General features: G+C 38.8%; 105 protein-coding genes and 4 riboswitches (2 of these 109 running past the window's edge). Of the genes, 20 read left to right on the top strand and 85 right to left on the bottom strand.

The features are described from left to right. Nucleotides 1–834, bottom strand: the 5' portion of a protein-coding gene (locus CEQ83_RS01705) for a family 14 glycosylhydrolase (RefSeq protein WP_033580731.1). It extends 804 nt beyond the left edge of the window; the window shows 834 of its 1,638 coding nt (coding positions 1–834); it begins with the start codon at nt 832–834; its stop codon lies off the left edge, out of view. A 104-nt stretch (nt 835–938) separates the two neighbouring features. Then, nucleotides 939–2,093: an endonuclease gene (locus tag CEQ83_RS01700; RefSeq protein ID WP_155016983.1), complete on the bottom strand. Its 1,155-nt coding sequence runs from the start codon at nt 2,091–2,093 to the stop codon at nt 939–941. Between the two features lie 287 nt (nt 2,094–2,380). Here CEQ83_RS01700 and CEQ83_RS01695 point away from each other — a divergent pair, with 287 nt between their 5' ends. Continuing rightward, nucleotides 2,381–2,857, top strand: a complete 477-nt coding sequence (locus CEQ83_RS01695; RefSeq protein WP_155016982.1) for a hypothetical protein — start codon at nt 2,381–2,383, stop codon at nt 2,855–2,857. Between the two features lie 50 nt (nt 2,858–2,907). Here the strand turns inward: CEQ83_RS01695 and essA are convergent, their stop codons facing one another. The 16 genes from essA to corA form a co-directional block, all read right to left on the bottom strand. After that, complete coding sequence (gene essA, locus CEQ83_RS01690; RefSeq protein WP_028412470.1) at nt 2,908–3,405, bottom strand: type VII secretion protein EssA; 498 nt, start codon at nt 3,403–3,405, stop codon at nt 2,908–2,910. Next, nucleotides 3,383–6,565, bottom strand: a complete 3,183-nt coding sequence (esaA, locus tag CEQ83_RS01685) for a type VII secretion protein EsaA (RefSeq protein WP_098999455.1) — start codon at nt 6,563–6,565, stop codon at nt 3,383–3,385. Before esaA ends, essA begins: the two co-directional genes overlap by 23 nt. Then, a complete protein-coding gene (essC, locus tag CEQ83_RS01680; protein WP_155016981.1) occupies nt 6,562–11,040 on the bottom strand; it encodes a type VII secretion protein EssC in 4,479 nt (1,492 codons plus the stop codon). The genes esaA and essC overlap by 4 nt, the downstream gene beginning before the upstream one ends. Before the next feature lie 12 nt (nt 11,041–11,052). Then, nucleotides 11,053–12,357, bottom strand: coding sequence for a type VII secretion protein EssB (gene essB / locus CEQ83_RS01675; RefSeq protein ID WP_098999453.1), 1,305 nt, complete (start codon nt 12,355–12,357; stop codon nt 11,053–11,055). 14 nt (nt 12,358–12,371) lie between these two features. Further along, on the bottom strand, nt 12,372–12,611 hold the full coding sequence (locus tag CEQ83_RS01670; protein WP_025752817.1) for an ESX secretion system protein YukD: 240 nt from the start codon (nt 12,609–12,611) through the stop codon (nt 12,372–12,374). A 93-nt stretch (nt 12,612–12,704) separates the two neighbouring features. Further along, the gene (locus CEQ83_RS01665) at nt 12,705–12,998 is read right to left on the bottom strand and encodes a WXG100 family type VII secretion target (RefSeq protein ID WP_028412473.1); all 294 of its coding nucleotides are present in this window, start codon (nt 12,996–12,998) and stop codon (nt 12,705–12,707) included. Between the two features lie 369 nt (nt 12,999–13,367). Further along, the gene (locus CEQ83_RS01660; protein ID WP_028412474.1) at nt 13,368–13,760 is read right to left on the bottom strand and encodes an SseB family protein; all 393 of its coding nucleotides are present in this window, start codon (nt 13,758–13,760) and stop codon (nt 13,368–13,370) included. Between the two features lie 61 nt (nt 13,761–13,821). Next, complete coding sequence (locus CEQ83_RS01655; RefSeq protein WP_028412475.1) at nt 13,822–14,421, bottom strand: WXG100 family type VII secretion target; 600 nt, start codon at nt 14,419–14,421, stop codon at nt 13,822–13,824. A 109-nt stretch (nt 14,422–14,530) separates the two neighbouring features. Then, complete coding sequence (locus CEQ83_RS01650) at nt 14,531–14,848, bottom strand: hypothetical protein (RefSeq protein WP_013055102.1); 318 nt, start codon at nt 14,846–14,848, stop codon at nt 14,531–14,533. Between the two features lie 252 nt (nt 14,849–15,100). Beyond that, nucleotides 15,101–16,306, bottom strand: coding sequence for a DEAD/DEAH box helicase (locus CEQ83_RS01645; RefSeq protein ID WP_098112296.1), 1,206 nt, complete (start codon nt 16,304–16,306; stop codon nt 15,101–15,103). A gap of 364 nt (nt 16,307–16,670) precedes the next feature. Further along, complete coding sequence (locus CEQ83_RS01640) at nt 16,671–17,765, bottom strand: ATP-binding protein (protein ID WP_224980631.1); 1,095 nt, start codon at nt 17,763–17,765, stop codon at nt 16,671–16,673. A gap of 293 nt (nt 17,766–18,058) precedes the next feature. Continuing rightward, on the bottom strand, nt 18,059–18,811 hold the full coding sequence (locus CEQ83_RS01635; protein ID WP_028412478.1) for an STAS domain-containing protein: 753 nt from the start codon (nt 18,809–18,811) through the stop codon (nt 18,059–18,061). Next, on the bottom strand, nt 18,798–19,457 hold the full coding sequence (locus CEQ83_RS01630; RefSeq protein WP_028412479.1) for a cobalamin B12-binding domain-containing protein: 660 nt from the start codon (nt 19,455–19,457) through the stop codon (nt 18,798–18,800). Before CEQ83_RS01630 ends, CEQ83_RS01635 begins: the two co-directional genes overlap by 14 nt. A gap of 142 nt (nt 19,458–19,599) precedes the next feature. After that, on the bottom strand, nt 19,600–20,325 hold the full coding sequence (locus CEQ83_RS01625; RefSeq protein ID WP_028412480.1) for a response regulator: 726 nt from the start codon (nt 20,323–20,325) through the stop codon (nt 19,600–19,602). Further along, nucleotides 20,318–21,904, bottom strand: coding sequence for a DcuS/MalK family sensor histidine kinase (gene dcuS, locus CEQ83_RS01620; protein ID WP_034327425.1), 1,587 nt, complete (start codon nt 21,902–21,904; stop codon nt 20,318–20,320). Before dcuS ends, CEQ83_RS01625 begins: the two co-directional genes overlap by 8 nt. Before the next feature lie 154 nt (nt 21,905–22,058). Next, nucleotides 22,059–23,024, bottom strand: coding sequence for a magnesium/cobalt transporter CorA (gene corA / locus CEQ83_RS01615; protein WP_028412482.1), 966 nt, complete (start codon nt 23,022–23,024; stop codon nt 22,059–22,061). Between the two features lie 151 nt (nt 23,025–23,175). Here corA and CEQ83_RS01610 point away from each other — a divergent pair, with 151 nt between their 5' ends. After that, complete coding sequence (locus CEQ83_RS01610; RefSeq protein ID WP_028412483.1) at nt 23,176–23,631, top strand: ferritin-like domain-containing protein; 456 nt, start codon at nt 23,176–23,178, stop codon at nt 23,629–23,631. A 54-nt stretch (nt 23,632–23,685) separates the two neighbouring features. On the opposite strand, the gene CEQ83_RS01605 is transcribed toward CEQ83_RS01610, so the two are convergent. Continuing rightward, on the bottom strand, nt 23,686–24,852 hold the full coding sequence (locus CEQ83_RS01605) for a M20 family metallopeptidase (RefSeq protein WP_028412484.1): 1,167 nt from the start codon (nt 24,850–24,852) through the stop codon (nt 23,686–23,688). Nucleotides 24,853–24,995: 143 nt separating this feature from the next. Here CEQ83_RS01605 and CEQ83_RS01600 point away from each other — a divergent pair, with 143 nt between their 5' ends. Then, entirely contained in the window at nt 24,996–26,051 is a 1,056-nt protein-coding gene (locus CEQ83_RS01600) for an aromatic acid exporter family protein (protein WP_028412485.1), read from the top strand. A gap of 32 nt (nt 26,052–26,083) precedes the next feature. Here CEQ83_RS01600 and CEQ83_RS01595 read toward each other — a convergent pair whose 3' ends face one another. Further along, nucleotides 26,084–27,538: an alanine/glycine:cation symporter family protein gene (locus CEQ83_RS01595; RefSeq protein ID WP_028412486.1), complete on the bottom strand. Its 1,455-nt coding sequence runs from the start codon at nt 27,536–27,538 to the stop codon at nt 26,084–26,086. A gap of 255 nt (nt 27,539–27,793) precedes the next feature. Between CEQ83_RS01595 and CEQ83_RS01590 the strand changes: the two genes are divergently transcribed. After that, a complete protein-coding gene (locus tag CEQ83_RS01590; protein ID WP_034327418.1) occupies nt 27,794–28,546 on the top strand; it encodes a lipase family protein in 753 nt (250 codons plus the stop codon). 25 nt (nt 28,547–28,571) lie between these two features. Here CEQ83_RS01590 and CEQ83_RS01585 read toward each other — a convergent pair whose 3' ends face one another. Further along, nucleotides 28,572–29,060, bottom strand: a complete 489-nt coding sequence (locus CEQ83_RS01585; protein ID WP_028412487.1) for a DinB family protein — start codon at nt 29,058–29,060, stop codon at nt 28,572–28,574. A gap of 346 nt (nt 29,061–29,406) precedes the next feature. Here CEQ83_RS01585 and CEQ83_RS27320 point away from each other — a divergent pair, with 346 nt between their 5' ends. Then, complete coding sequence (locus tag CEQ83_RS27320) at nt 29,407–29,562, top strand: hypothetical protein (protein WP_014461889.1); 156 nt, start codon at nt 29,407–29,409, stop codon at nt 29,560–29,562. Between the two features lie 131 nt (nt 29,563–29,693). On the opposite strand, the gene CEQ83_RS01575 is transcribed toward CEQ83_RS27320, so the two are convergent. After that, nucleotides 29,694–30,218: a type 1 glutamine amidotransferase domain-containing protein gene (locus CEQ83_RS01575; RefSeq protein WP_098999452.1), complete on the bottom strand. Its 525-nt coding sequence runs from the start codon at nt 30,216–30,218 to the stop codon at nt 29,694–29,696. A gap of 302 nt (nt 30,219–30,520) precedes the next feature. On the opposite strand from CEQ83_RS01575, the gene CEQ83_RS01570 reads away from it, so the two are divergent. After that, nucleotides 30,521–30,943, top strand: coding sequence for a DoxX family protein (locus tag CEQ83_RS01570; protein ID WP_028412488.1), 423 nt, complete (start codon nt 30,521–30,523; stop codon nt 30,941–30,943). 67 nt (nt 30,944–31,010) lie between these two features. On the opposite strand, the gene CEQ83_RS01565 is transcribed toward CEQ83_RS01570, so the two are convergent. The 7 genes from CEQ83_RS01565 to CEQ83_RS01535 all read right to left on the bottom strand — a co-directional run bounded on the left by CEQ83_RS01565 (nt 31,011) and on the right by CEQ83_RS01535 (nt 37,803). Then, nucleotides 31,011–32,174, bottom strand: coding sequence for a M20 family metallopeptidase (locus CEQ83_RS01565; protein WP_034327426.1), 1,164 nt, complete (start codon nt 32,172–32,174; stop codon nt 31,011–31,013). Nucleotides 32,175–32,405: 231 nt separating this feature from the next. Further along, nucleotides 32,406–33,203, bottom strand: a complete 798-nt coding sequence (locus CEQ83_RS01560; RefSeq protein WP_047751749.1) for a HoxN/HupN/NixA family nickel/cobalt transporter — start codon at nt 33,201–33,203, stop codon at nt 32,406–32,408. Nucleotides 33,204–33,336: 133 nt separating this feature from the next. After that, a riboswitch (cobalamin riboswitch) is annotated at nt 33,337–33,519 on the bottom strand. A gap of 105 nt (nt 33,520–33,624) precedes the next feature. Further along, nucleotides 33,625–34,044: an organic hydroperoxide resistance protein gene (locus tag CEQ83_RS01555; RefSeq protein ID WP_028412491.1), complete on the bottom strand. Its 420-nt coding sequence runs from the start codon at nt 34,042–34,044 to the stop codon at nt 33,625–33,627. 151 nt (nt 34,045–34,195) lie between these two features. Further along, nucleotides 34,196–34,789, bottom strand: coding sequence for an undecaprenyl-diphosphatase (locus CEQ83_RS01550; RefSeq protein ID WP_033580715.1), 594 nt, complete (start codon nt 34,787–34,789; stop codon nt 34,196–34,198). 146 nt (nt 34,790–34,935) lie between these two features. Continuing rightward, a complete protein-coding gene (locus tag CEQ83_RS01545) occupies nt 34,936–35,868 on the bottom strand; it encodes an ABC transporter ATP-binding protein (RefSeq protein WP_098999451.1) in 933 nt (310 codons plus the stop codon). A gap of 1 nt (nt 35,869) precedes the next feature. Continuing rightward, on the bottom strand, nt 35,870–36,553 hold the full coding sequence (locus tag CEQ83_RS01540) for an ABC transporter permease (protein ID WP_014461898.1): 684 nt from the start codon (nt 36,551–36,553) through the stop codon (nt 35,870–35,872). Between the two features lie 35 nt (nt 36,554–36,588). Next, complete coding sequence (locus CEQ83_RS01535) at nt 36,589–37,803, bottom strand: DUF418 domain-containing protein (protein WP_155016980.1); 1,215 nt, start codon at nt 37,801–37,803, stop codon at nt 36,589–36,591. A 170-nt stretch (nt 37,804–37,973) separates the two neighbouring features. Between CEQ83_RS01535 and CEQ83_RS01530 the strand changes: the two genes are divergently transcribed. The 6 genes from CEQ83_RS01530 to CEQ83_RS01505 all read left to right on the top strand — a co-directional run bounded on the left by CEQ83_RS01530 (nt 37,974) and on the right by CEQ83_RS01505 (nt 43,891). Beyond that, the gene (locus CEQ83_RS01530; protein ID WP_155016979.1) at nt 37,974–38,699 is read left to right on the top strand and encodes a response regulator transcription factor; all 726 of its coding nucleotides are present in this window, start codon (nt 37,974–37,976) and stop codon (nt 38,697–38,699) included. Further along, nucleotides 38,696–40,450, top strand: a complete 1,755-nt coding sequence (locus CEQ83_RS01525) for a sensor histidine kinase (RefSeq protein WP_155016978.1) — start codon at nt 38,696–38,698, stop codon at nt 40,448–40,450. Before CEQ83_RS01530 ends, CEQ83_RS01525 begins: the two co-directional genes overlap by 4 nt. 80 nt (nt 40,451–40,530) lie before the next feature. Beyond that, on the top strand, nt 40,531–41,223 hold the full coding sequence (locus CEQ83_RS01520; protein WP_028412498.1) for a response regulator transcription factor: 693 nt from the start codon (nt 40,531–40,533) through the stop codon (nt 41,221–41,223). A 3-nt stretch (nt 41,224–41,226) separates the two neighbouring features. Next, a complete protein-coding gene (locus tag CEQ83_RS01515) occupies nt 41,227–42,573 on the top strand; it encodes a HAMP domain-containing sensor histidine kinase (RefSeq protein WP_098999447.1) in 1,347 nt (448 codons plus the stop codon). Nucleotides 42,574–42,645: 72 nt separating this feature from the next. Further along, the gene (locus CEQ83_RS01510) at nt 42,646–43,221 is read left to right on the top strand and encodes a PepSY domain-containing protein (protein WP_155016977.1); all 576 of its coding nucleotides are present in this window, start codon (nt 42,646–42,648) and stop codon (nt 43,219–43,221) included. Between the two features lie 133 nt (nt 43,222–43,354). Then, nucleotides 43,355–43,891 carry a PepSY domain-containing protein gene (locus CEQ83_RS01505; protein ID WP_155016976.1) on the top strand — a complete coding sequence of 179 codons (537 nt, stop codon included), beginning with the start codon at nt 43,355–43,357 and terminating at the stop codon, nt 43,889–43,891. 37 nt (nt 43,892–43,928) lie between these two features. Here the strand turns inward: CEQ83_RS01505 and CEQ83_RS01500 are convergent, their stop codons facing one another. The 7 genes from CEQ83_RS01500 to CEQ83_RS01470 all read right to left on the bottom strand — a co-directional run bounded on the left by CEQ83_RS01500 (nt 43,929) and on the right by CEQ83_RS01470 (nt 50,846). Continuing rightward, on the bottom strand, nt 43,929–45,206 hold the full coding sequence (locus CEQ83_RS01500) for a DUF445 domain-containing protein (RefSeq protein WP_155016975.1): 1,278 nt from the start codon (nt 45,204–45,206) through the stop codon (nt 43,929–43,931). A 127-nt stretch (nt 45,207–45,333) separates the two neighbouring features. Next, a complete protein-coding gene (locus CEQ83_RS01495; RefSeq protein WP_155016974.1) occupies nt 45,334–46,689 on the bottom strand; it encodes an amino acid permease in 1,356 nt (451 codons plus the stop codon). A gap of 225 nt (nt 46,690–46,914) precedes the next feature. Beyond that, the gene (locus CEQ83_RS01490; RefSeq protein WP_098112284.1) at nt 46,915–47,565 is read right to left on the bottom strand and encodes an amino acid ABC transporter permease; all 651 of its coding nucleotides are present in this window, start codon (nt 47,563–47,565) and stop codon (nt 46,915–46,917) included. 14 nt (nt 47,566–47,579) lie between these two features. Beyond that, nucleotides 47,580–48,218 carry an amino acid ABC transporter permease gene (locus CEQ83_RS01485; protein ID WP_013055074.1) on the bottom strand — a complete coding sequence of 213 codons (639 nt, stop codon included), beginning with the start codon at nt 48,216–48,218 and terminating at the stop codon, nt 47,580–47,582. 74 nt (nt 48,219–48,292) lie between these two features. Beyond that, complete coding sequence (locus CEQ83_RS01480) at nt 48,293–49,108, bottom strand: transporter substrate-binding domain-containing protein (RefSeq protein ID WP_033580702.1); 816 nt, start codon at nt 49,106–49,108, stop codon at nt 48,293–48,295. 21 nt (nt 49,109–49,129) lie between these two features. Next, nucleotides 49,130–49,858 carry an amino acid ABC transporter ATP-binding protein gene (locus CEQ83_RS01475; RefSeq protein WP_028410185.1) on the bottom strand — a complete coding sequence of 243 codons (729 nt, stop codon included), beginning with the start codon at nt 49,856–49,858 and terminating at the stop codon, nt 49,130–49,132. A gap of 466 nt (nt 49,859–50,324) precedes the next feature. Further along, on the bottom strand, nt 50,325–50,846 hold the full coding sequence (locus tag CEQ83_RS01470; RefSeq protein ID WP_048021637.1) for a M15 family metallopeptidase: 522 nt from the start codon (nt 50,844–50,846) through the stop codon (nt 50,325–50,327). Nucleotides 50,847–51,060: 214 nt separating this feature from the next. On the opposite strand from CEQ83_RS01470, the gene CEQ83_RS01465 reads away from it, so the two are divergent. Beyond that, complete coding sequence (locus tag CEQ83_RS01465) at nt 51,061–51,858, top strand: hypothetical protein (protein ID WP_099330581.1); 798 nt, start codon at nt 51,061–51,063, stop codon at nt 51,856–51,858. Nucleotides 51,859–51,899: 41 nt separating this feature from the next. Here CEQ83_RS01465 and CEQ83_RS01460 read toward each other — a convergent pair whose 3' ends face one another. The 4 genes from CEQ83_RS01460 to CEQ83_RS01445 all read right to left on the bottom strand — a co-directional run bounded on the left by CEQ83_RS01460 (nt 51,900) and on the right by CEQ83_RS01445 (nt 56,423). Further along, a complete protein-coding gene (locus CEQ83_RS01460; RefSeq protein ID WP_028412507.1) occupies nt 51,900–53,120 on the bottom strand; it encodes a multidrug effflux MFS transporter in 1,221 nt (406 codons plus the stop codon). Between the two features lie 67 nt (nt 53,121–53,187). Continuing rightward, nucleotides 53,188–54,009: a MerR family transcriptional regulator gene (locus tag CEQ83_RS01455; protein ID WP_028412508.1), complete on the bottom strand. Its 822-nt coding sequence runs from the start codon at nt 54,007–54,009 to the stop codon at nt 53,188–53,190. A 63-nt stretch (nt 54,010–54,072) separates the two neighbouring features. After that, entirely contained in the window at nt 54,073–55,086 is a 1,014-nt protein-coding gene (locus CEQ83_RS01450; RefSeq protein WP_099330580.1) for a nitronate monooxygenase, read from the bottom strand. 272 nt (nt 55,087–55,358) lie between these two features. Continuing rightward, complete coding sequence (locus CEQ83_RS01445; protein ID WP_099330579.1) at nt 55,359–56,423, bottom strand: lactonase family protein; 1,065 nt, start codon at nt 56,421–56,423, stop codon at nt 55,359–55,361. Between the two features lie 333 nt (nt 56,424–56,756). Here CEQ83_RS01445 and map point away from each other — a divergent pair, with 333 nt between their 5' ends. Next, nucleotides 56,757–57,503 (top strand): type I methionyl aminopeptidase, encoded by a 747-nt coding sequence (map, locus tag CEQ83_RS01440; RefSeq protein ID WP_025752900.1) that lies wholly within the window; start codon nt 56,757–56,759, stop codon nt 57,501–57,503. 26 nt (nt 57,504–57,529) lie between these two features. Here map and CEQ83_RS01435 read toward each other — a convergent pair whose 3' ends face one another. The 12 genes from CEQ83_RS01435 to gatC form a co-directional block, all read right to left on the bottom strand. Continuing rightward, a complete protein-coding gene (locus CEQ83_RS01435) occupies nt 57,530–59,335 on the bottom strand; it encodes an ATP-binding protein (protein ID WP_028412511.1) in 1,806 nt (601 codons plus the stop codon). A 23-nt stretch (nt 59,336–59,358) separates the two neighbouring features. Continuing rightward, nucleotides 59,359–60,345, bottom strand: coding sequence for a BMP family ABC transporter substrate-binding protein (locus CEQ83_RS01430; RefSeq protein WP_098999441.1), 987 nt, complete (start codon nt 60,343–60,345; stop codon nt 59,359–59,361). A 171-nt stretch (nt 60,346–60,516) separates the two neighbouring features. Continuing rightward, nucleotides 60,517–60,747, bottom strand: coding sequence for a helix-turn-helix domain-containing protein (locus CEQ83_RS01425; protein WP_013055062.1), 231 nt, complete (start codon nt 60,745–60,747; stop codon nt 60,517–60,519). Nucleotides 60,748–60,760: 13 nt separating this feature from the next. Beyond that, nucleotides 60,761–63,499: a GTPase domain-containing protein gene (locus CEQ83_RS01420; protein ID WP_028412513.1), complete on the bottom strand. Its 2,739-nt coding sequence runs from the start codon at nt 63,497–63,499 to the stop codon at nt 60,761–60,763. Between the two features lie 195 nt (nt 63,500–63,694). Beyond that, nucleotides 63,695–64,510 (bottom strand): YitT family protein, encoded by an 816-nt coding sequence (locus CEQ83_RS01415; RefSeq protein ID WP_013055060.1) that lies wholly within the window; start codon nt 64,508–64,510, stop codon nt 63,695–63,697. Between the two features lie 226 nt (nt 64,511–64,736). Then, nucleotides 64,737–64,949, bottom strand: coding sequence for a hypothetical protein (locus tag CEQ83_RS01410; RefSeq protein WP_081732848.1), 213 nt, complete (start codon nt 64,947–64,949; stop codon nt 64,737–64,739). A 143-nt stretch (nt 64,950–65,092) separates the two neighbouring features. After that, nucleotides 65,093–65,455 carry an SMI1/KNR4 family protein gene (locus CEQ83_RS01405; RefSeq protein ID WP_099330578.1) on the bottom strand — a complete coding sequence of 121 codons (363 nt, stop codon included), beginning with the start codon at nt 65,453–65,455 and terminating at the stop codon, nt 65,093–65,095. Nucleotides 65,456–65,705: 250 nt separating this feature from the next. Further along, nucleotides 65,706–67,079 (bottom strand): 23S rRNA (uracil(1939)-C(5))-methyltransferase RlmD, encoded by a 1,374-nt coding sequence (rlmD, locus tag CEQ83_RS01400; RefSeq protein WP_155010616.1) that lies wholly within the window; start codon nt 67,077–67,079, stop codon nt 65,706–65,708. A 95-nt stretch (nt 67,080–67,174) separates the two neighbouring features. Beyond that, nucleotides 67,175–68,107: a diacylglycerol kinase gene (locus CEQ83_RS01395; protein WP_028410196.1), complete on the bottom strand. Its 933-nt coding sequence runs from the start codon at nt 68,105–68,107 to the stop codon at nt 67,175–67,177. Nucleotides 68,108–68,341: 234 nt separating this feature from the next. Next, nucleotides 68,342–69,772, bottom strand: coding sequence for an Asp-tRNA(Asn)/Glu-tRNA(Gln) amidotransferase subunit GatB (gene gatB, locus CEQ83_RS01390; protein ID WP_013055057.1), 1,431 nt, complete (start codon nt 69,770–69,772; stop codon nt 68,342–68,344). A 14-nt stretch (nt 69,773–69,786) separates the two neighbouring features. After that, nucleotides 69,787–71,244, bottom strand: a complete 1,458-nt coding sequence (gene gatA / locus CEQ83_RS01385; RefSeq protein ID WP_013055056.1) for an Asp-tRNA(Asn)/Glu-tRNA(Gln) amidotransferase subunit GatA — start codon at nt 71,242–71,244, stop codon at nt 69,787–69,789. Between the two features lie 16 nt (nt 71,245–71,260). Further along, nucleotides 71,261–71,551 (bottom strand): Asp-tRNA(Asn)/Glu-tRNA(Gln) amidotransferase subunit GatC, encoded by a 291-nt coding sequence (gatC, locus tag CEQ83_RS01380; protein WP_013055055.1) that lies wholly within the window; start codon nt 71,549–71,551, stop codon nt 71,261–71,263. A gap of 365 nt (nt 71,552–71,916) precedes the next feature. On the opposite strand from gatC, the gene CEQ83_RS01375 reads away from it, so the two are divergent. After that, the gene (locus tag CEQ83_RS01375) at nt 71,917–72,402 is read left to right on the top strand and encodes a DUF3920 family protein (RefSeq protein WP_047751762.1); all 486 of its coding nucleotides are present in this window, start codon (nt 71,917–71,919) and stop codon (nt 72,400–72,402) included. Nucleotides 72,403–72,457: 55 nt separating this feature from the next. Here CEQ83_RS01375 and CEQ83_RS01370 read toward each other — a convergent pair whose 3' ends face one another. Genes CEQ83_RS01370 through pcrB form a run of 4 tightly spaced genes read right to left on the bottom strand, consistent with a single transcriptional unit; the run spans nt 72,458 to nt 78,668 of the window. Next, nucleotides 72,458–73,651: a CamS family sex pheromone protein gene (locus tag CEQ83_RS01370; protein ID WP_155016973.1), complete on the bottom strand. Its 1,194-nt coding sequence runs from the start codon at nt 73,649–73,651 to the stop codon at nt 72,458–72,460. A gap of 13 nt (nt 73,652–73,664) precedes the next feature. Further along, nucleotides 73,665–75,671 carry an NAD-dependent DNA ligase LigA gene (gene ligA, locus CEQ83_RS01365; protein WP_028412523.1) on the bottom strand — a complete coding sequence of 669 codons (2,007 nt, stop codon included), beginning with the start codon at nt 75,669–75,671 and terminating at the stop codon, nt 73,665–73,667. 20 nt (nt 75,672–75,691) lie between these two features. Next, nucleotides 75,692–77,917: a DNA helicase PcrA gene (gene pcrA, locus CEQ83_RS01360; protein WP_028412524.1), complete on the bottom strand. Its 2,226-nt coding sequence runs from the start codon at nt 77,915–77,917 to the stop codon at nt 75,692–75,694. A gap of 52 nt (nt 77,918–77,969) precedes the next feature. Continuing rightward, nucleotides 77,970–78,668 (bottom strand): heptaprenylglyceryl phosphate synthase, encoded by a 699-nt coding sequence (gene pcrB / locus CEQ83_RS01355; RefSeq protein WP_028412525.1) that lies wholly within the window; start codon nt 78,666–78,668, stop codon nt 77,970–77,972. A 511-nt stretch (nt 78,669–79,179) separates the two neighbouring features. Between pcrB and CEQ83_RS01350 the strand changes: the two genes are divergently transcribed. Then, entirely contained in the window at nt 79,180–80,562 is a 1,383-nt protein-coding gene (locus tag CEQ83_RS01350) for a glycine--tRNA ligase (RefSeq protein ID WP_028412526.1), read from the top strand. A gap of 38 nt (nt 80,563–80,600) precedes the next feature. On the opposite strand, the gene CEQ83_RS01345 is transcribed toward CEQ83_RS01350, so the two are convergent. Further along, nucleotides 80,601–80,906, bottom strand: a complete 306-nt coding sequence (locus tag CEQ83_RS01345; RefSeq protein WP_013055048.1) for a YerC/YecD family TrpR-related protein — start codon at nt 80,904–80,906, stop codon at nt 80,601–80,603. Between the two features lie 147 nt (nt 80,907–81,053). After that, nucleotides 81,054–82,802: an adenine deaminase C-terminal domain-containing protein gene (locus CEQ83_RS01340; protein WP_028412527.1), complete on the bottom strand. Its 1,749-nt coding sequence runs from the start codon at nt 82,800–82,802 to the stop codon at nt 81,054–81,056. 102 nt (nt 82,803–82,904) lie between these two features. On the opposite strand from CEQ83_RS01340, the gene CEQ83_RS01335 reads away from it, so the two are divergent. After that, nucleotides 82,905–83,162, top strand: coding sequence for a YgaP family membrane protein (locus CEQ83_RS01335; protein WP_016762773.1), 258 nt, complete (start codon nt 82,905–82,907; stop codon nt 83,160–83,162). A gap of 30 nt (nt 83,163–83,192) precedes the next feature. Here the strand turns inward: CEQ83_RS01335 and purD are convergent, their stop codons facing one another. The 20 genes from purD to groES all read right to left on the bottom strand — a co-directional run bounded on the left by purD (nt 83,193) and on the right by groES (nt 107,178). Next, a complete protein-coding gene (gene purD, locus CEQ83_RS01330; RefSeq protein WP_028412528.1) occupies nt 83,193–84,467 on the bottom strand; it encodes a phosphoribosylamine--glycine ligase in 1,275 nt (424 codons plus the stop codon). A 13-nt stretch (nt 84,468–84,480) separates the two neighbouring features. Next, entirely contained in the window at nt 84,481–86,019 is a 1,539-nt protein-coding gene (gene purH, locus CEQ83_RS01325) for a bifunctional phosphoribosylaminoimidazolecarboxamide formyltransferase/IMP cyclohydrolase (RefSeq protein ID WP_025752921.1), read from the bottom strand. A 103-nt stretch (nt 86,020–86,122) separates the two neighbouring features. Continuing rightward, nucleotides 86,123–86,701 (bottom strand): phosphoribosylglycinamide formyltransferase, encoded by a 579-nt coding sequence (purN, locus tag CEQ83_RS01320; protein ID WP_014461934.1) that lies wholly within the window; start codon nt 86,699–86,701, stop codon nt 86,123–86,125. Continuing rightward, nucleotides 86,698–87,735: a phosphoribosylformylglycinamidine cyclo-ligase gene (gene purM / locus CEQ83_RS01315; RefSeq protein WP_028412529.1), complete on the bottom strand. Its 1,038-nt coding sequence runs from the start codon at nt 87,733–87,735 to the stop codon at nt 86,698–86,700. Before purM ends, purN begins: the two co-directional genes overlap by 4 nt. A gap of 26 nt (nt 87,736–87,761) precedes the next feature. After that, nucleotides 87,762–89,177, bottom strand: coding sequence for an amidophosphoribosyltransferase (gene purF, locus CEQ83_RS01310; RefSeq protein ID WP_013055041.1), 1,416 nt, complete (start codon nt 89,175–89,177; stop codon nt 87,762–87,764). Then, complete coding sequence (gene purL, locus CEQ83_RS01305) at nt 89,153–91,384, bottom strand: phosphoribosylformylglycinamidine synthase subunit PurL (protein WP_028412530.1); 2,232 nt, start codon at nt 91,382–91,384, stop codon at nt 89,153–89,155. Before purL ends, purF begins: the two co-directional genes overlap by 25 nt. Next, nucleotides 91,368–92,054, bottom strand: coding sequence for a phosphoribosylformylglycinamidine synthase subunit PurQ (gene purQ, locus CEQ83_RS01300; protein ID WP_013055039.1), 687 nt, complete (start codon nt 92,052–92,054; stop codon nt 91,368–91,370). The genes purL and purQ overlap by 17 nt, the downstream gene beginning before the upstream one ends. Beyond that, nucleotides 92,051–92,302: a phosphoribosylformylglycinamidine synthase subunit PurS gene (gene purS / locus CEQ83_RS01295; protein ID WP_014461938.1), complete on the bottom strand. Its 252-nt coding sequence runs from the start codon at nt 92,300–92,302 to the stop codon at nt 92,051–92,053. Before purS ends, purQ begins: the two co-directional genes overlap by 4 nt. Nucleotides 92,303–92,309: 7 nt before the next feature. After that, nucleotides 92,310–93,017, bottom strand: coding sequence for a phosphoribosylaminoimidazolesuccinocarboxamide synthase (gene purC, locus CEQ83_RS01290; protein WP_028412531.1), 708 nt, complete (start codon nt 93,015–93,017; stop codon nt 92,310–92,312). 74 nt (nt 93,018–93,091) lie between these two features. Beyond that, the gene (gene purB / locus CEQ83_RS01285; RefSeq protein WP_155016972.1) at nt 93,092–94,384 is read right to left on the bottom strand and encodes an adenylosuccinate lyase; all 1,293 of its coding nucleotides are present in this window, start codon (nt 94,382–94,384) and stop codon (nt 93,092–93,094) included. Beyond that, complete coding sequence (gene purK / locus CEQ83_RS01280) at nt 94,381–95,526, bottom strand: 5-(carboxyamino)imidazole ribonucleotide synthase (protein WP_013081438.1); 1,146 nt, start codon at nt 95,524–95,526, stop codon at nt 94,381–94,383. Before purK ends, purB begins: the two co-directional genes overlap by 4 nt. Then, nucleotides 95,519–96,007, bottom strand: a complete 489-nt coding sequence (purE, locus tag CEQ83_RS01275; protein WP_028412533.1) for a 5-(carboxyamino)imidazole ribonucleotide mutase — start codon at nt 96,005–96,007, stop codon at nt 95,519–95,521. The genes purK and purE overlap by 8 nt, the downstream gene beginning before the upstream one ends. A 128-nt stretch (nt 96,008–96,135) precedes the next feature. Then, nucleotides 96,136–96,237: riboswitch (purine riboswitch) on the bottom strand. A gap of 84 nt (nt 96,238–96,321) precedes the next feature. Continuing rightward, a complete protein-coding gene (locus CEQ83_RS01270) occupies nt 96,322–96,522 on the bottom strand; it encodes an NETI motif-containing protein (RefSeq protein WP_154974148.1) in 201 nt (66 codons plus the stop codon). 723 nt (nt 96,523–97,245) lie between these two features. Further along, nucleotides 97,246–98,571, bottom strand: coding sequence for an NCS2 family permease (locus tag CEQ83_RS01265; RefSeq protein WP_013055032.1), 1,326 nt, complete (start codon nt 98,569–98,571; stop codon nt 97,246–97,248). Between the two features lie 132 nt (nt 98,572–98,703). After that, nucleotides 98,704–98,805, bottom strand: a riboswitch (purine riboswitch). Between the two features lie 97 nt (nt 98,806–98,902). Next, nucleotides 98,903–100,432, bottom strand: coding sequence for a glutamine-hydrolyzing GMP synthase (gene guaA / locus CEQ83_RS01260; protein WP_028412703.1), 1,530 nt, complete (start codon nt 100,430–100,432; stop codon nt 98,903–98,905). 123 nt (nt 100,433–100,555) lie between these two features. Then, nucleotides 100,556–100,657, bottom strand: a riboswitch (purine riboswitch). A gap of 39 nt (nt 100,658–100,696) precedes the next feature. Next, nucleotides 100,697–102,889 carry a transglutaminase TgpA family protein gene (locus CEQ83_RS01255; protein WP_098112441.1) on the bottom strand — a complete coding sequence of 731 codons (2,193 nt, stop codon included), beginning with the start codon at nt 102,887–102,889 and terminating at the stop codon, nt 100,697–100,699. Then, entirely contained in the window at nt 102,882–104,075 is a 1,194-nt protein-coding gene (locus tag CEQ83_RS01250) for a DUF58 domain-containing protein (RefSeq protein ID WP_228123025.1), read from the bottom strand. Before CEQ83_RS01250 ends, CEQ83_RS01255 begins: the two co-directional genes overlap by 8 nt. A 10-nt stretch (nt 104,076–104,085) precedes the next feature. Further along, nucleotides 104,086–105,036, bottom strand: a complete 951-nt coding sequence (locus CEQ83_RS01245; protein ID WP_155016971.1) for an AAA family ATPase — start codon at nt 105,034–105,036, stop codon at nt 104,086–104,088. Nucleotides 105,037–105,194: 158 nt separating this feature from the next. Continuing rightward, complete coding sequence (gene groL, locus CEQ83_RS01240) at nt 105,195–106,826, bottom strand: chaperonin GroEL (protein WP_028412700.1); 1,632 nt, start codon at nt 106,824–106,826, stop codon at nt 105,195–105,197. Nucleotides 106,827–106,893: 67 nt separating this feature from the next. Further along, nucleotides 106,894–107,178 carry a co-chaperone GroES gene (gene groES / locus CEQ83_RS01235; RefSeq protein WP_013055026.1) on the bottom strand — a complete coding sequence of 95 codons (285 nt, stop codon included), beginning with the start codon at nt 107,176–107,178 and terminating at the stop codon, nt 106,894–106,896. Between the two features lie 299 nt (nt 107,179–107,477). Here groES and CEQ83_RS01230 point away from each other — a divergent pair, with 299 nt between their 5' ends. Next, the gene (locus CEQ83_RS01230; RefSeq protein WP_028412699.1) at nt 107,478–108,206 is read left to right on the top strand and encodes a CPBP family intramembrane glutamic endopeptidase; all 729 of its coding nucleotides are present in this window, start codon (nt 107,478–107,480) and stop codon (nt 108,204–108,206) included. Beyond that, entirely contained in the window at nt 108,203–108,430 is a 228-nt protein-coding gene (locus CEQ83_RS01225) for a YdiK family protein (protein ID WP_013055024.1), read from the top strand. Before CEQ83_RS01230 ends, CEQ83_RS01225 begins: the two co-directional genes overlap by 4 nt. 26 nt (nt 108,431–108,456) lie before the next feature. On the opposite strand, the gene tatC is transcribed toward CEQ83_RS01225, so the two are convergent. Genes tatC through CEQ83_RS01210 form a run of 3 tightly spaced genes read right to left on the bottom strand, consistent with a single transcriptional unit; the run spans nt 108,457 to nt 110,105 of the window. Next, nucleotides 108,457–109,212, bottom strand: coding sequence for a twin-arginine translocase subunit TatC (tatC, locus tag CEQ83_RS01220; protein WP_013055023.1), 756 nt, complete (start codon nt 109,210–109,212; stop codon nt 108,457–108,459). A gap of 15 nt (nt 109,213–109,227) precedes the next feature. Continuing rightward, nucleotides 109,228–109,413, bottom strand: coding sequence for a twin-arginine translocase TatA/TatE family subunit (tatA, locus tag CEQ83_RS01215; protein ID WP_013055022.1), 186 nt, complete (start codon nt 109,411–109,413; stop codon nt 109,228–109,230). A 53-nt stretch (nt 109,414–109,466) separates the two neighbouring features. Further along, complete coding sequence (locus CEQ83_RS01210) at nt 109,467–110,105, bottom strand: redox-sensing transcriptional repressor Rex (protein WP_155008815.1); 639 nt, start codon at nt 110,103–110,105, stop codon at nt 109,467–109,469. 458 nt (nt 110,106–110,563) lie between these two features. Here CEQ83_RS01210 and CEQ83_RS01205 point away from each other — a divergent pair, with 458 nt between their 5' ends. Further along, nucleotides 110,564–112,498, top strand: a complete 1,935-nt coding sequence (locus tag CEQ83_RS01205) for an ABC-F family ATP-binding cassette domain-containing protein (RefSeq protein WP_155016970.1) — start codon at nt 110,564–110,566, stop codon at nt 112,496–112,498. A gap of 255 nt (nt 112,499–112,753) precedes the next feature. On the opposite strand, the gene tsaD is transcribed toward CEQ83_RS01205, so the two are convergent. The 4 genes in view from tsaD to tsaE are tightly spaced (at most 13 nt apart) and all read right to left on the bottom strand, a layout consistent with a single transcriptional unit that may run on beyond the window. Then, the gene (gene tsaD / locus CEQ83_RS01200) at nt 112,754–113,770 is read right to left on the bottom strand and encodes a tRNA (adenosine(37)-N6)-threonylcarbamoyltransferase complex transferase subunit TsaD (protein ID WP_080754517.1); all 1,017 of its coding nucleotides are present in this window, start codon (nt 113,768–113,770) and stop codon (nt 112,754–112,756) included. Then, nucleotides 113,767–114,216, bottom strand: a complete 450-nt coding sequence (gene rimI, locus CEQ83_RS01195) for a ribosomal protein S18-alanine N-acetyltransferase (protein ID WP_028412696.1) — start codon at nt 114,214–114,216, stop codon at nt 113,767–113,769. Before rimI ends, tsaD begins: the two co-directional genes overlap by 4 nt. A 13-nt stretch (nt 114,217–114,229) precedes the next feature. Further along, nucleotides 114,230–114,928 carry a tRNA (adenosine(37)-N6)-threonylcarbamoyltransferase complex dimerization subunit type 1 TsaB gene (gene tsaB / locus CEQ83_RS01190; protein ID WP_028412695.1) on the bottom strand — a complete coding sequence of 233 codons (699 nt, stop codon included), beginning with the start codon at nt 114,926–114,928 and terminating at the stop codon, nt 114,230–114,232. Continuing rightward, nucleotides 114,925–115,343, bottom strand: the 3' portion of a protein-coding gene (tsaE, locus tag CEQ83_RS01185; RefSeq protein WP_013081426.1) for a tRNA (adenosine(37)-N6)-threonylcarbamoyltransferase complex ATPase subunit type 1 TsaE. The gene runs 52 nt beyond the window's last position; 419 of the gene's 471 nt are visible here — the last part of the coding sequence; its start codon lies beyond the right edge, outside the window — the gene reads right to left on this strand; the stop codon is at nt 114,925–114,927. The genes tsaB and tsaE overlap by 4 nt, the downstream gene beginning before the upstream one ends.

Genomic DNA, 115,343 nt, shown 5'->3' with positions numbered 1-115,343 from the left:
AGCTGTTGAATAACCATCTTTTAAGAACTGATAGCCATCTGATGGCGGTAAAATTTGCGATGCAGAGGTTAAATTGGTTCCCCATGCCTGATTGACGCCGGCGAGTGAACCGTATTTAGTCAAAGCATATGATTGAAACTTGCTTTTGGCGAAGTTCGTATACACTTGAAATTTTCCTCTAGACGGATAGCCGGTTCCGTCTGCTGCTGTATAGGACGGATAACGAATTTCACCTGCAGGGCCTCCGGATAAATAGATTTTAGCAATCACGTCTTTATAAGGTGCTAACGCTTGCGCAAATGCCGTATAGAGCTCTCCGTATTGCTTAGAAATAACGTCAGTTGCAAGCGGGCTTAGCGTTTCTTTATTTGTCGTACCTGTTTCAGATTTAAAGTAAAGGCTGTCATCACTTTTTAAGTTCCATACCCAAGACGGAAGCGGAACGTTACAATCATCTCCAACATTACCGCCGCACTGATGAGTAGAAATAATAGGAACGATCTTTATACCTGCATTACGAGCAGCTTGAGCAAAGCGCTGAGCATAGGAAAAATCAAACTGCTGATCGCCGTTCTTCTCCATATCTCCCCACCAGAAGTCTACTGTCACCGCATAAAATCCATTTTGTTTCGCTTTGCGTAAATCGTTCTCAAACGCTTCCCATGTTGTATAGTCTGTTACCTTTTTTAAAGGCGCCATTAAGTAGGTTTTGTAACCAGGATTCATTGATTTTCCATCTACGGCAGCCGCTCCATTAAGTGGATTCAAAATGAAAGCGTTAACAAAAATGAGCACCAAAATAAAAGCCAACCCTTTTTTACATAGCTGTTTCATAGCTTCCCTCCATTTTTTCAAAATCACCTATAGGTATTCGGCGGATTTTAGTTTTTTCCTTTTTCTTTTATAAAAAAAGACGCCCCGCCAGGACGCCTCCTACATTAGTTCCAAATCTCATTCACCCATTCAGGATGGTCAATAAACGGATTGCGGTTATGCTGATAGTCTGAATAAATAATATCATTTCTGCGTCGTTCTCGATCATCTACTGGATCTTCGGCGTTCCATTGAAGAAGCACAGATAATTTCCCATGATAAGGAGCAGTGCCATTATTCACTGTGTTATTAAGTTCTAAGTCAGGCTCATCACTTACATCGCCTTCATAGCGTATGGCCATATAAAACAACATACGAGCCACATCACCTTTTACTTCATCTCGAGGTTCCCATGAATCACTGTCAAAATAATTTCCGAGTGCCTCGCTATGTTCCGTCCCTCCGTTATCAAAATCTAAGTTTCCTCTCGTACCATTTACAGACACATCGGTTGGACGTAAATGATGAAGATCTGTTCCAGGACCCATAGCTGTTCCAAAGTCCCCGTGAGACTTTGCCCAGACGTGCTCACGATTCCAATCGTCCACTCCGCCTCCATTTGTACTCTTACTCTGTGAACGCCCCGTATAGAGCAAAATAACGTTATTTGCGTTAGCTGGATCTTCATCCGTTTTCTTTAAAGCTTCCCATACGGCTGAATACGAAAGTTCTGTGTGATGGTCAATAATGTTATGAAGCTCTGTTTTTAAGGTGTTTCCTGTTTTTCCAGCTGCGGTACGATAATAGTCTTCTACTGGAACAGTTGGCTCTGTGGGGTCTGGAGTCGGATCAGTTCCTCCTGTTTCTGTACTGATAGAAGTAACTGATTTTATTCCTGGGTGTGAAAAGTAAGTGGTGAGTGTGCCCGTAACAGTAAGACTTTTCCCTTTTAACTCCGAGCGACTTTGAAGTCCAAATGTACTTCGCAAATTTGAAGGAATTTGAACGTATACCATCTTGTCTGTGTTGGTTTCATTTGCACTGTCAGCGAGAGCAAGTGCATAATCGTTTGGGTAATTGCTCGTAATAACTGTAGATGTGCCTGTAGGTTGACCTACTACATATCCTTTAACAGCTTGTACACTATTGTTTTGATTTTCAAGAGCTTGTGACACAGATAAAGATGCCGCTGCTTGACTAACAGGAGTTAAGCTCACTACAAGAGCAAAAACAAGCAGGGACATTACCCATGTTTTTTTACACAGAGCATGTAATCTCACTTTTTTATTCCTCCTTATGATAGGTTTAAAAACTCGTTTCCTTCCACCTCTTTATATTATTTTTTCACTGTGAATTCCCTGCCTGTTTTTTGTTAAGTTTTATAGTGAAAAAGATGTGTTCTTCTTTACAGTGGCGGCTGCTTTATGCGAAGGGTTATATTTTTAAAAGTCCACACTGGAAAAAGCATTATGTGTCTTTCTTTATATATGGTATAATCAACCGAATCGTAAAAGAGCTTATACCATTTCAGAAAATGAAATGATTTAAATAGAAATGAGGATTGTCTATGCTTAGTTTTGACGAAAAATTAGCTATTATTTCATCGTTTCCAGAGCTGCATCGAAAAGATGTATCTTTAGGACGCGTGAATTTTCATTATGAAGAAAGCGTGTACGATAAAACGGTTGTTGTGCATCATCTGCATCCTAACGGAAATGGATTTGTATATGCAGGTTTTTTAAAAGGATATGAAACAAATGACAAAGGTCTTGTGAATATCCGTGATTACACTGACGAAGATCTTCGATCAATTATTGAAGCTTCTATTGAATCTTTGTCTACCCTTCCTGATACAGCTAGAGAAGAAGCTATTGTAGGGAATGGAAATGAACAGCGCTGGAACGGCCCAGACAATGCAACGCTTTTACTTGTTCATGAAGATGACCTGTGGAATATTTATTCTGGCTTGAATTTAGAGGCAGCATTTTTATCTTACGAAGAAGCAGAAGATTATTTGTTTGAAGAAGGCTTCCGCCGCCTGTAAATTTACGTCTATACGCAAAAACCTCGCTGTTGATTAACAGCGAGGTTTTTTCATTTTTTCACAGAAGGCTGAGGGCTAATGCGCGGTATTAAAACCACAAATAATACAACAACCCCCACACCAATCAATAATAAATAAAACCATTGTAGATCTGATGACTTTTCAGAAGCCGTTTGTTCTGTCCGATCTTTCTTGTAGGAAGTGTTTTTAGAAGAAAACAAGTTATATTCTTTTGCTTTCGCAGAAATCGTATTATCTTCAGCTGATGCGTTCGCAAAAAGACTTTCTTTTAAACTCTCTTTCTCTGCATCTTCCTCTTTTTCAAATGTAAGATCCTTTATTTCCTCCGGAATATTTCCTACTTCTTTTTTATTTTCTAGCAAAGATTCGGGGTCTAAGTTAATGGGATCATCTTTATATACATTTGGTTTAATCTCTTCAACGTTTCCATCATCAGCTTCAGCCGCTGCTGCTATAGGGAAACAAAGAAGTGAAAAAATAAGAACAACACTTCCAATCTTCTTACTAAGCACTATAGGTTTCATCATTTTCAACCTCTTTAGTCGTCTTTAAAGCACGAATAATAGATGGCAGAACACTTAAAACAGCAGTCATTCCCAGTAATACAATAAGCGCCTGTCCAAACAGAGACTGCGTATCATATTGAATGGACATGTACACTTTAGATACTGGATCTTCGTAATTAAAGTTTGGCATAGATAAGTTAAGAAGCGGGGTAATATAAAATAAAATCAACCCTACTGTCGTCACCCATCCAGCGAAGCTTCCTAATAAGAAAGCAATACGTACAAGTGTAGATGAAGCAAGCAATAAGACGATCGTAAAGATTGACCATTCCATTGCCCGGTCTCCCGATAACGAATAAATATTCAGGCTAAAGATACTTACCATTAACCCTACAATCAAATTCAATAATCCAAAGAGCGTACCTTTTACAAGCATAGGTGCATGTCGGTAGTATTGACTGAAATAGCCAATTAGTAGGCTGCTGATTAAGATAATAACCAAAATGACAACCGGTGGAACCTCTTTTACTTTTTCAGCCGGCACTTCACCGCTTACTTGAAGAGGATTTGCTAAATAATGATAAACGTAATCATTATTCTGTCCATCTACTAATGTATTATTTAACAAGCGGTATACCTGGCCTCGCACCAACTTCGTTGAATCCACGTTTTGGGCCCACTTGCTGTTAAGCGTGTCAGCCTTATCCTGAACTTCATTTACACGCTTCTGCAATTCATCTGTGTACGTGACAACATTAGCTTGTCTTTCACCTAAAGATGAAATGAGTTCGTTCATTCCCTTCAACTCTTGACCCATGCTTTGCTGCAGCGTCATTAAGCCTGTTACGTCCGGAGCTTCTTTCTTTTCTAATGCTTGATCTTCACCTGCGCTAGATTGAAGCTCTTGATTCATTGCATTTGCTTTTTCTTGAATAGCTGATAGCTCTTCCATAATCGATGCTTGTTCAGCATCAACTGTTTGTCCATATTGATCAGCAAAATCTTGCACTGAACTTTGGAACTGTGCTAACTCTTCTTTTGTTAGAGACAGGTTTTGTTGGATTTGCTTACGCGCGTCTTGAGAAGAAACGGTTCCAGCTAACGCCTGCTGCAAACTTCCTTTAATAGAGTCATTGTTAAGGACGCTGTTCTGTATGTCTGTATTTCCTACTTGAGCTAAAGTCAAATCATACTGCGATAAATCACCGTAGTACTTTAACAGATCTTCGGCACTGCTGCTTTTAATCTTACCTGAGAATGTATTGCTCAGCTTTTCCTTTCGAGAAGCTGAAAGGTTTGGAGAAGATAAGATTTTATCTTCTTTGTTTTTAATCATCGTAATGAGACCATCAACATCCGCACTGCCTTTAGAAGGTTTTTTGCCGTCTTCTTTCAACTTTTCATTCTCTTTTTTTAATCGTTCATTTTCTTCTTGAAGCTTAGCAATTTGACTGCTGGACGACTTGGTTGCTTCTTCTAAGTCTTTCTCTGCTTTGTTTTTCTGTGCTGTCAAAGACTCGACGTCTGCTTCCAAACTGGCAATTTTCTGCTTCAGCGCATCCGTATTTTCTCCTGAAGTTTCAGGCTGAACGGTTACATTTTGCAGCTCATCTTTGACCGCCTGTACCTGTGTTTTCAGATTAGCCACTTTTTCAAGCGCACTTTTCACAGCATTGGATGTGCCTGATGTATCAGGTGTATCCGGTGTTTCAGGCGTTCCAGGCGTTTCCGTGTCCTCAGGTGTCTCAGGTGCTTCAGGCGCTTCGGGTGTTTCACTCGTCATGCCTTGAAGCTGCTTTTCTAAATCATCAAGCCCTTTTGATATATCATCAAGCTTTGCTGTTTGCTGAGATAAATCCACTTGAATTGGTTCTGACGTTCCTTCGCCTTGACCGGAATCTGGCTGAGTTCCATCATCTTCTCCAGGATCCGTCGGCGTCTCTCCACCTTGATTAGGATCTGGCTGAGTTCCGTCACCTTCTCCAGGGTCCGTTGGCGTCTCTCCGTCTTGATTAGGATCTGGCTGAGTTCCATCACTTTCCCCTGGATCCGTTGAGCCTCCACCACTATCATTTGATGAAGCTGTCTCTAGCTGCGCACGAAGCGGCTTTAGCTTACTTTCAATTTGATTTAAGGTTGTTTGCTCAGACTGCTGTTTGTATGAACTGATGATTTGGCCGTTCAAATCTTGCAGAGCTTTTTCTTGTTCACTGACGTTATCTGCTTGTTGATCTCCAAGTTCTCCAACGGCTTTTTGATTTTCATCCAGCTGCTGTTGAATGGAAGATAAGCCACTAAACACTTGATTGGCCTGCTCATTAAAATTTTGCTTAGAGCTTGGCTGATTAGATTCAAGGGAAGACAACCCTTGTTGAATCGCAGCGACACTTTGAGCCTGCGTTTTTTCAAGCATTTGTTTCTGTGTTTCTTGATATGTTTGATATTGATTTACATATTCAATGAAGCTGTTTAAATTCTTTTCAACCTGTTCTACGTCGCCTTGTCTGTCGCTAGAACCTTTTTCTGCTTTATTTACATTATCTTGGATTTGCTGAAGAATTTTCTTTTGATCATTTAATTCACCTGCTAAATCTTTTGAATTCGGTTTATAAAAAGCGACCATTGTTTTTTGAAAGGCGATTTCTTTATTTAGAATTTTATCGAACTGTCCGCGTACCTTATCCACTTCCTGTGATACATAACTCCAGTACAAAGAGGACATTTCATTATTAACCTTTGTAGTAGCATCTTCTAATTCCCCTACTACTTTTTCCTTATTAACTGCGTTAAGCTGACTTTGAACTTTGTATTCCAAAGTAGCTTTTTCTGGTTTTTTTTCCTGATACGATAAAATATTTTGTGAGAAAGTCGAGGGAATATAAATAACCGCATCATATTTCCCATTCTGTAAACCGCTTGTAGCTGCGCTTCGTCCAAGCACGGTCCATTGATAATCTGACCCCTCCTGTAAAAGAGGAGTCACTTTTTCTCCAAATTCTATCGCTTTTTCACTATTTTCTTTTACTCCATTATCTTCGTTAACAACCGCAATCGTTCTTGTTGAGTTTTCTGTGACTTGTAGCGGGTTGTCTCCAATATACTGGAAAAAGAAAGAAGGAAGAGCCAAAATTAAAACAACAGCTAATATGACTTTAAGTGTATACTTACGCTGTTCGGTCATGTTAAGATCTTCCTTTCACTTACACATAGCGGGATTTGAATTCTTGTTTCTTTTCCACTTTTAATATAATAACCGAAGCCAGGGTTAACGTCGGCTTCTTTTCGGTCATAAGGAAGTGTAAATAAGCTTTGCTCTGTTTTCTTCATCAACAACACAGCTTGGCCAATTTGCTTCACTTCTGTTGTTAACGCGTCAAATCCTTTTGAAAACTCATTGTTGTTCCCTGCAACAATCAAGTTAAAGCCCAGGTGGCTATAATTTTTTATCAATTTTGTAATACGATCCTGCAAGACACTGTCTAAGTTTTGCTGGAATCGTACAAATCCGTCTACTACAAGCATGATCGGGGCAAATGAAAGGCCGTGTACGGTTCCTTCCTGCACTGCTTCCAAATACTTATTTTCACGTCGCTGCAATCGTTCTTCGGTTAGGTCAAGCCAGTCGACGATCTGTTCTTTTGTTTCCATGTAAACAACTTGCTCTTCAGCTGCATAGCTTGATAAACCACGGTCAACCGAATCAAATAGTCCGATTTGCTTCACGCCTTGTTCAAGCGCTGTTTGCAGTATGACTTTCACTACATTGGTCTTTCCTTTTTGCGTCTGTCCCATGACGATACAATGCTTATTTTTCGTAAAGTTCATATGCACCGGTCGAACAAACTCTTCATCTAACCCAAGAGGAATAACTCCTTTTTCGCGAATAACTCTTCTGTCCGTCATAAATTCGGCAAGTACAAGTTTCGATGACAGCATTGGCACCGGCTCCGGAAGAATAGCATCAGCGTATTGATTCTTTAATCGTTGAATGTGCAGCTTAACTGCATCAAAAATTTCAAAATCATCTTTTCCTTCCGCAGGTAAAAACAGCTGTGCAAAATAAGGTTGATCCGTTTTGATAATAGCCCGGCCTGGAATAGACTCTAGCGCATACGGCGTACGTCCTAAAATAGAATACGCTTCTGAATGATCCATTAAGTAATGAACCACCTTCGTTTTCAAGTTATTCATAAGTGACTGACGAATAGAATTCACGCGCGTCGCGGTAAAGATCATATAAATTCCTAAAGACTGACCGTCACGCACAAGCTGCGTGAACTGCATTTCTAGATCTTGCATTTCTTCTTTGACAAGATCAAAATTATCAATCGTGATAAAAATTAGAGGAAGCTCTTCTGAACTTAAAGCATTATACATTTTGATATTGCTAACTTCCTGCTGTTGAAATAACTGCTTTCGTCTTGCGATTTCTTGTTTGATAATCGTCATGAATTTTTCAATTTTACGCATTTGATCCATTAAGAAATAATCCGCCGTATGAGGCAGCTGACGAAGCGGCAGCAGCGTACCGTTCCCAAAGTCAAAAATGTAATAATGAAGCTGCTCTGGGCTCTGTCTTTCAGCTAGACTAAGAAGCAACATCATGACTGTAAACGATTTACCATATCCTGACGAACCAAATATACCAATGTTTCCATCGTCCATCAGCTGATAGTTATATACCGTTTGACTTTGCTTTTCAGGTTCATCAATTAAGCCAATTGGGAATACGCCGTCTCGCTTCTCTTTGTACTCACTGCGAAGCAATCTCTCTTTAAGAGGCGGCAGCCATGGACTATTTAATTTTTTGATACCTAATTCCTGCTGCGTTTGTTCGATTTTTTGCACCACAACATCAATTTCTGCTTCCGCTTGTTTGGATGACGTCTGCTGAGTAGATACATCAGATAAAGGAATCAACCCGAGATCTGTGACAATGGCTACTTCGTCTTCAGCCCCATACGTATCTTCCATGTACGGCGCGCCGCTCCAGGCTGACTGAAACAGTTCATACACTTCATTATTTCCAACCTGCAGATAGCCTCGACCCGTCACCGTAATAGAAGCAGCGTCTGCATTTTTTAAGATTTCTTTACTATCAGCGGAATCTTGGACTTTTAACGCTACTTTAAAGCGCGCATTACTCCAAATTTGATCGTCAATAACACCGCCTGGCTTTTGTGTTGCTAAAATTAAATGAACGCCTAGACTACGTCCAATTCGCGCCGCGCTGACTAATTCGCGAATGAACTCTGGTTCTTCACTTTTTAACTCAGCAAATTCATCCGAGATTAAGAATAAGTGAGGCAGAGGTTCTTCTGCCATACCTTGCTTATATAAATCTGTATAATCATTAATATGATTGACTTCATATCTATCAAACAAGCGTTGGCGTCGCTTTAATTCACTTTTAATAGAAGCTAAGGCTCTTGTACTAAAATTCTTACTTCCTTCAATATTTGTAATGGTTCCAAGCAGGTGAGGCATGTTTTTAAACGGCTGAGCCATTCCTCCGCCCTTATAGTCAATCAATAAAAATGCGACTTCATGGGGGTGGAAATTCACCGCTAGAGAAAGAATGTACGTTTGTAAAAATTCACTTTTCCCTGACCCCGTCGTACCTGCAAGTAATCCATGAGGGCCGTGAGCTTTTTCGTGAAGATTTAGTTCAACAATATCCTCTTTTCCTTTTAAACCAATTGGAACCGCTAGCGACTTAGCTGATTCATTGGTGTGCCACCTTTGCACGATATCCAGCTCACCAATTTCTCTTGCTTTAAATAATTCTAAGAATGAAACGCTATTTGGAATTGAGTTGGTCATGCCAACTTGGTGATCCAATGTCCGCAGCATCCTTGCAAATCTTTCATTATAATCAAGCGTGTGTTTATCAAGCTGAAATGGAATATTCACAGCTTTTTGCTTTTGAATTAATATATCCCCCTGGGATTCGTTAATATAACGAACGAGTGTGTGAACATGCTCCGTTAAGCTTTCTTTCGTCTCTGCCGCAAATATCGTAGAGAACCCAAGATGAGGGTGATACCCTTCTAAATACTCTAAGATAACGTGATCTGCAATTAGCTGCTGATTCGTAATAATAAAAACAAAGTGAGGCAAAAAAACCCCTTCTCCTTTTGCTTCATCTAAGTCGCGTTCTCTCAGCATTTCGTAAATAGAAGATAAAAGCTGATCTCTCGTTTGTTCATTATAAATGAAGCCTTTCGCAAAAGAATGAGGCAGCTGAAAATGAGGGAGCCATTTCATCCATTCCCACTCTTTATATTCTTCTTCATCAAAAATGAATACGAATCTCACATCATGATAACTGTGGGAGAATGCCAGCTGTCCTACAAGCTGATGCAGTTCATTCTTCACCGTCTTCATCTTTCCTACCAGACCGATAGAGCCTAAACCTAAGTGAGCGGTAACAGGTGCATTTTTGACTTCTCGATAGACTTTTTCCATGTGCTGAGACTGCTCAAGCAAATCATCAATTTCTCGATTAGCCATATCTCCGCTATTTAAAGAAATTTGGTAGCTTCCAGGAACTGTTCCTTTTCCAAGACGCACCTGTAAGAAATCACTGCTTTCCACAGTTCGTTCCCAAATTCGATCGGAAATCTGTTCTGTTAAATATTTCATTCGTTCAAACGTTGGAAAATGATAAGATAATACATCTCGTTGAACTGATGCTAGTTCTTGTAATTCCTCGCGCTTGTTCTCTAAGTACTTTGTATAAATTCGACGACGACGCTCTTGGCGCTTCTTGCGCTGTTTTTTATCTTTGAAATATTGAACGGTAGATACAATCAGCGTGGTCGTAAACATCATGACAGATATAATAATAAAAATTCCCCTGGGCTGAATAATCGATACCGTACCCATGACTAAAAGCATGACTAATGGGGGTAAAATGGTAAGCCATAAGCTTCGGTTATTTTCATCATTGTCTTGAGACGGAAAGGACAAGCTCACCTTATCATTAGGCAAATCATATATCATGCGCGGTGTCCGTCTATAAACCGGGTACTTCTTTTTCATTTCAGAAATAGGTTGCGCCGTAGCCGGAAGCTTAGATGCATAATCATAGTAGCTTTGAATCTTCAGCAAATCTTTTTCGATCAATTGAATCGTCATAGAAGACCATAAAATAAGATCTCCGGGCTGAAGGTTCCTATTCTCTTCTATTCGGTGTCCATTAAGATAAAGCCGTTCTTGGTTATAAAAGACCTTCCACTTCCCGTTTATCTTTGATAAGTAAAATCCTTCTTTTGGCTCTACTACATACTTTTCTTTCTGCTGATACACATCAGCTGCTTCATCACTTGTGGAAAACGAGACTTCTGATTCGTAATCAATATAATAGACAGCTTCTTTAACAGCCGTCTCTGTAAGGGCAAAGGTTAAAGCCTGTCCTTGTTCTCGCCATACAAACGACTCAGAAACAGATAGCTCTGCTATCCTTTCTTCTCCGTAGGAAACCAAGAGCCGGCCGTTCTTTTCAGATGACAGCGTCATTTGACCTTTCTCAAACGGATAGGAAAAAGTAAACGTTTGATGCTGAGTGTTTCCAACCGTTGCTTGGCGAAAGGTTTTAAAATCTATAGGCAGCTGCTGATACGTTTGCCCACTAACTATCCAAAGCATATTCATACAACTACCTCCCTACTTCGATTGATCTTCCTGCTGTTTTTTCTGCTCTTCTTGTTTCTTTTTCTCGGCTTCTGCAGCTTTCTGTTCTTCTTCCTGCTGCTTGGCCGCCTGTGCTTCCTCAGCCTGTTTCTCTTCTTGCTGCTTGGCTGCTTCCGCTTCTTGCTGATCATTTTCTTTCTTGAATTCTTCCAGTTCATTCGCTACTTTATCAAGCTCTTCTTGCTTTTTATCAGCCGCTAAATCGTTGTCTGTCTTTAGCTGACCTTCGTATTTCATTAATGCATAGATAATTAACGAACGTTCTTCTAACAACCTGCTCACTTCTAAAGCTTTTTTGTTGTCTCCTCGGCCAATGTAAAACCAATAGGCAAAGTACTGAGGATCTGACTGAAGCGTAATAGTCTTTAAAGCATTTGCCTTTTGCTCCTCTCCCAACTTTTCATTAACAAGATAGGAGGTTGCTATTTCGTATTGCACAATTTTAGGCATACTTTCAATATCGTAATCTTCAAGTGTGTCGACTACTTTGCTGTAGTTTTTTTCAAGAAAGTATTCGTTGCTTTCTACAAATGCTTCTTGTTTCGGCTGAGCAAAAAAATAAGAATAAAAAGTATAAATAAGAGCTGGAATTAATAAGACAAGTATACCGACAGATGAAAACTTAAAAATGGTCCAGCGTTTTTGAGGAAGTTGAACAAGTGTCTTTTGATGTTTTTCAATTTGGGTTAGCTTATGCTGAACAAATTGACTCAACTCTTCCTCATTGCTGATATGCATTATTTTTTTAGCGTCTTCTTTTAATTGCAAGGTCTCGTATAACTTAAAATACTGTTCAAATGTATGCGATGAGTCAACGGCCGCCGCTATCGTAGCCTTTAACTCCTGAAAGCTTTGTTCCTCGTTAGGCTCATAAGGAGGTAAACTTTCTTTCACTCCATAATGTAAAAAAGCAGGACTTAAACTTTTATCAAAAATGATATTTTCTGGACAAATCAACAAATGCAGCCTTGAAAAAGAATGCTGCTTTACCTTTTTGATAAGCTGATCTGCAAACAGCCACTTTTGCTGTTCTTCTTTTCCCCTTAATGCTGTAAAAGGTTGAAATTCAGAGGTAGGCTTAATTGTTATTTTAAGTTCATCATCGCTCATCATGATTTCTTTTTGAAAAGCCGTGTTTACATCCTTTAACATTTCAATTTCAACAGAACGATCAAGTCGAATTTTTTCTTTTTGAAAAACAAATGTATATTCATTATTATGACGTGTCATTACAGCTTCGAGCTGCTCTTCTAAGTAAGTCGGTCTCTTCTCTGACATTCTAATAGACTCCTTTAGAGAATTTCGATACAATCACCTGTGGTAATTCCGCAGTTAATCATCGTCTCATTTCCCGAGAAAATAAGATTTTTATTTGAAACACGTATCCACGCACCGTCCTTTGGTGATTGAGTAATCTTTTTAGCTTGCCAAACGATCTCGACTACTTTTTTGATTGAATGATAGTTTGATAGTCGCAAATCGAACCGATCACCTGTATAGTGCTTTAAGTCTACTGTTACTTCTATATACATAGGGTTTCATCACCTCAAAACATAGAAAAAGCGCCTTCATCTTTTGAGAATGGGGCGCTCCTTTTATTACTTCACTTAGATTATTAGATGAAGTTAACCGCGGATTTGGCTAGCGATTTGGTTATCTGTATCTTCAAGAACATTTGCAGAGTCGTCTAATTGCTTAGCAATTTTTGTAAGTAGGTTAGACATTTCAACGAAAGAAGGTTTTAATTCTTCGTATTGAGCAGCAAACGCTTCGCTTGAAGCACCTTCCCACATATCTTGAAGTTGATTTTTCATTGTATCAAGACGGCTTACTAGTTCTTGAACTTGACCGCTTTCGTTAGTATAGCGACCTGACATGTCGCGAAGCTCTGCTGGTGTTACGCGAATAATTCCTGACATACATATCTCTCCTTCGGTTTATATATTTACTATTATTGTAAGAAACTCTAGTGATAAGGTCAAAGGTTACTTGCAAAAGCCTCCAAAAATGAGAATATGTATCTACAAATACCCCTAAAAAATGCAAATAAAACCTAAAAAACCAAGATTTTGTTCTCATTTAAACCTTTTCCATCTAATCTATAGGTACCTATTTAAAGGAAAATAAAAACTATAAGACTATTAAATTACATTTCTATTTATTATCTATAGAACTATTTACTAGTAATAAAAAAGCAGCAGCCTGTTTAAGGCCCTGCCTATATATATCCTATTTATTTAAGATTCAGACATGCTTGAAAAAAGGACATGTGCTTGTTATCGCCTTGGCTACTGCTTAAAATAATTTTTATCTTCTTTTAACATTCTTATTTCTTCCGGGATGAATAATTTTGAGAGAGGCGTGTCAGGATTAAGTAATATGGCTATTTCTTCATTTAATACAGGCAGCATATCCTTAAATGATACACATACGGTCTTTTCATCTTTTAGCATCTGTTCAATCGGATATTTTGACGAAAAAACAGGTAAATATCGATACGCTGCACTTTTCATCGTCTGAACGTAGTGCTCTGCAATTAATATATCTGATGCTACATGTTCTGAGCTAACAACTAGCCATAAATTGCTATTCATTAAAGTTTTATAAAATTGAGCAATTTTTTTATTATCTTTCATTGCTTCAATTAACGATTTTTCTAATAAATTAAATGTATACTTCATTGCTGAGACAACCCTGTAAGGAACTGTACCATTTCACTTCCAGCGCCATCATATACTTCATTCATTCTCTCTTCACTTCCTCTGTGCTGTCACTAAACATAATGTTTGAAGGATTCATCTCCTGACTTAAAATGCCCAATCCCATTTGAATAACCCCATAAGTGAAAAATTCCGTTCGACTGCATGTAGAACCATTCACTACTTTTTCTTCCCAAGACATAGAAAGCGAATTCCACATAACATTAAGAGTACCTAGAGGTTTTTCAATCGTTCTATGCATATTGTCATACGTGTTCCATTCTTTTAAGTTCTTTATGTCATTCCACGTATCTTGCGAATGGGCGCTCCCATCGCTCCATACGCTCGACCAAAACTCCGTCCAGCCTGAAGAGCCTTCTAGCTCTCCATCTGCTTTTCTCATTTGCTCTGCAGTGTCTTTTACTAATAAATGTGCATTTTCCGTTAGCGAATCAAGTTTGCGAATCATATGCTGTAACTCTTCCTGCAAGTCCAGCACTTTATCAATATCTGCAACAGACAAGAAATGTAGATTTGTAGCTTCCCAGCTTAGTTTTTGAAGTGCATCAGCCGTCTGTGAATGAGACTGTTGAATTCGCTCTGCAAATGTCTGCAGCACCTCTGGATTTACTTTTATCTCCATGTATGTCCGTCCCCCTATCTCTTGTAAGCCTTCAGTCATCATCCAAACATTTTTTAAGCCTATACGGAAAGACTCACTTTCTAAAAGAGTGAGTCGATAATGTTATTTATTACGCCGATGCTAGCTCTCTTAATCGTGAAATTTCTAAGCGTAAAGTTTGAAACAATTCATCCCTTACGTCGTACAGATGAAAAGTGGATTGCGTAATATCATTATAAATATCCTCATATGAGCTCTTAGAACGCCCTGACCAATCTGACGCATATTGTTGGTGCGAATTTTGAAACAGATAGATACCTTCTTCAAGAAATTCCATGATACGTTGAACTTCATGTAAATATGATTCTAATTGATCTGCATCTCGACTATATTCTTTGCTTTTTCTTCTTCGCTCTATGTCGTCAAAGAGATCATCAATTGCATCCATAAAATGTCCCCACGTCCTTCTTCCTCTTTTATTAGAAGTCTCTTAAAGTAATGTTAAAATAAGGTTACAAAAAACAAAATCCATCATTCAAACTATTTTCATACCTAGGAAAAAATATCTACATTTCTCTTTTTTTACTTATTTATACAGGGGAAATAGAGAAAATAAACAACGCCAGGCTGCTGTAATAAAGCAGTAGACGTTGCTTTTTAGGTTGTGACACTGCTGTTATAAAAAGGAAGAATACCTAGTTTACATCCGACCTTTTTGTTTCTTTTTCTTGTTAAATGGCTTTTTTGAAGGTTTTTTAGCTGTACGGGACTGCTCTTTTGTACCTTCATCGACGATTTCGCCCATATAAAGCTCTTTTTTCGCTAATGAAAGTTGAAGTTCACGTGCGATTTGTTTTAAATTTCGCTCTTCTCGTTCAGTGACAAGAGAAATGACTGTACCTTCTGCTCCCGATCTGCCTGTTCTACCTGAGCGATGTACGTATTGATCTGCATCTTGAGGAACATCGATATGAATTACATGCGTCAATCCCTTAATGTCTAATCCTCTAGCTGCGACATCCGTTGCTAATAAGACAGGGAAATCTCCTTTTCGAAAACCTTTAATCGTCGTAGCACGATCTTCTTTTTTCGTTTCACTGTGTAAAGAGCCTGCTTCTACACGCTTAAATGTTAATTTTTCTTCAAACTCGATCAGAGTATCAATCCCTTTAAAAAAGGCTAAAGCTTTCATTTGTTCTTGACGAACTAGTTTTCTAAGCACGTCCACTTTATCTCTAGCTTCACTTTTGATGTATACATGCTCTACCTTCGAAGCTGGGAGTTCATCTCTTCCTACCTCTATTTCAAGAGGCTGGTTCATCATGTCTTTCGCTAGCGATTTGGTACGTTCTGATACAGTAGCTGAGAAGATTAGGATTTGACGATCACTTAACGCCATTTTTACAATCTGTTGAACCGTTTGAACATGCTCAGGTACAAACAATTGATCCGCTTCATCAATCACAATTGTTTTGACTTCGTGCATTTTTAATTTCTTCATTTTAATTAATTCGTTCAAACGTCCTGGGGTACCAACAATGATATTAGGGCGCTTTTTGAGTTTTTCTAATTGCCGTTTCATATTTGCTCCGCCAATAAACGCAGCGCTTGAAATACCGCTTCCCTGCGACCAAGTTTGAATTTCACCATGAATTTGCATAACTAATTCATGGGAAGATGCTAAAATAACCGCTTGAACATGAGATGGTCCCGGCTGAATGCGATGTAAGACAGGCAACAAATATGCCAGTGTCTTTCCTGTTCCCGTTGGGGATTCTCCTATTACATCTTTATTAGCTAAAATCTCTGAAATAGCTTTCGTTTGAATGGCAGTAGGCTCATTGAACCCTGCTTTTTTCCACGCCTCTTGTAAAAAAGGCTGTAAAGTCTCTATAAACTGACTCATATCTATCTCCTTTTCCATGCTTTTCTCGATATTATAAACGATTTTTTTATTTCAATTAAACGAATGTATCAGTGGCCATGTGCGTTAATACTGACCTTAATTTCTATTTATAAATAAACCTTCCTTATCCCAAGGGACCCTGTCAATCCGTCAGTAGAAAAGTCGATTGTTGCCTTAACTTTTCTACATCGATATACATAGCTTCAACTATGATACACTATTGCTTCTATAGAAAACAATATGATCCTCTTTATTATGGACGAAAACTTGTATAAGAAGGAGGTTTTATGTCCTATATGGATCCGGACGCAAAGGGCTCAGCTGCTTACTTCCTCTTTTTCAAGAAAACAACCGCCTCTCTGAACTACGAAAGGCGGCTGTTTCGTTCTGTAATTGGCATATCAATAGTAACCGTTGTCCCTTTTCCTTTACCGCTTTTAAAATGCATGGTACCTTGATGACGCTCCATGATTTTGTAACACACGGCCAGCCCTAAGCCCGTTCCAGCTTCTTTTGTAGAATAAAACGGCGTCCCTACTTGTTCAATCCTCTCTTGACTCATTCCGATTCCATTGTCTTCGAAGTGAATCAATGCTCGTGTATCTTTTTCTTCAACTGTTATTGTAATATGGCCTTTCTCAATAATAGCTTCTACACCGTTTTTGATCACATTGATGAACACTTGTTTCAACTGATTTGCATCAGCCGAAACATAAATAGGCCTTTTTGCTGTTTCTTTCAATAAAATAGAAACATTATTTAAATTGGCCTGCGCTTCCATTAGCGTAATAACTTGTTTTAAAATCTCGCATAAATTGGTCTTTTCAAAAGATACATGCTGCTTTTTTCCAAGAATGAGCATTTCACTGGAGATTAAGTTGATGCGGTCGATTTCAGACATCATGATATCTAAATATGTGTCATTTGTTTCCTTAGAGGCTTGCATAACCTGTACAAAACCTTTTAAAGAAGTAAGGGGGTTTCTAATTTCATGTGCTACGGCACCTGCCATTTGTCCAATAACCGACATTTTTTCCGAGGTTATCATAAGCTCTTCATCTTGGCGGTATGTAGTAATATCGCGTGCAATCATAAATACACCTACTACCTGCTTATGAACAATAATGGGAAGCAAAGAACACCTAAGCAACCGTCTTTCTCGCTTTCTATTGATCACATTCATTTCGAACTTAGCACCTTTTCCATTCAGCACTTCTTTAAAATACTCTTTACACATATCAAACTCTTCAGCTGCGATAAGAGCTGAAGGTTTCATCTTTTGCAGTTCTTCACTGGAGTATCCAACGATTGCTTCACCTTCCGGGTTAGCAAGAAGTACTTCACCCGTTTTACTTATTTCAAAAACACCATCAGGGTTATGTTTGAACAAAGATTGATAGTGCTGATTGCTCGTTTGAAGTTCGTGTTCTTTCACTACGAGCTCTTGCTGGGACTCCACTAGTTTATAAGCTCTCCTATATACCAACCCATACAAAATAATACCCGTAGCTAAAATAAAAAACCAACCTTTGTATTGTTGAAAAAAAATATATACTTCAAAACGACCTTGCGCTAATGTTCTAGATATATTATCAGATATCAAGATCCATACAGCGCCAATAATGATATATATAATTGAAATTCTTAAAGCTACTTTACGCGCGTGTTTCACCAAATTTTAATCACCTGTTTATCCGTATTGATCCCCTGTCTTATTGCCTTTATATGAAGTGTTCACTTTTTGTAGCCATTTCATGCCGTTGTAAAAAATTGATGAATGGCCTGACCTAGGTTACTAATAGATTTTACATTTGCTTGAAAATGATACTGGTGAAGCCATTGACTGTGATCGGGTGTCACACCTGTTAAATAAATCTGTACGCCCATTAGCTGAAATTCCCATATTAAATGTTCTAGGGCTGCAACACCTCGTTCATCAATTTGACCGATTCCATTAAAATCAATGATAACTCGATCAACCGTTTCCTCATCTATTTGTCTGAGCAGCCGATGTTCATTTTTCATGATGACTTCCTCAAATAAATCGCCAAACAGAGGTATAAGCACCATGTTGTTCGATAAATGAATAAACGGTCCCGACAGCTCTATAACTCGGTTCATGGCCTTTTCTAATCGTTCTTTTTGCAGCAGCAGTTCTAAGTCTGTTTCAGATAAACGCGCTGTATGCTGTTCGATTTTTTCTGAGAGAATTCTAATTTGAGAATCTTCCTCTACACATATTACATGCGCCTTATCTTGCTCCCATTTGCAATTCACGGTATAAAGAGACATCTTAGATTTACGCGAATGCATGACTAATTCTGTTTTTATTTTTTCCTTCTTTCCTAATCGTTTTCTAGCTTTGTTCTGACTATCTTCATCAACAATTTCTAAAAAATGTTGAACCTCTCCGAATAAAGCGGCTGCTTCATCAGATTGCGCTAGAATATTCATTTCCTCATCCATAATAAAAGCAGGAAGCGGAGCATATTTAATAGTCGACAACCTTAATCCCCCTAATTGATTGATAATGAAAAAGCTCTTTCAACTCCTCTAGCTGTGCAATAAATCGAACTTGATTTGTTTGAACAAGAGGAAACTTATAGTTTGAAACTACTCGGCCTCCAACTAAAATAAGCGGCTGATGTTTTGTCTTTTTTAATCCTTCTATATATTCGTTTGCTTTTTCTATATGATGAGTTAAACTGAACGAGATTCCTACTAAATCAGGTTTCCATTGTTCAACAGCGTGCGTTGCATGTAAAAGCGGAGAATCTGCTCCTAAAAGTTTCGTCTGCCATCCGTGCTCTTCAAAGAGAATGGAAATCATTTTTAAACCTAAAAAATGCTGTTCATTTTCTATACACAAAAACAGACCTTTTTTTTCACTTTTAATAACTTCTTGTCTTATACACAATTGATAGCGTGACAAAACATAGTCACAGGTAGTAGTAGCTAAATGTTCATCAGCCACTGAAATTTCATCTTCTTCCCACATCATACCGATTTGAGCCATTGACACTGAAATGAATTGCTGAAAAATATAAAATGTGTCGAAACCCTGCTGTCTTTTTTTCCACACAATATTCCAAGCTTCATCTTGATTCCCTGATAACAGTAATTCAGTCAAGCGTTCTATGCTTTCAATCAAGAAACCACCTCTTTTTCAGTCAAACGACTTGTTTTTTTTCCTTTGTTATTATCAACCATACCACTTAACTCACCGGCACTCTACAGTAAAATATTCTCACACCGACAAAATAACACCGGACGTCTCTGACAGGTAAATCTTTTTATTTTTCAAAGTCAACGAGGTAGTGATGCAGCAAGTGACGGTTTTGTTCATTGTATAAGTACGCATACACAGGACGTCCTATTGTGCCGTAAGTCATTCTTTCTCCAAGAAGACCTATATCTGTTAGAAATTTTAAATATTTTCGAATAGACACTCTTGAAATTCCCGTTTTTTCAGCCACATCATCGGTCGAAAAAGGGTGATCTTTAAGATGCACAATGGCTTCTACGATGACTTCTAATGTTCCTGTCGTTAGACCCTTAGGCAACGGCTCTACCGGAGCTTCTTTTATTTTTTTATTAGACAGCAGCCCGTCTAATTCCTGTTGATTAAGCTGAGGTTGCTGTTTTAACGTACGAAATGTTTGTTTATAAGCCGAAAGTGCTTGATAAAAGCGTTCAAATGTAAAAGGCTTAATCAAATAATCAATCGCTCCATAGCGTAAAGCTTGCTGAATCGTTTGGGCATCCGAAGCAGCGGTGATAAAAATGACGTCTATTTCCTCTTGCTTTGTTCGAATCTCTTGTAAAACTCTCAAACCATTTTGCCCAGGCATAAAGATATCAAGCAGTACTAAATCAACTTGATATTCATTTACCTTCACTAAGGCTTCATGACCCGAATGAGCAACAGCGACCACTGTAAACCCCTCTATCTCTTCAATGTACTTTTGATTAAACTGAGCAACCATTGGGTCATCTTCAACAATTAATACTTTAATCAACTTGATCTCTCCTTGTTTCGTACGGAATATCAATATAGAATGTGGTGCCGCTATTTATAAATGAGTCAATAACGATTTGGCCACCTAGTTCATCAATCGTTTGCTTCACTAAATGCAGCCCAAACCCTCTGCTCGTTCCTTTTGTAGAAAAGCCTTTCTTGAAAATCTGATTCATTGTATCGGAAGGAATGCCGCAGCCTGTATCCGTAACTTGAATCGTAAGCTTATTGTTTTTATACACAAGCATAATGGACACTTTTTTAGAGGCTTGATGACAAACTGAATCAATTGCATTATCAATTAAATTTCCAATAATGGTAATGAGATGATGAGTAACGTGTGGATCTGAAGGTTCTGGAATAACTTCATCAGCGGAAAACGTCAGTTCTACGCTTTCCTCTCTAGCATAACTCATTTTGCCCATGAGAAACCCTGCCAACGCATGATCTTTAATAGATTTAGTCACTGAACTAGATTCATCGACACGATGATTAACAAGCTGATGAATATACGTTTTTAGCTCATCATAATAATTCATCTGCACCATTCCTAAAATCACATGAAGTTTATTCATAAATTCATGCGATTGTGCTCGAAGCGCTTCCACATACATTTTAACACCTGTTAGCTGTTCTGCTAAGATATTAACTTCTGTTTTATCCCGAAACGTAGAAAGTGCTCCTACAATCTCTTCGTTTACCACTAGCGGAACCCTATTAACTACAATGGCTACTCCATTTATGACTTGCTCTTCATCATAATGAGATTCCCCCGTAGACAAAACGTCGTCCAATCTGGAGGTGGGCATATATTCTCGAATAGACAAACCGATTGGCTCTGGTGCTAACCCTGCTTTAACAAATAAGCGGCGTGCAGAACGATTAGCAAGTGTAATATTACCTTCTTTATCAACAGCTATCACTCCTTCACGAACCGACTGCAGCATGGTGCTTCTCTCTTCTAGAATTTTAGCAATTTCAGAAGGTTCCAAGCCAAATAAAATTTTCTTTATGTAATTCGCTAATAAAATAGCACCAAGAACGCCTACAAGTAAGCCAATTAATGAACCTAAAACAATTCGACGATGCCCATCTCTAATCGCTTCATTTACATTATTCAAAGAAATCCCCACAGCCACTGCGCCAATTTGTTGATTTTTTTCATTATAAATAGGTGCAAAAGCGCGCAGAGATTTATCAAGCGTTCCTTTTGATACAGATACATAAGATTTCCCGTGCAATGATTTTTGCTCATCGCCTCCGGCAAACCTCTTTCCTATCTTTTTAGGATCTGGGTGAGATTGGCGGATTCCATTCATATCTATAACAACGATAAACAAGACGCTTGATTTTTTACGAATTCGTTCAGTAAATTCCTGAATTGACTGAGGTGTTTTTGTCTCTAGTCCTTTTTTCACGTTCGTTGATTCTGAAATAATTGTAGCAATAGTCCGAGCTTTTTCAGCCTGTTGATCTCGGATGTTTTTTCCAATTGAACTGCTAACTAATAAATCCGTTAACAATAGCGATAGAATTACCACCATGCATACAAGCAGCACCGTGATGCTTCGCAGCCCCATTCTTCCGTGTTTCACATTCTTCCCTCGCTTCCCTGCTTTCCTTGTTTATAGCACAAGAAAAAGATCTTATCTAGAGGCAGATAAGATCTTCGCTTATTTAATTTCATTTTTACTGAGTTGATGAACATTTATACAGGAAGGTTAACAATCTACTTTATAGTTTAGGTCCTTTTCGATATTTGAACCATCCCATTTTATAAAAGGCAAAGACCATTACGCCTACAAGCCCAATCATAATGCCCAGTACAATAAAATAATTATATTTTCCCGTCAGTTCCGGCATATATGAAAAGTTCATGCCATAGAGGCCAGCAATAAACGTCAACGGTAAGAAAATAGCTGACATCAGCGTTAGCGTAAACATGATTGAATTCATACGATCCGAGTTGATGGACATAAAGCTTTCTCGAATATCATTTGACAAATCCCTGCTTGCTTGCATAATTTCAATCATATTTAATAGGTGGTCATAAATATCATTAAAATAGCGAACCTGCTCTTTTGCTTTTAACGCATTGGTTGACATAATACGATACATTAAATCTCTCATGGGGTTTAAAATCCGGCGCATTCGTGACAAATCACTTCGGATGTCATAAAGCTGCCTCATTAGTTCATCCATAGGTTCGTCTTTTGCATTGTCTTCAATGTCGTCTATGTGATCTTCAAATTTATAAAGCACAGGGAAGTATTCATCAACGGTATGATCTAAGAGTTCATACATGATATCCCATGTTCCATCTTCGGTAGCCTCAGGGTCTTTTTTGATAAGCTCCCACACTCTAGCCACGCTCGTTAGCTTGTCCAAGTGGTAAGTGACTAAAAAGTTATCCCCCACAAATGCAGATACTTCTAAGTGCTCAAGCTCTTCTTTATGAAGTGCATAATACACTAAAAAATAATGCTCATCATACAACTCAAATTTAGCCCGCTGACCTTGATTCAAACAGTCCTCAACTGCTAAAGGATGAAAATTAAATTGTTCAAGCTGCTTTTTTTCTTCCTCGGTGGGATTGTAAAAATCAACCCAATACCATTGAAAGTCATGGCTTGAACGAATCTCATTCATTTCTATCTCTTTAATAGCTCCTTCTTTGGTTTTAGCTACAATTTTAATCATAAGATAACCTCTGTCTTTTTTGATACTATTCTCTGCACATACCCTTTTTACCATTTTGTTAAACTTTTTTCTTTTAATGTACGCCTTTTCTTGTCTATACATACGATGATGGTGACGACAAGAGAACAAAACGGTGAGGAGGTATATCCATATGTATGAATTTTACTCCCGGCATGAAGAATATTGGGAAGATGATACAAGACTAGACGAACAGCTTTTAAGAGATATAAACAAAGCTGTAAACGATGAGTTTTCCGCTATTCACTACTATACACGCCTAGCAGAGCTGGCTCCTAATGATCAGTTTCAACAAGCTATATTAGGTATTCGGCAGGATGAAATTAAACACTTTGACTGGTTTTCTAAAGCCTATTATGATTTATCAGGCAGCTACCCACAGATTTCATTAAACATAAAACTGCCAAATACTTTTCAAGAAGGGGTCTCTGAATCCATTAAAGATGAAGTAGAAACCGTTCCATTTTATCAATCAATCGCTAGAAGAATCACAAATGCTCGAATTCAAAGCCGCATTGTTCGAGCTGCGAGCGATGAACAGCGCCACGGTCAAATTTTTCGAACCATTCAGTCCCACTTCTCATACTAAATAATACGCTTGCCACTGCAAGCGTATTATTTAGTATGGTTTTATTATTATCTCTTACTTTGTAGCATTAAATTCTTCTTTAATTTTTTGGAGCAGCGTTTGATTGGTTAATACGTCATACCCTGTTAATGCCATTGTTTTTGCACCAAGTATCATTGCTTCTCTTCCTTGCTCACTTAAAGCTGCTTCTCTAAATTCGTGCGTATGACAAACAAAATAATCATCACAAATTTGAATATACGGATGAATAGCCGGAACAACCTGACTCACATTCCCCATATCTAAAGATCCATGATCGCCTTGGTCTTCCGTAATGCTTTGCTCGCTCACACCTAATGAGATGAGATTATTTGTATAGACGTCGGATAATGTTTGATTCGTTTGCATATCATCATAAGAAAACTCATAGTTTGAGATTTTTAATTTTGTTCCTGTCGCTAAAGCAGCACCATGTGCACATGCCTTCACCTTATCTGTTACTTCATCTACATATGCACGAGTTGAAGCGCGAACATAAAATTGTGCTACTGCATAATCCGGTACAACGTTGGCCGCCTTGCCACCCTCTGTAATCACTCCATGAATACGTACATCCGGCTTCACATGCTGGCGAAGCGCATTAATGCTATTGAACGTTTGTAATACACCGTCTAGTGCATTGATTCCTTCATGAGGGGCAGCGGCTGCATGTGCAGATTTTCCGAAGAACTCAAACTGAATCGCATCCATCGCAAGAGAACGCCCGCTTTTTTGATGACAGTAATAAGGGTGCACCATCATAGCTACGTCTAAATGATTAAAAATACCTTGTTCAGCCATCGTTACTTTGCCGCCTCGTGTTTCCTCTGCAGGCGTTCCGTATACGTATATTTTACCGCCCGTTTTTGCGACTGCTTTACTCAGACCAATACCAGCGGCAATTGACATGGTTCCAATTAAGTTATGTCCGCATGCGTGTCCGAGATCCGGCAAAGCATCGTACTCTGCCATAAACCCAATCGATGGACCTGGCTTTTGACTGTCATAAACAGCGGTAAAAGCCGTTGGCAAGTCACATGTACCAATTTCAACTGTGAACCCTTGTTCTTTTAAAACATCTGTTAATGCTTTGCAAGCCTTAAATTCTTCATGGCCAAGCTCAGGATTTTGTCCAATATATTTGCTTACATCATAAAATGTATCCTGTAATTTATTAATTGTTTCATTTATTAATTGTTTCATTAGTTGTACTCCTCTTTTAAATATTTAAACAAATTATAGTATATTTATTCGTTTTTTGAAAGCTAGTTTTTAAGACGTGTTTTCCTATCACCTTAATATGCCTTATAATTAAACTACTAACTGTTTTAAAGAAGGTATGCATAATGATTAACGTAAAAAAATTTAATTTTTTAGGCGGTCGTATTATTAAAACAGGCATTGCCGTTTTTTTGACTGCACTCATTTGTCAGTCCGTTGGCTGGCCGTATATGCTCGCTGTTATTACAGCCATTGTTACGATTGAACCAACCGCTGCGGATTCTATCAAAAAAGCGTTCATTCGCTTTCCTGCTTCAGCAATTGGAGCTGCTTTTGCCATGATTTACACATTTCTTTTAGGCGTAACGCCGCTTACCTATATGCTTGTTGCTGTTTCTACTATTATATCCTGTTATAAATTGCGTTTACATGCCGGAACACTCGTTGCAACGCTAACAGGAGTGGCTATGCTGACGATTGTGCACGACCATTATTTCATATCATTTTTAATTCGCCTAGCGACCACTAGTATTGGGCTGCTTACTTCTTCACTTGTAAATATCATTGTTCTTCCTCCTAATTATACACCGATTATTACGAGGAAAATTCAAAATCTCTCAAAACAAATGAGTAGCGTCTTACAGCAAAGAGGAAGCGAACTTTCTCAAGTACACGCTTGTCATAAACAAACAAAGCTTCAATTTCAGCAGCTTTCTGCTGAAATTGAAAAAATTGAGACGCTTTGTGAGTATCAGCGAAAAGAATGGAAATTTCATCATTTCACTCGTACAGCTATGAGAAAATTCCACTATGAATATAAGAAACTTTCTCTTATGAGGCAGCTTGTCTACCATATTGGTAATTTAATTTATTTGCCCGCTCATCAGCTGCAAAGTGCAAAACATCAAGTGATTTGGGACACTTTCACTTCCTTTCATAAAGTCTTACAAAATGAACAATATAAAAGCTCTTTGCAGCATCAAACGCTTGTTTTGACTTTAAAACAAAGGTTTTGGGCACATAAGCAGGAAGAAAACAGAGTGGATCAGCCTTTTTCAACAGAAACAACCATGCTGTACGAACTTCTTGCGATTCATCACCTGCTTGAAGAACTACACCGTATTCATCGTTTGAAGGAACGCTATAACTTAAACAATTCGCCTGTCTCACTTTCTTCATAAAAAAATCCTCACAAATGTGAGGATTTTCTTGTTTACGAAACTTGTGACTCATCTTTCTTATATTCTTTCTCCCAGTAGTCCGCATTTTTAATTCCTAGCTTAACAGGATCAAATACGGGGTCTACCCCTTGTTTTTTCTGAGCTTCATAGTCTTTTAATGCAACTAACGCAGGCTTAGCTAAAATTAAGATAGCAATTAAATTTAGCCATACCATAATACCAAGTCCTGCATCACCTAACGCCCAAGCTAATGAGGCTTGTTTCACTGACCCGTAGAACGTAGCTCCCAGCAGGACAAGTTTTAATGCAAACATAGCCCACTTCCCGTTCTTTCCGCGAGTTAGATAAGCAATATTTGTTTCAGCAATGTAATAATAAGCCATGATCGTTGTAAACGCGAAAAAGAATAGGGCAACTGCCACGAAGCCAGCTCCAAACCCCGGCAACACTGTTTCAATAGCAGCTTGTGTAAATCCAGGTCCTGCTTCTACACCCGGTAAATTTGAAATAATAAATGAACCTCCCGGTCCTTCCGTGTTGTACATGCCTGTGAATAAAATCATAAACGCTGTTGCTGAACAAACGAACAGTGTATCAATATAAACCGAAAAAGCTTGTACAAGACCTTGTTTCGCCGGGTGTGAAACTTCTGCTGCAGCTGCTGCGTGCGGCCCCGTTCCTTGTCCTGCTTCGTTTGAATAAATGCCGCGCTTCACTCCCCAAGAAACAGCTAAACCAACGATTCCTCCAAAAGCAGAATCTAATGCAAAAGCACTTTTAAAAATAAGAGCGATAACTCCCGGCAACTCCGAAATGTTCATGGCAATAATAATAAGAGCTAAAATAATATACCCAAGTGCCATAAAAGGTACAACGAATTGGGCTACCCCTGCAATACGCTTAACGCCTCCAAAAATAATAAAAGCAAGAATAATAACTAATCCTACTGCTGTAACCGTTGGACTAACACCAAATGCATTGTCGATGCCAAGCGCGATGGAATTGGACTGAACGCCCGGCATTAAGATACTCATCGCAACAAGGGCTGCAATGGCAAATAAAATGCCATACCATTTCATACCTGTTCCTTTTTCAATGTAGTACGCTGGACCACCTCGATATTGGCCATCTTGCTTAACTTTATAAATTTGAGCCAGTGTTGATTCGATGAATGCACTAGAAGCACCAATAAAAGCAACTGCCCACATCCAAAATACAGCCCCTGGACCTCCAAAAGCGATAGCTGTCGCAACTCCAGCAATATTTCCTGTTCCAACTCGTCCCGACAGCGCTAAAGACAGTGCTTGGAAGGAAGAAACTCCTGCTTCTGAGCTTTTACCCTGAAACATCAGCATAACCATGTCTTTTAAGTGTCGTACCTGTAAAAACCTTGTTAAAATCGAGAAAAACAGGCCAATCGCAAGACACCCATAAATAACAGGCGTGCTCCATAGCACATTATTCAAACTCGTTACAAATTGCTCCAAACGATAACCCCCTTATTTTTTGATTCAGACTATTTTAAATTATAAGTTAAATTATAAATTTTAACAATAAAACTCTAAATTAAAACTTTTTTTTAGTTAAAATACACAAAAAAAGTTATAAACCCCTCAAAAACATCCAATAAGAAATCGTTTACACTCCATAATTATTGCTCTCAAAAAAGAGATATCTGCACCTTTCTTCTCAAGAACACATAGGCTATAGGAGTTATTTTCTATTAGAAGGTGTGAAAAACAATGATGAGAATCGAGCCTTTATTTTATCGTTCTTTAGCTCTAGACCTTCTTTATGCGTGCGTCTTAGCTTATAAGCAATACGCACAGGGAGGCACATTTGATGTACCTGAAGGCTACCGGCTTATTAAATCGTTTAAAGCTTCTGCCGTAGGGGTGCAAGAATGGTTTGGTTTTATTTTAGAATCTGATGACTCTATCGTAATTGCCTTTCGAGGAACTCAATCTGAGGCAGATTGGATTGCTGATGCTCGCATTAGGCAGCGCCCCTATCCATACAATCAACGAGCCGGGCTCGTTCATGAAGGTTTTTTAGCCGTTTACGAATCATGCCGTGATGAAATTTTTGAAACATATAAATCGCTTCCCACCAAGCCCATTTATATAACGGGGCATAGCCTAGGTGGCGCACTCGCTGCTCTTCATGCCTTAGATGTCGCCACAAACGCATCTTTTCCGGAAATTACAATGTACAACTACGGAGCTCCTCGAGTAGGGGATCCTCAATTCGTTCAAACATACACAAATCTTGTTTCAAATAGCCGCTGTTTTGTTAACACGACGGATACGGTTCCTAAAATCCCTCCGAAGCGACTCTATTCCCCTTCCACCAAGCAAACAATTTATTACGATCAAGACCCTCTGCAACTCTCATTTACCATCCAAACAGGCTCTACCGTAGGGAACCATAATCCCCAAACATACAGTGTTGGGATATGGATGATGTCGGATTACCCTATTTTGGTCCAAAAATAAAAAAACAGGCGGAATGCCTGTTTTTTTATGCGCCAATTGCTGTTTTGATTTCTTCTATTTGTTCTTGGTGACGCTTTTCATGATAGCCAATAAAATCAATCCATTGCTTTAAATCCATTAACCCAAACACAGGATGTGGAAACGATTTTTGCTTTAGGTTTTCTTCACTGGCTGTTTCTTCTAACTCTACTAAAGCCGCTCTTGATTCCGCCAGCTTACTCTTCATTTCTTCTAATGTCTGATTTTCATTAGAAGGCGTAACTTGAGCCGGTGCATCTACTTTTCGAGAACGGTCTACCGCTAAATGAAACGGCTTATCTTCGGTTGGCTGATCTACACCGTTTTCTAACTGATCCTTTACACGTGAAACAATCATGCGCTCCATCAAATATAAATGTTCTAATACTTGCATAACGCTCCATGTATTAGATGCTGGCTGCTGATTTAATTGTTCATATGTTAATGATTCTACACTGTTCAATACATCATTTCGAAACTGTTCATTTTTGTTCATTGTTCATCCTCCTCTAGGATTCCTCTAGCTTATCGTATCAAAAAACTCTTCTATATAAAAAGGATATCCCTTTACTTAACCATGTTTTAGCTGCAATTGTTTCACGTGAAAAAAATATTTTTTCTATTTGACATAGATCAACTGAAGTGTTATATTTAGATTTCTGGCTTTTCTTTAAGAGCTGGACATAGTGAAAGTAACTTGAAAGGATGTATCGTACAATGCAAGGTAAAAATACTGGCATTCGACACATGTCTTTGAACAAAACTTATTCACACTGGATCGGCTTCGGAGCCGTAAGGATGCAAGAGAGGTAGGGCTTGCGTCGTTTAGGTTAATCGATCATGTGGAAAAACAAACCGCGGCAATGGATGAAATCCATGCAAGCACAATCAATGCTAATTGTGCCCTAACAACAACGAAACATACAAAAACCGTAATCATGGATTTTATAAAGAAAGTAATCATTTTGTTTTTACACTTGCAAAAAGCAAGTTACTGATAAGAAACACGAACAAAAGCGAGCAGATGCATCTGCTCGCTTTTTTAATGATGATTTTTTATTTACTTTATCATTTCTTTTTTAGGGAATCTTATAAAAAAGCCAAAACCAATATGGTTTCGGCTTTTTTCTTATTGCCCTGCTAGTACATCAGCAAATGCTTTTGCATAAGGAGGAAGGTCTGGCGGACGGCGGCTTGAAATGATGTGGCCGTCGATTACGACTGCTTCATCATGCCAAATAGCTCCCGCATTTTCCATATCATCTTTGATTCCTGGCGTACTTGTTACGTTTCGGCCATCTAAGATTTTTGCAGAGATTAATACCCATCCTGCATGGCAGATTTGGCCGATTGGCTTTTGCTGTTCATCCATATGACGAACCATTTCAATTACTTCAGGGTAGCGGCGCAGTTTATCCGGCGCCCAGCCTCCAGGTACTAAAATAGCGTCATATTCAGCTGGATCAACATCTTTAAATGCATAGTCCGATACGGCTGGAACACCGTATTTCCCCATGTACGTTTCGTTTGCTTTTTCTCCAACTAAATGTACTTCTGCTCCTTCTTCGCGAAGACGCATCACTGGATACCATAGTTCTAGATCTTCAAAGTCTGCACTAACAAGCGCAATAACTCTTTTATTTTCTAAGCGCATCGTAACACCTCCGCCATCAGTATAGCATGTTGGAGAATAAGATTGAAAATAAGGAACTAAATTGTACATAATTAAAGGATTTTTCAAGTGCCCTTCAGAAATTTTTTGTATGCCAAATGATCTAATTTTATATTTTTACTTGACTGGGGACAAACATCACACTACAATGTGTAGTGTGATGTTCATAATGTTGTAAAATTATCCAAATAAGAAAGACTTTATTTAATTGCTACATTTCTTTTCACGGGCTTTTACACTACATAATGTAGTGTTTTTCAAATACACTTAAAGGAGGAAGTAAAGTGAATAAAAACGTCGAAATTGGATCGCTTATTATTCGTTTAGTATTAGGTTTTACATTTTTAGTACACGGCTTTCAAAAATGGCAAGGGGGAATTGAAAATACAGTAGGCTTCTTCGATAGCTTAGGAATCCCTGGTTTCATGGCATATATTGTGGCAACAATTGAACTTGTAGGTGGGGTTCTGATTATTCTTGGTCTAGCAACAAGAGTCGTAGCTGCTTTATTTGTGGCAGTTATGCTTGGCGCTATTTTTACAGCCAAGCTTAAAAGCGGATTCGTTGGCGGGTTTGAGTTTGATATTGCCTTAATTGCCATGTCTGCTCACTTATTTGTTGCAGGAAGCCAGTTCCTTGCTCTTGATAAAGTGGTATTTAAAAAGAAAGAAACTGCTTTTTCTCTTCAAGAAGAAAGCAGTAAATAAAAAAGAAAGCTTATACTCTCCCAATATAAGCTTTCAGGTTAGTCCCGCCGTTTGAGGCGGGCTTTTTTTATATTTGAAGCAGCAAATTCGCAAATAAAGAAGAACGCTCGGACAACGTATCAATTTGAATATGTTCATATTCTGCATGTATTCCTTTTCCGCATGCTCCTAATCCATCCAACGTGGGAATGCCAATAGCCGCTGTAAAATTGCCATCACTTCCGCCTCCAACAGCTGCTTCTTCTAATTTCATACCCAGTTTGGCCGCAATTGACTGAGCGCATTCAAATAACTCTTCCGTTTGTTTAGACTTAACCATTGGAGGACGATTCATGCCTCCTGTTACTTCAATCTTAATCCCTTTTAAAATGGGCGTTAAATTCAAAATAATATCCGTCATACGTTTTGCTTCTTCTTCTGTAGAAACACGTAAATCCACGTGCGCTTCTGCATATTCCGGCACTACATTTGTACCGCTGCCTCCGGTAAATGTCCCAACGTTCACCGTTGTACCTTTTTCATAATCGGTTAAGCTCTGCAGAAAAATCACTTGGCGCGCTAGCTCTTCAATAGCATTGATTCCTTCTTTGTGGTGATTACCAGCGTGGGCTGCTCGTCCCCACACCTTTACGGTGAAAATCCCCGCTCCTTTGCGCGACGTTTTTAACGCACCTGAACCCGCCACCGCAGGTTCTGCTACTAGCACTGCTTCACTTCTTTGTGCTTCTTCTTCTATATATTTTTTAGAGGAAATTGATCCAATCTCTTCATCTGAATTGCAAAAAAACACAATTTTTTTATCCAGCGATAAGCCAAGCTCTTGAATCGCTTTAATCGCCCATATAGATTGTATAATGCCGCCTTTCATATCTAAAATTCCCGGACCATAAAGCTTGTTTCCTTCTGTTCTTAGACTCAGCCTTCCCTTTTCCCATACCGTGTCAAAGTGACCGATAATTAAAAGCTGCTTCTCTCCTTCTCCAATCGTAAATTTCAAGTGGTTTCCTACTTCTTTTTCTTCTATGATTTCATACCCTACGCCTAAACGCTTCTGAAACAGCTGCGTTAAATACATTCCACACTGATCCACTAACTCTTTACTGTAGGACGGTGATTCTTTTTTCACAAATCCAACTAAATCTTCGAGCATCTCTTGTTCATGTTCTTTTAAATAACTAAATACGCTTTGTTCTACCATTACCTGACTCAAATCAATTCCTCCTCCAAACAACCCCTGCTGCTTGTGCATTCATTGCTTTTATTTATCGTACGTATGAGTATGTTCTACGTTTCACATAACGACCTTAAATTATCCTTAATTATAATGGTTTTCAGACAATTTTCCATCCTTAAAATACAGATAATACTTTAACTTATTCATAACCGACCGAAAATAGCCATAAACTTCAACAAATTTATACAAAAAAGCTTCAATCTTCAACAGATTAAAGCTTTCATTTTATTAATTGACATTTATTTTGATATTTTTCCCTTTTGACTTCACACTTACAAAAACAAACATAGACACTAAAAAAACAAACAAAATAACGCCAACCATTTCAAAGTTTACTTCGGCCCATGGATTAAAGAAAGTGAATGCTAAGTAGAAGGACACCCCGTATGCGAGGATAACAATAACCCAGCCCATCAAGCGGGAAGCAGATTGCCCAAACTTACTCGATTCATTCACCATTTTATGTACAATCAGTGAATCGATTGTATCTGTCAGCATCATACCAAACATAAATACTAGTCCTAATAAAAGCGGCGTATATTTGCCTGCGTTCCCTACAGCTAGAGACCACACGGCCGTTTGACTGACCGTTTCAGCCGCTAGGGCAAACAGCGCTCCTACAAGAATAATTAAAAAAGGATTCGTTGTTCCTTTTGCGATTTTCGGAATAAACTTCCCTTTTAACCCGCTCACCTGAAACTCTTCTTCTTTGTTTTTAGTTCGAAGCAAATGATATGTGTTTAATGTCCCAATCAGAAAGAGAGAGATGATAGATACCCAAGATGCAAAATGATCGAAATATGCTGGAAACGTAAAATTCTTCATCACTACGCCCAGCACCCCGGCCGTGACGGCCACCATTCCTCCATGACCTAGTGAAAACAGCGTTCCGACCCACGGAGCAAAACGGCTGCCCATTCGCCAATTATATCGGGTCTGGCCATCAATAAAAGCTAAGTGATCTGCATCTAATCCGTGCCTGATTCCTAATAAAAAGACAAGTAAAAAAACTGATAAACCTTCCATTTCCTACACTCCTTTTTTTAAAATAAAACGTAAAAAAGCCTCAATTCTATAGAAATTGAGGATGTGTCGGCATATGAAAATAAACAGTAATTGCTCACTGCGTACCTTGATACACCGCCTCTTTCCTAGAAGAGTCAAGTGTACAGAATAGGTAGGTCTCCTGGCTTGAGATCATCATTTTCTACCGCCTTCCCCGTTTTGAGTGACGATAAGATAGAAAACTCCCTGCTTACAGTGGCTGGACCGCTCGAGATTTGCACTCGATTCCCTGTTACCTCTTACGCTATGTAAGAGCACCTAAACTGTGCGAATGATTCATTTTCTTCCTCATTATACTAGTACTCCTTACAAATGAATAGAGAAAATTCAAATAAAAAAGCCCTGCTGAGCTTTACATGCTTAGCAGGGCTTTTTAAAGCAATTAAACTACTTCTACCGTTACGTCTACGTTGCCGCTGATTGCTTTTGAATACGGGCAGTATGAGTGGGCTAGGTCTACATATTTTTTAGCTGTTTCTAAATCTAAACCTTCGATATGAGCTTCAAGCGCTACAGCAATTTTCACTCCTTGATCAGCTTTATCTGGAAGCAGCTGAACCGTAGCTTTTACTTCACTGCTTTTAATTTCTACGTTATGTTTTTTCAACATAAATTCTAACGCGCTGTTGAAACAAGCACTGTATCCAGCTGCAAATAGCTGCTCTGGGTTTGTTGCTGTTGTTGCTTCTCCACCAAGCGCTGGAGGTGTTGCAACGTCTAAATTAAAGATATTATCTAAAGAATGAACTTCTCCTGTTCTTCCACCTGTGTTAACGACTGTCGTTTCATATAAAGCTTTCATGTATAAATCTCTCCTCTTTTTTAGTAATTTTATTAAAATTTTTTATTTATCGTTTCTGTAATTTAATTGTACACAATTTAATTTTAAAAAACAAGTGTTAAATACATTAAAAATTTTCCAATAAAAAAAGCCGCGTATATGCGACTTTTTCTTAATAATATTGAGACTGTTCGTCATAAGCTGATTTTCGAAAAATAGACAAGTTGGTAATAGCCCTCATCAGTTTCGTATTAAAAATAACATAATGAATAAACAGCGCCAGCACGCAGCCTAAAACGGCTCCTGTTAACACATCGAATGGATAGTGAACGCCAACCCATACCCGTGAAAATGCAATGAGTGCACCCATGACAACCCACATGCGCCCTGAACGTTTGAAATGCAGCCAGATGGTAAAAGTGATAACTAATGCAGATGTAGCATGATCGCTTGGAAATGAAGAATTCGCGGCGTGATCAATAAGCTGATTCACGTGGTGAGAGATAAACGGACGATCTCGATAAGCAAATAAACTAATCACTTTATTGATAATGACTCCTGTGGCACAAGCACATAAAGCTTGAAATGCTACAACACGGCTGCCGTTTTTATTAATAAGTAAAAACAAGCCGAGTAAAACAATAAGTACATACTGGGCATAATCTGCAAAGAATACCATTAGCGAATCTACAAACTTCACATGCGAGGCATACTGATTCACCGCATGGAAAATGGTATAGTCTACTGAATTAATAGCTGATAACATAATCGAAATCCTTTCTTATTTTTAAATGTCATTAGCTATCTTATCAGTTTCTTGGGAAAATGAACATGTTTTTGTCAGAGGCTTCCTAACTGGTATTTATAAATAACGTATTCAGGATGAGTAGTAAGCCAACGGACTTTTGCCCATTAACTTACCTGTGAATGATCCACAATGTTTTTTTGCAAAAAGATTTCTTCTAAAGAAGGTTCTTCTACGTGAACTTGATAAATATCGATGCCGCATTGAATCAATTCGCGAATAATCAGAGGGATATTTCTCTCTTTTTGAAGCATCACTTTTGTGTACGTGTGATGGTATTCCACGTCCGGACTCACCGTACGGAAAAACTGTTGAATATATTCTTTGTGGCTGTTTGGGTAAGGATCATGTTTGATTATCACCGTTTTTTTCGCTTGGTATTGAAAGCGCAGTTCTTCCATTGTCCCTTCTATTAAAATAATCCCATTTTTCATAATCGCTACACGCGTACAAATCTTCTCAACTTCATTTAAATTATGAGACGTCATAAAAATCGTCTTGTCTTGATTTTGAAGTTCTCTTATTAATTCATGAATGTGGAGAGCAGATTCAATATCTACTCCAGAAGTTGGTTCATCTAAAAAGATAAGATCTGGGTCTGTTATAATTGCTTGAGCAATTCCTAACTTCTTTTTCATTCCAAATGAAAACTTTCCAACTTTCTGATGCTCATGTCCTTCTAATCCTACTTTCTTCAGTACATCAATACAGTGTTCTTTCGAAAAACGATGGCCATTTATCTTTAAAAAATAGCACAAATGATTGAGCGCTGTCATCTCATCGTAAAAGTTAGCATAGTCAGGAAGCACGCCTATTTTCTTCTGAAGCTCTAAATCAATATCACTCTGTCCCAGCAGCGTAAATTCTCCTGCTGAAGGAAATGAAACGCCGGTAAGCATATTAATAAATGTAGACTTCCCTGCTCCGTTTCTCCCTAAAAATCCGTAAATTTCTCCTTGTGGTACCTGTAAATTAATACTATTAACAATTGTTTTAGATCCATACTTTTTAGTTAATTTACTTGTTTCAATAGCATACATATTATACTTCTCTCCTTTTAAAACTCCAAAGTGCCGTACATAAACAGAGTGCTGCAAAAATAAGAAGAACCGTTAAATACCCTTTCTCCAACTTTAAATAGTAGTAAGGTGTCACATACTTAAACCATGCAATGTACGCTTTTGATGAAAATATGCTCCATCCACTCAGTACCGGTAGAACAAACGATAAAATAATTGATAAAAACATAGTATGAGTTGGACTTGGTATTAAAGCTGAAAGCATTAAAACAAATGAAATGATACAAACGGTGAATAGCAGGCACTCTAAAAATATATAAAAAGAAAAATGATGCGAAATAAACCCAATCAGTAGAAAAGAAATAGAGATACAAACAAGCCAGAAACAACAAATTCCTAAGAATTTTCCTAGTACAATACGCTCTCTTGATGTTTTGGTAACTAAAAACCTGGCTGTTCTTGTTTTAATTTCTTGATTAATAACATTATGAGAAAGACTTGAAATAAACAAAGGTCCGAATCCGAGAAGCATCACCAAAATCCCTCCGTTGGCTCCATCTCGAATCTGTGCGCTCGTCAGTTGACCTCCAAGTTGACTAACTAGATGGGCTATTCCATAGGAAGCACCGCATACGATTAAAATAACGATAATTGATTTAACACTTTTAAATAAGCTTTGAAACTCTTTCACACTAATGGCCCACATTTCGAAAATCTCCTTTTAAATAAGTTTGACTGCTATCATCCAACAAAAGGATGATTTACTTCCTCCGGTAAAGCTTTTTTCTCTTTGGGCTTTCCGTTCCAAGAAAAATTTGTCCATATACGCAGTAGCTTTTCCAGCGGTCCAGTTTGGAATTTTTGCACGTACACATAACTGACGATCAGCTGAATTCCGTATATACCGATGCAGACAAAAATCCCTGCTATCATGCCGAGCTTTCCGAAATAACCTAATCCATAACCGTAAAAAATCGTCGTGCATATAACCGTTTGCATTAAATAATTACTAAGCGATATCCTGCCTACGCTTTCAAAAGCCTTCATCAAAAATGACCTCTCGCATCTCGCATATACCCAAGCAAAGCCTGCAACATAACCAAGAGATAGGAGACTCCCACCTAACATATGTGTAGAACCAGCCCAATTAGCATCTGGCCATACGTACATAGTTCCTTTTAACAGCAAGCTAAGCGGAATCAACACGGCCGCCCAACGGCCATACTGTTTTTGATTAGCTGAAACGTCGTAAAACCACTTTTTCTTCCCTGCGTACATGCCAAACAAAAATAAAGCACCCATTATAAATGGTGTAAACAAGAAGGCAAAAGCAAATTTATATCCTGCTATATTCATCGGATCAACGTTGTTGCGGTGGTCTTTAATTTGTTCATAAGTTCCACTTCCATACACATGAATCGTATCTTTTACGTATGTGGTAAGCGTTTGTTTATCACTAAGAAGATACATATTATCGTTTAATGAACCGTAACCAGCTGCTCCCGTAAGAACTAGTAAAATCGATGCCCATACCAACAGCGTTTTAGCTTTACGGTTTAAAAAGAAAACTAATAAAAATATCCCCATCATTCCGTAAAACGTAAGAATATCTCCTTCCCATAAAAGTACTCCATGCAGTAGGCCAAACCCTAGAAGCAGAAGAAAGCGGCGAAAGAAATGCCTTTTTACTCCTAACTGCCTTCTTTCTAAGCTTTCTTTCATCTTCACCATTGAATAACCGAATAAAAAAGTAAAGATTGGCATAAAACTTTCTTCTACCGCGACTTTTAAAAAGACATAGGCTGCTGAATCACTTGGTGATAGCGAGAAGAGATGAATCATATCCTTTCCGTAAATGCCATATTGAAAAATCAGCATATTCGCTAGTAAAATACCAAACAAGCTGAATCCTCTCATACTATCAATTACTTTAACCCGCCTAACATCATTACTCATCCTTTTAACTCCTTTACTATGTGTCTGTATATTTAGTATATGAAATGAAGTTTTCAAGAAAATAAACGGGAGATTATCTTTTCTTTAACATTTTCCATTTTTGTTAATCTTTTCGTAATGTTCTTATGCTAAAATCGAATACGTATGAAATGAAACAGAGGTGATTTATATTGGAAGATGCATCTATATTACTAGTTGATGATGAAATTGCTATTGTCAAAATGCTGGAGACAGTATTAAAAAAAGAAGGATTCAACCAAATCTATAAAGCTCACACCGCTCAAGAAGCGCTAGATGTTTTACATAATAAAACGATTGATATTATTTTGTTGGACGTCATGCTTCCCGATAAAAGCGGATTTGATATTTGTCCTAAAATTCGTGAGCTCTCAAACGCATATATCCTGTTCATAACAGCCAAAGTATCTGACTTGGATGTGTTAACGGGTTTCGCCATGGGCGGAGACGACTACGTAACCAAGCCATTTAATCCTTTAGAGATTGCGGCACGAATTAAAGCACGATTGCGCAGAAAACAAGCGCTGACGGAAAGAAGTCCTGTAAAAATGAAATTACAGCCTTCAAATCGCTATGAGTTTGATCGTTTTATCGTAGATGAATCCGCTGGAGAGCTCATTGTAGATGGTCAAACGGTTGCTTGCCCCGCACAAGTATTTTTGCTGCTACTTCATTTTTGTAAAAACATGAACGTGGTTCTTTCTAAATCACAGCTGCTTGAAGCCGTTTGGGGATATAACCAGTTCGTAGACGATAATACGGTAACCGTTCATATTCGAAGAATTAGAGAAAGAATCGAAGATAACCCTAGCAATCCAAAACATTTAGTTACGGTACGAGGGCTTGGATATAAATTAGTGAACGGCAAAGCCCTATGAAATCAATTAAAAGAAGGTTGACCTTTCATTTTTCATTTCAGTTTATTGCGATTATTGCATGTGTTTGCTGCGTTCTTTTTTGCGCTTTAATGTTTCTAGCTTATTACCTTTCAAAGCAAGATATAAAAAGAGACTTACCCTCTGGATCACTTAGCGTATTAACCGGGGATACAACAGTTGAAGGTGGAAAAGCAACCGTTTCAGATGATTTAGCAAAACAGCTTAAACAGGAAGGGTTATGGTACCAAGTACTGAACAAACAAGGAAAAGTAATTGGAGAAGTTAACTCCCCAAAAGACTTACCTAAGCACTACGGTCTTTCAGAGTTATTAGAAATGGATAAAACCAAAAAATTTAGAAACTATAATGTCGTAACAGAACTTGATACCTTTTTGACTACACCTACTTATTATATTTTGGGCTATAAAAGTGATTTAAAAGAACAGCTTCAGGCTTTGTATGGTAAATATAATAAAGAAAGGGTACCTCCCAAAAGCGATATCCCTCTTATCAAAAAGGCGTTAAAAGAAAAAGATGCTTCGCTTCAAATTTTAAATGAGAAAGGTGATATCTTAGCTTCAATTAGAATACCTAAAGAAAAAACACGTTACGATCCTTTAGAAATTATTTCCCGAAAAATTGAACAAGATAAATATGATTCAACAGCTACTGTATTCCATGATCCAAAGAAGAAAATTTCATGGGTTTTTTACACTCCTAATAATTACCACAGTATAACCGATGAATCTATTATCCGAAAAGCTTGGATGATCTCCATCATCGTGGCGGTTTCTGTTCTTATAGCCACTATCACTTTCTCCATCTGGAACGCTTTTCGCTACGGTGGCCCCTTACTTCTCTTCACCAGCTGGCTCGGGCGCATGGGAAGCGGAAACTATTCAGAAGTGCTAACAGAAAAAGAGCGGAAGCGCGTCTTTCGGAAGAATGGAAAAGTACGCTTTCAATATCGTTTGTATTCAGAAGTAATCACAGCTTTTTATGAGATGGCGGAGCAGCTTAGCTTAGCTGAAAAAGAACGAAAGCAGCTAGAAACCACTCGTGAAGAATGGATGACTGGAATATCACATGATTTGCGAACACCCCTTTCGACGATTCAAGGATATGGTCATATGCTTGAAAGCGGCTATTACAATTGGAACGAAGAAGAGCTAAAAGAAATTGGCCAAACGCTGCGTGACAAAAGTGAATATATGGTGGGGCTTGTAGAAGATTTTTCACTGGCCTTTAAGCTTAAAAATAATGTGGTTGCCTTAGAAACGAAAAAAGTGGACGTTCATCAATTGCTTCAGCATATTGTTTTAAAATTCGTTAACGATCGAACTATTAAAAATGTGCAATTCTCTTATGTACCCGTTCACCTTCAACCTTTTATTCAAGCTGACCCGCGCTGGTTTGAACGAATGGTTGATAACCTAATCTTTAATGCTATTAAACATAATCCGGAGAACACCACTATTACAATTTTGACCGTTCTAAAAAGTGACAACGTCTTGATTACAATTCAAGATGATGGGATTGGAATGGATGAAGAAACGCAGAAAAATTTATTTGACCGCTATTACCGCGGCACAAATACAACCGAAAAAACAGAAGGTGCTGGACTCGGCATGAGTATCGCAAAGGCCATTTGCGAACTTCATAAAGGGCATATTGAAGTGAAATCCACTCCTAACCAAGGCACTGCCATTACCTTGCATATTCCTCTTTCAACCAATCAGCAGCCGGGCTAACCTCCAGCTGCTTTTATACACCTCAATCCTCTCCATGCTATAATGTACGCAACTATACATAGACACAAGGGGGAATTTTTTTGAGTAAAGGCAGAATTTTAATTGTAGAAGATGAGCGCAAAATTGCTCGTTTAATTCAGCTCGAACTTGAACATGAAGGCTATGAAACCGGCATGGCTTATACGGGCACAGAAGGATTGGCAGAGTTTCAAGAACACGATTGGGATTTGCTGCTTTTAGATGTGATGCTTCCTGAACTGAGCGGGCTCGAAGTACTTCGTCGCATTCGAGCAAACGATGATCAGACGCCCGTTATCTTATTAACCGCTCGAGACGCCCTTCCTGATAAGGTAAGCGGACTAGATTTAGGAGCGAACGATTACATTACAAAGCCCTTTCAAATTGAGGAGCTTTTTGCACGTATCCGCGTATGGCTTCGCCATCCTGCGTCAGCATCTCCTGCTGAAAAAGAAGCAGATACTCTGCAGCTAGGAACTTTAGTTGTTAATGAAAAAACGCGAGAAGTCACGCGTGAAAATGAAGCTATTGAGCTGACTCCTAAAGAATATGATTTACTTGTCTATATGCTTCAAAACAACAATCAAGTGCTAAGCTTTGAACAGCTTCTTACAAACGTATGGGGATTCGATTACTACGGAGACACGAATATTGTATACGTATACATTCGTTATTTGCGCAAAAAAATTGATGCTCCATTTTCAACACCCTACATTCAAACAGTGCGCGGCGTTGGCTATATGCTTAAGGAGTAGCTTATGAAACTGCAAACAAAGATTATCCTTACATCAACTGCCCTGCTTTTTATTCTCTTAGTAATTGCAAACAGTTCGATTTACTTCATTTTCAAGAAAACCATGGAAGACAACGCAATTGAACGTTTGCAAGCAGAAACAAGCAACGTAACAAATGGGCTAAAACAAACCAGTGCGACGGTTAAACAAGCCAATTTGCTTCGTGCCTATTTGCCTCCTAACGGGATGATTCGCATTTTGCCTAAATCAGGGAGTCCTTTAGTTGTATCGGTTACTGATCAAACCAAAGAACTTCAGGACTTACCTTATTCTTATTATTCAAATGAACAAACAACCATCAAAGAAGACGACGGCCACCTATACGCAATTTCGCATACTCCCGTCATTTGGACGGACGGCGAAGTTGTTTCTTTGGAAGTCACAGAACAGCTGGCAGATGTGGAACAATCTCTGCAGACATTAAAATTCATCTTGCTTATTGCCTCTCTTGTTATATTAATTCCGACCATATTTGCCGGACGGCTTTTAAGTAAAATCATTTTGCGGCCTATCAAATCTCTTATTCATACTATGGAAGAAATTCAAGTGTCTCGCACATTCAAAAAAATCGCTCTCTCTTCCTCTTCTAAAGATGAGTTAGATCAAATGGCCAACACCTTCAATAATATGATGGATTTATTAGAGGAAAACTATAAAAAGCAAGAGCAGTTCGTATCCGATGCTTCTCATGAATTAAAAACACCCCTGACCGTGGTAGAAAGCTATGCCAATATGCTAAAACGATGGGGGATGAAGCGTCCAGATATTTTAGAAGAAGCCATCGAAGCCATTCACTCTGAGTCTTTACGCATGAAACAGCTTACGTCTCAAATGCTGGTGCTTGCGAAAGATGAGTCGCAGTGGAAGCTTCACATGGAACACGTAGATGCGGCGGCCGTCTGCAGACAAACAATCAAACATCTAGAACAAGCCTTTGAACGAACCATTTATTTAAACGTAAAAACCGATCAGCCCGTCGTAACAGCCGATGAAAAACGCTTAAAGCAGCTGCTGTACATCCTCTTAGATAATGCCATTAAATATAGTGAAAAAGCAGTGGAAGTAACTATAACAAGAAGCGAAAGCTTTAGGATTACGGTCACAGATCAAGGAATTGGTATTCCAAAAGAAGACTTATCAAACGTGTATGAACGCTTTTTTCGCGTAGATAAAGCAAGAAATCGAGAAACCGGTGGTTCAGGGCTTGGATTATCCATTGCTCGAAAGATTGTAGAAACTCATAGCGGACGTATTGAGATTAGCAGCGATGAAGGAAAAGGGACATCCGTAACGGTTTGCTTTCCTCTTTAATTTCTCACCGTTTCTTAGAGATTTTTAAGAATTGCCTGCTATACTACTTTTTAAGATACTGGAGGTGAATGTATGAAGAAAACGGTGCTTTTTATACTTATTTTTCTTGCCGTTGGTTCAGCTTGCTTTTACGGAATAGCAAAAGCAGTGAATCGGCCTGATACACTTTTATCCGAATCGGACGTCAGCAGTATCATCCAGCAAAAATATGGCGGCACTATTGAAAATGCAAGCTTTTCTCAAAAAGATGATGAACCGATTTATCAAATAACTTTGCTTAAAGATGATATGCCATACCACATCACAGTAAATGGAAAAAATGGAGAAGTCCAGTCATTAATCAAACAAAAAGTAGAGAAACAAACGTCTACTCAAACTAAAAATGATACAGAAGAAGAACAAAAAAAGAGCGAGCAGCCACCAGTTTCTCCTACATCCGACGAGCCTCTCATTTCAATGGAACAAGCAAGAGATATTGCTTTACAAAAAGTAAAAGGAACGTTTTCCTCAGTTGAAATAGAAGAGGAAGAAGGCCAAACCTTCTACGAAGTCGAAATTGATCAGTCTAAAACAAGAGAAGCTAAAGTAATGATAAATGCTTACTCTGGGCATGTAGATTCCATCACCTATGAAAATGACGACGATTAAAAGTACAGCGAAAAGCTGTGCTTTTTTTATACACCTTTATTTATTTCTAAGAAAATTTTAAACTTCTTCTTCTTTTCCTTTAAAGTTCATTGGCTAAGATAGTCTTAACAACAAATCAAGGAGGCTGTAACATATGAAAGTTATTACAACCGTTTTAGCCAGTGCAGTATTAGTCAGTGGATTAGGTGCAAGTGCATATGCCATGACAGATCAGTCCAAAAGCAATGACAAGAAGCAAACCACAACGATTGAAGAAGCAAAGGCAAAAGACATTGCTCTTCAAAAAACAGACGGCGGTGACATTACAAATATCCAATTAGCCGTAGATGATGGCGTTAAACAATATGAAGTAGACATCACAAAAGGTAATAAAGAATACGATGTAGATATTGACAGCAGCAGCGGTAAAATCATTGAATTTGATGAAGACCCAAAAGATGATGATGAGAAAGAAGAGAATCTCCAAAACGCTTCCCCTGCCATTTCATTAGATCAAGCGATAAAAACAGCTTTAAAAAGTGCTAAAGGAACCGTTAACGAAACGGATTTAGACCAAGAAAACAACCGTTTAGTATATGAAATTGAAATTGACACAGCCGATAAACGTGAAGCAACTGTTTCAGTAGATGCCAAAAACGGTGACGTAATCAGTGTAGAAATAGATGATTAATAGAAAAAGCACGCTCCAAAAGGAGCGTGCTTCTTTTTTATACCGCTAATTTAATAACCGTTAACACAATACCAATCAAGAATCCACATAGAGCTCCGTTCACTCGAATCCACTGCAAATCTTTTCCGACATTGTTTTCCATCATATCCACAAGCGTTTCATCATCTAATTTATCTAAGTTTTCTTGAACAAGCTGCCCAATTTTTGAATGATTCTCGTCTACAAAACTCATGATTTGCTTTTGAATAGCCGTATCAATTGCTTCTTGACGCTGTGCATCCCCTTCAAGAGCATTCAGCCAGCTCTCTACGTAAGGAACGGCGTAGCTTTTCATAAATTCAGGGCTTTCAATAAATGCCGTCACTTTCGCTTTCATTTTATCGACGATTTCTGTTAATTTATTCGTTACATTTAATTCATTAATCGTTTTTTGTTTCCATGCTTCTAATTTCTCAAGAAGCTCTTCATTGTGTTCCAAGCCTTGCAGCTCTTTTCTAATTCCATTTACCAAAGCAAGGCGATATTCATCATCTTCATTACGAAGACGACCTGTAATAGAAAGCAGTAGATTTTGCAAAATAGACCCTAGCTTCTCTTCGTTAATCATGCTTTGAAATGATTTGAGAGCAAATTGTAAAATACCGTCAAGCTCAATATTATCAAGCGCATTTTTAGCAATACTTCCGAGCTGATACTGGGTTTCTTCTTTTTTAATCCAGCCCTCTCCCTTATTTAAAAGAACATCAAGTGCTTTTTCATCATACTGATTTCTAACCACTTCTCCAACAATCGAATGCACAATAGGCTTTAACTCTATTGCTGAAAGCGATGACTTGAGCTCTTTTTCAATAATAGGAACTACTTTCTCTGTATCCACACGATTAATCGCATCAACAAGCAGTGCTGTTCCTTTTTGTTGAATCGTTTCCGAATGAACACCTTTTCGAACAATCGGAAGCAAACGCTTTGTAAACGCAATTCTTTTCACTTTTTCTTGAATGCTTTCTTTTGACAGCCAGTCGTTTTCAAGCGTTGAGACTAACCCTTTTGTAATACGCTGCCTGTTTTTAGGAAGCAGCGCAGTGTGTGGAATAGGAATGCCTAAAGGGTGACGAAAAAGAGCCGTAACTGCAAACCAATCCGCTAAGCCCCCGACTAATCCAGCTTCGAACCCACCTTGAAGCAACCGACCCCAAATTGAATCACCAAAAGGCATGGTGGCAACGAAGCCCACTCCCATAATCGCCAAAGAAATCGTGGCCAAGTGCTTTGATTTCTTTTTTGGGTTTGTTGTAAATACATTATTTGATTCCATTGTAGTCCTCATCCTTTATTTATTTAACTAAACATTTCATCTAGAAATATGTAACGTGATACAGAAATTTTCGCAAAAAAAGAAAGACAAGCTTTTACCCTCGTCTTTCTAGTATATTGCCTTTTTGCTATACTTCAAACTTTTTTTCTTTTCGACTTTTATTAATAAATGAAAAAATGAGGAGTACGACCAGGATAACCGCACATACGCTTGATCCAATCACATTGTTTTTGTTAAACATAAACGATACAAAAATAACAAGCAGTGCTGCTGTTGCAAAGAGCGTTGTATAAGGAAACCACTTTAAGGCAAAAAACGGCTTTTCTTTATACCCTTTACGCAGCTTTAATTGAGCTAAACAAATGCTCACCCAAATGAGAATGATCGTGAAACCTGGAATAGTCATTAAATAACTAATTACATTATCCGGCGTTTTATAGGCTAAAAATAAACCTATTAAAATACAAGCAGCCGTAATCATTAACCCATTAATCGGAATACCGTTTTTCGAAACTTTCAAGAAGCGCTTTGACGCTTCCCCGCTTTGAGCCATAGCATAGAGCGTACGCGAAGTTGCATACATCCCTGAATTGGCTGCTGATAAAACGGCCGTCAATAAAACGAAGTTCATAATGTGAGCCGCACCTGGCAGACCGGTAATACTAAACACTTGCACAAAGGGACTGTCTTGCCCCGATACAGAATTCCAGGGCATAAGGCCGCAAATAATTAAAATAGGCAAAATATAAAAGCCAATCACTCGCCATACTGTGCCTTTAATTACTTTCGGTAACACGTTTTTTACATCTTTTGTTTCCGTTACGGCCACACCAATTAGTTCAGCTCCCCCGTAAGAGAACATCACAATTAAAAAGGCACTCAGCACACCGCTCATGCCGTGAGGGAAAAAGCCTCCATGAGCCGTATAATTTGCCCAAGGGTTTTGCACATCGCTTGGAATTACACCGAATAAAATGAAAGCTCCCAAAATGATAAAAGCAGTAAGAGCAATTACTTTAATACCGGCAAACCAAAACTCAATTTCTCCGTAATACTTCACTTGAAATAAATTCATCCCTACAATCAGCACTGCACAGAGAAAGCTTAAGAGCCAAAGAGGTACAGAAGGGAACCAAAACTTCAAAAAGCTTCCTCCCGCAAGCAGTTCAACAATCGTCACAACAATCCAGTTCACCCAGTACAGCCACCCTACAATAAAAGAGGTTTGCGTACCGAATGCCTTATGCACTAAATTTTGTACGTTCATATTCGGATAGACAATTGCCATCTCCGCTAGTGCTGTCATTACAATAAATAAGATAAGGCCGCCAAATAAATACGCAAGTACAACACTTGGTCCTGCAATACCTAGCGTGTCAGCGCTACCTTTAAAAATGCCTGTCCCAATCATGCCGGCAAGTGCAATGAGCTGCACATGACGAGGCAACAGACCTTTTTTTAAATTTTGATCTTGTTTTCCCATAATGCCCGTCCCTTCTGTTCATTTTACGTGTTAGTTTAACCAAATCACTTCTTGCACAAAAACCCCTACCGGATATTCAGTAGGGGTTGGACCAACACTGTTTTTTTCTTCTATATAATGAATGAAAATAATCTCATTTAATCACTGTTACTTTAGTCATTTTATGCGTTGCAACAATGCATTGTCAATGTTATTTATTTTCCAAAAATAAAGTCAAAAGAGTATCTACACCCTTTTGACTTCTAGTCTTCGTGCAATGACTGATAAAGCATAGTTTACAATAAAATACATCATCGCAATGATCAAAAACATCGGCACCACGTAACTTTGTTTCTGTCCATAAATGATTTGAGCATTATGCAGCAAATCAGGAAGCGCGATGACCACTGCAAGCGACGTATCTTTTAATAATGAAATAAATTGACTAACTAAAGGAGGTACCATTCGTCGCAAAGCTTGTGGCAATACAATAAAACGAAGCATTTGGTAATAGTTTAAACCTGATGAACGTGCCGCTTCAATTTGTCCTTTTTCAATTGATTTTAATCCGCTTCGGATAATTTCTGAAATCATAGCAGATTCAAATACAGTGAGGGCCACAATCGCTGCTGACGTAATTTCCATATCAATTCCGATTTCAGGTAAAGCAAAGTATGTAAAAAAGATGATTAAAAGAAGCGGCAAATTCCGGATAATTTCTACGACAAAAGCGAGTACATGAGACAGAACTGGAATGCGGGCATACCTTAAAATACCTACTATACTTCCAATAATAAAACTTAACACAATCGAAATGAATGCCACTTTTAAAGTGACCCAAAATCCTTCCATTAAGAAGGAAAGGTGATCAGGAGAATAAGCACCCATAAAATCCATCACTTTCACTCCTTTCAGCTTGTTTTACCAAGACGTTTCTCAAGATAACCAACTCCTAAACTCAACGGAATGGTTAGAACTAAATAAAACAGAGCCACAAAAATATACACATCAAACACTACATAAGTTTGAGAGGAAACAAGATCTGCCTGATACATTAAATCAAAACCAGCAACAATCCCTAGCACGGATGAGTTTTTCACTAAATTAATAAATTGATTCCCAAGAGGAGGAATGACAATTTTAATGGCTTGAGGCAATATAATGAATCGCATCGCCTGACCGTACGTAAGGCCGGATGAACGCGCCGCTTCAAGCTGCCCTTTTGGAACTGCCATAATTCCCGCTCGTATAGCTTCGGCGATAAAAGCTGCCGTATAAATAGTGAGTCCCAGCACTCCGGCTGCTGTACCGCTGATTCCTGCCACAATAAAAATAAAAAAGACGATAACCACAAGTGGAATATTTCGAATAAACTCTACGTAGACAGTGCCAATTACATTTACTATTTTGAGAGGAGCTATTCGCATTACCGCAATGATTGTACCAAGTACAAAACTGGCCACTAAAGCAATCAGACTGGCGATAATGGTGTACTTAAAACCTTCTAAATAAAGATCCATATTGTTCGTAAGAATTGAAAAATCCAGCAATTTTCTTCCTCCTTTCAACTAAACAAGCAGGATGAGCATAATGCTGCTCATCCTGAGAAAAGAAAACTGTACGCTTATTGTTTGATCCACTTGTCGTGAATTTCATCATATTTTCCAGAGTCTTTCATCTTTTTAAGCGCATCGTTTAATGCATCTACAAGCTCTTTGTTTCCTTTTTTCACAGCAATGCCATAAGGCTCTTCTGTGAACGGCTTTCCTACTAATTCATAAGAAGGATCTTCATCAGCCATTCCATAAAGAATAGCATCATCAGTTGTTAAAGCATCTCCTTGCTTAGATTTTAAAGCGGTAAATGCTTCTGCATAGTTTTCAAACTCTAATACCGTTGTCTCCGGTGCTTTTTCGCGAATATTAATAGCTGAAGTTGATCCTTTAACAGCCAACACTTTAGTACCTTTCTTCAAATCATCAACGCTTTTAATTTTACTGCCTTTTTTCACAAGAAGAGACTGGCCAGCTTGAAAATACACATCCGTAAAATCCACTTCTTTTTTACGCTCATCTGTGATGGTCATTGTTGCAACAACAGCGTCAATATCTCCTTTTTGAAGAAGAGGAACCCTTGTTTTGGACGTAACTTCTTTAAATTCTACCTTGTTTTCATCTCCTAAAATCTCTTTAGCCAGCTGCTTAGAAATATCAACATCAAAACCTTCTACTTCACCCGTCTTTGGATTCTTTAAGCCAAACAAACGCGTATCATTTTTAACTCCAATGACAATTTTCCCTCTGTCTTTGATTTCAGTGAGCGCATCTTTTTTAGCTGATGATCCACTCGTTTCTTCACTTTTCCCTCCACAAGCCGCTAACATCATAGCCGCTGCTAATGAAAGCACGGCTGCCTTTAAAAACGTTTTTGATTTCTTCATATTACTCCCCCTATTAAACAATTAATGATTTAAAATACGGCTAAGAAATAAACGTGCCCTTTCTTCTTGCGGGTTTTCATAAAACTCAGCCGGAGTTGCCTCTTCTAAGATTTTTCCTTGATCCATAAATACAATGCGGTCTGCTACTTCTTTAGCAAACCCCATTTCATGAGTTACAACTACCATCGTCATTCCTTCTTTAGCCAATGTTTTCATGACATCCAGCACTTCTCCAATCATTTCTGGATCAAGAGCAGAGGTAGGCTCATCAAAAAGCATAATCTCTGGTTTCATCGCAAGTCCCCTCGCAATGGCTACACGCTGCTGCTGGCCGCCTGAAAGCTGGGATGGGTAGGCGTTGGCTTTTTCACCGATTCCTACTTTATCCAAATAGTATAGAGCTGTTTTCTTAGCTTCTTCTGACGACTGTCCCAGTACTTTCATAGGCGCTAAGGTGATATTTTCTAAAACCGTTTTGTGCGGATATAAATAAAAATGCTGAAACACCATACCTATATTGCGGCGCAGTTTGTTAATATTTGTTTTTTTATCTGCAACTAATATATTATTTACCGTCAATTGTCCGTTAGATATTGTTTCTAAATAATTTATGCATCGCAGCATCGTGCTTTTACCCGAACCCGAAGGTCCAATTACGACGACAACTTCACCTTTTTTAATCGTTAAATTGATATCTTTTAATACGTGAAAATCACCGTAATATTTGTTCACTCCGTCAAAAACAATCATTTTCCTCCTCCTAATCTGCGAACAACAATAAATATTTAAATTTTTAAAATATGTTAAAAATTATATTCTTACCCTTAAAGCAAAGTCAACAGTTGACAAATTATCTCTTTTTTGTAATCAAAATGAACTATCTTCAAATAAAATATGCTAGAAAAATAAAAGGTTTTGTTGGCATTTGCCGATATGTAAGCATACGTTCGCTAGGCTGAAGGTACTTGTATAAGCTTAATCAATAGATTATATTAGTTAACGCATATCTTTATACGAATTGTCTTTCATTTTTCTAGGGCAGTTCTCTCTAATCAGCCCTTTTTCTAATTATCTGTCTATCACTTTATTATATTAATATATATAATTCTCTTAGCAGTAAATTAATAAAAAAGTAAATACAAGCTTCCATTCATGTTAGAGGTTCTGACATAAATATAGTGAAATTATATTATTTCTCTAAAAAACACACGCTTTATTAGCGTGTGTGGCCTTTTATATTTTCCGGACTCATTTGAAAATGCGGATAGTCTTTAAAACCTTGCCAATCTCCTCCCCATTCAAACCCTAAACTTTTTGCGATATCTACAACCTCCATCCAATCAGACCGATTATTGTTATTACCGTCATATTTCATGTCCCAAATAACTTGTCCGTCTTTTAACCCAATAGCAAAATCAATAGCTAGTCCATAGTTATGATAAGACTGGCCGCCCTTTGAATAGGTAACAATGTTGCCTTCTTCCGTCCTGCCTTTTGCATAAAGCTTATCTTGTTCTTCTTTTGAACGGAAACCTTCCGTAATGACAATCGAGATTCCTTGGTCGTTTGCTTGTTGAACAAGTTTATTTTTCTTTTCTTCTACGACAGGATGCAACTCAGCTGCTCCTGAAAAATCTTTTAACGTTGGACCTGGCTTTAACTCATCGCGAAACAAAAATAACAGGCTTACCGCTATCACAACTATCAAAGCTATTGCCAATTTTTTAAGAACGTTCATCTATATAAAGTCTCCATTCTTTTTTGCTGTTACTTAGATAAAATCATATCGAATTTCATTTTGTTATCCAATAAAAGAGCTGTAGTGTTCAACAAACGTCTATATTTTTTCGTTTTTTATCTATTTTCACCATTTTTTCACTATTGGTGGTTACATTAACAATTGTGGACAGCTCTGTACCACACCCCTATAACTTTTAAGGAGTGACAACAGCATGAAAAAGAAACTATTCGGTTATATCATGGCAAGCGGTTTAACAATAGGAGTTATGGCCGCTGCAAACTCCACGGCATTTGCAGCAAGCAAAGATGAAACAAGCTCTTCAACGGTTGTAGAGCGAACAAATGGCAATACAACAACTACGAGTGATGCAACACAACAAAAAGTTGATGATATTATGAAAAAAGCACAGGAAAAATTACAGAAACTCGGCGTAAGCTTACCTCAGCATCATAAAGAAGGCCCCTTTAGCAATTTAGATGCTGGTACAAAGGCAAAAGCCAAAGCTGTTATGGATCAGCTTCGCGACGGCACCCTGACTAAGGAACAAGCTGAAGCCAAATTAAAAGAACTTGGCGTAGACTTTCCTGAACATAAAGGCGGTCCTTTTAGCAATCTAGATGCAGCCACTAAGAAAAAAGCCAAAGCTATTATGGACCAGCTTCGCGACGGCACCCTGACTAAGGAACAAGCTGAAGCCAAATTAAAAGAACTTGGCGTAGACTTCCCTGAACATAAAGGTGGTCCTTTTAGCAATCTAGATGCAGCCACTAAGAAAAAAGCCAAAGCTATTATGGATCAGCTTCGCGATGGCACGCTGACTAAGGAACAAGCTGAAGCCAAATTAAAAGAACTTGGCGTAGATCTTCCTGCTAAAAAGAAAGATTTTCTAAATGGTTTAGATGCTGAAACAAAAGCTAAGGCCGAAACCATTTTAGAAAATGCAAAAAAAGAAATTCAAAAACTCGGTGTCACAATGCCGTTTGAAAAGAACGAGCACAAAGCTCAATAACTAAAAAAAGCTACTTGGCTGTTGAGAGCCAAGTAGCTTTTTTATGATGCAGTTTTCCGTTTCACTAATGCCATGTATACACCTAATGCTAATAAATCACAGACCATAATCACAATGCCCATCGGCAGAGCATTTTGCCCTCCTCCAAGTCCCACAAGAGGAGCTACGGCTGCTCCGAGCAAGAACGGCAGCAATCCTAGAAGCGCTGAAGCACTCCCTGCATTAGAAGCTTGATTTTGCATAGCAAGTGAAAAAACGGTTGTGTTCACAATTCCTACGCTTGATACAACAAAGAAAAGCAAGATGCAGACCAAAATAACGGATGTGTGAGTAGCAATTACAGCCACTAAAAGCACGCTTCCAACGGCTGCTTGAAGCAATCCATACATGAGAAGAGTAGCTTCTTTTACTTTACCAGCTAAACGTCCTGTCACTTGAGTAGCTATAATGAGACCAAAACCGTTAATAGCAAAAACAAAACTGAACATCTGCGGAGACAGTCCATAAATGTCTTGAAGAACAAATGTAGAGCCTGAAATATAAGCAAACATAGCGCTCATAATAAAACCTTGCGCCAGCGCATATCCCACGAAGACACTATCTTTTAGCAATACGCTAAATGTACGCAGTACTTCTGTTAATCCACCTTCTTTACGGCGTTCAGCCGGCAGCGTTTCTTTCAAGCCAAATAAAACGGCAAAAAACATTAGTGCACCAATTACGGCTAACACACCAAATACTCCGCGCCACGACATAACCGTCAGCAGCTGTCCACCGGCAACCGGAGCCAAAATGGGAGCTAAACCATTTACGAGCATGAGCATGGAGAAAAACTTTGTTAAATCCGAACCTGAAAACAAGTCTCGCACGCTTGCTCTTGAAATAACCATTCCTGCTGCTCCCGCCATGCCTTGAATAAATCGTAAAACGATAAAAATCCAAATAGAAGGCGCAAACACGCATAACACAGAGGCAGCTGCATAGGTGATTAATGCTGCTACAAGCGGCTTTTTCCTTCCCCGGATATCACTGAATGGCCCCATTACCACTTGCCCAAATGCCAAGCCTAATAAGCAAGCTGTCAGACTGACCTGGGCTAAAGAAGCTGACGTATGCAGTTCTTTAGCAAGCGTCGGCAGCGCTGGCAAATACATATCGATTGATAACGGTCCAAATGCGCTTAGTGAACCCAAAATTAAAATAAATAAAATGCGATTTCCTCGGCTTAAAGACATTCCTTGGGAAATACTTTGCTGATTCATCTATTGTTGTCTCTCCCTTCAGCAGTTTTACAATAGTCTCATCTTAAACCCTCCAGCAACTGGATAGTCAAGACGTAATTCGAATTTGAATTTCCGTCAGCCGCTCTTCTTCATGATGAGAAATAAATGAATCTACAATTCGCCGAATTAAAAAAGGCCCTTCTGCTTTGTATCCTTCGGCTTTAATAAAGTTCAGTAACGTATCGTAATAGACTCCTGTGGTATCTCTCTTTTCTCTCATATAAATAGATGCGTAATCGCCTTCAGGTATTAACGTAACGAGTTCATGCTTAAAAGAAACATCGCTTTCGACCAATAAAAAAATGCCATCGTAATCTGTAAATTGTTGTTTTTTTGTGTTTTCTACAGATAGTATAAACCCTACTTTCCCAATCATAATCGGGGTAATATGACTGATTTTCTTTTTTAAATCACGCAGAACACTTTCAGTTCCGTCTAACGTACCTACCTCTGCTTTTACTTGCACAACCTCACGAGAAGGAAGGTGTTTGATGAACGGGGCTCCTATTTGGTTAATATGTCTCGTCTGTTCTAATTCCTTCATTCGAGTTGTTAACTGCGCATTCACTCTTTGAAGGTGACGAATTTTTTCTTTTGTTACCTTCTGATATTCCGCTAAGGTTTCAATAAATTCGTCCAAGCTGCTGTGCTCCATTTTTCTTTTAATTTCTTTTAACGGAACTCCCATCAGCTTTAAATAGACAATGATATCTAATTTCTTAAATTGTTCTAACGTATAATAACGATATCCAGTTTGCGGATCAACTTCATAAGGCTCGAACAGACCAATTTCATCATAATAGCGAAGTGTTTTAATCGGAATATCGTGCAGTCTGGCCATTTGCCCAATCGTAAATTTGTTTTGCACTATAAGTTCACCTTCTTTATGTAAAGCTGCTTGCACTTAAAGCAAGCAACACCGTAATTCTCATCATTCATTTAGTTCTTGTACAAGCTCTTCCACAATAAGATGTGCAGGCAGTTCTTTTGCCAGCGTAAATCCAGTTCCTGCCCACAAAGAAGTGTACTCTGGATTATTCATTTGTGTAGCTTTTGTTCGAATAGGCTTTGTCATGTAATGAATATGAGGGTAAGCGGATGGTGCTGATTTATCATAGGAAATAAAAAAGGCATTCACAAATCCTCTAGCACGTTTCCCTGTAAAAGCTCTTGTAACACCTGTTTCATTAAAACGCTTTTGAAGAATGCTTTCTTTATGAAGAGCACTCGCTCCGCTTTCTGGACAACAAATAAAAGCCGTACCTAACTGAGCGGCAGAAGCTCCTTCTTGTAATACACGTTTGATGTCAGACCCCGTCATCAAGCCTCCCGCAGCAATTAATGGCTTTTTAGTGATTAGACGGACTTCTTTCAGCAAATTTATAAGCGAAAAGTCCACCGAACTCTCTAAAAAAGTAGACCGATGGCCGCCGGCTTCAATTCCTTGCAAGCACAGCGCATCTGCTCCTGCTCTCAAAGCCACTTCGGCTTCTTGAGGTGTTGTAATCGTAACGAAAATATGACTTCCAATTCCCTTTAAGCTTGCTACAATCTCTCGATCCGGGCACCCAAATGTAAAGCTCACAGCAGGTACTCGATGTTTTTGAATGATGTCGAGCTTGGCACCCCATTCATCATCATCATTCTTTGGTATGCCAACTTGACACTCCAAATATCCAGCGGCTTTTGACAATTCTTTTTGATAACAATCAAGTGCATCAACTGCTACTTTTTCATTTGTCGGAACAAACAGATTTACTCCAAAAGGTTTTTTCGTAAGTGAGTGCATCTCTATAATTTCCTGCTCCAATTCACGCGCACTTTTATATCCCGCGGCTAAAAACCCTAGCCCTCCGCTATTAGATACAGCTGCAGCTAGTTTAGGCGTCGAAACTCCTCCTGCCATAGGAGCTTGTACAATTGGATACTCACATATATTTTCCACACTTATCACCTCAGCCCTTCATGCGTTCTCTCTTCATTCTACTACAACCCCAGAAAAAAAAGCCCTCCAAAAGGGCTTTTCTTCCATATATAGATTATGCTCATTTCAAAAATTGGGATCATAAATGACGCTTAGGAATGCGCACTACCTGACTATTCCCTCAAAGGTTCACCTATGCGGATGGCACTAACCCCGAAAGGGGAGTGACAGCCGCTCAGGTTTAGAAAGCCAGACCTGATTGTTTTTGGATCAGGTCTGGCTTTCTACATCAATTACTTATAGTGGAGGAATTTTACGCATACAGCTTCTGGAACCGTAACGTTAGATTGAAGAAGCGTTAGCTTTCCACTTTCTTGGTCTCTTTCAAACAGCACCAAGTTTCCTGTTTCTTGATTAGACGCCACAATAAATTGTTCGGTTGGATCTAAAACAAAATCGCGCGGCCAGTCGCCTTCAGTGCCTGTCCATTCTACGAATGTTAACTGTCCAGAATCCTGGTCTACTTTGAATGTTGCAATCGAGTTATGTCCGCGATTTCCTGCATAGACAAAGCGGCCGTCTGAAGAAATGTGGATCGCACTCCCTTGATTATTTTCTGTAAAATCAGCCGGAATTGCTAAAGTAGCTTGTTGTTGAGTAAAGCTTCCTGTGCTTTCGTCATACGTTAAAAATAAAACTTCGGAGCTGAATTCTGTCATTGCATACGCATAGCGGCCATTTGGATGGAACGTTAAATGTCTAGGGCCCGAACCAACAGATGTAGAAAGGCTGTTGACTTCCTTCAATTTATTCTCTTCCACTTCATATGTCACAATTTCATCAATACCTAGGTCCACAACGGCCACGTGCTTTTCTCCAGGAGTAAAATCGGCATAGTGTACGTGTGGTTTTCCTTTTTGTCCTTTTTTGAGGTCTGAATGAGGATGTTCCACTACGGATGCTACATATTCAATTTCTCCTGTTTCTTCATTAACAGAATACGTCTCAACGCTCCCTTTATGAAAGTTAGCAGATAAAACAAGCGTATTATCTTCATTCACTGAAACATAGCAAGGAGGCGCGCCGTCTAGCAGCTGTTTGTTTACAAACTTTAGTTGACCCGTGTTTGGATCAACCTTAAAAGCAGCTACTCCGCCTTTTTCTCCTTCTTTAATAACTGTATAAAGATGTTCGTTGTCTTTGCTTGCATTTAAGTATGTAGGGTTTTCAATTTTAGCCACGGCTTTTACTTCTACAATCTTTTTAGCCTTCGTATCTAACGTAAATGTATAGACACCTTCACTGCCTGCTTTTGTATATGTACCTGCAAATCCAATAAATTTTCCATGTTCACTCATTTTCCTATACCCCTCCTAAAGAATTGTTTCGTTTCATTTATTTTACTATATCATACCGCATTTGTTATAGAGAATGCTCCAATTCAACGTTCATTTATCAGTTTTCCCTACATGCCTATCGTCAAACCCTTCCTTTTTAAGCCTGCATCTTGCATTTTCCTACCATTGGGCGTTATGATTAAGGATGATTTTATATCGCCCCATAGCAGACGGTTCCTGTATTTCTTAGATTTTTAAATAAAGAAGAATCGACTGATGAATAGTCGACTTTCATCGCTATAACTGCTGCTCAACTTTTTTCGTAAAGTTACATCAAAAAAGGAGTGAACAACAATGATCACATTAAAAAGTGAACGCGAAATTAATTTAATGCACGAAGCAGGTAAACTATTAGCTTCTTGTCATAAAGAAATCGCTAAAATGATCAAACCAGGCATAACAACAATGCAAATTGATAAATTTGTTGAAGAGTACTTAGCAAAGCACGGAGCAACGCCGGAACAAAAAGGATACAAAGGATATCAATATGCAACGTGCGCTTCTTTAAATGATGAAATTTGCCACGGTTTCCCAACAACTAAACCGTTAAAAGACGGGGATATTGTAACCATTGATATGGTTGTAAATTTAAACGGAGGCTTAGCAGATTCCGCATGGACTCATACCGTTGGAGACATTTCAGACGAAGCACAGCGTCTAGTAGATGTTACATACGAAGCGCTTTTAAAAGGAATCGAGCAAGCACAGCCAGGAAACCGTACAGGTGACATCGGCCACGCTATTCAAAGCTATGTAGAAGGCGAAAAGTTCTCTGTCGTACGCGACTTCACAGGACATGGAATTGGAAATACCATGCACGAAGCGCCTACAATTCTTCACTACGGAAAAGCCGGCAAAGGTACACGTTTAAAAGAAGGTATGGTTATTACGATTGAGCCAATGGTAAACGCTGGTACATGGCATTCTAAAATGGATAAAAACGGTTGGACTGCTCGTACAACAGACGGTAAATTATCCGCTCAATTTGAACATACGCTTGCGATTACGAAAAACGGTCCTCTTATTTTAACAGCACATTAAAAAACAGCCCTTTTGAGGCTGTTTTCTTAATGTAGAGGAAATTTAATAACAAAAACTGTGCCGCGGGAAGAAGTAGATAATAATTTAATCTGTCCTCCGTGGCTTTCTAGAATACGTTGAGCAATGGGCAGGCCAAGACCTGTGCCACTATCCTTCGAAGTGGAAAAAGGCTGGTACAGCGACTGCTGCATATGAACCGGAATACCTTTTCCAGTATCTTCAATGTATAGACAGTAGCTATCTTCATGAACCTGCGAGTAGATTGTAATGACTCCTTCTCCATCCATGGCTTCCATACTGTTTCGAATTAAATTATGAAGAACTTGTTTGATTTGTTTTTCATCTACCTTTAATACATGCGGCTGCAATTTCACATCGAAAATAAGCTTATCTTTTTCTGTAAATTTGCTTGAGTGAGTAATCAAAGGCAATAACTCATTAATAATATCCTGCATGCTGACTTTTTTCATCACCGGAGTCCCAGGCTTTGATAACAACAGCATTTCTTCAATGATGTAATTAATCCTCTCTAGTTCTTTCATAAGCAGAGGCAGGTAAAAACGCTTTTTCTCCTCATCAGAAAGAGACTGATTCATAAGAGATATAAATCCATGAATCACGGCAAGAGGATTACGAATCTCATGAGCAGCTCCGGCTGCCACTTCTCCAACCAAGGCAAGTTTCTCAGACTGATGCATTCGCTTTTCTAATTCTTCGGTATCCGATATATCAATGAAATAAAAAATCCTTCCAATGCTTTCGTTCTTCTCATTAAACAGCTGCGTTTGAGAGGCTAAAAAGCAATAGCACGTCTCTTTCGTTCCAAATAATACTTTTTTATTTTCGTGAATTTCTCCCGAATTCAACATGCTCCAAAATTCAGTATTATATTCAGGACATTCCTTCATATACCGGCAAATATCCTTTTCATCGAGATCTAAAAACTGTTTTGCTGAGGTATTAGCAAATATACTATTTGTCTCATCTTCTATTGTGATAATTCCAACAGGCAGTGAATTTAAGATCTGCTGGCGATATGCTTTATCTTTAATGATTTTCCAAAATGAATCTTCTAAACTAACCGACATTTGATTGATAGAAGCCGAAAGCTGCTTCAGCTCGATTTGCTTTGTGTCTTGAAGAACAAGACCGTATTCTCCGTCTGCAATGTCATTCACTTTTTCAATCATTTGTTCAATTGGTTTCGTAAGGCTTGCACTCATACGATAAGAAACATAAAGAGAAGCCACAATAGCACTTACTGTTAAAATTAATAGTAAAATTAATGAATCTTTAATAATGACAGACAGTGTATCTGATAGTGTATCAAGTGAATCAACCGTCTCTTCTTTTGAACTATTAATATCTTTTTTTATCTGATGCAGATCCGGCAAATAATTTCTCTTAAGATACTCTTTTGCTCCCTCTATATCTCCGTACTTCAGCAGTCCCTGCACGTTATTAGAAATCTTGAAATCAAGCAGCTCAATTTTTTCCTTCAGTGGAATCAACGATTTTGGCACAGGCTGCTTATACTTTTCATTGTCTTCAATAACTCGTGTATCATATGATTGATATTCTTCTATCAAAGAGACAGTGGGGTTCTTTAGATTATTTTTCACAATGTATTCTTTTATGTTCAGCTGCTCTTCCCAATAAGAAAGCCACACCATTTGAGGAACATCTTCATCTTTAATTTCGTTGCTTACATGATTCATTTTATCAATGGCATGCACTAAAACTAAAGAGAACCCGCTTAACATGAATGTAATCAAAAGAAGAATCGTTAATATTTGGCTACGGAATGACATGTTGCGAAATAATTGATTCATAATCATCTCTTTCTTTTTCATAGTTACTTCGGCTGTGTAGACATTCTAACTTTCGAATATAATATTTGTTTTTCTTGTTTACTGTACATTGGTCCAAAAGGCGCAAGCTTATAAACACCATCCCGGGCATCAAGTTTGACTTCTCTAGATCGAAGGCCCTTTTTACTAAAATAGTCTTTCATAATCGCGTTGTAAGCTTGAGGAACATCATTTATCACACTTGTTAAAATAACAGGCCTCCCCATATACGCCTGATCATCTAAATATCCTATTACGTACATTTTTTGTTTTTTCGCTTCTTGAATCACTTCTTGATTATATGAATTTCCTTTAGCATAGACGATATCGACGCCTTCATCTTTTAACTCACGGAGCAGCTTTACTGCTTTTGCTCCATCGTCTCGGCTGTTTACCACTCGATAATAAAAAGCAATTGAGGAATCAGACGCTTTTAGGCCTTTTTCAAACCCTGGATTTTTTTCGCGTGCTTCAAATGCATCAATTAATCCAATTTTTTTCGTTCGTGTCTTCATGGCAGCTGCCGTGCCTGCCAGATACTCTATTTTTGTTTGATCAAATGTATATACAGTTTGGTTTTTATAACGTGAAGTACCGTGAATGGTGACGAAATGAACATGAGGATACTTAGGAGCGAGTTCTGTAAAAACGGTAGAAAATTCTCTTCCATGTCCAATTACGACTTTTGTTCCATTTTGAATAACTTTTTCAGCAGCTTCCTTCATTTTTTGGTTCGTATTTACTTCGCTAATAACTTGAGCCGAAACGGGGTACTTCTGCTCGATGTTGATTTTTCCTTTATAAGCTAGACTGCCCCAGCTTTGATCTGTCAGTACATCAGAGGTGAGAATTGCAACGCTTGTGTTTTCTACTTTTTTTGTCGTTTGCTGACTTATAATCCCTTGTGTTTTCGAAACAATAATAATTAAAAACGAAGCGACAACAATCAGGGCAAGCAATAAAATCAGCCTTAACTGTCTTGATCGTTGCATAGACCTTCTCCTTTTTGTTTAGCATACTTTCATTATATAAAAAAAGCATCTAAAAAGACTACATCTTTAACGAAATTCCAACTTTTTTCGACATTTCTTTCATATCTTACCTTTTTTAACACTTTCACTCCAAAAGAAAAAGCAGAAAACATCTGTTTTCTGCTTCGGCCTTCAATCTTCATCTTTTACGTCCATATCTTCAGGGATTGGCTCATTTAGGTATTCTTCAATTTGTTTTTTATACTTTTCCATTTGCTCTAAATGAGTGTTAAACTGCTCTTTATTTAATAAGTAGTTTTCACCATCAAATATAGCCCTTACTTTTCCTTCTTGAATCAATTTCTGTACATATTCTTCAGGAAAAGATAGATACTCTGCTGCTTCTTTTATCGTTAAATACATCCTGCTCCACCTTTTAGACGTTATAGTGTACTTCTTCTGTAGCTTTAACCATTAACTCATACTGACGCAAGCGAAGCTGGAATAATGTTAACGGATCATAGTAAGCTTCAGGATTGGCTTTCATATGACTTAATACGTCTTGATTTTCATTAATATGCGCCTGTGTTTCTTCAATCGTTTCTTTTAGAACCTCTTTTGGCTTTTCAAAGAATAGTTCAATATCAACTTCTAAATTTTTCTCAAATAAATTAAATTGCATAAAAAACTTTGCCAGCATAGATTCTGTGATATCTTGATAGTCTTGACTTTCAATGTACTTTTTATATTGATTATAAAGTAGCGTTTGATTTTGAAGAATGGAAGAAAACAGTTTTCCTGCTCCTTTTAACAAAAGCTGCGTTGGATTAACGCGAAGTAAAATATTTTCTTCATCCAGCTGAACCCGATTAGCCATACGATTAACGTCGCGGCGCCAGTCGTCCAGCACTTTAAAATCGCAGGCTAACGTTAATTTTTGCTCATTGTACATCTTATTTAATGACTCTGCTACTTCTTCAATATCTACTTGACTCGCAATCAGCTCTTCATTTGATGTAGCAATCCAGTCCTTTAAAGAAATGCGGAACTTAGGTAGAACATCTTGCTGCAAGTGCTCTTCCACGCGCATATTCATTTGTTTATTCAGTTCAATATGAACTGTACTAAAATCACTGTCTTCCTTCACTAATTCTGAAGACTTTTTGAGTAAACGAGGAATTTTATTTTTTAGCTTTTTGCTGATATCCTCTTTGATGCCATGATAAGCTGAAACAATACTACTCGCTTTTTCTTGTTCTAAGTCATCCACTCGATGCAAGAAGCCATTTAATCGCACAAGCATATCTTCGTTCCATTTAATACTTTCAATCAAATGATTTTCTGTGTGATTTCTCTTTTCCACTAAGCTCTTTAGCATATTTTGAATGAAGAACAGCAGTCTGCGCGCACGCTCTTCTACTCCAACGTCGTTTGGATCGTAATAGAAATTAGCTTTAATAAACTGAGCCAAGTCTCCGTGGTGCTGACTCGATACGTAGTGAGGCGTATAGGCTAATACATGAGCCTGCGGGAAATCCGCTCCAATGCTTGCTTCAAATTCTTTTGTAATTCGCTCAATCGTTGCTTGATTATAAAGACTGTCCATATTGTTGATGACAAAATGAACTGGCGTATTTGGCGCATATTCTTTAATCTCCAGCAATAATTCTCTTTCTTCATCAAGCAGCGATTCTTTTGCATCAAGCACAAACAGTAAACCATCTGCTAAAGGAGCATATTTAAATGCATCCTGCTCACGCGCCTCTTGTTCTGTAAAGCTTGGCGTAACAATGCATGAACAATTATGCTTATCAAGGAACGCAAAAGGTTTTTTCACTTCTACAAGCGCCTGGTGAGAAGATTGCTCCGCTCCGTCAATCGTTTCCATCGGAATGATTTCTTGATCAGCGATTTGCTGGATAGATTCTTCTTCATCATGAATGAACACAAAGGTTGTTTCATGATTTTGCGGTACCTTTTCTTCTGTAATCGATCCCACAAATGAAGACGTTGCAGCATTTGTTCCTGTAATTAATAAGTGTGTCGTATGAGCATCTAATAAAAAGTCTACCCACCATTTAAAGGTGTGCCCCACTTCTAAACCATTTTCATTAGCCCATTTAATAATGCCATGGCAAAGCTTGTAGTGATATTCAAGACCATCAATGTCGTTACGCGCCTCAAAAATTAATCTGCCTGCATTTTCGATTGTAATGGTATCAATAGTTGACGGAAACTTTTCATTCCATGAAAGCACGGCCGCAGACGGAAATAACGCACGTGACTTATTAGTAATTTTAAGCCAGTTTGTTAATACGTTCGGAATGACTTCATGTAATTCCTTTACAGAATGATCACTTTCCATTAAGTCAGTGTACGTCTCTTGATAAAGAGTTGAAATCTCTTGCCAATAATCATAGAGACCCACTTCAATATTCAAGAAAATATCATTGATGGTTTTAATCCAAGCAAGATAAGGAGGCTGACTCTTATATTGTTTCCATAAAGCTGAGACAAGCTGTTTGAAATATACTTGGTCCACTTTGTAAAATGAAATCATCACTTGATAAAAATAGTTAGGGATAAAGTTTGCTGTATATCCTTTATCTACGTAAGTCTTTAATACCGCAAACCAATTCAGCGATTCTGTTCGAATACACTCATCTACTGCAAGCTCCACTGCGCTATTAAAATCTTCTTGCTCTTCATAAAATCTTCGCGCAATCGCCGTGACGTTTGGATAATCCGGCTGAGAAGCAACCAGCTCGTTAATAACTTCATAAGCTCGTTCAATATTGTTATGGTCCGTATAAAGCGAAAACAGCTTTAGCGCTATTTCAGCTTTTAATACTTTTGAATCCGTTTCGATAGATAGGTAAAGCTCTTCAGCGAGCGTAGACAACCCCAATTCATAATGTGCGTCGGCTGTATTTTTCTTCGCCCACAGCTTAAACTCGCCATTTACATTCTCCCACTTAAAAATCGCGGATTCAAAATCTTGATTGTGGAAGTACACTTCTCCCTGAGCTAAGCGAATGAGCGATAAGTCGTACCACTCTTTTTGCTGCTCTTCGTAATAAGCGTGTCCAAGGACTTTTACAGGCGGCTGATTTTCATTTTCTTGCATAAACGTTTCGTAATATTTCTTTTTCGTTAACTGATATTCTACCGTCATATAGTCTCTCCTTTTTGATGTCAATATTTTATGTACTCTATCAAATTCCCTTTTTTATACTTTTCATACACGATATTTTCTTACTCATATTTTACGCAAAAAAAGCCTCAAGAACTACTCTTAAGGCTTTTTTTATAACTTTTATACTATAAAAATGGCTATTTATCATAAATCGGCGCTGAAATAACAAATATATTAATAGGCATCCCGTCGAAACAGCCCCATTACTTCTACCGTTTCCGTAATATTTACGAAAGCTTCAGGATCCACAGATTGAATTAACTGCTTGAGGTTTGCAAGCTCATAGCGTGAAATCACCGTCATTAATATTTTACGGTCTTCTCTTGAATAAGCTCCTTCACCGTTCATTAACGTCACACCGCGCACCAAATTCGTAAGAAGCTGCTGCTTCATTTCTTCGCCTTTTCTCGTAATAATGGTTAACGTGAGCTTAATGTGGCGAGTATGAATCGCATCCACTACTTTTCCTGTGACGAAAATCGAAAGCATCGTATATAAAGCCGCGTCCCAATTCACAAAGAAACCTGAAACAAATACGACCACGGCATTCATCGCTGATAATATAGCGCCAAGCGGAAATTCTTTTTTATGCGTAAGAAGCATCGCAATAATATCAAATCCACCTGTCGAAGCTGACTGACGAAAAACAAACCCTACGCCAATTCCAGTTAAAACTCCTCCAAAAACAGCTGACAGAATAGGATCTGTACTAACAGCTCTCAAGGGAATCACGTATAAAGCAATTGATAAAGCCACAACGGACAGCAGCGTATGTAAAACAAACCGCTTTCCTAACTTCATAAAACCAATAATTAAAAGGGGTAAATTCAACAAAAAATTCATTGTTCCCGTGCTTGCAGGCGTTAAAATTCCTATAATCATAGCAATACCGCTAATTCCGCTGCTTAGCACTTTATGGGGGATTAAAAACCAATTGTATGCAAATCCAATTAACACAGAACCCGCTATAATAGCAATTGCTCTATACATGATGTCCCTTCACCTCTTACCACAAATATAATGTTTTCATTTATTGCTTCTTTATTATAATTCCTAAAATATTGAAAACCTTAAAAAAAGTATATTCAGAAATTTGCTGTGTTGGTGGGGTGGACAAACTGCAAAATAAAACGGACATACAAGCGGATAATGCTTTTATATCAAGCTTTTGCTGCTTTTGTTATAGAAATGCTACCTTTACCTTTTCCGTACTTATTTAACCTAAAAGAGGTTGAGACATCATAATGAAATGAATGTATTTTAAAGGCGAACAACTAGTATAGATGAGCTTGTATGGAACCGCAGTTGATTTCCGTGCAAGACTTCGCTTTCCGCGGGCGGCCGCTGAGCCTCCTCGTCGCTTGCGCTCCTGCGGGGTCTCACCTATTCCGCTTTTCCCGCAGGAGTCTTCGCCTTGCCCTCCAATCAACTGCTAAAAGGAACGAAACAGACGACACTTATTTGCCCTAACAAAAAAATAAACCACGAATCAAACATGTTGATTAATGGTTCGTTTTTTACTTGGGTTAAAATACTTTTGTCCCAGTCTCTTGGTGGAAAGTTATTTTAATTTTATTCTTCTTCATATAGACCATTAATAAATTCTTCAAATGAATGGGCGACGAAAAACATACCGCTTTCAGGATTCTCGTATGCTAGTTCATGATCTATAAAAACGATAAGAGGCCGCTGAGAGTTAGAACGGTAGTCAAAACATACATGATTATCCGCTATGTCATCTCCAAATGGGCAAATACCATCAACTAGCTGGTATTTAATATCATGATACACGTTTAAAATGTAATCCTTTTTCTCCTGATTAAAACTTAGTAAGTGGTAAAAAGAACATTCTCTCTTTCCAACATTAAATCCATCAGCTGAAGGTTCTCCACCATGATACTTTGTTACACATTCAATAAAGTGGATTGGAAACAATACATCCTATACTTTTTCTACATTCAAAATGGTTTCTAAACTTACCTCTTTTTCATCCGTTTCCCACGTAATCAATTTGCTTCCTCCATTTTGCCTTATGTATATTTAGGAATCTTTTTACTCCCATTTATAATTGCTTTTATTTGTTTCTCTATAAATCTTTTAGTATATTCCGTACTGTATTAAAAATAAAAGCCAATATAAAACACCACTACCATTCCTAATGATAGTGGTGTTTCAAACAATTTTCTTATTTTAATGTAAGCACCGCCACATTCTCCACATGCGTCGTATGCGGGAACATATCGACAGGCTGAACTTCAACCGTCTCATAGCCGCCTTTTTCTAGAATAGCTAGATCACGCGCAAGAGTTGCTGGTCCGCATGAAACATAGACAACTTTTTTCGGCTTCATCTCGATGATGGTATTTAAAAGGGCTTCGTCGCATCCTTTTCGCGGCGGATCTACGACGATGACGTCCGCTTTGATGCCTTGTTTGTACCAGTTTGGAATGACGACCTCTGCTTCGCCTACTTCGAATTCAACGTTGTGAATACCGTTTAGCTCAGCGTTGCGCTTTGCATCTTCAATCGCTTCAGGCACGATTTCAACGCCATATACTTTTTTCGCTTTTTGAGCGAGAAATAACGAGATTGTTCCGATTCCACAGTAGGCGTCAATGACCGTTTCTTCTCCTGTTAAATCTGCATACTCGAGCGCTTTGTCATAAAGCACTTTCGTTTGCTCAGGGTTTACTTGATAGAATGATTTTGCTGAAATGGCAAATTTAACGTCGCCGATATAGTCGTAAATATATTCTTCTCCCCAAAGTACGTTCGTTTGGTTCCCTAAAATGACGTTCGTGCGCTTGCTGTTGACGTTTTGAACAATTGATTTCACGTTCGGCACGGCTTCGATAATGTCTTCTATAATACGCTTTTTGTTTGGCAACTCAGCTGTACGAGTCACAATTACAACCATAATTTCACCCGTTACAAGTCCGTAGCGCGCCATGATATGACGAAGCGAGCCTTTATGCTTTTGTTCTTGGTAAGCAGAAACCCCATGCTTTTCACAGATTGATTTGACAGCTTGAACAACATCATCATTTGCCTGCTGCTGAATCAAACAGGCATCCATGTTAATGATATCGTGGCTTCGCTGCTGATAAAATCCAGCGACCAAACCGCCTTCTCGCTCTGCTACGGGAACTTGAGCTTTGTTTCGATAGCGCCAAGGATCGTTCATTCCTAGCGTCGAATGTACCGGAACGTCAGGTAAATGGCCAATTCGCGCCATGACGTCTTTTACTTGCTTTTGTTTAAATTGCAGCTGTCCTTCATAGCTTACATGCTGCAGCTGACAGCCTCCGCACTGCTTGTATACCGGACAGGGTGCTTCAACACGCTGCTCACTAATTGTATGGTGCTTGATAAGCTTGCCAAACGCATAGCCTTTTTTTACTTTAATGACTTTTACTTGGCCGCTTTCGCCGGGCAGCGCATTTTGAACGAAAATAGGAAATCCGTTCACTTTCGCTACACCCGCTCCGTCATGCGTTAAATCTTCAAACGCAACATCTATATATTCATTTTTTTCTACAGGTGGTTTTAATTTTTCCATTTATCGTTACATCCTTTTAGTCATTTGAAAATGCTGAACTGATTGTACCATAAGAGCGAAAGCCAAACAAAGGAAAGCATGAAAAAAGATCGCAATTAGGCGATCTCATTTTTTTCCATCAATTCAGCTGTTGCTTTTGGAACAAAGATTTCTACATGGCGATATAAGTTTACAAATTCCCCAGGCAATAACCCACCGTACTCGCCATCTAGATTTAGCTGCATTTTATCATTCGTATGAATTTTAACACGGTTCGCTTTTGTATAAATAATATGAGGATCATTGATATGTTCTCCTCGCAGCGCAAGTGTCGCAATTCGAATAAACTCAGCTAAATTTGCTTTCTTTAAAATAATTAAATCAAACATGCCGTCATCTAAAGAAGAGTCTGGTGCCAGCTTTTCAAAACCGCCGACTGAGTTCGTTAAGGAAACGAGGAAGAACATAATCTCGCCGCCAAAGAATTTTCCGTCATACTCAATTTCAACGGATGTTGGTTTAATAGAAGGAAGCATTTCCATGCCTTTTAAATAGTAAGCTAGCTGTCCAAGCATTGTTTTTAACTTGCTTGGCACTTCATACGTTAATTCAGTTAAACGGCCGCCTCCGGCGATATTTACAAAGTAATGCGTTTCTCCGTCGTTTGTTACACAGCCTAAATCAATTGGCTTCGTTACACCTTCTACAATAACATCAACAGCGCCTTCAATTGTACGCGGGACATTAATGGCACGAGCAAAGTCATTGGTTGTTCCAACAGGAATAATACCTAGCTGCGGACGATAGTCTTGTCCGGCAATACCGTTTACGACTTCATTGATGGTACCGTCTCCACCGGCTGCAATTACAACATCAAAGCGGCGCTCTACTGCTACTTTGGCAGCTTCTGTTGCATCGCCAGCGCAAGTTGTAGCATGACAAGATGTTTCGTAGCCTGCTTGCTCTAGCTTTTGCAAAACTTCCGGTAAGTTTTTCTTAAAAATTTCACGGCCCGATGTCGGGTTATAAATAATTCTCGCTCTTTTCATATTCATCATCCTAATAATGATAATTTGTCACAAATCTTTGCCTACTTTTATCAGTGAAAGAATGCCCCCTCACATTACATCATCAACAAGAGGGGGCATGAACAAACATATTATAAAGAAATTAACCTTGATATACAATATTCACGTTTGGGTTTTTATTCATACCTTCAGCGCGATCGCCCTTACTCATAATAAATGTGAGATGGATACCCACCTCACATTTAGTTATCAAATTTAGCGTTTATTAATTTCTTCTAAAAGAATTTTATTAACCATAGGTGGGTTCGCTTGACCTTTTGAAGCTTTCATAATTTGACCAACTAAGAAGCCGATTGCACGATCCTTACCGTTTTTGAAATCTTCAATAGACTGAGGGTTTGCATCTAATGCATCTGTTACGAATTTACGTAAAGTTGCATCATCAGAAATTTGTACAAGACCTTTTTCTTTTACAATTTTCTTTGCATCTCCGCCATTTTCAATTAATTCTTTGAATACTTTTTTCGCAATTTTAGACGAAATTGTACCTTCTTGAATTAATTGAATCATACCAGCTAGACCTTCAGGTGTTAATGCTACATCTGAAAGTTCTTTTTGATTTGAGTTTAAGTAAGCAGAAACTTCACCCATTAACCAGTTAGAAGATAGTTTAGCATCTCCGCCTGCAGCAAGTGTTGCTTCAAAGAAATCAGACATTTCTTTTGTTAGCGTTAATACCATTGCATCATAAGCAGGTAAGCCAAGCTCTTCTACATAGCGCTTTTTACGAGCATCTGGAAGTTCAGGAATCGAAGCACGAACGCGTTCTTTCCACTCTTCGTCGATGTGTAATTCTAATAAGTCAGGCTCTGGGAAGTAGCGGTAGTCGTCAGATCCTTCTTTTACACGCATCAGAATTGTTTCACCCGTAGACTCATCAAAACGGCGTGTTTCCTGCTCGATTAGGCCACCAGACAATAACACTTTTTCTTGACGAATTTCTTCGTGTTCAAGACCGCGGCGCACATAGTTAAATGAGTTTAAGTTCTTTAGCTCAGCTTTTGTACCAAACTCTTCTTGTCCAACTGGACGTAAAGAAATATTGGCATCACAGCGAAGTGAACCTTCTTCCATTTTACAGTCAGATACGCCTGTATATTGAATGATTGATTTTAGTTTTTCTAAATAAGCATATGCTTCTTCAGGAGAACGCATATCTGCTTCCGATACAATCTCAATTAGAGGTGTACCTTGACGGTTGAAGTCTACTAGTGAATAGCCATCGCCTGTATGCGTTAACTTACCAGCATCTTCTTCTAAATGAAGTCGGTTGATACGAATGCGCTTCGTTTCACCTTTAACTTCTACTTCAATCCAACCGTTCTCGCCAATTGGTTTATCAAATTGAGAGATTTGATAAGCTTTTGGGTTATCCGGATAGAAATAGTTTTTACGATCAAACTTTGTATCTGTTGCGATTTCACAGTTTAGCGCAAGCGCCGCTTTCATTGCAAAATCAACTGCTTCTTTGTTTAACACAGGTAGTACGCCAGGATAACCTAAGTCAATTACACTTGTGTTAGCATTTGGAGCCGCACCAAATGCGTTTGGACTTGCTGAGAAAATTTTAGATTTTGTCTTAAGCTCAACGTGTACTTCAAGACCAATAATCGTTTCAAAGTTCATCTTTATCTCACCCCTTACAGTGCTGGTTTCGCTTTATGATGCTCAGTTGCTTGTTCGAATGCATGAGCAACACGATAGATTGTGCTTTCGTCGAAATGCTTACCGATAATTTGTAACCCTAATGGCAATCCATTTGATAAGCCGCAAGGCACAGAAATACCAGGTACTCCAGCAAGGTTTACTGGGATTGTTAAAATATCGTTTGCATACATTGTTAATGGATCATCTGTTTTCTCACCAATTTTGAATGATGGAGTTGGTGTAGTTGGTCCAATGATAACGTCATAGTTTTCAAATACAGACTCAAAGTCTTGCTTAATTAACGTACGTACTTGCTGTGCTTTTTTGTAGTAAGCATCATAATAACCAGAGCTTAACGCAAATGTCCCAAGCATGATACGGCGTTTTACTTCGTTTCCAAAGCCTTCGCTTCGAGACTGCTTGTACATTTCGATTAAGTTCTCAGCATTATCTGTACGGTATCCGTAGCGAACGCCGTCAAAACGAGATAAGTTAGCAGACGCTTCAGAAGAAGATAATAGATAATACGTAGCTAATGCGTATTTAGAGTGTGGAAGCGATACTTCTTCCCAAGTTGCGCCTAGTCCTTCTAACACTTTTAGTGCATCTAAAACAGACTGGCGAGCTTCTTCGCCCACACCTTCGCCTAAGTATTCTTTTGGAACAGCAATTTTAAGACCTTTTACGTCACCTGTTAAAGCAGATACATAATCCGGTACATCAACATTAGCAGAAGTAGAATCCATTGGGTCTACGCCTGAAATTGCTTGAAGTAAGTATGCATTATCTTCAACAGAATTTGTGATTGGTCCGATTTGATCTAAAGAAGATGCAAATGCCACTAATCCGTAACGAGATACGCGACCATACGTTGGTTTTAATCCAACAACACCGCAATAAGCAGCTGGCTGACGAATTGAACCACCTGTATCAGAACCTAAAGAGAACGGAACTTCTCCTGCTGCTACAGCTGCAGCTGAACCACCGCTAGATCCACCCGGTACGTAATCTAAATTCCATGGGTTGCGCGTTAACTGAAGACCTGAGTTTTCAGTTGAAGAACCCATTGCGAATTCATCCATATTTAATTTACCGATTGTTACTGCTTCAGCTGCCTGCAGTTTTTGAACAACTGTTGCATCATAAATCGGATCAAAGTTTGCTAGAATTTTACTAGAGCAAGTTGTACGTAAATCTTTTGTGACAATATTATCTTTTACACCGATCGGCATACCAAATAATAGGCCAAATTCATCTTTTGTTTGTAATGCTTCATCTAGCTCTTTTGCATAAGCACGAGCGTTGTCTTCATTAAGCGCTAAGAACGCACCTACTTTATCATCTACTTCATTAATACGTTTGTATGATTCGTCTACTAAATCTTGTACACGTACTTCTTTCTTGTGTAAAAGGCTATGTAGTTCTGAAAGTTTACGATCGAATAAAGACATCGTAAAGCCTCCTTCCTTATTCTAAAATAGTTGGTACTCGAATGTAGCCATCCTTGTGGTCTGGCGCGTTTTTTACTACGTCTTCAATTGGTAAGCCTTTAGCTGGCTTATCTTCACGCATCACGTTTTTCATATCCAATACGTGAGAAGTTGGTTTTACATTTGTAGTATCTAGCTCATCTAATTGTTCTGCATATGTAATAATAGCATCTAATTGTTTTGTAAATAGTTCTGCTTCGTCATCCGTCACCGCAAGTCTCGCTAAGTTTGCAACGTGTTTTACTTGATCAACAGAAATTCTTGACATGTTCCTTCACCTCCGAATATTCGTCCCACTACAATATACTGATAATACCAAACTTCACTAGCAACAGGCAACATTTCTGAGACTAGTTCCTAAAATATTAAAAACCCCGCCAGACAAGACAGGGCTTACATTTATCACTTCTATTTTATACCAAATCTATTTCATTCAAACAACATTCCATACTTTTCCTTCGTCATAAAATATTTCTCTCTTGCATAGGTATAAAATAACCTTCTTTTTAGAAAAGATAGATAGAAAGAGAAACATGCTTTAGAAGAACACACCACCATGTTTTAATTTCACTAGTCTTTGGGAAAGTAAAGAAAACGAATAACTACTTTACCGTAAAAGAGGTGCTATAAAAATTGAATAAAATACTTATACAGTCAGTCATCCACCAGCGCCCTGTGTATCAGCAAAGCGGAAGATGGTTTGTATTAGATGAAGAATTCAAGTGGGATTTGTCCACCTTGCAAAAAGATGTTTTTGCTTGTTTAAATAAAGCCTTTCATATTCCTATCATTTTTTGTGATTCATGTGAAGCCAATAAAATTGTCTCCGCTCTTGGAGAAGAAGAAGCAGAATACCTGCAGTTTGCCTCAGGTGTTTACTGGCGAGAAGTCGGCATTATATTTATTTTTAAATTTGATGACTACCTTCCGCTTGTTGAAACCATCTTTCACGAGCTGCGTCACTATATTCAAGATCACATCCCTTATTATCAGAAAGAATTTGAGCTGGATAAAAAACGCCCGTATGAAGAGCGGACAACCGAACAAGATGCATTTGCATTTGCTGCTTATTATCTTGCTAAGTTTACGAGACAAAATTCTCACGCCATTTCTTCATAGGAGGCAATTTCATAGAATTAAAAAAAGACACTGCTTGAGCAGTGTCTTTTTTTGCTTACTCTTCGTAAATATGAACGAACGGCTTGTCTTCATCTGCTTTTCTAACAATGAGAGCTTCCGGTCCGCTTACTGAGTTAATAGAGATACTCGTTTCCATATATGAAGGGAAATGATCAAGCATTAAACCAGCAACGTACTGAGTAAATCCTACAATTTCACCTTTTCCATAAAATTGTACGGGAATATCAATCGTCATTTTTTGAAGCTGTCCATCTTTGTAATACCCTTTCCCTACTACGCTTGTAAAGTTTGGGAAGTAGTCTTCGATTTGCGCTTTAAACTCATCAAACTTCATCGCATCATCTCGGTGATCTTTTGTTGCATCTGATGATGGGAATAAATAATATTGCTCGTCTAAATTATCCCAGCTGCCAACGGCCGTATCATTTGAACCTGCATTTCCGACAGCTATAAAGTTACCCGGTGTTAAAGAGGACTTAGCACTTTGTTTGAATAATGCTACTCGAATTGGAACGTTTTCTAAGCCCTTGATATTACGCATACGCTGCACAATTTCATCGGCCATCTTTTTGCCTTGCTCTTCAATATTTTTATCGGTTAGTTGTTTTTCACGGGCATAACCATTTTCCTCTGTATAATAATGAACAGAATTCATCGCCAGACCAATTGTGACGCCTCCAAGTTTTACCTTATCGTCTCCGTCTTGAATAAGGTAATCTTGCTCAGTAATGTTCGCTAAGTACATTGGACTTGTTTCGTTACGAGTTTTCAAATCGCCTTTTTCTGTATCAATTGGGTTTAACCCAGTGTTTTTAAGCTTCTTTTTCGCCGTATCATCTTTTGCTTTGCTTTGAAGATCTTTAAACTGTTTATCACTCAGCTTACGGCTTAACCATGAGCGAATGGTATCTTTATCAAGGTACTGGCCTTCTTGATACACATATTTTTTCGGAGAATAGCTATCTGTCGATAAGCGCATTAAGCCTGTTTCAAATTCTTGCGCATCCAAGCGGTTATTTAAGTTTGCTGCTACTAAGCCTCTTGCCACTCCCGCTTTAAATGGAAGAATTGTTCGGTAATAATCGTCTGAAATACTATACTTCGGAATAACTGCTTTTTCTTTCTTGTTGTTGGTTTGTTGAACAGTCTCTTTATCGTCCGAAAGGTTCGGTGCACACGCTGAAGTTACAAGCATGACCGCAAGAGAAAGTAACAATATCTTTTTCAACTACACACACCTCTTATTTATTTAATTCCGTAAGTAGCCTTGCTTCATCCCATACTTCAATTTCAAGCTCGTTAGCTTTTGTCAGTTTGGAACCAGCCTCTTCCCCTGCCACAACAAGGTCTGTCTTTTTACTTACGCTTCCTGTGACTTTACCGCCAAGTGCTTCAATTTGTGCTTTTGCCTCATTGCGAGATAGCTGTTCAAGCTTACCTGTTAATACAACGGTTTTACCAGCAAAAACAGAATCTACATTTTCTACACTTACAAGCTTGGGTCCTTTGTATGTAAGGTTTACTCCATACTCTTTTAATTCATGTATAAGTTCTTGAACCTCTTCTTGTGTAAAGTAAGCGACAATAGCATCAGCCATTTTGGCACCAATTTCATTAATTGCCACTAATTCATCATACGTTGCTTTTGTTAACTTGTCTATGGTTTCAAAGTGCTGAGCTAACGTCTTTGCAGCTTTTGCTCCAACGTGGCGAATGCCCAAACCAAAAAGCAAACGCTCAAGCGAATTTTCTTTAGAAGCTTCGATGGCCGCAATCAAATTATCCGCAGATTTCTCACCCATGCGCTCAAGCTCGATTAACTGCTGTTTTGTCAGCGTATAAATATCCGCTACATCTTTAATTAACTGTTCACGAAATAATTGTGATATAACTTTTTCACCAAGTCCATCAATGTTCATCGCATTGCGGGACACGAAATGAATAAGTCCTTCACGAATTTGAGCAGGACAGCTTGGATTAATGCAGCGAAGCGCAACTTCTCCTTCTAAACGCACCAGTTCACTTTCACATTCAGGGCAGTGAGTGGGCATCGTAAACTCTTGCTCTTCTCCCGTTCGCTTCTCTTCAATCACATTCACTACTTCAGGAATAATATCTCCTGCTTTTTTCACCACGACATAATCGCCGATGCGAATGTCCTTTTCACGAATCAAATCTTCATTATGAAGAGACGCACGCTGTACCGTCGTACCTGCTACTTGAACCGGCTCCAAAATAGCTGTTGGCGTAATGACACCTGTCCGGCCTACCGTCAGCTCAATATTTACAAGCTTGGTTACAACTTCTTCAGCAGGAAACTTATAAGCAATAGCCCAGCGTGGACTCTTGGCCGTTGTTCCAAGCTCAGCCTGCTGATCAAATGAATCTACTTTTACAACAATGCCATCAATATCATAAGATAGTTCTGGACGTTTCGTTTGCCAGCTTTCGATATAAGCAATCACATCATCAATGGTTTCACACGTCTGTCTTTCTTTATTTGTTTTAAAGCCAAGATCATCGAGTAAATTCAAACTTTCGCTGTGAGAGTCGATTTCTAATTCTCCTGTATCAGTCATGGCATAGACAAAGATATCTAAATTACGTTTTGCCGCAATTTTAGGATCTAGCTGACGCAGTGAGCCAGCAGCTGCGTTACGGGGGTTAGCAAACGGAACTTCATCTCTTTCCATTTTTGCTTCATTAAGTGCTTCGAATGATTTCCTCGGCATAAATGCTTCTCCGCGAACTTCCATTGATAACGGTTCTTTAATTCGCAGTGGAATCGAGCGAATTGTTTTTAAGTTTTCAGTAATATTTTCACCAGTCGTACCATCTCCGCGCGTAGCACCCAGCACTAAGTATCCATCTTCATAGCGAAGAGATACAGCAAGCCCGTCAATTTTAAGTTCGCATACATAAGAAAACTCGTCTTCAACGGCTTGGCGCACTCGGCGATCAAAATCTCGAAGGTCTTCTTCATTAAATGCATTTCCTAAACTTAGCATAGACGTTTGATGCTGAACCTTCTCAAACGCATCGAGCACTTGGCCGCCGATGCGCTGAGTAGGTGAGTCAGCTGTTTTTAATTCTGGAAACGATTCTTCTATTTCAATTAACTCATTCATTAATTTATCGTATTCTGCATCTGGAACAGATGGCTGATCTAACACATAATATTCATAACCATATTGATTTAATAAGTCACGTAATTCTTGAACGCGTGATTTTGCTGTCTCAAACTCCATATTCTAGCTCCTTTTCACGATTACACTTTCGTAACCGGGGCAAATTTAGCAAGCAGTCTTTTTACACCTGTAGGACTAGGAAAAGCAATGTCTAATTCTTTTGAGTCTCCTTCTCCTTTTACACTTACAACTGTACCAATTCCCCATTTTTTATGCTCGGCCTTATCTCCAACGCTCCATCCAATCGATTCACTGCCCGTTGATACAAGCTTCGTTTTTGCCACGGCCGCTTGTCGGCGCGCTGCAAACGGCGAAGCTGAAGCCCCTGAACGACCAGCAGCAGGCTTGCGCATCGTTTCATTTAAAGATTCCACAAGCTCGCTTGGGATTTCTCCAATGAAGCGCGATTTTGGATTGACGTTTGTTTTACCAAATAGTGTACGCATTTGAGCATTTAATAAATACAATTCTTGTTCAGCACGTGTAATCCCTACGTAGGCTAAGCGTCGTTCTTCTTCCATTTCATTATCTTCGAATAACGATCGGCTATGAGGGAATACGCCTTCTTCCATACCCATTAGGAAAACAACCGGGAACTCTAGACCTTTTGCTGAGTGAAGCGTCATCAGAATCACTTGTTCGTTCTCTTCTTCTTCCTCGTCGTCAAGCTTATCGATATCAGCAACAAGCGCTAAATCGGTTAAAAATGCTACTAAGCTCTTATCTTCGCTTGCTTCTTCAAACGTTTTTGTAACAGATAAAAACTCATCAATATTCTCTAAGCGACTTTGTGCTTCAATTGTTTTTTCTACTTTAAGCGCTTCACGGTACCCTGTTCTTTCTAATACTTGTTCCACAAGCTCTGTTACAGACATATAGTCTTGCATTTGAGCTAAGTTTGAAATCATGGATTGGAAATCACGAAGTGCCTTTGTTGCTTTACCCGTTAACCCCATCAATTCTACTTCATCAAGCGCTTTGAAAATAGAAATGTCATGAACGTTTCCGTAATTGGCTACTTTATCGACTGAAGTAGCTCCAACTCCGCGTTTTGGAACGTTCACAATACGAGCTAAGCTAATGTCATCATCTTGGTTGGCAATTAAGCGCAAGTACGCAAGCAAATCTTTAATCTCTTTGCGGTCGTAGAACTTAATCCCGCCGACAATTGTATAGTTAATATTAGATTTTAGCAGTACTTCCTCCATTACACGCGACTGTGCATTTGTACGATACAAAATGGCAAAATCGCTATATTTACGTTTGCCGCTGTCTACTGCTTCTTTGATTTTACGTGCTACAAACTGTGCCTCATCATGCTCACTCATTGCTTGGTAATGATAAATCTTCTGGCCTTCATCGTTTTCCGTCCATAAGTTTTTCACTTTACGATTCATATTGTTTGCAATGACGCCGTTTGCCGCAGCCAAAATCGTTTTCGTTGAACGATAATTTTGTTCAAGCAAAATGGTTTTGGCTTTTGGGTAGTCTTTTTCAAATGACAAGATATTTGTAATATCAGCCCCGCGCCAGCGGTAAATAGACTGATCTGAATCCCCTACTACGCATACATTTTCAAATCGTGCGGCTAGCAAGCGAACCAGCATATATTGTGCATGGTTTGTATCTTGATACTCGTCCACATGAATATATTGAAACTTGCGCTGATAGTACGTTAACACTTCAGGAACTCGTTTAAATAACTGAATCGTTGTCATAATCAAATCATCAAAATCGAGCGCTTGGTTTTTCTTTAAACGCTTTTCATACTCTTTATAGACTTTACTTACAACTTCTTCATATGGTCCTGCTGCTGTTTTATCAAATTCTTCCGCTACTTTCAGTTCATTTTTAGCTGAACTAATGCTTCCTAATAGCGAGCGCGGATCGAATTTTTTTGGGTCGATGTTTTGATCTTTTAAAATGTTTTTAATAACGGACAGCTGATCCGTTGAATCTAAAATCGTAAAGTTGCGATTAAAGCCAATACGATCAATATCTCTTCGTAAAATACGTACGCACATCGAGTGGAACGTTGAAATCCAGATATCTTCTGCCACTCCGCCAACGATACTTGCCACACGCTCTCTCATTTCACGAGCTGCTTTGTTTGTGAAGGTAATAGCTAAAATATTCCAAGGTGCAACTTCTTTTTCCGCCATTAAAAACGCAATTCGATGCGTTAATACGCGTGTTTTCCCACTTCCTGCACCGGCCATAAGTAATAATGGTCCGTCTGTTGTTTTAACTGCCTCTTGCTGCTGAGGGTTTAATCCTGTTAATAATTTTTCACTTAAAAAATTCACGTTTTCACCGCCTATATCGAACATATATTCTCTATTCTACTTTATTTATTTTTCACTGTGCAATATTCTTTTTTACCGCTTTTACCGTTTTTAATGCTTCCGATAAATTTGTATAAATAACATTTCCTACAATAACTGTATCAGCTAGCTCTCCCATCTCACTTGCTTGCTCTTTTGTCTCAATACCGCCGCCGTAAAATAACTTCGTCTCATTTAGCGAATTTTTCACTTCTGCCACTAATGCAGGGTCTCCATATGTTCCGCTGTATTCTAGATAGAAAACGGGCAAATGAAACATGCGTTCAGCCATGCGAGCATACGCTACAACATCTTCTGCATCCAAATCGGTTTTCGCTTCCGTTAGCTCAGCTACTTTTGCTTCGGGGTTAAGTACGCAGTATCCTTCTACAAAAATTTCATCCCAGTCCATGATCTCTCCGTATTCCTTCATCGCCGCGTGATGTAAATCAACAATCCACTTTGGATCCTTGCTGTTTAAAACGGTCGGAATAAAATAAGAATCAAACCCAGGCGTTACAGAGTCAATTGTTGATACTTCAAGCGCACACGGCACCGTGTAGCGGCGAATACGCATTAACAGCTGCAGTACATTGTCTAGAGTCACTCCATCAGATCCTCCGACAAGAACCGCATCCGTGCCGGATTCGCAAATTTTCTCCAAATCTGCATCTGAAATCTCTTTATTAGGATCTAATTTAAAGACATGTCTCCACTCTTTAATATCATACATATAGGTTCCTCCATTTCTTTACACTTAAAAGTTCGCGCTCGTCCATTTGTTCATTATAACAAAACTAAGAGGGTGAAATGAAAGGAAAACCGAACTTTTCATCACGTTTTTTGTTTTCAAAAAATATGTACAAAAGATATGGTTTCACCCTCAAATTCGGAAGAAAACATCACAAAAAAAGCCCATTTTGCACAAGGTTATTGTTTCTCTGCATAGGATATGCTAATATATAGCTACTAAAATTCATATGATATACGCTGAAGGATCAATAGTACTTAAATCCTCTTCACAAAGCGAACTAGGGACGGTGGGAGCCTAGAGAATGGTTTAAGGAAAAGGCAATCTGGAGTATATACAGACGAAGGTGGATACATTTTGTATCAACCAGGGTGGAACCGCGGGAAAAACTCTCGTCCCTGGGCATATTGTTGATATGCCCAGGGACGAGAGTTTTTTTGTACCCGCTCTTTTTGTTTCGCTTGAATTACTACCATTTACAGGAGGAATTAGAATGTCAAAAACAATGGATCAAATCGTATCTCACGCCAAACATCGCGGCTTTGTATTTCAAGGTTCTGAAATTTACGGCGGTCTTGCAAATACATGGGATTACGGCCCGCTTGGCGTAGAATTAAAAAACAATATTAAAAAAGCATGGTGGAAAAAATTCATTCAAGAATCTCCATACAACGTTGGTTTAGACGCTGCGATTTTAATGAATCCAAAAACATGGGAAGCTTCTGGTCACTTAGGAAACTTTAATGACCCAATGATCGACTGTAAGGATTGTAAAGCTCGTCACCGTGCTGATAAATTAATTGAAGAAAAGCTTCAAGAAAAAGGCATTGAAATGATCGTAGACGGCCTTTCATTTGATGCAATGGCTGACTTAATTAAAGAACATGAAATTACATGTCCTGAGTGTGGTTCAGCTAACTTCACTGAAATTCGTCAATTTAACTTAATGTTCAAAACGCACCAAGGTGTAACTGAAACATCAACAAATGAAATTTACCTTCGTCCTGAAACAGCTCAAGGTATTTTCGTAAACTTTAAAAACGTTCAGCGCTCAATGCGTAAAAAGCTTCCATTCGGTATCGGCCAAGTGGGTAAAAGCTTCCGTAACGAAATTACACCTGGTAACTTCACATTCCGTACACGTGAATTTGAACAAATGGAGCTTGAATTCTTCTGTAAACCAGGCACTGAATTAGAATGGTTTAACTACTGGAAAGAAACATGTAACAAATGGCTTCTTTCTCTTGGCATGAAAGAAGAAAACGTTCGTCTTCGCGACCATGATGATGATGAACTTTCTCACTACAGTAATGCAACAACAGACTTTGAATACAAATTCCCATTCGGCTGGGGCGAACTATGGGGCGTAGCTTCTCGTACAGACTATGACTTAAAGCAGCATATGGAACACTCTGGAGAAGACTTCCAATACGTTGATCAAGAAACAAACGAACGCTATGTACCTTACTGCATCGAGCCTTCTTTAGGTGCTGACCGTGTAACATTGGCTTATATGATTGATGCATATGAAGAAGAAACGTTAGAAGACGGCTCATCTCGTACAGTAATGCAGCTTCACCCTGCTTTAGCACCATTTAAAGCTGCTGTATTGCCACTTTCTAAAAAGCTTTCTAACGAAGCGCGCGCTGTCTTTGAAGATTTAGCAAAACACTTTATGATTGACTACGATGATGCTGGTTCAATCGGTAAACGTTACCGTCGCCATGATGAAATCGGTACGCCTTTCTGTATTACATTCGACTTCGATTCATTAGAAGACAATCAAGTAACAATTCGTAACCGCGACACAATGGAACAAAAACGTGTAGCAATTAGCGACCTGAAAAATATCATTGAAGAAGCAACTCAATTTTAATTAAAAAAATAAGCGTATGGCTGCTTCAGCCATACGCTTTACTTTTGATTTGAATCTTCTTGAAGGCGTTCTAACACCATTTGATACGCATCGCTTCCATAATTCAAGCAGCGTTTAACACGGGAAATAGTCGCTGTGCTTGCTCCAGTTTCCGTCTCAATTTTATGGTACGTGTTGCCTTCTCTTAGCATTCTTGCTACTTCTAAGCGCTGTGCTAATGATTGAATTTCATTAACTGTACATAGGTCATCAAAAAATTGATAGCATTCTTCAATGTTTTCTAATGATAAAATCGCTTGAAATAGCTGATCTAATTCTTTTCCTCGTAGTTTGTTGATTTGCATCGTATCGAACTCCTTTATCATTGGCTTTCTTTACTAGTTGTTTCTATCTATAAAATACAGTTTCTATATTTATTTGCACATACATTCATTCTGTATGAAGACAGCCAATTTCATACAAATTTCAAATTCCTTTGATACTTTTATATTTTAACGCATTATAGACGGAAAAAGTACTTTTTTATTCATAACGTCATAAATTCCTACTGGCGTGATACGAATATAAGGCAAATGTGTAGACGAAAAGAACAGCAGTGAATAGACAGGATCATCGTGTTTGTATCCTCGCTCACCCAGCACTTTCTTGAGTTCCACCTCTCGTTTACTTAGCTCTTCCATCGGCAGATTCGACATGACTCCTTTTAACGGAAGATCCAGTTCATATACTACTTTCTCACCTTCTGTAATAACAATACCGCCGCCAATTTCTTTCATACGTTTGAATGCACACATCATATCTTTTTTCGATTTTCCAATTAAAATAAAATCACCTGTATTTGAAAACGAACTCGCCATTCCCGATACATTTGTCGCAAATCCTTTTAACAGCGTATTGATGCGCCACTTGCCTTCTCGGTCCACCAGCACTAAAAAGCTTTCATCATGATCAGAGGCTAATACATCTCCGCTCACATTTAAGTGAATTGAATACGGCTCCATAATAACAGCATTTTTCATTTTGACGCCTACTGGCATTGAAAATTGAAAATCGTCCATCGTTAAATCAAAGTCTAACTTTAACGGTGAAAAACCAAACTTTTCCCAAGGAAATTCCACCGAGGCTAATGCTTGTTCTTTGCCTTCTTTTTTCATCCACTTTCCTTTTGCTAGCACAGATACCGGAGTAGGCCGCATAGGATCTTCTAAAATATTAATATTAGCCACACAGCCTGTTGCTACATGCCCATGCAAATGTTCCATGTTGTAATAGCGGGCAATATTTACAGACACCATATTATAAGCATCTAACACAGGAACTCCTTCTGAAATAGCTAATGTAATTAACATATCTGACACGCCGTTTTGGTAAAAAGAAGGCGGAGAACCGTCTGTATTCATGGTAATATGGTCAAAATAATCTACCTGCAGCTCTTTTAACTCCTGCAGCAGTTTTGGCAAATCCGGCCGAATGGAAGAGTGGCGCAAAGCAACGTCATAGCCTTGCGTTAACCGAGCAACAACATCTTCCCCTGTCATAGACTCATGATCGCTGTCTGCCCCGAGCAATTTCATTTTTGCTAAGGTAAATGCTGACGCCCCCGGGAAATGTCCTTCAATATGCTTCCTCATCCGCTTTGTCTCTTGAACCCAGTGAAGCATTAAATCATCTCCGTCTAAAAGCTTCGGCCAACTTGTCAGTTCGCCTCCTTGTAAGACAGCTTCATTTTGTAGCCAAGAAGTAATGTTTGTATGTGAGAAGATATCAGCCTCTTCATCAATTTCTGTCTGCGAATCAAATCTGCACCACCAATACAGTGACTGTGGTAACGTTTTCATTTCTTCAATCAATGAAAATGCCGTTTTTTGTTCAAGCTGTAAAGCGAGAATTAAATTATCATTAAATAAAGTGGTTGTTCCGTGCTTGGCTGCATATTGGGAAAAAGTCTGGGGATTATATAACTGAAACGGGTGAACATGCGGCTCAATATACCCAGGAACCACATATTTCTCACTGCAGTCTATAATCTCTGTAGAAGCGTCTGTGTGCTTAGGCATCTCTGAGCCAACGTATACAATACGATCTTGGTAAACCCAAATATGTGCTTTTTTCCACTGCTTCATTCGAGCGTTCAAATATGTTGCATCTTTTAAGACAATAGTTGGTGCTTTTTGACCGTTTAATACTAAAAGCTGCTGTCTAATATGTTTGCTTTTCCAGCGGTATCTCTGTTCCGGCATGCTAAATTCCCCCTAATTTACTATGTATTTTTATCGTAACACATCCGTGATGTAAACGCATTCAGAAACTGTTATTAATTTTATGAATAAAGGTGATAAAACATGAAACCAAATATCGGCATTGTTAACGCATTAATTCGACTTACGCTGGGCTTTACCCTTCTTTCTTGGACAACATCTCGTTTATCTCGCAGACCGTACAAAGATTCATACATCTTCTTAGGGTTAATGGGCGCTTTAAAAGTTGCAGAAGGCATCACGCGTTTTTGTCCCCTTACGTACGCATATGATTCATGTCAAAAACATGATGAACATGAACACCATCCAAACGGAAACGAAGAAACGTATAATCCTTCATAAGGTAAAAAGGAGAGCCGGAGCTCTCCTTTTTTATTTTAAAGCTGCTTTTGCTAATGCACGATGGCCGATGTCTTTGCGATAGAAAAAGCCTTTTTCTACATCGATATGAGCCATTTGTTTGTATACTTCTTGCTGCGCTTCTTGAAGGGTTGCTCCTTTGGCACCTACTAATAGAACGCGGCCGCCGTTTGAAACGTATGTGTCGTTTTCTAAAGCTGTACCAGCGTGGAAAACAAGCGCGTCTTCACTAATCGCATCCAACCCGTTAATTGGCGCACCCTTTTGATAATCTTCTGGGTAGCCTGCTGCTGCTAATACGATTCCGATAGCCGCTTCGTCATCCCATTCAATTTCTACTTTTTCTTCTTTCAAAATGCGAAGAAGCACATCGACTAAATCGCTTTTCATACGCGGCAGTACAACCTGTGTTTCAGGATCTCCAAAACGCGCATTAAATTCAATCACTTTTGGTCCTTTTTGTGTTTGAATCAGACCAGCATATAGAATTCCCGTATACTCACAGCCTTCTTCAGCTAATCCTTTAGCCATTGGAAGTAAGATGTTTTCTACAGCCTCTTGTACTTCTGCATCACTGATTTGCGGAACAGGAGAGTAAGCTCCCATACCTCCTGTGTTCGGACCTTGATCGCCGTCAAAAGCACGCTTATGATCTTGTGCAATTACCATTGGATATACGTTTGTACCGCGTACAAATGCCATTAATGAAAATTCTTCACCATCCAAAAATTCTTCTACAACTACTTTTGCACTTGCTTCTTTAAATTTTTGGTCAACTAGAAAATCACGTAATGTATCTACGGCTTCTTCTACTGTTAAAGCAACAGTTACACCTTTACCAGCTGCTAAGCCGTCTGCTTTAATAACAATTGGAGCGCCTTGCTTTTCCACATATGCTTTTGCTTCCTCGTAAGACGTAAATGTTTCATACGCTGCGGTTGGAATATCATACTTTTTCATGAGCTCTTTTGCAAAGCTTTTGCTTCCTTCAATCATCGCTGCTTGTTTGCGCGGTCCAAAGACCGGAAGACCTTCTTGTTCGAATCGATCAACAATGCCTTCAATTAGCGGATTTTCTGGTCCAACAATTGTTAATCCAATCTTATTTTCTTTTGCAAACTGCACAAGCTCTTCTTGGCTGCTTTCATCGATTGGTACAATCGTTGCCACATCTCTCATGCCTGGGTTTCCTGGTGCTACAAACACTTCTTTAACAAGTGGACTTTTTGAAGCTTTCCATGCAATTGTATGCTCTCTTCCGCCTTTTCCAATAACTAAAACATTCACGTTCTTCACCTCATTAATGTTTAAAATGTCTTACGCCTGTAAATACCATTGCAATGCCGTATTCATCTGCTTTTGCAATTGACTCTTCATCACGAATTGATCCGCCTGGCTGAATAATAGCTGTGATTCCTGCTTTAGCTGCTGCTTCTACTGTATCGCCCATTGGGAAGAAAGCATCTGAACCTAAAGCTGAACCTTGTGCTTTTTCACCAGCTTGTTCAATTGCAATTTTTGCAGCGCCCACGCGATTCATTTGACCAGCACCTACGCCAATTGTCATGTCATCTTTTGCAAGTACAATAGCATTAGACTTAACATTTTTAACAACTTTCCATGCTAATTTTAAATCTGCCCACTCTTTTTCTGTTGGCTCGCGTTTCGTTGGAACAGTAATCGTTGCATCATCAAATCCAAATACGTCTTCATCCTGAACAAGCACGCCGCCTTTTACAGACGTTAAGAAAGCTTCTTTTTCTGCTTTTTCATCAAGCTCTATCGTTAGTAAACGAAGGTTTTTCTTAGCTGTTAATACATCTAATGCTTCTTGATCGAACGCAGGAGCAATGATAATTTCTAAGAAAATTTCTTTTAACTGAATAGCCGTTTCACGGTCGATAGGACGGTTAGCTGCTACGATGCCGCCAAAGATAGATGTAGGATCCGCTTCGTATGCTTTTTGATAAGCTTGAGCAATTGTTTCACCCACACCTACACCGCAAGGGTTCATATGTTTGATCGCTACGATAGCCGGCTCTTTGAATTCTTTTACGATTTGAAGAGCTGCGTTTGCATCGTTGATATTATTGTATGATAACTCTTTTCCATGCAGCTGCGTAGCTGTTGCAATAGAACCTTTTTGTGTTAACGGCTTTTTATAGAAAGAAGCTTGTTGGTGAGGGTTTTCTCCGTATCGTAAGCCTTGAACACGCTCATACGTTACTGTTAATTTCTCAGGAGTTGTTTCACCTGTAATATTTGTTAAGTATTCAGCGATTAATGCATCATAAGCTGCCGTATGACGGAATACTTTTGCTGCTAATCGTTGGTTGGTTTCAAATGAAACATTGCCATCTGCTTTTAACTCTTCTACTACGGTTGCGTAATCGCTTGGATCTACTACAACTGAGACAGAACGATAGTTTTTCGCAGCTGAACGAAGCATTGTAGGTCCACCGATGTCAATATTCTCAATCGCTTCAGCAAGCGTTACATCCTCTTTTTCAATTGTCTTTTTAAATGGGTATAAGTTTACAACTACAAAGTCGATTGGCGAGATATTATGCTCTTTCATTTGAGCTTGATGCTCTTCATTATCGCGTAACGCTAATAAAGCACCGTGAACGTTAGGATGCAATGTTTTTAAACGGCCGTCTAAAATTTCTGGGAAACCAGTTACTTCAGAAATTCCGATAACGTCAATGCCGTTTTCTTCTAGGGTACGCTTTGTACCGCCAGTTGAAATAATTTCTACTCCTAAGTCCTTTAATTCTTGTGCAAATGAAACAATACCTTCTTTATCAGATACGCTAATAAGCGCGCGTTTTGCTGTCATTTTGTAAACTCCTCCTGATCCGATCTCTCATTTAAAATCTTTCTTCCACTACTACTCTACCATAGTAAAGGATTAAAACTTTTTTGACAAGGTTACATCCTATTTATTTAACTGCGGCTTGTTCAAATAATTCATTCAGTACCGCGGGATAAAATTGATGTTCAATTTCATGAATACGGGCCTCAACTGTTTCTCTTGTATCGCCTTTTTCAATGCGAATAGCCTGCTGGTCAATAATTGGTCCTGTATCCATGCCTTCATCTACAAAATGCACGGTAATTCCAATCACTTTTACTCCTGCATCAAAAGCTTGACCAATAGCATCAATCCCAGGAAATGCAGGTAACAGCGAAGGGTGAATATTAACAATACGATTTTTGTATGGCTTAAGCAACGTCGAACCAACTAATCGCATATATCCTGCTAAAACAAGAAATTCTACTTTAGCTGATGTAAGCTCTGCAAGAATTGCTGCTTCATACGCTTCTTTATTTTCATAGTTTTTAGGCGAACAAACAAAGCATGGTATTCCACATGCTTTTGCTCGTTCAATTACGTATGCATCGGGTTTATTGCAAACAACAAGCGCGATATTTGCTTTTAATCGACCTGACTGAGTTGCTTCGTAGATGGATTGAAAATTACTGCCGTTTCCAGAAGCAAACACTGCAATATTTATCATGCAAACGTCCCTCCAGCAAATTCAACACCTGTTCCTTCTTTGACACGTCCGATAACAAATGCTTTTTCGCCTTCGTTTTCAATTGCTTCAATGACTTTATTCATATCTTCAGGTTCAACAGCTAAAACAAATCCGATTCCCATATTGAATACTTCGAACATTTCTTTACGGTCTAGCTTGCCTTGCTCTTCAAGGAAATCAAACACGTATGGAATTGGCCAAGAACCGTAATCGATTTCTACACCTAAACCTTCAGGAAGCATACGAGGGATATTTTCAACAAATCCGCCTCCAGTAATATGAGCCATACCTGCAATCTTAGCTGCATGTAATGCTTTTAAAACCGGCTTCACGTATATTTTTGTTGGTGTTAATAACTCAACTCCAAGCTTTTCATTAAAACCAGCGTAAGTTTCGTGAAGATTTAATCCTTGATCATCAACAATTTTACGTACAAGAGAGTAGCCGTTGCTGTGAATACCGCTAGATGAAATACCGATCAACAGCTGTCCAGCTTTAATCTCATCTCCAGTAATAATTTCTGACTTTTCTACCGCTCCTACTGTAAACCCTGCAAGATCATATTCATCTTCTTCGTATAAACCTGGCATTTCAGCTGTTTCTCCGCCAATTAACGCACAGTTGGACTGTTCACAGCCGTCTGCAATTCCTTTTACAATCGATTCAATTTTTTCAGGAACTGCTTTCCCGCAAGCAATATAATCTAAGAAGTAGAGAGGCTCTGCTCCTTGTGCTAAAACGTCGTTTACACACATGGCCACTGCATCCACACCGATTGTGTCATGCTTATCCATTTGAAAAGCAAGTTTCAATTTTGTTCCTACTCCATCTGTACCAGAAACAAGAACAGGCTCTTTTAAATTCAATGTAGATAAATCGAACATTCCGCCAAAGCCGCCGACTGTTCCCATAATACCTGCACGAGCAGTTCGTTCTACGTGCTTTTTAATACGTGAAACAGCTTCATATCCTGCTTCTAAGTCAACTCCAGCTTGTTTATATGAATATGACATGTTGTCACTCCTTTTTTACGTTAAAACTAACAAGTTACCTTTTCATGAGGGTGTACAGTATCTGGATAAATTTCAGTTGGATACTTTCCAGTAAAACATGCCATACACTGTCCGCCGTTGCCTTCATACTGTCTGCCGATTGCGTCTACTAAACCTTCGTTGCTTAAGAAAACAAGTGAATCAGCTTCAATCAATTCACGAATTTCTTCAACAGAGCGCGTAGCAGCAATTAACTCAGAGGATGACGATGTGTCAATTCCATAAAAACATGGATTTTTAATAGGAGGTGAACTGATGCGTACATGTACTTCAGTTGCTCCTGCTTCTCGAAGCATACGAACAATGCGACGGCTTGTTGTGCCGCGAACGATAGAATCATCTACCATGACAACACGTTTACCCTCTACAATTTTACGTACAGGAGACAGCTTCATTTTTACACCTTGTTCACGCAATTCTTGTGAAGGCTGAATGAATGTACGGCCTACGTATCGATTCTTAATTAAACCTAATTCGTATGGAATCCCTGACTGTTCTGCAAAACCAATCGCTGCTGAAATACTTGAATCCGGAACGCCTGTTACAACGTCTGCTTCAATCGGTGACTCAACTGCAAGTTGTTTCCCAAGGTTTTTACGAGCAGAGTGAACATTGATTCCATCAATATTACTATCTGGTCTTGAGAAATAAATATATTCCATACTGCAAATAGCACGGTTTACGTTTAGTGTGAATCGCTCTGATTGAATACCTTCATCATTAATAATAAGTAACTCACCAGGCTCTACATCACGCTCATGAACCGCTCCAACAATATCAAACGCACATGTTTCAGAAGCTACTACATAGGCATCACCTAATCGTCCAATTGATAATGGACGCAGTCCGTGAGGATCAAGTGCAACCATCATCGTATCTTCCGTTAAAATAACGAATGCGTATGCGCCTTTAACCATGGATAAAGCATTTTTCACTTTATCTTTCATATCTTCATAGCCGCTTCGTTTAATTAAATGAGCAAGTACTTCTGTATCAGATGTTGATTGGAAAATACTCCCTTGGTTTTCCAGCTGATGCTTTAATGCATTTGCATTAACCAAGTTTCCATTATGAGCTAACGCAAGGCTTCCGCTATGAGAGCGGAAGTGAAGGGGTTGAACATTTTCAAACCCTCCGCCTCCAGCTGTTGCATAACGAACGTGTCCAATTGCTGCTTTACCGTTTAGTTGCTCTAACTCTCCGTGGCCAAATACTTCGTTAACAAGACCGACGCCTTTCATCACTGTCACTTTTTCTCCGTCTGTTACAGCAATACCAGCGCCTTCTTGTCCGCGGTGTTGCAAGCTATGCAAACCGTAATAAGCAATCTGGCTTGCATTTTCATGTCCCCATACACCGAATACGCCACATTCTTCGTTTAAGCCTTTGATTTCAGCAAGCATGGAAGCGCTCCTTTCCAAGCAGTAGTTAATTCTTCAACTGATAATTGAACAAGAACATTTTCTTGATGTTTAACAGTTAATGTTGCGTCTTCTGTTACGCGTCCTACTAATGTTGCATCTTGTACAAGCATTTCGAATTTTTCTTTATTCTCTGGTGAAACCGTTACGACAAAGCGTGATTGTGTTTCACTGAATAGCTCTGCTGTTGCTTCACCGTCTACCGTTACGTTTACGCCTAACCCGCTGCCGTTCATCACTTTTTCAGCTAGGGCTACCGCGAATCCTCCTTCTGCAATATCGTGAGCAGATTGAACTGCACCTTCACGAATTGCTTGAAGAAGCTGATCTTGACGTGTTTTTTCAACCGCTAAATCTAATTTAGGTGACTGGCCGAATACCGTACCGTTTTCTAGTACTTTTTGAAGCTCAGTACCTGCGAATTCTGCTTCAGCTTTACCAATAACATAGATTAAGTCATCTTTTTGCTTCGCATATTGAGTTGTAATATGGTTGATATCGTCGATTAGACCAACCATTCCAATAACAGGAGTTGGGTAAATTGCTTCACCTTTTGTCTCATTGTACAGAGATACGTTACCGCCGATAACCGGAGTCGATAGCTCACGGCAAGCGTCGCTCATACCGTCTGTTGCTTTTTCAATTTGCCAGAAGATTTCTGGCTTTTCAGGGTTGCCGAAGTTTAAGCAGTCTGTAATCGCAAGAGGCTGTGCACCTGAACATACAAGGTTACGAGCAGCTTCTGCCACTGCGATACGGCCGCCTACTTCCGGGTCTAGGTATAAATAGCGAGAGTTACAGTCTGTTGTCATCGCTAATGCTTTATTTGTATCACGTACACGAACAACCGCCGCGTCAGATCCAGGAGATACAACTGTGTTTGTACGTACTTGGTAGTCATATTGGTTGTAAACCCACTCTTTGTTTGCAATCGTAGGCTGTTTTAAAAGCGTTACTAACATATCACTGTGATTTTCAACAGTAGGAGCGTATGCTGACTGCTCTTGGAACTCACGATAGTATGCTGGTTCTTGAGATGGTTTGTGGTATACCGGTGCATCTTCTGCTAATGCATCTACAGGAACATCTGCTACTACTTCTCCGTTATGAGTTAAACGAAGGCGCTTATCGTCGGTTACGTGACCGACTGAAACAGCTTCTAATCCGTATTTTTCAACGATTTCGACGATTTCATTTTCACGGCCTTTTTCAACAACGATGAGCATGCGCTCTTGAGATTCTGAAAGCATCATTTCATATGGTGTCATACCCGTTTCACGCTGAGGTACAAGATCAAGGTTCATTTCAATACCAGAACCTGCTTTACTTGCCATCTCTGCCGAAGAACTTGTTAAGCCCGCAGCACCCATATCTTGAATACCTACTAAAGCGTCACACTTGATAAGCTCTAAGCAAGCTTCAAGAAGAAGTTTTTCCATAAATGGATCTCCTACTTGTACAGCAGGACGTTTTTCATCTGACTGATCAGATAGCTCTTCAGAAGCAAATGTAGCGCCGTGGATACCGTCGCGTCCCGTTTTTGCTCCTACGTACATAACCGTGTTGCCAACGCCTTTGGCTTGACCTTTTTGAATATCTTCGTGGTTAATTAAACCAACACACATAGCGTTAACAAGCGGATTTCCTTCATATGAAGCTTCAAACTGAATTTCTCCACCTACTGTTGGGATTCCTACACAGTTACCGTAACCTGCGATTCCCGCTACTACTTCCTCAAACAAATGACGAACCTTTGGAGATGTTAATTCACCAAAACGTAAAGAGTTTAAAAGTGCAATCGGTCTTGCTCCCATTGAAAAGACGTCACGAATGATGCCACCTACACCAGTTGCTGCTCCTTGATAAGGTTCAATCGCTGATGGATGGTTATGACTTTCGATTTTAAATACAACGGCTTGGTTATCACCAATATCAACGATACCAGCTCCTTCACCAGGACCTTGTAATACTTTTTCACCCGTGATAGGGAATTTTTTCAGTACAGGCTTAGAGTTTTTATAGCTACAGTGCTCTGACCACATAACAGAGAATAAGCCTGTTTCTGTATAGTTAGGAGTACGACCAAGCAGTTGCTCTACATTCGCAAACTCTTCGTCTGTTAATCCCATATCTCGATATAACTTTTGTTCTTTAATTTGCTCTACATTTGGTTCAAGAAGTAACGACATTTTGTTCCCTCCACTGCTTTACGATTGATTGAAATAATTTAAGTCCGTCCGCGCTTCCTAAAAGATCGCTTACCGCTCTTTCTGGGTGAGGCATCATTCCTAATACGTTGCCTGTTTCGTTCGTAATCCCTGCAATATCTTGAAGACTTCCGTTTGGATTATCACCTGCGTATTGGAAAAGAATCTGGTTGTTTTCAATCAATTTTTGTAACGTATGTTCATCACAATAGTAGTTGCCTTCACCGTGTGCCACTGGAATAGCAATTACTTCATCTTTGCCATAAGCATTTGTAAACATTGTTTCGTTATTAGCTACTTTCAAATTCACTGTTTTACAGATGAATTTTAAGTTTTCATTACGGCGCATAGCACCTGGCAGTAATCCTGCTTCTAATAAAATTTGGAATCCATTACATACACCTAGTACTGGCTTTCCTTGGCTTGCTGCTTTTTTTACAGCATCCATTACATTTGAGAAGCGAGCGATAGCACCTGAACGAAGGTAATCTCCATATGAGAAACCACCTGGAAGCAAGATACCATCATATTGATCTAATGATTCTGTATCGTGCCAAACGTAATCTACTTCTTCACCAAGCTCATCTTTGATAGCATGATACATATCTACGTCACAGTTTGATCCTGGAAAAACAATTACAGCAAATTTCACTGTACGACAACCTCCTCAACCTCGTAACGGTAATCTTCAATTACTGTATTAACTAAAAGCTTTTCACACATTTCTTTTACGCGTTCATCTAATGAATCTGTGCTGTCGATTGTTAGCTCTAAAAATTTACCGATGCGTACTTCTTGAACTTCTTCATAAGACATACGGTGCAATGAATTTTTAACGGCTACTCCTTGAGGGTCTAATACACTTTCTCTTAATGTGACAAATACTTTTACTTTATACATGGTTGGGTTATCCTCCGATTCGCTGTAAGATTTTTTCGTATGCTTCTGTTAAACCGCCTAAGTCTCTGCGGAATACATCTTTATCTAATTTTTCGTTCGTATGAACATCCCAGAAGCGGCAAGTGTCAGGTGAAATTTCATCCGCTAAAATAATGTCGCCTTGAGAAGTACGGCCGAATTCTAATTTAAAATCCACTAAGAAAATGTCTTTATCTTTGAAAAATTTCGATAATACTTCGTTGATTTGAAGTGCTTGTGCCTTTAAACTATCAATCTCTTCTTGAGTTGCAGCCTTAAGGAAAATCGCATGTTCTGCAAGAATTAATGGATCACCAAGCGCATCATCTTTGTAGTAAAGTTCAACGATTGGCTGTTCAAAACGAATACCTTCTTCTACGCCAATTCGCTTCGCAAGGCTTCCTGCTGTAGCATTTCGTACAACGACTTCAAGCGGAACAATTTCTACTTTCTTAACCGCCTGTTCATGATCTGAAAGCTGCTTCACAAAGTGAGTTGTAATCCCTTGCTCATGTAACATTGAAAATAGTAAACTACTAATTTGATTGTTCAGCTGTGCTTTTCCGCTAATCTCTGCTTTTTTCTGACCGTTGAATGCTGTAGCTTCATTTTTATAAGCAACCCACAGTACATCTTGCTCATCAGTAGCGTAAATTTTTTTCGCTTTTCCTTCATAAAGTAACTCTTGCTTTTCCATGCTGTCACCTCTACATACAGAATATTCAGATACACTTTCTTAGATAAAGGCAAGGACGTGCCTTGCCTTTTTTATTAAAGACCTAAACGTTCAAAAATCATATCTACATTTTTTAAATGGTGCTTATGATCGAAGCAATCTTCAATCTCTTCTGGCGATAAGTGGCGAGTAATGCGCTCTTCGCCTTCAATTAAAGAACGGAAAGGAACTTGCGTTTCCCATGCTTCCATTGCTTTTGGCTGTACTAAGTCGTATGCTTCTTCACGTACCATACCTTTGTTAATTAATGTTAAAAGTACACGCTGTGAGTAAATTAGCCCTAGTGTACGATCCATGTTGTGCTTCATGTTGTCAGGGAATACTGTTAAGTTTTTAACAATATTTGCAAAACGATTTAACATGTAATTCAAAGCAATCGTTGCATCAGGTAAGATGACACGCTCTGCCGATGAATGAGAGATGTCACGCTCATGCCAAAGCGGTACATTATCATAAGCTGTAACCATATAGCCGCGAATTAAGCGAGCAAGTCCCGTTACGTTCTCAGAACCGATTGGATTACGTTTATGAGGCATTGCAGATGAGCCTTTTTGACCTTTTGCAAAATATTCTTCAACCTCACGTGTTTCACTTTTTTGAAGACCGCGAACTTCTACTGCAAATTTCTCAATAGATGTCGCAATTAACGCTAGTACTGACATATAGTGTGCATGACGGTCACGCTGTAATGTTTGCGTAGAGATTGGTGCTGGTGAAATTCCTAACTTCTCACATACGTATTTTTCAACGAAAGGATCGATGTTAGCGAACGTTCCAACTGCTCCTGACATTTTACCAAATTCCACTTCAGCTGCAGCACGTTTTAAACGCTCTAGGTTACGCTTCATTTCTTCATACCATAATCCCATTTTCAAACCAAATGTCGTTGGCTCAGCGTGTACACCGTGTGTACGTCCCATCATAACCGTATATTTATGTTCTTGAGCTTTTTCCTTTAGTACTTCTACAAAGCGCTCTACGTCACTTAGCAAGATTTCATTAGCTTGCTTTAATAAATAAGATAGAGCTGTATCAACTACGTCAGTTGAAGTCAAACCGTAGTGTACCCACTTGCGCTCTTCACCAAGCGTTTCAGATACTGCACGAGTGAAAGCTACTACGTCATGACGCGTTTCTAGTTCAATTTCATTGATGCGGTTAATATCAAAAGATGCATTTTGACGAATTAACTTCACATCTTCTTTCGGAATATGTCCTAATTCTGACCATGCTTCGCAAGCTAGAATTTCAACTTCTAACCAAGCTTTAAATTTATTTTCTTCTGTCCAAATAGCTGCCATTTCTGGTCTTGTATAACGTTCAATCATGTTGTTACTTCCTCCGTTCTTTCCCAAATTCCTAGAGATTCGGCTTTTTCTATCGCCTCATCTATCTTATCAGCTAATACCGTGATATGTCCCATTTTTCTCTTCTCTTTTGCAACTTTTTTTCCGTACAAATGTAAGTGCATATCATCTAAACATTCGATTTTTGCCATTGTGTTCTCAATATGTTCCCCTAATAGGTTAACCATCACAGCAGGTTTTAATAAAGTCGGCTGTGCTAGGGTCCAGTTACAAATGGCTCTTACATGCTGCTGAAATTGAGAAAGATCACAAGCATTGATTGAATAATGACCTGAGTTATGAGGTCTAGGTGCCATTTCATTTATATAAAGCTGACCTTCTTCAGTTAGGAACATCTCAACTGCTAATGTACCAACTAAATCTAATCCTTTTGCTATTTCTTGCGCATATTGAAGAGCTTTCGCTTCTTGATCTGCTGTAATACGTGCCGGAACAATCGTTTGGTGCAAAATATGATGCTTATGAATGTTCTCAGCTACTGGTAAACATACCGTTTCGCCTTTTGCATTTCGGTGTACAATAACTGATACTTCTTTATCTAAGTTCATCCACTGTTCTACAATGCATTCCGACTGTGCTAATAGCTCAGCTGCTTCACGAATATTATTCTCATTTTTCACTAGAACTTGCCCTTTACCGTCATATCCGCCTCGGCAAGTTTTTACGACACATGGATAACCAATTGTTTCGACAGCTTTTAAAAGTTCTTCTTCAGTCGTAACGATTGCGTAATCAGGAACGTCTAGATTAAGCTTTGTAATCATTTCTTTTTCTAAACGACGATTTTGTGTAACGGCTAGTAAATGACTGCCTTGTGGCACGTAGCATTTTGTTTCTAGCCATTTCATCATCTCAACATCAACGTTTTCAAATTCATAGGTGATGACATCTGACACTTCAGCAAGCTGTTCAACCGCTTTTCTATCATCATAGTTGCCAATGACTTTAATATCTGCTACTTGACCGCAAGGAGAATCTTCTGTTGGTTCAAGCACTGCAATGTAATAACCCATTTCTTTAGCAGATAGTGCAATCATTCTTCCTAGCTGTCCACCGCCTACGATTCCAATTGTTTTACCAGGAGGTATAAGTAAATTAGACAAGTTGATCACTACTTTCTAACACAGATGATTTAATAGACTCTCTACGATTTTCAAGTTGATCACTTAACGTTGGATCCTGTGTTGCTAAGATTTGTGCTGCTAGCAGGCCAGCGTTCGTAGAACCAGCTTTCCCAATAGCTACTGTAGCTACCGGTACGCCGCCTGGCATTTGAACAATCGATAAAAGTGAATCTAAACCGTTTAAGTTACTTGATTTAACGGGTACTCCTATTACAGGTAAAATTGTTTTTGCGGCAATCATACCAGGTAAGTGCGCAGCACCCCCAGCGCCAGCAATAATAACTTTAATCCCTCGTTCTTTCGCTGTTTCAGCATATTCAAACATATAATCCGGCGTTCGATGTGCTGATACAACTTTCTTTTCATATTGAATATTTAATTCATCTAAAATGTCACACGCATATTTCATAGTGCTCCAGTCTGACTGACTGCCCATTACAACAGCAACTTTTACATTCATGAATAAAAGCTCCTTTTTCACGTTATAAAAAAACCTAGGGTAAGTTATGGCTCACTAAAGGAAAGCCACAACTACCCTAGGTTTCATGTATCAACATTCCTTTTGAAAAGGAATCATGTTTACCTATTTAGTAATTGTACTCTCCTCATAGTCCAATGATTTACGGTCATCGGGTAGAAACTCGTGGGCCATATTCCCACTATTATATGAGGTTTCGGATATCTCAATTGACAACTTAATAATAACAGCCAAACTAGAAAAAAGTCAACCTAAAAATCGAATGTTTACTATTTTTATCATTAAAATGTTCGTATTTAGAGACTTTTCCCTTCGAAAACAATCCGTTGCTTTACCGGAACATAGTCCTTTTTACCATTTATTTCTTTTTCTTCAAAAATAGGCTTTTCCATTCGTCGAACAGGCATATACCCATCTTTTTTCATCCGATCTAAACAACTTGCGATTGTTTCATTTTCTTGTAATTCATACAGTACTTTTTTTGATTTCTTACCCAAAATGCAGCCTCCAGTTCGAAAAAAGTTTCTTACAGCGTCAAAAAGAGCTTTTATAACAAAAATTAAATGAATCCACTATAGTGTAACATAATTTAAAAGTTAAATTCATGCTGTAATTTTTAGAAACAAAAAAGACTAGTCATTGAATGACTAGTCTTTTTATTGGCCTGGCAACGTCCTACTCTCACAGGGACAAAGTCCCAACTACCATTGGCGCTAAAGAGCTTAACTTCCGTGTTCGGTCCGCCGCTAACGTCATAGAAGCAAGCTTCTAATCAGTTCGCTCGACTTGCATGTATTAGGCACGCCGCCAGCGTTCATCCTGAGCCAGGATCAAACTCTCCGAAGAAATGTTTGACTTGCTCATTTAAAAAATAAAAAATTAACGTTGACGTTTGTCGCTTTGTTCAGTTTTCAAAGTTCAACCGTTGCTCTGAAGCAACTTTATTAGTATAACATTCTATTATTTTGATGTCAACATCTTTTTTTAAGATGTTTCTCTCAACTGCGCTGTTCATCAGCGACATTTAATAATTTACCATATATAATATATAGAGTCAATCGTTTTTCTAAAAAAGTTTATAAATAAAAAAGTTAATGAAGTAAACCTTCAGTAAAGTAACCAATTAACCTCTATTACAATAGCAATCTAGCCGCTATGCAGTTTTCTTATCTTACCATAAAAAAAAAGCCCAGTCATTAAACTGAGCTTTTTTATTTAAACTATTCTGCTAAGAACGCGAAATAGAGTATGAAGATGATACAGAGAGCATACATAATGGGATGCACTTCTTTTCCACGCTTGCTGCATAACATTGTAATAGGATAAAAGATAAAGCCAACCGCAATGCCTGTTGCAATGCTGTACGTTAATGGCATCATGATCACCGTGAAAAATGCCGGAACTGCCACTTCGAACTCTTTCCAATTGATTTCTCCTAAGTTTGACACCATCAGAGCTCCTACCGTAATTAAAGCTGGCGCAGTAACAGCTGGTGTTACGACCGCTAACAACGGAGAAAAGAACAGTGCAACTAAGAAAAACGCCGCCGTTACAATTGCAGTAAATCCTGAACGTCCGCCCGCTGCTACTCCAGCCGTAGACTCTACGTAAGCTGTTGTTGATGAGGTACCAAGAACAGCACCAACTACAATCGCACTAGAATCTGCCAATAACGCTCTGCCCGCTCGCGGCAGCTTATTATCTTTCATAAGCCCAGCTTGACTCGCTACAGCAACCATCGTACCTGCTGTATCGAAGAAATCAACGAATAAGAAAGTTAAAATGACGACTAGCATCTTTACAGTAAAGATATCACCGATATTTTGGAAAGCTGCCCCAAACGTCGGGTCAAGACTAGGAACCGATGAAACCACTGCTTTAGGTGTATCAATTAAACCAAAAGCCATACCTGCTACAGCCGTTACAATCATACCGATAAATACAGCTGCATTTACTCGAAGCACCATTAATACAATAGTAATGACAATACCAAAAACCGCAAGTAATGTTGTTGGGTTCGTCAAATCACCCAGTCCAACGAATGTGGCATCATCTTTGACGATGATTCCCGCACCTTTCATACCAATAAAACTAATAAATAAACCAATACCTGCTCCAACAGCCATTTTTAATTCAATAGGAATAGAATTAATAATTTTTTCTCGCAGGCTTGTTAATGTTAAAAGAATAAAAATAACACCTGATATCATAACACCCGTTAAAGCCGTCTGCCATGGAATTCCCATCGTCAGAACAACTGTATAAGCAAAAAATGCGTTTAATCCCATACCTGGAGCTAATGAAATTGGATATCTACCAAGCACTCCCATAACAATTGATCCCAAAGCTGCCGCTAAAGCAGTAGCTGTAAATACAGCCCCTTGGTCCATTCTCATACTGTCAGGTAGATCCTTTACATCACTTAGTGACAGCACAGATGGATTAACAAATAAAATGTAAGCCATAGATAGAAAAGTTGTAAGGCCAGCTATAAACTCTTTTCGGTAGCTAGTACCAAGCTCTTCAAAACGAAAATACTTCTTCACGTTTTTTCCTCCCTTTATAGAAGCCGCATGCACTTAGGCAAGCCATAAAAAATGCCTCTACACTATGGCGCGTAAAGGCATAAAATCGACTAAAAGAGAACTGTATGAGCAAAAAACAAAAGATTTTTATACATACATGTATTACTTTCTCGTAGTCAAGCCATTTACGGTAGCTCGGTAGAAACTTTTGGGCCTTATCCCCAAGATTATACGACATTAAAGCTATATCTCGCTGTTTTATGTTACTATCCTACCATTAACTTTTTAAAAAAGTCAACAAAAAACGAACATTCTTATAAAAGAATGTTCGTTTGTTCGGTTTTCTTACATATTATTCCCATTCAATTGTTGCAGGTGGCTTACTTGTAATATCATACACTACGCGGTTAATATGCTTAACTTCGTTTACAATACGCGTTGAGATAACTTCAAGCACATCCCAAGGAATACGCGCCCAGTCAGAAGTCATACCATCAATCGATGTAACAGCACGAATACCGATTGTGTAATCATACGTACGAGCATCTCCCATTACACCTACACTGCGGATGTCAGGAAGAACCGTAAAGTATTGCCAGATATCGCGCTCTAAGTCTGCTTTTGCAATCTCTTCACGTAAAATAGCATCCGACTCACGTACAATTTCTAACTTCTCTTCCGTAATTGCACCAAGTACACGAATACCTAGACCTGGTCCTGGGAAAGGCTGACGCCAAACGATGTTATCAGGAATACCTAATTCAGAACCTAATGCACGTACTTCATCTTTGAATAGCGTGTTTAACGGTTCGATTAGTTTGAACTGCATATCTTCCGGTAATCCACCTACATTGTGGTGAGATTTAATCGTTTGAGCTGTAGCTGTCCCACTCTCGATAATATCTGTGTATAGCGTACCTTGAGCTAGGAAATCAAACCCTTTTAATTTAGCAGCTTCGTCATCGAATACATAAATAAATTCATTACCGATGATTTTACGCTTTTGTTCAGGATCTGATACACCGCTTAATTTTTCTAAGAAGCGATCTTTTGCATCGATTTTAATTACGTTCATATTAAAGCCTTCGCTAAATGTTTCCATTACGCTTTCAGCTTCACCTTTACGTAATAAACCGTGATCTACGAACATACATGTTAACTGATCACCAATTGCTTTGTGAATTAATACAGCTACTACCGAAGAGTCTACTCCGCCGCTAAGTGCGCAAAGTACTTTTCTATCTCCAACTGTTTCACGGATTTTATCCATTTCAACTTCAATGAAGTTCTCAATTGACCAGTTTGCTTCAGCATGACATACTTCAAACACGAAGTTCTTTAAGATATGGTTACCGTGCACTGAATGGCGAACTTCTGGATGGAACTGCACTCCGTACATATTCTTTTCTTTGTTACTCATTGCGGCAATTGGACAAGATGGGCTAGTTGCGTCCACTTCAAAACCAGCTGGTGTTTCTACAACTAAATCACCGTGACTCATCCAAACAACTTGTTCTTTTGGCAACTCATGGTACATTAATGAATCGTTTTGTACGTTAATCGCTGCTTTACCATATTCACGATGGCTAGCACCTTCTACCTTCCCGCCAAAATGATGAGTCATTAATTGCATTCCATAACAAATACCTAAAACAGGAATACCTAATTCAAAAATGTTTTCATCGCAGTGAAATGCGTTTTCACCGTACACACTGTTTGGGCCTCCAGAGAAAATAATTCCCTTTGGATTTAATGCTTTAATCTCTTCTGCTGTAATTGTGTGCGGATGCAATTCACTATATACTCCGAACTCGCGAATGCGACGCGTAATCAGTTGGTTATATTGACTACCAAAATCTAATACAACAATCATGCCTTCCATCTTGTTCACCTCTCCGAATGTGTAAATAATCACTTGTTATTATGCCCTAAAATATAAAAAAAACTAGACTTCTCCCTCAAAAAACAAAGGCAGAAGTCTAGTTGAGCACGACGTTTATCGTCAAATAGACTGTTCTGCCTTCATAGTCAGATCGTTTAAGGTGACCCGGTAGAGACTCTCGAACCATATTATCGAGGATATATGAAGGTATACGAAACATTTATAGTAAGTTCGAGAATATTCTATCAATCCGCGAAACAATGGTCAAGAACTCGTTTTTTTGATTAAATTTTCCCACAATTCAATCGACTCTTTCCATTCTTTTATGGAATCTGCATTTCGATATAAAACTCGCTCGTATTTTTCCGTTAATTTTAGCATATTTACCGTATTTAATTTTTCGTCTACTTCTCCTGCAAAGTCGCGCAGCGTTTGATTTTCTTGCCGTTTTAGTCCATTTGCAGCGAGTCTTTTAAGTAAAAAAGCATACGCTGATTCAAAGGTTTCCACACTCTCTTTCTTTTTATAAAAAGAGATATAAAAAGGTAAAAACCATTTAAATCGATTGAGATATATTACTATTAACATAACTACAATCAGTCCGTAGAAAAGCACTTTCCATTTCATAGACAACTTAGCATTTTGAAGAGAAGCTGTTTTTTCTTTCTCTCTTTTCTCTTGTGCCGGAAGCTCTTTCTTCTTAGGTTGCTCCTTGACTTGCGTTTCTTGTTTCTCTTCTTCCCTTTGACTATTTTCACTAGAGTTGTTAGGTTGGCTATCTACAAAATCATAAGGATTAGAAAAACTTTTTGTTGGTTCAAAAGGTACCCAGCCCGCTCCTGGAAAATAGACTTCGACCCAAGAATGAGCATTATTTTGTGTAATTTCATAGGTTGTCCACTTACTACTTCCTGAAATGACGGTGGCATCACCTTCTGTATAGCCCTTTACCCACCGAGCAGGGATATCTAATGAACGAAGCAGCACGACCATAGAAGTAGAGAAGTTATCACAGTATCCTCTTTTTGTATCAAATAAAAATTGATCCACATAATCTTTATTCTTCGTAGGAATTGGAACATTTTCAGTATCATATACATATGGATTGGATCGGAAGTATTCTTCAACGGCTTTCGCTTTTTCATAGCGATTGTTTTTATTTTTTGTTATCGTACGAGCTAAATCCTTTACTCGTTTTGGCAAATTAGCAGGAAGCTGTGTATACCTTGCTATAAATTCATTATTATTCTCTAGACTCTCTGACTTTTTCTCCTCTGCTTGCTGAAGAAGCCCGGTATCAAACACAGGATATTTATACGTTAGCTCATACGATTGAACAGTAACAAGTTTATCATTTTGATAAGGATATAATTTTTCATTTGTCGGTGTAACATCGGCTTGAATGCCATTTTTTAAGGTTAGAGACAGCAGTTGAGGAACATGCATAAGATGAACAGAAGGCTGCGAATAGGTAACTTCTGCTTTTCTTACTTCTCCTGCAACACTTGAATCATATTGAGGGAGTAAGTTTTCATTTCCTTTGAAAGGCACTTTTTCTTCCTCTTTAGACAGCTCCCAGCCCTTACCTGTATACACATCCTTCGTTTCAATACGCCAATAGTGCTCATCCTCTACTTTAGCTGTAAACACAACCGTATCATCATTGACAAAGGATCCCCCCAATTTAGAATCGTCCATATCATAGCCAATTCGTTGACCGCTTGCAGATTCTCCCTGTCCTTGATTTGTTGTGTGAGCTGCAATAAAAGGGACCGGATCTGGCCACTGCGGACCTGGTTTAGGGGCGAGATAAGCCAGTACAATGACAATGGCTAAAAAACTGCCTAGAAAAAGAAACGATCGTTTTCTATTTTCTAAACGCTCGGTGCTAGCACCTTTTATACGTTCAGGATTGATGCGAAGCATGGCTACTAATAAAAATCCGATAATCGTCACGCGAATAATAGCAGCTCCGGCATCGTAAGTAGAAAAGGTATCCAATACGGTAATATACAAAATGGTTAAGAAGAAAAAGAAGAAAATTCTTTTTTGATAAAAGATCCAGTATCGAATTAAATAAGCCATAATCCAAAGCAGGATAAAAAATAAAGTGCTCCTCATTTCAAAGGATAAATTCGCTATATTCCACTCCATGATACTTTGTACATCTGACTGAAGAATTTCCAAAAGTCTTGGAAGCCATTCTGAAGAAAAGAAGGCACCTTGAAAATAGAGATTGTGAAGTGAAAACAAAATAAACAACATGCTCCCTAACGTCATCACAATAAACGGCAATCGAAACGTTAAGCTCAAAAAACAGTAAGCGACAAACAGGATAAAGTATTGAATTTGATTCGTATCAGTGACTTCATTTAAAGGGAGAAGCCATTCCACTAATAAAAAGAAAGCTCCCGCGTATAATAAGACGTTTTTTACATACCAAGCTGATTTATTCACTTATTTCCGCCCTCACTTCCTTTAGTGATAGAGGAAGATCAATATGAACGACTTCAATCGTTAAAGCAGAAGATTGTATGCCATTGACAATAACTGTCTCTTCGTCACTAAGCCCCGCTCCTTCATTTTTAACGACAATGAGTGAAGCCTTAGCATGAGGGCTCAGCTTGGATTGAATCTGGCCAATAAGAGTCCCTGTAACCTGACTGACAATTACCATAAAAGAATGCTGCTTTTGAATAGCAATATTCTGAAATTCTGTTTCGAATGCTCGGTTGCTAATAGGCTGTGCACGTGCTAAGTGATGCAACAGGTTATCAGCCTCCCTTTGTTCAGAGGTTTCCTGCGAAAAAAGGGCATCTCCAGCTAAAAGAAAATCGACTTTTTTACGCTTGGTTTCTTCATGAATGAGCATGGATGCCAGAAAGCTCATTCGCTCTTCAAAGTATAGAGGACCCATAACATCTGCAATGATAATCATACTCCGTTCATGATAATGACCGAACTCTTTAGAAATCAACGTAGCTTTACGAGCCGTCGCCTTCCAATCAATAGATCCTAATCGGTCACCCGGCTGATATTCTCTAATGCCTGTCACTAACGTAGTAGATTGATTTCCCGTAGAAACTTCATTTTTTCCTTCTTCTATTCCTGCTAAAAGAAACGGGATATCTATCTCATAGATTTGAGGATACACGACAAACCGCTGGTGCAGCGGATAATATGCCTTCTTTTTTACAATTCCTAATAAATCACTCATTTCAATCGAAATCGTAAAAAATTCATATTCTCCTCTTTCTACAAACGATCTTTCATATGGAATAACAGCGTTTCGTTGAAAAAGCGGATAAATTGTTCTTTCTTCTTGATCTAAAAGGTTACTCTCCTCTTTCACCGCTGCCATATAAACAGGAAAAGCCGAGGAGCGTGTAATGTGAATGTCATAAGAAAGATGATCTCCAGCGAATCGAGGCTGTAGCTTCACATCACGAGCAACATTCCACTTCTTCAACGGATAGAGCAACACGGCTACCGCATATAATCCAAAAGGTAAGAAGCTATAAAATAAAAACCAGCTGACAAAGCCTCCTTGAAACATGGCGTAAGAAAACGTAGCGGTAAAGATGCAGAATAAAACGAACCAGTCTCTACATTTATTCCATATCACTTTTATATACTGTTTCATAAAGTACCTCTTACCTTTTAACAGGTACTTTCGTATCAGCCATAATTTGCTTCATCACATCACTCGCTGTTAAGCCGCTGTACTGGGTATCGGGTCTTAGCGTTAATCGATGTTCACACACATACGAAGCAAGCTCTTGAACATCATCAGGAAGACAGTAATCTCTTCCCTTCACTAAAGCATATGCTTGAACGGCCTTCATAAAGGAAACCGTTCCACGAGGACTGATACCTAACGAAACATGTGGATGAGAGCGCGTTTTACGAATGATTTCGATGATATAGTGCTTGATCACATCATCTACATAAATACTGCTTACAGTTTTTTGAGCCTGTACTAATTCCGGAATGCTCATGACGGGTTTGACATCCTCAAGATTAACTTGAGTCGATACGCCGTTTAAAATTTGAAGCTCCTCTTCTTGCGTAGGATAACCCATGCTTAATTTGAATAAAAAACGATCCAGCTGCGCTTCTGGCAAATGATAGGTCCCATCAAAATCAACAGGATTTTGAGTAGCCATCACAAAAAAAGGCGCCGGAATTTCCCGGGTGATACCATCGGTTGTTACATGATGCTCAGCCATTGCTTCTAAAAGCGCCGATTGTGTTTTAGGAGAAGTCCTGTTAATCTCATCAGCGAGTACAATGTGGCTCATGATAGGACCTGGACGAAAATGAAATTCCATGTTTTTTGGACTGTAGATAGAAACGCCTGTTACGTCGGATGGCAGCAAATCAGGCGTGAATTGAATTCGTTTAAATTCTGCATCAATTGATTTGGCCAGTGCCTTCACGAGCATCGTTTTCCCCACACCCGGCACATCTTCAAGTAAAATATGCCCCTCTGCAAGCAAAGCAACCAAACTCAACGTAGATACGTGACGTTTTCCAATCACAATTTGATCGATGTTTTCTAATACTTGGTTTAATTTACTATTAATATGATCCAGCTGAATCAATAAAGCTCCCCCTTAAAACTCAGTTAAGCCTTGAGTTTAATAAGTTTTCCAATAAACATAGTACTATCTTAACAAATTTTAAAAAAATCTGAAAATATTAACGCACGCAAAAAAGCGACCAAGTGAGTACTTGGTCGCTTTTTTAGGTAGGGCACTGATTACATCATGCCGCCCATTCCACCCATGCCGCCCATATCAGGCATTGCAGGTGCTCCGCCTTCTTCTGGCTTGTCAGCAACAACTGCTTCAGTTGTTAAGAACATAGCCGCTACAGAAGAAGCATTTTGAAGAGCTGAACGCGTTACTTTTGTTGGGTCAACGATACCAGTGTCTAGCATATTTACCCACTCGCCAGTCGCAGCGTTAAATCCAGTTCCAACTGCTTCGCCTTTTAGACGCTCAACGATTACTGATCCTTCTAAACCAGCGTTGTGAGCGATTTGACGTACAGGCTCTTCAATCGCACGTAATACGATGTTGATACCTGTAGCAGTGTCACCGTCAGCTTCGATGCTTGCTACTTTATTATAGATATTTACTAATGCAGTACCACCACCAGCTACGATACCTTCTTCAACCGCAGCACGCGTAGAGTTTAATGCATCTTCAATACGTAATTTACGTTCTTTTAACTCAGTTTCAGTTGCCGCACCAACTTTGATTACAGCTACGCCACCAGCAAGTTTTGCTAAGCGCTCTTGTAATTTTTCACGGTCAAACTCTGAAGTTGTTTCTTCAAGCTGAGCTTTGATTTGGTTTACGCGTGCTAGGATATCTTCTGCGTTTCCTGCACCGTTTACAACTGTTGTATTTTCTTTTGTTACAACAATTTTAGAAGCGCGACCTAATTGATCGATGCCTGCTGTTTTTAAGTCAAGACCAAGCTCTTCAGTGATTACTTCTCCGCCTGTTAGGATCGCAACGTCTTGTAGCATTGCTTTACGACGATCACCGAAACCAGGAGCTTTAACAGCTACAGCTGTAAATGTACCGCGAAGTTTGTTCACAACTAATGTTGCTAAAGCTTCACCTTCTACGTCTTCAGCAATGATTAATAGAGGCTTGCCTTGTTGAACAACTTGCTCTAATACCGGTAAGATTTCTTGAATGTTACCGATTTTTTTGTCTGTGATTAAGATGTATGGATCATCTAATACAGCTTCCATTTTATCTGAATCAGTTACCATGTAAGGAGATGCATATCCACGGTCAAACTGCATACCTTCTACCACTTCTAATTCAGTTGTGAAACCTTTTGATTCTTCAAGTGTGATAACGCCGTCGTTACCAACGCGCTCCATTGCTTCAGCAATTAATTGACCTACTTCTTCGTCAGCTGCTGAGATAGCCGCTACTTGAGCAATTGAATCTTTACCTTGAATTGGTTTAGAGATTGCTTTTAGTTCTTCAACCGCTACAGCTACTGCTTTTTCCATACCTTTACGGATACCCATTGGGTTAGCACCAGCCGTTACGTTTTTAAGACCTTCTCTGATCATTGCTTGCGCTAAAACCGTTGCAGTAGTTGTACCGTCACCAGCAACGTCGTTTGTTTTGCTAGCAACTTCGGCTACTAATTTAGCACCCATATTTTCAAATGCGTCTTCTAATTCGATTTCTTTTGCAATTGTTACACCGTCATTTGTAATAAGCGGTGAACCGAATTTCTTTTCCAATACAACGTTACGACCTTTTGGTCCAAGCGTTACTTTTACAGCATTTGCTAATGTATCTACACCACGTAGCATTGCGCGACGTGCTTCTTCGCTAAATTTAATGTCTTTTGCCATGTTCCTTGACCTCCTCAAGATGTTCTTAATAATCTATTTTTTACGTATGATAAGTTTGTGGTTAAAATTAGCCGATTACAGCTAAAATATCGCTTTCGCGTAAAATTAAGTATTCAGTACCTTCGTATTTCACTTCAGTACCCGCATATTTTGAGAAGATGATACGATCGCCCGCAGCTACTTCTAAAGCTACACGCTCACCGCTTTCTAATACTCGGCCTGTACCAACAGCAACAATTTTACCCTCTTGTGGTTTTTCTTTTGCACTGTCCGGTAACACGATACCGCTTGCTGTTTTTTCCTCAGATTTTACAAGTTCAATCACTACGCGATCACCTAATGGCTTTAACAAGTGAAACAACCTCCTCAAATAATATGTTTGCATTTTTATTAGCACTCAACCTCAACGAGTGCTAACACAATTATTATATTAAAACAAAGTGGGTTTTTTTTGCAAGTATTAAACAAAAAAAATTTAAAATTTACGACAACTACATATAATAGTCTTAGATTTCGACGATTTTGAGAAATAAAGCATTCTTTTCTCTGTTCAATAATATGTATGTTACAATACGAGCAAGAAGAAATTACTAACTTTACAGTACTTCTTCGACATATATACATAAAAACCTTTTAAAGGAGTATAGAAGATTGGAAAAACGTTATTGGTATGTTATCCTCACCTACATCCTTATGCAGTTTTCAGGAGTTGTTGGTATACCGCTGTTAAAATTAACAGGAATGTTTGATGACTATCCAGTTCGAACAGCGAATGTCATGCTTTTGACTTATTGGACTATCATTAGCTTTATCCTTGGTTTACTTATTGTCTTACTGCTGCTGCGCCGTGACATGTCCATGCGTATAGAACATGCTGGAAAAACGATTGCTGTTGTCTGGTCAGTCCTTGGGGTGTTTCTCGCTATGGCTGGTCAAGCTGTAGCAGGTATGATTGAGCACGCTCTTGGCATTACCCAAGTATCTGAAAACACACAAAATATTGTTAATCTTGTTAAAGCAACGCCGTTCCTTATTGTCGTTACGTCTGTTATTGGACCAATACTAGAAGAGATTATTTTCCGAAAGATTATTTTTGGTTCTCTTCACAAACGATACAATTTCTTTATCTCTGCATTTATTAGTTCCCTTATTTTCGCTGCGGTACACTGGGATTTTAAACATTTACTTGTGTATACAGCTATGGGATTTGTATTTGCATTCCTTTATGCAAGGACGAGACTAATTGTTGTACCTATTATTGCTCATGTTTTGATGAATACAATCGTTATTTTATCTCAAACTATTTTTGCAGATAAAATTATAGAAATGCAAAAACAAGCAGAACAAATGCAGTTCATTTTTGGAGGCATGTTTTTATGAAGAATATCCCTTTAACACGAGGGTTTATTTATATTATTATGGGGATTTTATTCACCTACTTGGCAATTCAAAATGCCCAGGAAACCGTCTGGAATTTCCCCACAATCTTATTTGCACTCGTAGCCGCATTCGATTTCAGGTTTGCGGTTCGCATCTTTATCTTGCACTACAAAATTAAAAAATTGCAGCAGCAATATAAAAATCAAGATGATTCATCCAAATAAAAAAACCACTGTTTCAGTGGTTTTTTTTACATACTAACATCTTCTCTTTCTTGCTCTGCCCTTGCCTTTAACACTTTGCGATACGAAATGCGGGAAATAATGATGCTGATTTCATACAAAATTAAGAGCGGCACTGTCACCATCATGTGCGAGAGCAATTCCGGTGGTGTAATAAGTGCGGCAATAACTAGCAGTACGAAATAGGCATATTTTCGAATTTGAGATAAAAACATAGGCGTTATAATTCCTAAACGCGTCAAAAACATCACGACGACAGGAAGCTGAAACAACAGGCCAAAAGGCAGTGTGAGCTGCATTAAAAAAGAAAAGTACTCATTAATGCCAATCACTTGGTTTACATTCAGCTCATCAGAAACGCGCGTCATAAAATCGACGACAAATGGAAACAACACAAAATAAGAAAAAGAGACACCGCCGATAAAGAGAAAAATGGAAACAGGAATATATCCAAGCGTTACCTTACGCTCTTTTTCATATAAACCAGGACTAATAAATGCCCAAAGTTGATACAGTGCAACAGGAGCTGCAAGTACACAGCCGATAATAACAGCAAATTGCATATAAATCTTAACTGGATCTGTTAACCGAAATGCATTCATCGTTAAATTCTTTGCCTCATCAGCATGCTGTAAATAGACAATAACCTTATCCGCTATAAAAAAGCCGCCAATTGTGGCAATCACAAAGAAAAATAAAACAATTAAAATGCGTTTTCGCAGCTCTCCTATATGATCATATATTGACATTTCTTGTTCGGTCATACTATGATCACCCTTTTACTCTTTGTCATCTACTTGACGCTGTTTATCTTTTTCACGATCTTCTGATGCACCGCTAGCGGCATGCTTAAACTCTCTAAGCGTTTGGCCCACTGATCTTCCTAGCTCCGGTAACCGTTTCGGTCCAAAAATAAGCAGTGCTACAATCGCAATAATAATCCAACTGCCTGCTCCAATCCCCATATTCCCACTCTCCTTATTAATTTAGACTTAAGGAAATCGTAACACAGTCCGCCTTATTCAACAGGATAATTTTTCAAAAAGTAGACGAGCGACTGTAATTCTACAGCAAGATCAATATGATGGAGTCGAATCTCATCCGGTACGTTTAAGCGTGCAGGAGTAAAGTTTAAAATTCCTTTAATTCCGCAACTCACTAAACGATCAGTAATTTGCTGAGCAACAGTAGCAGGAACGGTTAAAATCGCTACTGAGATGTCATCACTCATATAATCTTCCAATTGGTCAAGATGATAGACCGGCACGTCGCCCACTTTTGTACCCACTTTTTCTTCTATCACATCAAAAGCGCACTCAATTTTGGTGTTATTATTTTTAATAAAATTATAATTTAGAAAGGCCGTTCCTAGATTCCCTACGCCAATCAGTGCTACTTTCGTTACTTCATCTTGGTCTAACGTTTTACGGAAAAATGTAAGTAAATAATTCACATTGTAGCCGTATCCCTTTTTTCCTAATGCACCAAAGTAAGAAAAGTCCCGACGAATAGTAGCAGAATCCACTTTCACTGCCTCACTTAACTCCGCTGACGACACACGCTGTTTACCAGAAGCATGCAAATTTTTCAAAAAACGATAATAAAGCGGCAATCGTTTAGCCGTTGCTTGTGGTATTTTTAATTGTTCAGTGTTCACGTTGTACCCCCTCAGTTCATGTATGTCATTACTAACATTTTCAAGTCATATTGCATTACCTTTCACAAAGCATCAACCGCTTTGAGGTAGCGCTTCCAATTCTCTCTCTTTTCTCTTGTTTTATATATACTCCGCTTCACACCTCGACGGCTTTTGTCTATTCAGCACTCCTTAAAGTCGGTATGTAGAACGAAGCAATTAGCCCTTCAAAGGATCCGTTTGTTAGTCATGACGGATTTTTCACATCCATCATAGATAAGTTCAGAGATGCACTTATCTCTTATTTTAACATAGTATCCTGTATAAAATGTGCAGGTAAAATCATTTTATTTCATGAATCAAAACATTCGCTTCATCATTTGTCCTTGTCCCTCTACAAATTACAAACGCTTGTAGGAAGAACTTGTAGTTAAAAATATGTTAAAATACACTATGGATATACTACTAGAGGTGAAAAAATGATTATTCTACAATTGAACGGTATTACAAAATACTATGGGGCAGAACCCATTTTATCGAATATAAAGTTAGAAGTACAATCAAAAGACCGCATTGCCCTAGTGGGACGAAACGGTGCTGGTAAATCAACTTTATTAAAAATTATTGCTGAGCAGCTTTCCTATGACAGCGGAGAAATTATTAAACCTAAGGGTGTTTCCATTGATTATATGGGACAAGATACAGTTCTTGAGTCAACACTCTCCATATGGGAAGAAATGATGACTGTCTTTGCTCCGTTAAAGAAGATGGAAAAAGAATTACGTACGCTTGAAACGAAGATGGGCGATCCAGATATTTTTAATGATTCAGTTCAATACGAAAAACTAACCAAAGAGTACGATCAGCTTCAAGTAACGTTCAAAGATTTAGGCGGCTATCAATATGAAGCGGATACACGATCTATTCTTCACGGTTTCCGTTTTTCAAACTTTGACTATAGCACCCCTATTTCCTCCTTGAGCGGTGGGCAAAAAACGCGCTTGGCTCTTGCAAAACTGCTTTTAACAAAGCCAGACTTGCTTATTCTCGATGAGCCTACCAACCACTTAGATATTGAAACTTTAGCATGGCTGGAACAGTTTCTGCAAGGGTATGAAGGAGCTATTTTAATTGTTTCACACGATCGTTACTTCCTTGATAAAGTCGTAAATCAAGTGTATGAAGTCGTACAAAAAACAACGGTGAAGTACACGGGCAACTACTCTAAATACCTCGTACAAAAAGCCGAGCGCTATGAAAAAGAGTTGCGTCAGTACGAAAAGCAGCAAGATGAAGTCGCAAAACTGAATGATTTTATTCAGCGAAATATCGCCCGCGCGTCGACTACAAAACGTGCGCAAAGCAGACGTAAACAGCTCGATCGAATGGAGTTAATAAACCGACCTAATGAAGGTGAAAAATCAGCTAGTTTTTCGTTTGAAATTGAGCGTCAAAGCGGAAATGAAGTCTTAAATCTCGAAAACGTGTCTATCGGGTATGATGAAAACAAATATGTCGTGCAAGAGGCAAACCTTCGGATTAAAAAAGGTGAAAGCCTTGCGTTGGTTGGTCCTAATGGAGTTGGGAAATCAACTTTATTAAAAGGTATTGTGGATAAACTAAGCTTCAAGACTGGAACCATTTCTTTTGGCTCAAACGTAATGGTTGGTTATTACGACCAAGAGCAAGCCAATTTAACGTCTAATAAAACCGTTTTAAATGAACTTTGGGATGACTACCCAGCCAAACCTGAAAAAGAAATCCGTACAGCGCTTGGAAATTTTCTGTTTTCAGGTGATGATGTACTGAAAATCGTTTCCACGCTCAGCGGTGGTGAAAAAGCACGTTTGGCTCTTGCGAAGCTTATGCTTCAAAAAGCTAACTTCTTAATTTTGGATGAACCTACTAACCATCTTGATTTAGATAGCAAACAAGTACTGGAGAATGCGTTAATTGATTACCCAGGGACTCTATTATTTGTTTCACATGACCGTTATTTTATTAATCGTATTGCCAATAAAATAGCAGAGCTATCTCCTGAAGGAGTAGAAGAATTTCTTGGAGATTATGACTATTATGTAGAAAAGAAAGCAGAAATAGAGGAAATCAAAGAATTAGAAAATATAAAAGCAAACGAAGAACGTACGGTAAAAGTAGATAAACAGTCCTATAAACAAGATAAAGAACAAAAGAAATTGATGAGACAGCGAACGCGCCGCATTGAAGAAATTGAAACTGAAGTAAACAAATTAGAAGCCGCCCAAGCGGCGAATGAAGAACTTCTTTGTGACCCTGAAATTTATCAAAATCACGAAGAAGTATCAAGATTAAACGGTGAAAATGAAAAAATTTCTTCACAGTTATCCACATTAATGGAAGAGTGGGAAGAATTACAGCTGCTTCTAGAAGAGTAGCCTATATTTTTGCGTATCTATTCATCCTATTTACTTGTTCATGCGCTTAAGAGCAAGCTTTATCCACTCTGTGAATAAATAGTGGATATCTGTCTGATTTTCATAATTAAAACTTGTTGATAACAGGTCCGTGTACTGAGTGCACGGACTTTTCCACATAATTATCCACAGTCAATTCTAAATTTATTGAATATTGTTGATAAATCATTTTTATCCACAAAAAAAGACGAATGAGAAATAAATCTCATTCGTCACTTACTCTTCCAAGTCCAAACCGGGGTTTGCATTTAATGACATATCTGAACGTTTTCCTTGAGCAAATCGTACGCTTGCTGCTGCTCCAATCATTGCGGCATTATCCGTACATAGAGATAGCGGCGGGATAATAAGCTCAATATTTGATAGGGGTTCAAATGCCTCTTCTAGCGCTGCTCTAAGCCCTTTATTAGCAGCAACTCCTCCTGCTAATAAAACTTGCTTAACGTTATATTCCTTTGCAGCTTTAATCGTTTTAGTTACTAACACATCAATGACACTCGCTTGAAAGCTAGCAGCAAGTGTTTGTGGAAGAATCTCTTCACCTTTTTGCTTCGCATTGTGGACAGTGTTAATAACTGCTGATTTTAATCCACTGAAACTAAAATCATAGGATCCTTCTTCTAGCCAAGCACGCGGCAAATCAATTAATGGCTCTCCTTCATGTGCAAGGCGGTCAATATGAGGTCCGCCTGGATATGGAAGGTTTAACGTGCGGGCTACTTTATCGTAGGCTTCTCCTGCTGCATCATCTCTTGTTTCACCGATCACTTTAAAATGACCGTGACTTTCCATGTATACAAGCTCCGTATGCCCGCCAGATACAACTAGCGATAAGAGCGGGAATTCTAGTTTTTTGATTAGCTGATTTGCATAAATATGTCCTGCAATATGATGAACACCAATTAATGGCTTTTGATGTGCAAATGCTAGCGCTTTGGCTGCATTTACGCCAATAAGAAGTGCTCCCACAAGCCCTGGTCCTTCCGTTACAGCTATTGCATCTATATCTGCAAACGTCAAGTTCGCTTGATTTAAAGTTTCTTCAACTACTACTGTAATTTGTTCTACATGATGACGAGATGCAATTTCCGGTACGACACCGCCAAATCGTTTATGGCTTTCTATTTGAGAGGCCACCACATTGGCTACAATTTCATGACCGTTTCGAATCACAGCTGCTGCTGTCTCATCACAGCTTGTTTCTAATGCTAAAATTAATTGATTTTCATTCATAAATTCACCCACATAACTAATGCATCCTCATTGTTATCAGAATAATAATTCTTACGAATACCTCCAGGTTTAAAACCTAGCTTTTGATACAATGATTGTGCAATATGATTAGATACCCTAACTTCTAATGTCATTGACGTAGCACCTAGTTTTCGAAGAACGTCCATCACGTTGCGGAGCAGCAATTCACCGAGTCCCTTGCCTCGGTAGTCTGGCAATAGCGCAATGTTGGTTACATGTGCTTCGTCAATAACAATCCACGTTCCACAATAACCAATAATATTTTCTCCTTCTTCCATCACAATGTAAGTTGAAAATTGATTATTGGTTAACTCATTTTGAAATGCTTCTGCACTCCAAGGTGTCGTAAAAGACTTCTCTTCGATTTTCACTACTTGATCAATATCTTTAACTTCCATTAAACGAAACTTAATTGTTAGTTTCATGTTATACCTTCTTTTATCCTTTTTGCTGTGAAGCAAGCCAGTTGGCTTCTGCTTCAGCTAAACGAATGTAGTTCGGAACAAAAGTATGCACAGACTGCGGCTCTTTCTTCATTCCTAAGAAAGCCAATTCACTTGGTCTTGGGTTAAACTGCTGAACATGGGCAAATACAGCTTGTTCACTCAACACTTCTTTTAACGCCTCTTCATGCATGGAAAGATCATTGCCTATGAATAAAATAGGTTTGTTGTATGACTTTAAATGTTCCGCCCAGTCCTTATTAATAACAAGTCGATCACTTTCAACTTCTACAAGACCTCGTTCGTTATTCCATTCATATAGTCCTGTATAAAGCTGCTGACGGCGCGCATCAAATAACGGAGCAATATATCCATCAAAATAACGACCGTTTGCTGCTAGTGCCTCAAGGCTAGATACACCTATTAAAGGAATATTTAAAGTCCAAGCAAGTGTCTTGGCAATGGTAACACCAATGCGTACACCGGTATAGGACCCGGGACCGTGTGCCACTACAATACGGTCTAGCTCGCTTGGCGCAATATCACAATCTTTTAACAAAGATTCCACAGCGTTCATCACACGAACAGAGTGATTCTTTTTTAGATTCGTAATAATTTCTCCAATTACTTTGTTTTCTTCAACGACAGCAACACCCATGACAAAATTGGATGTATCAATGGCTAACATTTTCATCTTTTAAAAAGCTCCTTACATATTTCAACGTACCGACTGCCTATCGCTTTTACAAGGATTTTACGAGTCGTTTCGTTTTCATGGTAAATATTGATTTGAATATATTCATTAGGAAGCTGCTCTTCAATCAGGTGAGCCCACTCCACGACCGTCACGCCATCTCCTTCAAAATACTCATCGAACCCTAGGTCTTCAAATTCATCCCCTAGACGGTACACATCCATATGGTAAAGAGGAAGGCGACCGCTTTTGTATTCTTTAATGATAGTAAATGTCGGGCTATTCACATTGCGTTCAATTCCTAAGCCTTTAGCTAAACTTTTTGTGAATGTTGTCTTTCCAGCTCCCAAATCACCTTCAAGCAGCAGCACGTCACCAGCTTCTAATAAAGTTGCTAGACGAGCAGCCAGCTGAT

Origin of the sequence: Priestia megaterium, from assembly GCF_009497655.1 — a bacterium.
In the GTDB taxonomy this organism is placed as follows: domain Bacteria; phylum Bacillota; class Bacilli; order Bacillales; family Bacillaceae_H; genus Priestia; species Priestia zanthoxyli.
Note: the sequence above shows the minus strand (reverse complement) of the source record. Positions and strands in the feature narration are given on the sequence as shown.

What these genes read in the sequence shown, in the direction of transcription:
- CEQ83_RS01470 (WP_048021637.1), bottom strand. Translation starts at nt 50,846, where the DNA reads ATGAACGTTCTTAAAAAATTGGCAATAGCTTTGATAGTTGTGATAGCG.
- purL (WP_028412530.1), bottom strand. Translation starts at nt 91,384, where the DNA reads ATGTCGTTACTTCTTGAACCAAATGTAGAGCAAATTAAAGAACAAAAG.
- essA (WP_028412470.1), bottom strand. Translation starts at nt 3,405, where the DNA reads ATGATGAAACCTATAGTGCTTAGTAAGAAGATTGGAAGTGTTGTTCTT.
- CEQ83_RS01350 (WP_028412526.1), top strand. Translation starts at nt 79,180, where the DNA reads ATGTCAAAAACAATGGATCAAATCGTATCTCACGCCAAACATCGCGGC.
- CEQ83_RS01425 (WP_013055062.1), bottom strand. Translation starts at nt 60,747, where the DNA reads ATGTATTTAACGATAAAAGAAGCAGCAGAGTATCTATCTTTTCCTGAA.
- groL (WP_028412700.1), bottom strand. Translation starts at nt 106,826, where the DNA reads ATGGCAAAAGACATTAAATTTAGCGAAGAAGCACGTCGCGCAATGCTA.
- CEQ83_RS01345 (WP_013055048.1), bottom strand. Translation starts at nt 80,906, where the DNA reads ATGCAAATCAACAAACTACGAGGAAAAGAATTAGATCAGCTATTTCAA.
- CEQ83_RS01540 (WP_014461898.1), bottom strand. Translation starts at nt 36,553, where the DNA reads ATGTGGGCCATTAGTGTGAAAGAGTTTCAAAGCTTATTTAAAAGTGTT.
- CEQ83_RS01495 (WP_155016974.1), bottom strand. Translation starts at nt 46,689, where the DNA reads ATGGGAAAACAAGATCAAAATTTAAAAAAAGGTCTGTTGCCTCGTCAT.
- gatC (WP_013055055.1), bottom strand. Translation starts at nt 71,551, where the DNA reads ATGTCAAGAATTTCTGTTGATCAAGTAAAACACGTTGCAAACTTAGCG.
- map (WP_025752900.1), top strand. Translation starts at nt 56,757, where the DNA reads ATGATCACATTAAAAAGTGAACGCGAAATTAATTTAATGCACGAAGCA.
- pcrB (WP_028412525.1), bottom strand. Translation starts at nt 78,668, where the DNA reads ATGTATGATATTAAAGAGTGGAGACATGTCTTTAAATTAGATCCTAAT.
- CEQ83_RS01600 (WP_028412485.1), top strand. Translation starts at nt 24,996, where the DNA reads ATGATTAACGTAAAAAAATTTAATTTTTTAGGCGGTCGTATTATTAAA.
- CEQ83_RS01695 (WP_155016982.1), top strand. Translation starts at nt 2,381, where the DNA reads ATGCTTAGTTTTGACGAAAAATTAGCTATTATTTCATCGTTTCCAGAG.
- CEQ83_RS01590 (WP_034327418.1), top strand. Translation starts at nt 27,794, where the DNA reads ATGATGAGAATCGAGCCTTTATTTTATCGTTCTTTAGCTCTAGACCTT.
- dcuS (WP_034327425.1), bottom strand. Translation starts at nt 21,904, where the DNA reads ATGGGGCTGCGAAGCATCACGGTGCTGCTTGTATGCATGGTGGTAATT.
- tsaB (WP_028412695.1), bottom strand. Translation starts at nt 114,928, where the DNA reads ATGAAAATGTTAGCCATTGATACATCCAATTTTGTCATGGGTGTTGCT.
- CEQ83_RS01665 (WP_028412473.1), bottom strand. Translation starts at nt 12,998, where the DNA reads ATGTCAGGAATTATTCGCGTAACACCAGCAGAGCTTCGCGACATGTCA.
- CEQ83_RS01655 (WP_028412475.1), bottom strand. Translation starts at nt 14,421, where the DNA reads ATGGAGATAAAAGTAAATCCAGAGGTGCTGCAGACATTTGCAGAGCGA.
- purE (WP_028412533.1), bottom strand. Translation starts at nt 96,007, where the DNA reads ATGAATGTAAAAGTTGCTGTTGTAATGGGCAGTCAGTCAGACTGGAGC.
- CEQ83_RS01610 (WP_028412483.1), top strand. Translation starts at nt 23,176, where the DNA reads ATGTATGAATTTTACTCCCGGCATGAAGAATATTGGGAAGATGATACA.
- rimI (WP_028412696.1), bottom strand. Translation starts at nt 114,216, where the DNA reads ATGAAACTAACAATTAAGTTTCGTTTAATGGAAGTTAAAGATATTGAT.
- purN (WP_014461934.1), bottom strand. Translation starts at nt 86,701, where the DNA reads ATGATAAATATTGCAGTGTTTGCTTCTGGAAACGGCAGTAATTTTCAA.
- CEQ83_RS01560 (WP_047751749.1), bottom strand. Translation starts at nt 33,203, where the DNA reads ATGGAAGGTTTATCAGTTTTTTTACTTGTCTTTTTATTAGGAATCAGG.
- CEQ83_RS01525 (WP_155016978.1), top strand. Translation starts at nt 38,696, where the DNA reads ATGAAATCAATTAAAAGAAGGTTGACCTTTCATTTTTCATTTCAGTTT.
- CEQ83_RS01480 (WP_033580702.1), bottom strand. Translation starts at nt 49,108, where the DNA reads ATGAAGAAATCAAAAACGTTTTTAAAGGCAGCCGTGCTTTCATTAGCA.
- CEQ83_RS01605 (WP_028412484.1), bottom strand. Translation starts at nt 24,852, where the DNA reads ATGAAACAATTAATAAATGAAACAATTAATAAATTACAGGATACATTT.
- CEQ83_RS01340 (WP_028412527.1), bottom strand. Translation starts at nt 82,802, where the DNA reads ATGCCGGAACAGAGATACCGCTGGAAAAGCAAACATATTAGACAGCAG.
- CEQ83_RS01645 (WP_098112296.1), bottom strand. Translation starts at nt 16,306, where the DNA reads ATGAGTCAGTTTATAGAGACTTTACAGCCTTTTTTACAAGAGGCGTGG.
- gatB (WP_013055057.1), bottom strand. Translation starts at nt 69,772, where the DNA reads ATGAACTTTGAAACGATTATTGGTCTTGAAGTACACGTTGAGCTTAAG.
- CEQ83_RS01500 (WP_155016975.1), bottom strand. Translation starts at nt 45,206, where the DNA reads ATGGAATCAAATAATGTATTTACAACAAACCCAAAAAAGAAATCAAAG.
- CEQ83_RS01650 (WP_013055102.1), bottom strand. Translation starts at nt 14,848, where the DNA reads ATGGATGCAATTGATGATCTCTTTGACGACATAGAGCGAAGAAGAAAA.
- CEQ83_RS01415 (WP_013055060.1), bottom strand. Translation starts at nt 64,510, where the DNA reads ATGTATAGAGCAATTGCTATTATAGCGGGTTCTGTGTTAATTGGATTT.
- rlmD (WP_155010616.1), bottom strand. Translation starts at nt 67,079, where the DNA reads ATGGAAAAATTAAAACCACCTGTAGAAAAAAATGAATATATAGATGTT.
- guaA (WP_028412703.1), bottom strand. Translation starts at nt 100,432, where the DNA reads ATGGAAGGCATGATTGTTGTATTAGATTTTGGTAGTCAATATAACCAA.
- CEQ83_RS01550 (WP_033580715.1), bottom strand. Translation starts at nt 34,789, where the DNA reads ATGTTATCAGCTATTAATTCAGTAGACTATACCATTTTCCATGCGGTG.
- CEQ83_RS01395 (WP_028410196.1), bottom strand. Translation starts at nt 68,107, where the DNA reads ATGAAAAGAGCGAGAATTATTTATAACCCGACATCGGGCCGTGAAATT.
- CEQ83_RS01505 (WP_155016976.1), top strand. Translation starts at nt 43,355, where the DNA reads ATGAAAGTTATTACAACCGTTTTAGCCAGTGCAGTATTAGTCAGTGGA.
- CEQ83_RS01250 (WP_228123025.1), bottom strand. Translation starts at nt 104,075, where the DNA reads ATGAAACAGTATATAAAAGTGATATGGAATAAATGTAGAGACTGGTTC.
- purC (WP_028412531.1), bottom strand. Translation starts at nt 93,017, where the DNA reads ATGGAAAAGCAAGAGTTACTTTATGAAGGAAAAGCGAAAAAAATTTAC.
- CEQ83_RS01545 (WP_098999451.1), bottom strand. Translation starts at nt 35,868, where the DNA reads ATGTATGCTATTGAAACAAGTAAATTAACTAAAAAGTATGGATCTAAA.
- CEQ83_RS01430 (WP_098999441.1), bottom strand. Translation starts at nt 60,345, where the DNA reads ATGCAACGATCAAGACAGTTAAGGCTGATTTTATTGCTTGCCCTGATT.
- CEQ83_RS01435 (WP_028412511.1), bottom strand. Translation starts at nt 59,335, where the DNA reads ATGAATCAATTATTTCGCAACATGTCATTCCGTAGCCAAATATTAACG.
- ligA (WP_028412523.1), bottom strand. Translation starts at nt 75,671, where the DNA reads ATGGAGTTTGAGACAGCAAAATCACGCGTTCAAGAATTACGTGACTTA.
- CEQ83_RS01460 (WP_028412507.1), bottom strand. Translation starts at nt 53,120, where the DNA reads ATGAATCAGCAAAGTATTTCCCAAGGAATGTCTTTAAGCCGAGGAAAT.
- gatA (WP_013055056.1), bottom strand. Translation starts at nt 71,244, where the DNA reads ATGTCTTTATTCGATCGTAAACTTTCAGAACTACATAGCCTTTTACAC.
- tatC (WP_013055023.1), bottom strand. Translation starts at nt 109,212, where the DNA reads ATGACCGAACAAGAAATGTCAATATATGATCATATAGGAGAGCTGCGA.
- CEQ83_RS01490 (WP_098112284.1), bottom strand. Translation starts at nt 47,565, where the DNA reads ATGGATTTTATGGGTGCTTATTCTCCTGATCACCTTTCCTTCTTAATG.
- corA (WP_028412482.1), bottom strand. Translation starts at nt 23,024, where the DNA reads ATGATTAAAATTGTAGCTAAAACCAAAGAAGGAGCTATTAAAGAGATA.
- CEQ83_RS01445 (WP_099330579.1), bottom strand. Translation starts at nt 56,423, where the DNA reads ATGAGTGAACATGGAAAATTTATTGGATTTGCAGGTACATATACAAAA.
- CEQ83_RS01465 (WP_099330581.1), top strand. Translation starts at nt 51,061, where the DNA reads ATGAAAAAGAAACTATTCGGTTATATCATGGCAAGCGGTTTAACAATA.
- purH (WP_025752921.1), bottom strand. Translation starts at nt 86,019, where the DNA reads ATGACAGCAAAACGCGCGCTTATTAGCGTATCTGATAAAGAAGGTATT.
- CEQ83_RS01585 (WP_028412487.1), bottom strand. Translation starts at nt 29,060, where the DNA reads ATGAACAAAAATGAACAGTTTCGAAATGATGTATTGAACAGTGTAGAA.
- purF (WP_013055041.1), bottom strand. Translation starts at nt 89,177, where the DNA reads ATGCTTGCTGAAATCAAAGGCTTAAACGAAGAATGTGGCGTATTCGGT.
- essC (WP_155016981.1), bottom strand. Translation starts at nt 11,040, where the DNA reads ATGAATATGCTTTGGATAGTTAGTGGGCAAACGTATCAGCAGCTGCCT.
- CEQ83_RS01515 (WP_098999447.1), top strand. Translation starts at nt 41,227, where the DNA reads ATGAAACTGCAAACAAAGATTATCCTTACATCAACTGCCCTGCTTTTT.
- CEQ83_RS01660 (WP_028412474.1), bottom strand. Translation starts at nt 13,760, where the DNA reads ATGAAGTATACATTTAATTTATTAGAAAAATCGTTAATTGAAGCAATG.
- purM (WP_028412529.1), bottom strand. Translation starts at nt 87,735, where the DNA reads ATGTCATATTCATATAAACAAGCTGGAGTTGACTTAGAAGCAGGATAT.
- purB (WP_155016972.1), bottom strand. Translation starts at nt 94,384, where the DNA reads ATGATTGAACGTTATACAAGACCAGAAATGGCAGCTATTTGGACAGAA.
- essB (WP_098999453.1), bottom strand. Translation starts at nt 12,357, where the DNA reads ATGTCAGAGAAGAGACCGACTTACTTAGAAGAGCAGCTCGAAGCTGTA.
- CEQ83_RS01475 (WP_028410185.1), bottom strand. Translation starts at nt 49,858, where the DNA reads ATGATTGTTTTTGACGGAGTGAACAAATATTACGGTGATTTTCACGTA.
- CEQ83_RS01510 (WP_155016977.1), top strand. Translation starts at nt 42,646, where the DNA reads ATGAAGAAAACGGTGCTTTTTATACTTATTTTTCTTGCCGTTGGTTCA.
- tsaD (WP_080754517.1), bottom strand. Translation starts at nt 113,770, where the DNA reads ATGAATGAAAATCAATTAATTTTAGCATTAGAAACAAGCTGTGATGAG.
- purS (WP_014461938.1), bottom strand. Translation starts at nt 92,302, where the DNA reads ATGTATAAAGTAAAAGTATTTGTCACATTAAGAGAAAGTGTATTAGAC.
- CEQ83_RS01225 (WP_013055024.1), top strand. Translation starts at nt 108,203, where the DNA reads ATGAAGAATATCCCTTTAACACGAGGGTTTATTTATATTATTATGGGG.
- CEQ83_RS01555 (WP_028412491.1), bottom strand. Translation starts at nt 34,044, where the DNA reads ATGAAAGCTTTATATGAAACGACAGTCGTTAACACAGGTGGAAGAACA.
- CEQ83_RS01535 (WP_155016980.1), bottom strand. Translation starts at nt 37,803, where the DNA reads ATGAGTAATGATGTTAGGCGGGTTAAAGTAATTGATAGTATGAGAGGA.
- tatA (WP_013055022.1), bottom strand. Translation starts at nt 109,413, where the DNA reads ATGGGGATTGGAGCAGGCAGTTGGATTATTATTGCGATTGTAGCACTG.
- esaA (WP_098999455.1), bottom strand. Translation starts at nt 6,565, where the DNA reads ATGACCGAACAGCGTAAGTATACACTTAAAGTCATATTAGCTGTTGTT.
- CEQ83_RS01205 (WP_155016970.1), top strand. Translation starts at nt 110,564, where the DNA reads ATGATTATTCTACAATTGAACGGTATTACAAAATACTATGGGGCAGAA.
- CEQ83_RS01335 (WP_016762773.1), top strand. Translation starts at nt 82,905, where the DNA reads ATGAAACCAAATATCGGCATTGTTAACGCATTAATTCGACTTACGCTG.
- CEQ83_RS01575 (WP_098999452.1), bottom strand. Translation starts at nt 30,218, where the DNA reads ATGCGCTTAGAAAATAAAAGAGTTATTGCGCTTGTTAGTGCAGACTTT.
- CEQ83_RS01420 (WP_028412513.1), bottom strand. Translation starts at nt 63,499, where the DNA reads ATGACGGTAGAATATCAGTTAACGAAAAAGAAATATTACGAAACGTTT.
- CEQ83_RS01670 (WP_025752817.1), bottom strand. Translation starts at nt 12,611, where the DNA reads ATGTATATAGAAGTAACAGTAGACTTAAAGCACTATACAGGTGATCGG.